This window comes from Heliorestis convoluta, from assembly GCF_009649955.1.
Classification (GTDB): Bacteria; Bacillota; Desulfitobacteriia; order Heliobacteriales; family Heliobacteriaceae; genus Heliorestis; species Heliorestis convoluta.
On record NZ_CP045875.1, the window covers coordinates 1,248,870 to 1,364,212 of the forward strand.

Genomic DNA, 115,343 nt, shown 5'->3' on the forward strand with positions numbered 1-115,343 from the left:
GCACTCGTGCTAACCTTGTTGCCTGAGCTCATTCGAGGCATGCAAGAATGGCGTCTCACATTCTACGGTATTCTTATTATGGCCATGATGGTTCTTCGTCCACAAGGTCTGATCTCCCACGATACTATTAATTGGATTAAAGACTTTTTCAGCAAAAAAAGTCTACCCAAAACAAAAGCCACAGAGGAAGCAGGGTGATCCTTGGTGCTCGTTGTTAGCGAAGTACACAAAAGTTTTGGCGGCTTAAATGTAATTCACGAATTAAGCTTTCAGGTGCCAGAAGGGTTTATTTTCAGTCTCATTGGACCGAATGGAGCCGGCAAAACAACACTTTTCAACATGATTACAGGCATTTACCCTGTCGATCGTGGCCACATCTCCTTTCAAGGCACGACCTTAAATGGCTTAAAGCCCTATGAGATCACTCGCTTAGGCATTGCCCGTACTTTTCAGAATATTCGACTTTTTCCGCATATGACGGTGCTCGAAAATGTACGCATCGGGCAAAGCACCAAAGTCAACACAGGCTTGCGCAGTCTTATTCCCGCCTATGAGCGTTCCTTAGAAAAAGAGTTGGCCCAGGAAGCCCAAGAAGCGCTGGCCCTATTGGGACTGGAAGAGAAAAAAGATCAATATGCAGGCCAGCTTTCCTACGGCGATCAAAGGCGGGTAGAGATTGCCAGAGCCCTGGCGACAGGTGCAAAGCTTCTCCTCCTTGATGAGCCTGCCGCCGGTTTGAATCCCGATGAAAGCAAAGGGCTCAACGAGATTATTCTAAAAATCCGTAAAGCAGGTCATACCATTTTGCTTATTGAGCACGACATGTCTGTCGTCATGGAAATTTCAGACCATGTTCTGGTTATTAACTTTGGCGAAAAAATCGCTGAAGGCGATCCTGCCACCGTGCAGGCCAATCCGCTGGTGCTAGAGGCCTATCTGGGAAAGGATGAAGAATGATGGAAAAGGTTCTACAGGTAAAGAACCTGAAAGTTGCGTACGGACCGATTAAAGCGTTAAAGGGTATTGATCTCGAAGTCCGTCAAGGCGAAACTGTTGCCATCATTGGGGCCAATGGTGCTGGCAAATCTACTTTGCTCAAGACCATCTCCGGTCTCTTAAAGCCTGCAGAAGGCACCATTGAGTTTAGAGGCCAGCCTCTTACGTCGATGGCGCCCCATCACATCGTGAGCAAAGGGCTTATCCACGTTCCTGAAGGCAGAGCTGTCTTAGGTCGCATGACCGTAGAAGATAACTTGCTGATGGGTGCCTATTGTCGCAAAGACGAAAAAGAGATTCAAGAAGACCTTGAAAAAGTGCTTGCTTTATTTCCCATCTTGAAAGAGCGCTTTAAGTTTCAAGCAGGCAATCTTTCGGGAGGACAGCAGCAAATGCTGGCCATCGGCCGTGGCATGATGGCCCGTCCACAAATCATGATGCTTGATGAACCTTCTCTAGGCTTAGCACCCATTGTAATCAAAGAGATCTTTGAAATCATTAAAAACTTGCGCGATAAAGGCATCACCGTATTGCTGGTGGAACAAAATGCCAAGCAAGCGCTCAAAGTGGCCGACCGTGGTTATGTCTTAGAGACCGGTCGTGTCGTTTTAAGCGACAGTGGCGCCAATCTTTTACGCAGCGAAGAAGTAACGCGAGCCTATCTTGGGGAACGCAAAGACGACACCCGGCGTGCTCTCACTGCATAAGTATCGTTGTAAAAAAAGGAGGCGGTATTTTGTTTAACAAAGTTCTCATCGCCAATCGCGGTGAAATCGCTCTTCGGCTTTTGCGAGCAGCCCAGGCCTTACAGATTCGAACCGTACTAGTTTACTCGGAAGCCGATCAAGATACCCTTCCTGTTAAGGAGGCCGATGAGGCATACCTCATCGGTCCCCCCCCCGTCGCCCAGAGCTATTTGCAAGTCGAAAAAATTCTAGAAGTGGCAAAAAAAACGGGTGCCCAAGCCATTCATCCTGGCTACGGTTTGCTCTCTGAAAATGCAACTTTTGCCCGCCGTTGCGCCGAAGAAGGAATAAAGTTCATTGGTCCGTCAGCTTCAATTATCGCCATCATGGGTGATAAAGTGGCTGCTCGCCGCACCATGGCGGCCGCTGGCGTACCCGTTGTGCCAGGTACAGAACGGGCACCTGAAGATTTGCAAGCCGCCCTTGTAGAAGCCAATCGCATTGGCTACCCCATCATGGTCAAAGCAGCCGCCGGGGGTGGAGGCATCGGCATGCAAATTGCCCACGATGAATCGGCTTTAGCGGCAGCCTGGGAAAGCTGCGCCCACCGTGGAGGCCGCTTTTTCGGAGATAGAACACTTTTTCTAGAGCGCTACTTCTCTAGAAGTCGTCATATTGAGGTTCAATTGATGGCCGATGAACATGGCAATGCCATTCATCTTTTTGAAAGAGATTGCTCCATTCAAAGACGGCATCAAAAAATCGTAGAAGAAGCACCGGCTGCCCAGCTTTCTCTGGAATTGCGAGAAAAAATGGGACAAGTGGCCTTGAAAGCAGCCCGTGCCATTGGGTACTCCAATGTTGGTACCATGGAATTTCTTGTCGATGAAGATGACAATTTTTACTTTCTGGAGATGAATACGCGCTTACAGGTGGAGCACCCCGTTACAGAAATGGTGACAAACATCGACATTGCCCAAGCCCAGTATCGCATTGCCGCCGGTGAAAAGCTTTGGCTTCAGCAAGAAGATGTGGCCCTTCAAGGTCATGCTATTGAGGTGCGGCTCTATGCTGAAAACCCCGACAACTTCTTGCCTTCACCCGGCAGAATCAATCACTTCTATATACCACAAAAAGAAAATGTTCGCGTCGATGGCTGGGTCCAAAGTGGTACCGTCGTAACGCCTTATTACGATCCGCTGCTCGCTAAAATCATCGCGCATGGCGAGAATCGAGCAGAAGCCATTGCCATGTTGCAAGCAACATTGCAAGAAACAGAAATTGAAGGGATCAAAACAAATTTACCTGTACTCAAAGATATTTTAGCCCATCACACTTTCCAAGCGGGAGAAGGCAATTGCTATTTTGTACGAGAAATGCTCGGCAAAGCTGTCTAAGGCAGTGCCAGTCCTGAAAGTACATGAAGGAGGAGCTACTACATCATGAAGGAAGTTACAGCGACAATGGCAGGGATGGTCTTACGTCTCCAAGTTAATCCTGGCGATAAAGTGGAAGAGAACCAGGAAGTTTTATATCTTGAGTCCATGAAGATGGAGATTCCTGTCCAATCGACTTTTGCAGGCACTGTTGTTGAAAGCAAAGTCGCAGAAGGGGAATTTGTCAACGAAGGCGATGTTCTTTTGTTGTTAGAGTAGGACAGGGAAGGACGGAGGAGCCTTTGCAACAAACTGAAGGGATAAGAGGAAAGGGCATTTTACAAAGCCAAAGCGCCACAGTGCTAATAGAGCAAGATGGCCCTATCGCTTGGATCAAGATCAATCGGCCCGCGGTAATGAATGCGCTCAACTATGAAACATTGCTGGCTTTAGAAGATCTAACAAGGCAAATCCGTTTTCACCGCCAGGTGCAACTCGTCGTCATCACGGGCGTTGGTGACAAAGCTTTTTCCACGGGAGCCGATCTGAAAGAGCGTGCTACTTTTTCACCAACGCAAGTGCAGCAATACATATACACCATTCGAGAGCTTATGAATCAGATTGAAACATTACCCCAACCGGTCATTGCCTTGCTTAATGGCATGGCTTTAGGAGGAGGAACAGAGCTCGCCCTGGCTTGTGATTTACGGATTGCTGCAGAAGGTTCCCAGATGGGATTAACGGAAACAAAGCTGGCTATTATTCCAGGCGCCGGGGGTACGCAGCGACTGAGTCGCCTCATTGGCGCAGCTCGAGCGAAAGAGCTGATTTTTACGGCCCGCACCATTTCAGCCCAGGAAGCGTACAACCTAGGACTTGTCAATCGTGTTGTACCAGGCCATGAATTGCACCAGGCTCTTTATGAACTAGCCGAGACCATTTTGTCGAATGGGCCCGTGGCTTTACAACAAGCCAAGTATGCCATTAACTTCGGCATGGAAGCCGAATTGCGAACGGGCTTAGCTTTAGAAACAAAATCCTACGAAGTTTGCATTCCTACAGAAGATCGCAGGGAAGCCTTGCAGGCATTTCGAGAAAAAAGAAAGCCACAGTTTCAGGGAAGGTGAGTAAAAGCATGGCGAATCAGCCCATTCCAAAGAATCAACCGAGTCAGCCTTATGAAGAGATGGCAGAATTGATGGAAAAAATCTACGCAGGCGGGGCTCCCAAGTATCATGCAGCCAACAAAGAGCGAGGCAAGCTCTTTGCACGGCATCGACTGGAGCTTTTGCTCGATAAGGATAGCTTTGTAGAAGAAGGCTTGTGCGCCAACTGCCAGGCCGATGAGCTGCCCGCTGATGGCGTTATTTGTGGCATTGGCACCATTGAAGGTCGGCCTGTTTGCATTATGGCCAACGACTCTACCGTCAAAGCCGGTAGTTGGGGACAGCGCACTGTTGAAAAAATCATTCGCATTCAAGAAAGAGCCCTCGACCTGAATATCCCGATTTTTTATCTTGTTGATTCCGCCGGTGCACGCATTACTGATCAAGTGGAAATGTTCCCTGGTCGTCGTGGCGCTGGACGCATTTTCTACAATCAAGTGAAGCTATCAGGTCGCGTTCCCCAGATTTGTCTTCTTTTTGGACCTTCTGCTGCTGGCGGTGCTTACATTCCTGCTTTTTGCGACGTTGTATTTATGATTGAAGGCAACGCAAGTATGTATCTCGGTTCGCCACGCATGGCTGAGATGGTTATCGGAGAAAAAGTAACACTCGAAGAAATGGGCGGTGCTCGTATGCATTGTACCCAGTCAGGTTGTGGTGATTTTCTCTGTGCCAGTGAAGAAGAAGCCATTACAAAAGCCCGACACTATCTTAGCTACTTTCCCCAGAGCTGCTTTGAAAAGTCGGAAAAAATAACAAGCTCGGAAAAAAAGGAAAACTCCAAGGTTGCTAGCATCGGCAAAAAAGATATTAAGTCTATCGTGCCAACGAATCAAAACGTTCCATTTAATATGAAGGAACTCATCTACAATCTCGTTGACGAAGGCTCTTACCTAGAAATCAAAGAGCTTTTCGCGCCAGAAATTATTACAGCTTTCGCTCGCCTTGATGGACAGCCTGTGGGCATTGTGGCCAATCAGCCTATGCACAAAGGTGGCGTTTTGTTTATCGACTCGGCCGATAAAGCGACACGGTTCATTCAGCTTTGCGATGCTTTCAACATTCCTCTTCTATACTTGATGGATGTTCCTGGCTTTATGATTGGAACGAAGGTGGAACGGGCCGGCATGATTCGACATGGCGCCAAGATGATTTCAGCCATGTCAGAAGCAACAGTACCGAAAATTTCCGTCGTCGTACGTAAGGCCTATGGCGCTGGATTGTACGCCATGTGTGGCCCTGCTTTTGAGCCCGATGCTTGTCTTGCTTTGCCCACAGCGTCCATTGCCGTCATGGGTCCAGAAGCGGCCATCAACGCCGTGTACTACAACAAGATCAAAGAGCTACCGCCGGCAGAGCGCGCTGCTTTTATCAATGAACGTCGTAAGGAGTATCAAGAAGATATATCTCTAGCACGTCTCGCCTCAGAACTTGTTGTTGACGCTATCGTTATGCCCGAGAAATTGCGAGGGGAGCTCATCCAACGCTTCTCCTTATATCGTTCGAAAAAGACAGCGTTTACAACACGCAAGCATGCGGTAACGCCTGTGTAGATTTGCGATTCAGTATCCTACACCCAAATTAGAGGAGGTCTGTTATTATTATGAACTTCGATCTTAGCCCAGAGCAAAGAGCAATTCAGCAAATGGTTCGCCAGTTTGCCCAAGAAGAAGTAGCCCCGGGCGCGGCGGAACGGGATAAGACCGGAGTTTTTCCTGAAGCCATTTTTCGTGACATGGCGGAACTGAGTCTCCTCGGTCTTCCTTATCCGGAAGAAGTGGGTGGTGCAGGTGCCGATACTCTTTCCTTTGCCCTCGTCGTGGAAGAACTGGCTAGAGCCTGCGCTTCTACAGCCCTCTCTTATGCGGCCCATATCTCTTTAGGTTGTGCCCCTCTTTATCTTTTCGGTACGAAAGAACAACAAGAAAAGTGGCTTGTACCACTTTGTCAAGGTAAGTTTCTAGGCTCTTTCGGCCTTACAGAGCCCAATGCCGGTTCTGACGCCGGTGGAACTCAAACGGTTGCTACCTTGCAAGAAGGCCAGTGGGTGATTAACGGTTGTAAATGCTATATTACCAATGCTTCTTATGCCGGTGCTGTTGTGGCAACCTGCCGTACAGAACCAAAAGGTGGCAGCAACGCCATTAGTGCCATTATTGTTCCTACAGGCACGGAAGGGTACACCATTCGCAATGGCTACGACAAATTAGGTATGCGTGCTTCGAATACGTGCGAGCTTTTCTTTGATGATGTAAAAGTGCCAGAAGAAAATCTCTTAGGTGAAAGAGGCAAAGGCTTTACACAATTTTTGCAAGTCTTAGATGGTGGACGGATATCCATCGCGGCGCTTGCCCTAGGCATCGCCCAAGCATGCCTCGATGCTTCTGTCAAGTATGCCAACGAACGTGTTCAGTTTGGTCAGTCAATCTCTAAGTTTCAAGCCATTTCTTTTAAACTTGCCGATATGGCCACGCATATCGAATTGGCTCGCAACCAAGTTCACAAAGCAGCCTGGCTCAAAGATGAAGGCCGCCCTTTCGCCAAAGAAGCGGCCATGGCCAAGCTCTTTGCTTCTGAAATTGCAACCAAAGCGGCTTTAGAAGCCATTCAAATTCACGGTGGCTATGGCTACATCAAAGAATTCCCCGTAGAACGTTACTTGCGCGATGCCAAACTTTGCGAAATTGGCGAAGGAACCTCTGAAATCCAACGCATTGTCATATCTAGACAACTTGGCTGCAATGCTCTTTCCACAGAACACAAAAAAGCGAAAAAAAGCAGTTGCCTCAAATGCGTCGATAAAGCAGAAAAGTCAGCTGTGTAGTACTAGACCCTAGACCTGCGAATACAACAGTGTCTGTAGTTGAGAAAAAAGTCTAAATTAAGCGTAATAGTGATAACGACGATGCTGCTTCGCTGCAGCAATTCTAATAGAAGAAAGAGGTGTAGATATTTTGGTACCACCGTCTGAACACCTCTTATCCCAAGGCGCACTACCTGCAAAAGCAATCATCGGGGAGTGCTGGGCTCGCGATGGCCTACAAAATGAAAAAATTATCGTACCTACCGATGAAAAAGTGAAGATAATCAATGCCCTTCAAGAGATAGGTTTCAAAAAAATTGAAGCAACCAGCTTTGCTCACCCCAAATATTTGCCTCAATTTAATGATGCTGAAGAAGTGTTACAGCGCATCAACCGTCTTCCCGGCGTTGACTTTCGAGCCATTGTAACGACTCGGCGAGGCTTAGAAAGAGCAATCCTTTGCCAAGAAAAAGGCTACGGTGTCGATGAGATCGCCATGGTGATCTCATCGACGGAAGCGCACAATCAAGCCAATGTGAAAATGAATCGCCAGGAGAACCAAGAGCTTTTAGCTTCTTTGGCGGAACAAGCTTTGCAGACAGGTCATCATGTCTTCGGATGGATTTTAACCGCTTTTGGCTGTCCTTTTACAGGCGATGTAGAGCCAAAAGAAGTTCTCCGTCTTGCACGCTGGTGGAAAAGTATAGGCGCTTCCTATATTGGTTTAGGCGATACAACGGGCATGGCCAATCCAAAGCAAGTGGCACATCTTCTTGCCTACTTGCGTCAAGAAGGCTTTGGCCCCGAGAAAGTCGTTCTTCACTTTCACGACAGCCGCGGCACTGGACTGGCCAACAACTTGATGGCTCTACTAAGTGGTTACTACTACCTAGATAGTTCCATCGGTGCCATTGGTGGGCAAGCCAGAACGGGTGCCGACCCTTACCAAAGCGGTCACGGCGGCAACTGCAGCACCGAAGATCTTGTCGCCATGCTAGAAGAGATGAACATATCTACAGGCATCGACAGACCGGCTCTCTTAGAGCTAGGCCAGGAAGCAGAAAAAATTCTGCAACGTCCTTTGCGCTCTAACGTTTTGCGCTGCGGACTGGTCAAGCACAGTCCTGCCCACAAAGATAAAATACGGACCCTCAGGAAGGAGGCCACATTGGTGGAAATGCTCAAAGTTACGATGGGTGATCTTTTGGATCAACGAGCAGCCCAACAGCCTGATCATGAAGCGGTTGTCTACACCGATGATCGCAATTTGCGACTTACCTATCGAGAATTTCAAGAGCGTGCGAACCAGGTGGCCAAAGGCTTAATGGCACTGGGTGTGCAAAAAGGTGAAAACATCGCTATCTGGGCTACGAACTATCCCGAGTGGCTCGATACGCAATTTGGCAGCGCCAAAATGGGTGCAGTCCTCGTAACAGTTAACACCAACTATCGCGCTTCGGAATTGCAATACTTGCTCCGTCAATCTGATGCCACCACCTTGTTGCTCATCGATGGCTTTCGCGACAACAATTACGTAGAAACGCTTAACCAGATTTGCCCACAACTCGCAACAAGCCAACCCGGTGAATTGCAATGTTCAGCCTTACCGCTCTTAAAAAATGTGATCTTCATCGGTCGAGACCCGGAAGAAAAGCACCCTGGTATGTTCAGTTGGAATGATTTCTTACAGCTTGGCGAAACCATTTCCGCTGAAGCGCTGGCAGAACGACAAAAATCACTTCACTATGACGATACCATTAACATGCAATACACTTCCGGTACGACCGGATTTCCCAAAGGCGTCATGCTCAGTCATTACAACATTGTCAACAACGCTCGTCTCGTTGCCGCCAATCAAAATATGACCCAAGAAGACCGCCTTTGCTTTCCCGTCCCCCTTTTTCATTGTTTTGGTTGTGTTATGAGTTCCTTGGCTTGCATAGTTACTGGGGCAACCATGGTGCCCATTGAAAGCTTCGATCCCCTTCGCGTATTGGCAGCCGTAGAAAAAGAGAAATGCACCATCTTATACGGCGTTCCTACCATGTTCATTGCCCAACTGAATCACCCTGACTTTGAACGCTACAATCTATCAACGCTGCGCACAGGGATCATGGCAGGATCTCCCTGCCCTATAGAAGTGATGAAAAAAGTGGCCCACCAGATGGGCGCTCGCGATATTACCATTGCCTACGGTCTTACTGAATTTTCACCGGTCATTACCCAAACGACAGCGCAAGACTCTCTCGAACGTAGAGTTTCTACCGTTGGGAAAGCCTTGCCTTCCGTAGAAGTCAAAGTCATCGATCCTGCCACAGGGCAAGAAGTGCCCCCCGGACAGACGGGCGAACTTTGTGCTCGCGGTTTTGGTGTAATGAAAGGATATTATAAAAACCCGGAAGCCACCGCAGCGGTGATTAATGAAGAAGGTTGGCTCCGCACAGGCGATTTGGCTACCTACGATGAGGAAGGCTACGTTAAAATTACAGGCCGGGCCAAAGATATGATTATTCGTGGGGGAGAGAACATTTACCCACGAGAAATTGAAGAATTTCTCTACAGCCACCCCAAAATCGGCGATGTACAAGTGATTGGCGTTCCTGATCTTAAGTATGGCGAAGAAGTGCTCGCTTGCATTATTCCGAAAGAGGGAGAAGAGCTCACCGAAGAAGAGGTTCGTAAATACTGCCAAGGTCAAATTGCCCGTCACAAAATTCCCCGCTATATTCGCTTCCTTACCCACTACCCCATGACTGCGTCCGGTAAGATCCAGAAATTTCGCCTTCGCGAGCATTACATCGAAGAACTATCTCTCGAAAATGCCGCAAAGGTGGAGACAGCTTGATGAAAAAAATTCTCTGGACGCCGCCGCTCGCAAGGTAGAACAATCGCAAATGAAAGCATTTATGGACTATATTCGTGAACAGAAAGGCCGAAGCTTTCGGACCTATCGCACCCTTCACGCCTGGTCTGTTCAGAATATTCGGGATTTTTGGGATTCTTTCTGGCATTTTAGCGAACCTTTGCACTCTCAACCTTACGAGGAAGTATTGGTCGAAGGCGATCATATGACGGATGCCCAATGGTTTCGAGGTGCACGATTAAATTTTGCCGAAAACCTGCTCCGCTATCGCGATGATCAGATCGCTCTTATCGCCCACAGCGAAATAGGTCCAAGGCGCACCCTGACCTATCAAGAACTGTACGCAGACGTGCACCAGCTTGCCCAAGCGCTCGAGAGTATTTCGCTACAACCAGGTGATCGCGTTGCCGCTTATATGCCCAACGTGCCTGAAACGGTCGTTGCCCTTTTGGCCTCAACAGCCTTAGGGGCCACCTGGTCTTCTACATCGCCTGACTTTGGTAGCAAAGCAGTGGCTGAACGCTTCGGCCAGATCGAACCAAAAGTGCTCTTCATCACCGATGGCTATACCTACAAAGGCAAGGGCTACAGCACCTTAGAAAAAGCCCGTCAGATCACCAAGGCCATTCCTTCCATAGAAAAAGTAATTCTCTTTCCCTACCTGGAATCAGCGGAAGAATTGAGAAAAAAGCTACCCCATCTATTACCAGAAGCTGTGATATGTCAAGACTTTGTTTCTTCAATCGCCGCAGTAGCGCCAATAGAGTTAGCGAAAGCCCCACTAGAGTCAACGAAGCTTTCCGCAAATTCTGTAACCACTACCTGTCCATCTGCAAGCAACACCAATTCAGCAGGAAGCGGCATTTTTCGTCAACTCCCTGCGAACCACCCTCTATATATCCTCTATTCCTCAGGCACGACAGGCAAACCCAAAGCAATTGTCCACAGCGCCGGTGGCACTTTGATGCAGCATCTGAAAGAACTGCGACTGCACACAGATATCAAGCGAGAAAGCACGCTATTTTACTACAGCACTTGCGGCTGGATGATGTGGAATTGGATGGTCAGTGCCCTTGCTCTCGGCGCTACCGTTGTACTCTACGACGGCTCACCTTTTCACCCGACAGCAGAGCGATTCTTGCAACTGGTAGAAGAAGAAAAAGTCACCCACTGGGGTGTCAGTGCCAAGTACATTATGTCTATAGAGCGAGAAGCGCTCATTGGCAAAGGCAAGTATGACCTGCAATCGTTGCAGACCCTTCTATCTACAGGATCGCCTCTTTCCGCAGAAAGCTTTTGTTATGTCTATAGCCATATCAAAGAAGATCTATGCTTATCCTCCATATCAGGGGGAACCGATATTATTTCTTGCTTTGTCTTAGGCAACCCCATGCTTCCTGTCTATGCGGGCGAAATTCAAAGCAAAGGCCTGGCCATGGATGTTGTCGGCTTGGACGAAGCTGGTCAAGAAGTAAAAAAAGGCAAAGGCGAACTCGTCTGCCGCCAGCCTTTTCCCTCCATGCCCCTTGGATTTTGGAAAGATGAAGAAAAAAACAAATACAAAGAATCCTACTTCAGCAAATACCCCCAAGTCTGGTGTCATGGCGACTACATTGAAGTCAAGCCGCGCCGAGGTATCGTTATCCACGGCCGCTCTGATGCCACCTTAAACCCCGGCGGCATTCGTATAGGCACCGCAGAGATCTATCGCATCTTAGAACTTATCGATGAGATAGACGACAGTCTCGTCGTAGGACAGCGATACCAGGACGACGAACGCATACTACTTTTCATCAAACTTCTTGCTGGCGAAAGCTTAACAGCAGAACTAGAAAAAAGGATCAAGCAAACACTACGAAGCAATGCCACAGCCCGTCATGTACCACAAAAAATCATACCCGTTCGCGATATTCCCTACACCCTTAATGGCAAAAAAGTAGAGATCGCTGTGCGCAACATACTTCACGGCGAACCGGTTTTAAATCGCCAAGCCTTGGCCAACCCCGACTCACTAGAAGAATACCATCAAATGACAGAACTGCGCAAAGAAGCAGCCTCCTAGAAAGCGTAAAGTAGTGTCAAGGGGACGCTTTGCTTGCCACTTTTAACCAATTAAATAGAAAGAGAGGTGCTTCCATGAGCGAAAAAAAATTCAAAACCTTATCGGGCGAAGAAGTTAAAGCTTGCTACACTGCCGCTGATCTATCTTCAAAAAAGACGACCGATTCAGAAATTCCAGGCCAATATCCCTACACAAGAGGCATTCATAGCAATATGTATCGACAGCGCCTCTGGACCTTCCGCCAGTTTGCTGGCTTTGCGACTGCCAAAGAGACGAATGAGCGTTTCAAACTTTTGTTATCAAAAGGGCAAACGGGCCTTTCTGTCGCCTTCGATATGCCAACGCTAATGGGCTACGACTCTGATCATCCTCGGGCAGAAGGGGAAGTGGGACGTTGTGGCGTCGCCATTGACTCACTGGCTGATATGGAAGAATTATTCCAAGGCATTCCTCTTGATCAAGTCAGCACTTCCATGACCATCAACGGACCGGCTGCAATTATCTGGGCTTTTTACATTGCCACAGCAGAAAAGCAAGGTGTTCCTTCAGAAAAGCTTTCTGGAACGATTCAAAATGACATCTTAAAAGAATACATCGCCCAAAAGTCTTGGCTCTTTCCCCCAAAACCATCGATGCGTCTCATTACAGACACCTTTGCTTATGCCACCCGCCATGTGCCCAAGTGGAACAGCATTAGCATATCAGGGTACCACATTCGAGAAGCTGGTGCGACAGCGCTGCAGGAACTGGCTTTTACCTTGGCCGATGGCTTTGCTTATGTCGAAGCGGGCATTGAAGCAGGCCTTGATGTTGACGATTTTGCACCGCGCCTTTCCTTTTTCTTCAATGCCCATATGGACTTTTTCGAAGAAATTGCCAAGTTTCGAGCCGCTCGTCGTATCTGGGCTCGCCGCATGAAAGAAAAATACGGCGCCAAAAAAGAGCGCTCCCTTATGTTGCGCTTCCACACCCAAACAGCCGGCTGTAGCCTAACAGCGCCGCAACCAGAAAACAACATTGTGCGCACAGCCTTTGAAGGTCTCTCGGCGGTACTCGGCGGCACCCAGTCTCTCCACACCAACTCCATGGATGAAGTCCTTGCTTTGCCAACGGAAAAATCAGCAACCATCGCCTTGCGGACGCAACAAATTATTGCCCACGAAACAGGAGTCACCAACACCGTTGATCCCTTGGGAGGCTCTTACTTCGTAGAAGCCCTGACTGACAAGATGGAAGCAGGGGCAGAGCGTTATTTTGAACAAATCGATGCCTTAGGCGGTGTTATTCCTGCCATTGAACAAGGCTTTTTCCAAAAAGAAATTGCAGAAGCTGCTTTTCAATATCAAAAAGAGATTGACGAGAAGAAAAGAATTATCGTTGGCGTCAACGACTATATAGAAGACATGGCCATGGACATGCCTCTGCTCAGAATTGATCCAGCCATCGAAGAAGAGCAAGTCAAAAAAGTGCAAGCCCTTCGAGCTAGCCGTGATAACGAAAAGGTAGAAAAAGCACTGCGAGAGTTGCAAGCAGAAGCACGAGGTACAGAAAACTTGCTGCCACCGCTTCTTGAAGCCGTTAGAGCGTACGCAACAGAAGGTGAAATTGCAAGTACTTTAAAGGAAGTTTTCGGCGAATATCGAGAACAGCCCGTTTTCTAAAAAAAGAGGTGATTGCACAGTGAACGTAACAGCCGAGCCGCTCAAGGTCATAGGCAAGGGCAAAGGTCCCTTGAAAGTCTTAGTTGCCAAACCAGGCTTAGACGGCCATGACCGTGGCGTGAAAGTCGTCGCTCGAGCCCTTCGTGATGCGGGCATGGAAGTTATATATACGGGTCTTCACCAAACAGCTGCTCAAATTGTTGAAGCAGCCATCCAAGAAGACGTAGATGCCATCGGCATTAGCATTCTTTCGGGAGCTCATATGACAGTCTTTCGCAAAGTGCGCCAACTGCTCGATGAAAACAACATCGACGACATCATCGTCTTTGGCGGAGGCATCATTCCTGAAGAAGACGCGACTGTTCTTATCGAAAAAGGCTATAGCCACAAAATTTTCGGACCAGGCACACCGCTAGAACAAATCACCGACTGGCTTGAAAAAGCTTAAAAAGGAGGCTAATAAAGGTGCAACCATGGCAACAAGAAGGCCAAAAACTGGAAGTTTCCATTCGTCCGGAAACCTTTCCCTTGGCCATAAAGATTTTTCCATCCGGCGAGCCCTTGCCTGCTAAAGTTAAAAAACCAGCTCGCGATCTAGGCGTACAAGTCGCTTTGTGCCAGGCTGTCGGCATGGCCCGTCGCTATGGTTGGACCCTGGCCATTGACCAAGAAGACCAATCATGCCCCATCGCACACATTGCTTTTGGATTTCAGCCTTCCTTACCTTTTTATGAAGAAGGGCACCTTGCTTGTGGCATGTACGTACAGAACAAGGAAGCAGCTGTCCGCTCCGAAGCTATCATTCCCAAACTAACAGAACAAGAGCGTGGAACCGTCGTCATGGCCCCTCTTACCAAAGCAAACTTTGAGCCAGACCTGCTTTTGCTATACGGCAATTCAGCCCAAATCATGCGGCTCGTCGCCGCTTCCCTTTACTTTGAAGGTGGCGCCATGGAAACTCACATTTCCCCCCGTGCTGATTGTGCCCACAGCATTATCGGCACTTTGCAAGAAGAAAAAGCAAAAGTAATCCTACCTTGCTACGGCGATCGCATCTTCGGCCAGACCCAAGATCACGAAATGGCTTTTACCTTGCCTTACAAAGAGCTCAAACAACTGCTCATCGGCTTAGAAGGAACACACCGCGGTGGCATTCGTTACCCCGTACCGACGTATCTGCGCTACCAAGTTCATTATCCACCGAATTATGAAAAGTTGAAAAAAATGTGGGAAGAAAAAGAAGAAGCTTAAAAAAGGGGAGGGAACCTCGTGAACTTTACCTTATCAGAAGAGCAAGTATTATTACAAAAAACAGTACGCCAGTTCGCCCAAGAACAAGTAGCACCCTTGGCAGCTGAAATGGATGAAAAAGAAGAATTTCACTGGCCTCTTTGGAACGAAATGGCTGAACTAGGGCTCACAGGACTGCCTTTCCCTGAACAATACGGTGGTGCTGAAATGGATAATCTCAGCTACGCCATTGCCTGCGAAGAGCTGGGACGTATCTGCGGATCTACGAGCGTCACCTTGTCGGCCCACACTTCCTTAGGCGCCTGGCCCATTTATCACTTTGGCACAGAAGAACAGAAAGAACGCTACCTAAAGCCCCTCGCACTGGGAGAATCCCTCGGCGCCATGGGCCTGACCGAACCAGCCGCTGGCTCCGACGCCGCTGCCATTAAAATGACAGCCCGGAGAGAAGGAGATCACTACCGGCTCAACGGCAGCAAAATCTTTATCACCAACGGCGGTCAAGCCGAAATCTACGTAGTCGTAGCCAGCACCGACCCAGCGCAAGGCTACAAAGGCATCTCCGCATTTATCGTAGAAAAAGGCACCCCCGGATTCCTCATCGGAAAAAAAGAAAAAAGATGGGCATTCGCGCCTCAGCCACCTGCGAGCTCATTTTTGAAGATTGCCTCATCCCCATCGAAAACCGACTGGGCGACGAAGGAACAGGCTTTCGCCTAATCATGCAAACTCTAGAAGGCGGCCGCATCGGCATAGCATCCCAGGCCCTCGGCATCGCCCAAGGCGCCTTCGACCAGGCCCTCGCCTACAGCCAAGAACGCGAACAATTTGGCCGGCCCATTAGCACCAAACAGGCCATCCAATTTATGCTAGCCGACATGGCCACCCAAATCGAAGCAGCCCGCTTGCTCGTCTATCAAGCCGCCTACCTCAAAGATCAAAAACTCCCCCACGGCAAAGCCTCCTCCATGGCCAAAGTATTCGCCTCCGAAGTCGCCATGAAAGTCACAACCCAAGCCGTACAGATCCACGGCGGCTACGGCTACAGCCGTGAATACCCAGTCGAACGAATGATGCGCGATGCCAAAATCACCGAAATCTACGAAGGCACCAGCGAAATCCAACGCTTGGTCATCGCCAACCATTTGATAAAAGGAAAATAGCAATAAAATTCAAAGGAGGCTGACCCCCCTCATGAGAAAAGTAGCTATCGTCAGCGCCGCTCGCACGGCCTTCGGAAAATTCGGCGGATCCCTATCTTCACTCAAGGCCGTAGACCTAGGTGCTACAGCCATCACTGGGGCACTGGAAAAAGTCAGCCTCAAGCCGAGTGAAGTACAATACGTCTACATGGGCCAAGTCCTACAAGGCGGCGCCGGCCAGATCCCATCCCGCCAAGCAGCAAGAAAAGCTGAAATTCCTTGGGATGTTCCCTCCGTAACCGTAAACAAAGTATGTGCCAGTGGCCTCATCTCCGTAGCCATGGCAGCCAAAATGATCGCCTACGGCGAAATCGATGCAGCCGTTGCTGGCGGCATGGAAAGCATGAGCCAATCAACCTACATGCTGCCGACGGCCCGCTGGGGACAGCGTATGTTTAACCTGGAAGGCGTAGACTCCATGGTCCACGATGGACTCTGGTGCCCTTTTTATAACCGCCACATGGCTCTACATGGCTCAGAATCAGCTCGCAAATTCGATATAAGCCGAGAAGCACAAGATGAATGGGCACTTCGCAGCCAGCAACGAGCCGCCCAGGCCATGGAAAAGGGATGGCTTTCTGAAGAGCTTATACCTGTCAATATTCCCCAGAAAAAAGGAGCTCCTCTGCAAGTCAGTCAAGATGAGCAGCCAAGACCGGACAGCACCATCGATAAACTTGCTCGATTGCAACCCATCTTTGATCCCCAAGGTAGCGTTACAGCAGGCAACGCACCGGGCGTCAATGACGGCGGTGCAGCCCTGGTGCTAATGAGTGAAGAAAAAGCCCAGGAATTGGCTTTAGAGCCTTTAGCCTACTATATAGCCCACCAAGAAGTCGCTTTAGAAGCAAGCGAAATGCCAGAAACGCCGGGTCATGCCATCAACAAAGTCTTAAAGCAACAGGGGATGACGCATCACGATATCGATCTTTACGAAGTCAACGAAGCTTTTGCCTCTGTTGTCTTAGTCAGTCAAAAAGTCGCTGGCTATGACCTAGAAAAAGTGAATCAGCAAGGTGGCGCCATCGCCTATGGCCACCCCATTGGAGCCAGTGGCGGACGCATACTGGCAACACTGATTCATCAACTGCGCCGTCGTGGCGGTGGCTACGGCATCGCCGCTATCTGCAGTGGTGCTGCCCAAGGTGACGCCCTGTTGCTCAAAGTAGAGTAAAAAGAAGAGGAGTAGATCGCTCAAATGAATATTGAAAAAGTCCTGGTTATCGGTGCCGGTCAAATGGGAAGCGGCATTGCCCAGGTGGCAGCACAAGCAGGCTTGCAGGTCTACCTTTACGACATTCATAGAGCCGCCGTCACCAAAGGCCGCCAGCGTATTGAGAAAAGTCTTAGCAAATTTGTAAGCAAAGGTAAACTACGGGAAGACGAAAAAGAAGCGATTTTAGCCAGGATCCAAGATTCGACGAGCCTCGAAGATGCAGCCCATTGCCAGTGTGTCATTGAAGCGGCTGTAGAGAAAATGGAAATCAAGAAAAAGATCTTTCAAGAAGTCGATCAATGGGCACCGCAAGAAGCCATTTTGGCCAGCAACACATCCTCCTTGCCCATTACAGCGCTCGCTTCTTATACCGAAAGGCCCGATCGGGTCATCGGTATGCACTTTATGAACCCCGTTCCCGTAATGCGCCTCGTAGAAATCATTCGTGGCCTTGCTACGAGCGACGAGACCTATGATGCCATTGCGAATCTTACTGAAAAAATGGGCAAAGTAGCCGTTTCCTGCAAAGACATCCCCGGATTTATCTCCAACAGAGTCTTACAAGTCATGATCAACGAAGCCATCTGGTGCTACTACGAAGGCGCAGCCACCGCCGATGGCATCGATTCCATTATGAAACTAGGCATGAATCACCCCATGGGTCCGCTAGAACTGGCCGATCTCATTGGCCTCGACACCGTCTTAGCCATCTTAGAAGTACTTCAGGAAGGCTACGGCGATCCCAAGTACCGCCCGTGCCCCCTTCTCCGGCAGTACGTACAAGCCGGTTACCTAGGCCGCAAAACAGGTCGAGGCTTTTACAACTACGAAGCCTAAATATAAAGCCGAAATAAATACAAGCGAGGAGGGAAAAAGTGCTTTTTCAGCTATCAGAAGAACAAGATTTTTTAATCCAGAGCTTGCGTAAGTTTTGCCAGCAAGAAATAGCACCTCTGGCCGAAAAAGTAGACCAAGAAAAGCTTTTTCCTCATCAAAATTTCAGCAAAATGGCCCAACTCGGCCTACTCGGTCTTTCCATTCCTGAAGAACAAGGCGGCAGCGGCGGTGATAGCTTTTACTACTTGGCTATGATTGAAGAAGTGGCTCGAGCCTGCGCTTCCACATCAGTCATCGTAGCCGTTCACACGGGACTTGCTTGCACCAGCCTTTCATCCTTTGGAACAACGGAACAACAAGCCCGCTACCTTCCCGCCATGGTAGAAGGAGAAAAAATCGGCGCCTATGCCCTCACCGAAGAACAAGCCGGTTCCGACGCAGCAAGCTTACAACTGCAAGCACGCCTCGAAGGCGATCATTATATATTGCGCGGTAGCAAGATTTTCATAACCAATGCCTCACAAGCCCAAGTCATCATCACCTTTGCCCGCGCCCCCGGCACAACCGGTGCCGACGGCATCCACTGCTTCATTGTAGAAGCCCCTACGAAGGGACTAGAAGTATCGAAGCCCCTTCCCAAAATGGGCTTGCACGGTTCAGAAACTTGCCAGCTCTACTTTGACGACGTCAAAGTCCCCAAAGAAAACGTACTCGGATCACCGGGAGAAGGATTTAAAATCGCCATGGCCCTTCTCGATGGAGGACGCCTAGCTATCGCCGCCCAGGCCCTCGGCATCGCCCAAGCCGCTTTTGACTACACCCTTTCCTACCTACAACAGCGCCACCAATTCGGACGACCCCTATCGGCCAACCAAGGCATTCAATGGATGATAGCCGATATGGCCACCGAACTAGACGCCGCCAGACTCCTACTATACCGAGCCGCCTCCCTCAAAGAAAGCGGCCTCCCCTTCAGCAAAGAAGCCTCCATGGCCAAGAAATATAGTACCGATCAAGCCATGAAAATAACGACCGACTGCCTCCAACTACTCGGCGGCTACGGCTACAGCCAAGAATACCCCCTAGAACGCCATATGCGTGATGTCAAAGCAACACAAATCTACGAAGGCACCAACCAGATCCAACGAATCGTCATTGCCAGACAGCTACTAAGAGAAGCATCCCGCAAATAGCAAGCCATTTTCACCAAGGGAGGGACTCCATTGAGAAAAGAAACAAAAACAGTGCTCTACCAACAAGAAAATGCCGTCGCACTCCTAACCATCAATCGCCCCACCGTCTTAAACGCCCTCAATCGGCAAGTCTTTCATGACTTAGAAAGCCTCTTCGACCAAATCGCAGTAGACGAGAGCGTCGGCGCTGTCGTCATCACCGGCGCTGGAGAAAAAAGCTTCGTTGCCGGCGCTGACATCGCCGAAATGGCCCAGTACACCCCCTTAGAAGCCCGTGCCTTTGCTCAACAAGGGCAACGTGTCTTTAGCAAAATGGAGAAGATCCCGCAACCTGTTATTGCAGCCATTCAAGGTTATGCCTTAGGCGGTGGTTGTGAACTCGCCCTTGCCTGCGATATTCGCTACGGCAGCCCGAAAGCAAAACTGGGCCAACCGGAAGTGAACCTGGGCGTACTTCCCGGCTTTGGTGGATCCCAGCGATTGCCACGACTCATCGGCAAAGGGCGAGCCAGTGAATTGCTCCTCACCGGTGATATCATCGACAGCACGAAGCCTTTCGCCTTGGCTTGCTTAACAAAATCTTCCCCCTAGAATCACTGCTTGAAGAAAGCTTGAAAGTAGCCGAAGGTTGGCTGAAAAATCTTTTCAGGCTCTTCACTTGAACAAAAGAGCGATCAACGAAGGCCTTAACATGGACATAGAACGCGCCTTTGCTTATGAAGCAGAACTTTTTGGCATCGCTTTTTCAACAGAAGACCAAAAAGCAGGCATGGAAGGTTTTTTACAAAAAAAGAAAGTGCAATTTCGAAAGCCTTCTTAAAAGAACAATCCCTAAAATAGAAGGAGGAATGACTGTGAAAATTGTGGTGCTACTAAAGCAGACTTTTGACACAGAAGCCAAAATTTCCCTAAAGAATGGGCAAATCGAAGAGCAAGGCGTAACATTAATCATCAACCCTTATGATGAGTTTGCCTTAGAAGAAGCTCTTCGAATCAAAGAAAAACAAGGCGGTCAAGTCACCCTCCTTGCAATTGGTAGCGATACGGTCAAAGACTCTTTGCGCCAAGGTTTGGCCATGGGGGCTGACCGAGCCATTTTGATTCAGAAAAACCTTTCCATCCAAAGCGACTTTGATGATTCCATGGTGGCAGAAGCACTGGCCAAGGTGTTACAAGAAGAGTCTTATGACCTAATCCTGACCGGTTGGAAAGCCATCGATGACAATGGAGCCCAGATGCCTCTGCGTGTGGCAGAACAGTTGGGGCTACCACAGATCAACGTAGTAACGAAGCTAGAAATTGCCGATGGCAAAGCAACGGGGACTCGAGAAATCGAAGGGGGCAGCGAAGTCCTAGAAGTGCCCTTGCCTGCAATGATTGCAGCCCAGCGAGGCCTCAATGAGCCCCGGTACCCTTCTATGCGAGGCATTATGCAAGCTCGCAAAAAAGAGTTAAAAGTGATTGAAGCTGATCAACTTTCGCTGACCGCAGAAGCCAAAGTGGCCGTCAACGCCATTTTCTTGCCAGAACCCAAAAAAGCCGGCACCATCTATCAAAGTGCTCCAGCCCAAGCGGTACAAGAACTGGTAGCCGCTTTGCACAATGAAGCAAAAGTTGTGTAAGTTTTTGCTTAAAAGAAATAAAACAGACTAAGGGGAGGCAGGTTCGATGGCCAAAGCATGGGTTTTACTCGAAGTTCTTGATGGAAAAATCAAAAGGGTTAGCTGGGAAATGGTAACACTGGCCCAACAAACAGGGGCGCAGGAAATCGTAGGCCTCTTAATAGGCCAGGGTGTACAAGATCTAACCGGAGAAGCAAGCCAGTACGGCTTTGATAAAATCGTCCTAGTCGATCACCCCGCTGTGGAAAAGTATAGTGCTTCGTCATATACGGCTATTCTTACAGAGCTATATGAAAAAGAAAAACCAGAACTGCTTTTCATCGCCAACACGGCGCAAGGTCGAGATTTTGCACCACGATTGGCTCAACGTATCGGAGCCGGTCAAGTAAGTGATGTGACAGCCTACCAGGGGCTTGCTGCTGCCAATGAAGGGGCAAAGGAAGTTGCGGCAACGCACACAGAACAAGGCCCATCAACGGAAGCGACACTGGCAGGACAAGGCGCTTTTATTCGTCCCATCTACGCTGGCAAAGCTTTCGCCAGTGTTAGAGCCAACAGCTTCCCCCTTGTCGTCACCGTTCGCCCCAACGCTTTTACCGCAGCGGCCCCCCAAGAAGGCAGCGAACAGGGCAAGGCGACGCCCGTTGTAGAAGTGCCTTCCCTTGCAGCGACAGAAGCACCGGTTGATCTTTCAGCCGTGATTAAAGAAGTGGTCAAACACATATCCAGCCGGCCGGAGCTCACCGAAGCCGATATCATCGTCTCAGGCGGCAGAGGCATAAAAGGTCCAGAAAACTTCCCCCTCATAGAAAGCCTAGCAGATACGCTAGGGGCTGCCGTTGGTGCCTCCCGGGCTGCCGTCGATGCAGGCTGGCGCCACCACGACGATCAAGTGGGCCAAACAGGCAAAACCGTATCTCCCACCCTATACATCGCTTGCGGCATCTCCGGCGCAATTCAACACCTTGCTGGCATGAACAGCTCCAAAGTAATCGTAGCCATTAACAAAGACCCAGAAGCAAACATCTTCAAAGTTGCCGACTACGGCATTGTAGGTGACCTTTTCGAAGTAGTACCGCTTCTCCAAGCAGAGTTCGAAAAAGTGCTTCATCAGTAACAAATAAAATAGAGCGAGACTCTCCTCTATCGAGAGAGTCTCGCTCTAAACCATCTTGTGACCAATCATGAGATCTTATCGCAACCAACTGATACGACCTTCTTTTCTTTTCGGCGCTGGGGGTTCTTGATCGGGATAGCCAAGGGTGATTACAGCGACAAGCTCTTGGTTTTCTACGCCCAGTCGAGCATTGATTTCTTCTGTTACGTGAAGAGGACCTGTCATCCAGCAGGTGCCAAGTCCAACGCTGTGAGCGGCAAGTAGAATATTTTGAATCGCTGCTGATACACTTTGCAAATTGGTTGATCTTTCGATTTCAAAAAGGCGTCTTTCAGCTTCTGATAAATTGGGCGGTGGTGTTAAATAGTCGCTAGGTCCGTAGCAAAAGATGAGTACCGGTGCTTGTCCCAGATCGCGAAAAAAGTCAAGTGTAAACCGAATTACTTTCGGCTTGTCCGCAAAGATGCGCTCTAATTTTGGCAAAATGGCTTCACCGGATGATCCAACAACGGTACGTAGCTCTTCTTTTTTCTCACCGGTGACAACGACAAAATGCCAAGGCTGCGTGTTCATGTTGGAAGGCGCCCAGAGACCCTCTTCAAGGACCGAAGCGATCAAGGACGCGGGTGGTTCCTCGGGCTTATACTTGCGAATGCTGCGGCGGCCGCGAATGGCTTCCTGAAGTTCCATCGCCAAAGTCCCTCCTAATGATAGATATTTTTGATAATTTTGAATTATCAGTAAAATATTCTTCGTTGACAAAGACAAAAGTCCTGCTCTTTTATCAAAAAAAATTTAGTGATAAAAAAATTTATCAATCTGGCTGCAGTGAAAGGAGGCCGCTCAATGGGAATGGGTGCTCAGCGAGAAATCTACTGGAACGTTTCAACAGAAGTTGTTGTTTTTTTGTATCTTTCCATGGCAGTGGCCCTTGCTTTTTTTGTTTATGGACTCTACCAACAAGTGCAGCGGTGGAGACGAGGCCAGCCAGAACAGCGAAAAGGACAAATGTCCCTTCTCATGAAGGAGTTTTTTTTCCAGAAAAAGCTACTACGGGATCCCTACCCTGGGATTATGCACTTGCTCATTTTCTGGGGCTTTGCCTTTATGTTCATTACGACAGGCCTTATTGGAATTCAAAAATATACAGGCTTGATGGTTTTTACAGGTCCTATCTACTTACTCTTTAGTTTACTTTCTGACCTTGGTGGTGCTGCCGTTATCGTCGGTGTTATGATGGCGCTCTATCGACGATATGGGATCAAACCAGAGCGATTGGACAACCAGCGAGATGATAGTGTCATTTTATTTTTGATTCTTGCCGTTATCGTCAGTGGATTTATGGTAGAAGGACTGCGCATTGCTGTCGTCGGTGAAGATTGGCCTCTCTTTTCTCCTGTAGGCGCCCTGGTTGCTCTCCTTTTTGCTGCAGGTCAGGAAGAGATGCTGAAACATTGGCATATCAGTGCCTGGGTTGGCCATGTGATTGTTTCGATGGCTTTCATTGCCTACATACCCTATTCGAAGCTACTTCATATGATCACAGCGCCCCTCAACCAGTACTATAGTGAGCCGAACAGTGGCAAGGCTTTATCAAAAATCGATCTAGAAGATGAAGAAGCCGAAAGCTTTGGCCTCGCTACGCTTGCGGAATTTAGCCAAAAAGACTTGCTCGATCTCGACGCTTGTACTCGTTGTGGCCGTTGTCAAGATCAATGTCCTGCTCACGAGACAGGCAAGCCTTTATCGCCGAAAAAGATGACGCAAGATTTGAAAAAGGTTTTAGATCGATGGGAAGATAGTAAGAACAAGCCTTTACTGGAAGAAACGCTTACTGAAGATGCCATCTGGTCTTGTACCACCTGTCGTGCCTGCCAGGAAGCTTGTCCTGCTTACGTAGAGCATATTCCGAAAACGATTGAACTGCGTCGCAACCTTGTCTTAATGGACAGTCAATTTCCTGCAGAGGTGCAGACGACTTTTCGCAATATGGAGAACAACGGCAATCCCTGGGGCATTGGTTGGGACAAGCGCGCTGATTGGGCCCGAGAGTACGAGGTATCCATTCTCGGAGAGATGGATGAAGAAGCCGCTTCGAAGGTGGAATATCTTTTCTGGGTCGGTTGTGCTGGATCTTTTGACGATCGCAACAAAAAAATATCAACAGCGCTGGTACAACTTTTGCAAGAAGCCAACACCTCTTTTGCCATTTTAGGGCCCGAAGAAAAATGCTGTGGCGACGCCGCCCGACGCATTGGCAATGAATATCTGTTCCAGATGCTTGCCATGGAAAACGTCGAAGTCATGAACAGCTATGGCGTGAAAAAGATTGTCACCGCTTGCCCCCATTGTTTCAATACTTTGAAAAACGAATATCCCCAGATGGAAGGCAACTACGAAGTCGTCCACCACACCGAACTCCTAGCCCAATTGTTGCAAGAAGGCCGAATTGAGCGCCCCGCACGGAAGACCCTAGAAGTATCGACAGTGGAAAGCAAGAAGGCAGACGAGCAGAGCCATAGACCAGCAGAAGATGGTGAGCGGGAAGAAAGAACCTCTCCAGCTTCTAAGGAAATTGCCGCTACCGAAGCAGGAGCCCCCTCTTCAAAGCTCGTTGTCACCTACCATGATTCATGCTATGCCGGTCGATACAACCAAGTCTACGAAGCACCTCGAACCATCCTTCGCAGCTTGGGCATTGAAGTCGTCGAAATGGAGCGACATCGAGAAAAGAGCTTCTGCTGCGGCGCCGGCGGTGGACGCATGTGGATGGAAGAAACACTAGGCAGCCCCATCAACATAGCTCGAACCGAACAAGCCCTAGCCACTGAAGCCAACGCCATTGTCGCCAACTGCCCCTTCTGCATCACCATGCTTTCCGACGGCATCAAAGCAAAAGGAAAAGCCACAGAAAAAACCATCTACGACCCTGCTGAACTACTACTAAAATCATAACAGAAAGGTCCCCTAGGTTCGTGCTGGGGGACCTTTCCTTTGCCACGCAAAGGGCGCATACAGAATTCGCCGTCTCAGCCTGTCGTCGTGCTCCTCGATGAACCTTCTTGCTACAGGATTTCCCCTCTAACCAGTCATGCCAGGTCGGGCACAACCATTTGATGAAAATCAGCTTTTTCTGATTAACGTTGGGGTTACTTCAGAGAGGGGCCTGGTCATCACGCTTTCCTCCGCTCTGGACTGGTCCCACGCTGTTACCGCCAGCAAGCTGGCGACAGCTGAGGTCCCAAGTCCCGCTGCGGAAAGCGTGATGCCCAGGCCCAGAGGGTTTTTGCTGATTGTTACTTCCGTTGGAATAGCTTGGCGAAACTTTCTTCTATCCGCAACTACCTATTGTATTTGCAATGCAATAGGCCAAAACTCAGTCACAACCAGCAAGATGTATCTGGGTCAGGCGTTATGACTTCCTGGAGGGAGGACTTCAGACCTCAGCCATCGGCAGCTTGCTGCCGCTCATGGCGTGAAATGAGTCCGTTCGGAAGGAATTCATAACGCCTGACCCCACCACAAAGTAGCTATTTTCGTGTTAACCAGTCATGCCCGGTTGGGCACAACCAAAGATGAAAATGCTATTTTCGTGTTAACCAACAATCAGAACCCGATATTTCCTATGAAGTAAATTTCATGGAACTTCCTCTAGCGAGGCATACTAGCCCTGAAAAAGCCTTAGTACATGCCTAACAGGAGGAAGATTTCAGATGCATAAAGATCAGGGAAGCCATCATAACCACCATAACAACCCGAATCCCTATGGGATGCAACAGGGAACCAACCAAAACATTTACCAACCTATACACCAAATGCCTCAAGATCTACACAATCTCATCACCAGAATGGGCAACTTCCAGGGTCGCTTTAATCTTGATAAATCAGGCTTCGACAATGCTATGCCCGGACACAGTAGCAATCACTCCATGATTTTTCGTCAACAACCAAGAACGGTAAAGCAAATCGGTTGTGGCATCGGCCTTCCTTATGAAACGCGCCTAGAAATGGCCTTGATGCTCGACGATCACCAATGCGCCTTAACAGTCGCCCTGCATCAATACAACAAACATCACTGGCTTACAGAAGGCGCAGAATCTTTTATCAGCCTTCATCATCTCCTTGACGAACACATTGATCAAACACAAAAGCATATCGATATGGTCGGAGAGCGAGTGGCCCGTCTTGGCGGTGTACCCACAGCCCATCCTGTAACGCAACATGAACTATCTTACATCAAACACGAAGTAGAAGGGCGCTATAGCATTCGAGACTTTATACGCAACGATTTAGAACAGGAACTAAAAATGCAAACCATGTTGCGCACAACCATCGATAGAGCCCATCAACTCAAAGACTTCGGCACTGTAGAAGTACTCGAAGAAGTCCTCAAAGATCGAGAAGATCTGGGCTATCATCTCTACAGCATCCTAGAAGATGACACACTCACCCGCGGCATGACCCATCTCATGGACAACCACTACGACCGCGCCGGCGATCGCCCCATGAATCCAAACAGTAAATTACAGTAAAATCCTACGTAGAGATCAAAAATTAGAATAGACCCAATCGAAATAGTCGGTGCTGTACGCAACCGGCTATTTCTATGTTAACCAGTCAATCCCCGTTGGGCGCAACCATGGATGAAAATAGCTGCCAAACGAAGCGTCCTCGTATCATTCGTGCCATGTCCGATTACGTTGGGGTTACTTCATACTGGGGCCTGGTCATCACGCTTTCCTCCGCTCTGGACTGGTCCCACGCTGTTACCGCCAGCAAGCTGGCGACAGCTGAGGTCCCAAGTCCCGCTGCGGAAAGCGTGATGCCCAGACCCAGAGGACTTTTTGCTGATTGTTACTTTCCGTTGACATTGCTTTGCGCTTTGCGCAACTTTCTGCGGTGTATACGCAACTGCTTATTGCATTTGTATTTGCAATAGGTCAAAACTCAGTCACAACCAGCAAGATGTACCTGGGTCAGGCGTTATGACTTCCTGGAGAGAGGACTTCAGACCTCAGCCATCGGCAGCTTGCTGCCGCTCATGGCGTGGGATGAGTCCGTTCGGAAGGAAATCATAACGCCTGACCCCACCACAAAGTACCAATTGACTATTTTCGTACTAACCAGTCATGCCCGGTTGGGCACAACCAAAGATGAAAATGCTATTTTCGTGTTAACTGGCCATGCCCCGTCAGACACAGCCAAAGATAAAAGTTGACGTTTTTTTGCTACTACGATATAAAATTGCTAAGAGAAACGAATCTTCTAAGAGTGAATTGTTTTTTATTTCCTATCTTTCTAATCAAGGAGTGATGTGACGTGAATTGGAAAAAAGCTAGATCCAAATTTTTTCTCTCTTTGATTCTGATGCTAACGCTTTTGGTAACGACGAGCCTATTTGCCTCCCAAGATTTTAGCGAAGGCGCTTCTTCTCGTAACTTTGTCTTTGTTGATGATGTAAAAGTCATCGTCAATGGGGAAGAAGTTTACTTTGATCGACCCTTACTCAACGCACAAAATCGCTTGTTGATTCCGTTGCGATCCGTCGGGGAAGCACTGGGTGCTCAGTTTCAGTGGCAGGAGCAGAGCCGAACCATCCTTATGATAGATGGAGAGAATCGAGTAGCCATGTGGCCTGAACGCTACGAAGTAGAGGTAAATAATCGGTTACAAAGAATCGATGTGGCACCGATCATAGAGGAAGGAAGAACCTATGTCCCCTTGCGCTTTGTTAGCGAAATCATGGGAAATAAGGTTGATTGGATTGAAGCAAGTCGTAGTGCTTTCATTACAAGCCTGAATCCTAGAGGGACAGTGCCTTCACCGACCCATCCTACGGAACGAATGAATGAACAAAGCTTCATCAACCTACAAATCGGCGATACAGAAGAAAAAGTGCGCCGCCTTGTTGGTGAACCTGCACGCATCGATCCAGGCGAATATGGCTATAACTGGTGGATTTACAACCGTAACCCCGCTCATTTGTTCATGGTGGGTATTGGCAATGGCCAGGTACGAGCCATTTTCAGTTCTTCTGAATCCTTCTCACTACAAGGCGTCACTATAGGCAGCTCTTATTCCGCCGTAGAAAAAACTTGGCCACTCCGCAGAAGCGTGAATTATCCCATTGCAGGAGGACAGATTGGCTTTGAACTAACAGCAGAAGATTTGCGGACTCGTCCTCTAATTATTGAAGGAAATCAAGCTCTAATTTTTTACATAGATCGGCACGGAGGCAATAAGGTCGCTGGCATTATGATGATGGATGTGCCCTCCCTTTTTGCCAGTCAGCGCTACGGCTACCGGATTTCAACGCGCGACCGAGCCACCTTTCAACAGTGGGAACAGCGCAAAGGGACGAACAATTCACTCGCCGTAGCCCAAGCCTATGAACGCCAGGTTCTCGATTTGACCAACGCCGCAAGATGGCAGGCCCTAAACGATCTAGAGGCCCATGCTTTTTTATCCCCTTCGCTTTCTTCCATGGGCAGAATGTCTCCTCGTGGCGCAATCGAAGTAAAATGGCATGAAAATATGGCCCAAGTAGCTCGTGCCCACTCCCAAGACATGGCCACCCATCGCTTTTTTAATCACACTTCTCCGAATACAGGCACTTTCTCAGACCGCATGAAAAAATCCGGCGTCACCTACTGGCATGCCGGTGAAAACCTCGCCATGGGGCAAGCCGATGCCATCGATGCCCACTTCGGCTGGATCAACAGCCTTGGACATCGCGAAAACCTTCTCAACCCAGTCTACAACAACCTAGGCATCGGCGTGGTCTATGGAACCGATGAAAAAGGGCGACTCCTCCGCTACTATACCCAGAACTTCATTACCCAGTAACATCGGTCCAAAAAACACCATAACATCCAACAATTCGTGTCAAAAACATGACATTCATCAAACACGAAATAAATACTTTTGTGGTATGATTTATTCCGTCCCCTTACACTTAAGGAAAGGTCGGTCGTCATGACAAAAGAAAATAAGCGTCAAAAGTTTTCAGCAGAGAATCAAAAGGCTGCAAAAAACAAAACAATGGTCCTTTCAGGGCTCATTGGTGCTTTCTTCGTAATCCTTGTGGCTGGCTTTTTTCTTTTTTACTCTCCCAACAATGCTCCCGTTTCTGCCCATGGTGGAACTTATGTAGTCGATGAAAAACCCTCTTATAGAGGGCAAATGATCCCCATGTCCGACATTGAATATGTGCAGGAGCCAGAGGGCATTGTTTTGTCTTTGCAAGAAGTAGAAGCGAAAAAGTTTGTCTACTTTGAACATGAACAAGAAGATCGTGCTTTGCCGCTCTCTGTTTTTGTGGCACCCAATGGCCGGGTTGTAGCGGCTGTAAGTGTTTGTGAACCCTGTGGTAGCAATCGTTTTACCATAGCCGATGATGATCTAGTATGTAATGCCTGTACGACGCGATGGGATTTGAATACTTTAAAAGGAAAAATGGGTGCTTGCATGAATTATCCACCCGATGAGCTTCCTTATGTCGTCGATGGAGATCGCTTGATCATCGATGCAGAAGCCGCAAATAACTGGAACACAAGGGACTACAGCTAATGTCGCTCTTTTATTTTCTGACCAAGAGCATTGAGCGGCAATGGGGTCGTTTCTTGCTCTTCTTGCTCGGTATTACCATCGCAGTTGCAGGCACCCTTTCTCCTTGGATGCTCAGTCGAGCTATGGAAACAGCACTGGCCGACGCTTTCGATCTCGTCGGTGCCAATATTGTCATTGCACCACCACCGGATCAATATGACATGCCCCTAGATTCAGTAAGAACTGTTTTTACCATTGAAGAAAGCAAAAACCTTGCTGTCGTCAGCCCCAAAGTCCTCGGCATTCTAGAAGCAACCCAGGGACCTCTCACGATCATGGGCGTTGCTTTTGATGAAGAAATTCGTCTAAAGCGCTGGTGGTCGGCCCAGGGGCAGTGGCCTTCTTCTTTCCAGGGTGATGTACCGGCCTATCGCTTTAATCACTCTATGGTAAAACAAGATGCTGAAACGAAGGACCATAAAGATTTTATCGCCAAAGAAGAGCCCCATAGCCTTGTCCTCGGCCATGGCATTGCCACAGAGCGAGGCTGGGCTCTAGGGGATCAAGTATTGATAGAAGATCATCTTTTTGTTGTGCAAGCTCTTTTAGACCCCATGGGCACAGCAGAAGATCATATGGCTCTCATCGATCTTACCCTAGCGAGCCACTTGCTAGAGCGACCAGGACAAATCTCTATGATGGAAATTGCAGCGCTTTGTGCGACTTGCCCCATTGAAATCATAGTTAGCCAACTTGAAGAAGCGCTTTCAGGCTATCAAGTAGAGGCTGTCAGAGAATCGGCAGAAATGAGACAATTGATCATTGGGCGCTTTACAGCTTTTAGCACCCTAACAGGTCTTGTCGTTGCAGCGGCAGGCATTATGCTGGTGGGATTAACAGCGGCCGCACAAGCTCGTGAGCGGCAGTGGGAAATCGCCTTACTACAAGCCATTGGCTTTGGTCGCAAAACAGTAACTCTTTTGTTTAGCGCCCAAGTGGGTCTCGCTGGCTTATTGGCGGGCTTGATCGGCTATGGTGCAGCGCTGGCTCTTTCTCTCGCTGTGTGGCCTTATTTGGCACCAGGTGTCTTGTCACCCCTTACTTTCTTCTATCCTTCTGAACTAATTCTAACTGTAGCAGCCGCCACACTGGTCGGCGTCCTATCGTCCTATCCGCTATTTTCCAAAGCCGCGAAAAAAGATCCGGCCCGCCTACTTGGGTAAAGCAACTTCTAGATCATAGCCCCTTTCTTTGGAGGTGAAACGGAGAAAATGAGCCTGATTGTAGCGCAACAACTGTCTCATACCTACGGACAGGGTGAGAGAGCCTATAAGGCACTAAAGCAAATTGACTTAACCATTGCAGCAGGCGAATTTGTCGCCCTTGTTGGCCCTTCTGGATCCGGAAAGTCAACCTTGCTCTCCATTCTAGGCGCGCTTACGCAACCGACAACAGGAACGTTGCGTATTGATGGCATTGATGTGGTTGCACTGAATGATGAAGAACGGGCCCGTTTTCGCCGTGAATATGTAGGCTTTGTTTTTCAACAATTTCATCTAATGCCCTATCTAACAGCGCTAGAAAATGTCATGTTGCCTCTCGTTATGACTTCAATGCCCAAAAAAGAGCAAAAAGAAAAAGCCCAGATGGCTTTAGAAAAAGTCGGCCTGGCTGAAAAAGGGCACCGATTGCCAGAGCAACTTTCCGGTGGTGAACAAGAGAGGGTTGCTATTGCCCGCGCCATTGTCAACGAACCGCCCCTGCTTCTTGCCGATGAACCGACAGGCGCTCTTGATGTAGCCAATGGTGATCGTGTCATGGCTCTATTAACGGATTTGAACCAAGAAGGACACACTGTTGTCATGGTGACTCATAACCAGGCCTATGAACCTTTGGCCCATCGCGTCATTCCTTTGCAAGATGGCGCTATCGTCCTTGCCAAACAAAGGCCAGGTGAAGGATCTTGAATCTCTTTGATCTAATCGTAAAAGGGTTATTGCGTACGCCGGCGCGCTCCATCTTTTTCATCATTATCATGATGCTAGCGACAGCCTTTTATGGAGGCTTAAATGCCTTAACAGAAGGTGCCGAAGATCAATTGCAACAAGGCCTCGCAACGCAAGAAAACCGCCTGACCATCACGCCGGGAAGCGATCAGATGATATTACACTATGGTGGTTTTCCCATTCATACGGCCCTTTCCTATCGCGGTAGGGACCTGCCTTATGAAACCTTAGAAATCCTAGCTCCTTTCGTAGAGCAAGGAAAAATCATAGCGCTTCACCATCCCGAGACAGAGACTTTCACACGGATTGAAGCCCAGGCTTCTGATCGAGCAACCATGCTAGTCCTCCTTCAAGAGCTAGAAAACCTTTTACCAGAAGCAACGGTTGTACCCATTCGCGATGTCGAAGAAGGGCGACAAACGGTCGCGGATCAAATGGCGCTTTTTCGACTCTATCTATTGGCTGTAACGACTTTGGCCATTGCAGCACTCGTTACGGCTTTTACCAATCTTTCTGTACAAGAGCGGATGCGTGAGATGACCATCTTAGGTGCCCTTGGCTTCTCGCGCCGTGCTCTCAAGACGCTGCTGCTTGGGGAAATCATCATTCTGGCTCTGATCGGTACACTCGGTGGCCTTGTTCTTGGTTTTTGGGGAGCGACTGTTGTGGCTGACCTAGGCGCCACCGCTATGACAACAGGTTGGTCCCTTTCGAATATCATAGGAACGATCACGCCTTTACTCCTAGCAACGCTTCTCGGAGGCTTGCTCTCACTGCGACTGGGTATGCGCAGAGGCACCGATCTCCCTAGTGGCAAAGCGGCGCTATAATAAAGGAAAAACTGATACGCTGAGATTCCAAGTCCCGCTGCCACCAAACCTTGCCAACCATTGTGCTTTTTTCGTGTTATCCCTCCATGCCTGGTCGGGCACAACCATTTGATCAAAATCAATGTTTCCTGATTACGTTGGCGTTACTTTGTGCAGGGGCCTGGTCATCACGCTTTCCTCCGCTCTGGACTGGTCCCACGCTGTTACCGCCAGCAAGCTGGCGACAGCTGAGGTCCCAAGTCCCGCTGCGGAAAGCGTGATGCCCAGTCCCAGAGCGTTTTTGCTGATTGTTACTCCTGTTGGCATTGTTTTGCGTAACTTTTTGCTTGCTATGTTTACACAACTGGCTATTGTATTTGCAATAGGCCAAAACTCAGTCACAACCAGTAAAATGTACCTGGGTCAGGCGTTATGACTTCCTGGAGAGAGGACTTCAGACCTCAGCCATCGGCAGCTATGCTGCCGCTCATGGCGTGGGATGAGTCCGTTCGGAAGGAATTCATAACGCCTGACCCCACCACGAAACTTTGCCAACCATTATGCGATTTTCGTAATAACAAAAAAGGCCTCCCTACTTCCATAGCGGAAATAGGGAGGCCTTTTTCATAATTGCTCACTGATAAGCAGAAACAAGCATCTTATTAAGAAAATGCGTTCACCTACAAGTAAAAGAGAATGGAAGTTTCCTAGGCTTTTTCACCGTCAGCATCGGCTTCTTCTTCCGTAGCTTCATCAGCATCAGCGTCTACATCGGCAGCTTCGTCAGCAGTGGTCTCTTCTTCCGTAGCCTCATCAGCATCAGCGTCTACATCGACAGCTTCGTCAGCATCGCCTTCTTCTTCTGTAGCTTCATCAGCATCAGCATCTACATCGGCAGCTTCGTCAGCGTCGGTCTCTTCTTCCGTAGCCTCATCAGCATCAGCCTCTACATCAGCAGCTTCTTCTTCAGCAATCTCTTCTTCCACATCACCTGTGCAAGATTTAGAGATTACGACAGCTTGCTCTTCTTGGTTCCAGCTTACAGAGAAGCCAAAAGCTTCAGAGATAAAGCGAACAGGAGCCATTACACAGCTTTCTGAGAACTTCGGTGCAACGCCCATTTCAACTTCTTCGCCATTTACGATCAATCTATCGCTACCGGCTGTGAGCACAACACTTTGCTCACCTTGAGAAAGAGTAATTGCACGAGTCTCTACATCCATTGCTACATTTTCATGCCCAAGGCCGAGCGCAGGCATCAAATAACGTAAAGGCGCATAAGCACGATCGTTTTCAATAAAAACGCTTTTCTCCATAGCCATCTCTTGGCCGTTCACCTGAAAATCATCAGCACCTACTACAAAGGTAGCTTCTTGGCTTTCAGCGGCGCTTGCGCTGAAAGCCAGAGATAGTGTAAAGGCACCTGCAAGAGCTGCTGTCGATAGCTTTTTCATCGCTAAAAATCCTCCTCTATTCAATTGATAATATCGGCACATTATATACCACCAATATTATACAAAAAGAAGGAATAGCAGAAAAGACATAAAATGGAAAGGAATCAAAAAAAACTAGACAATTGCACCACGAGGACAGGTGCTGACACAAACTTTGCACTTAATGCAAGCATTATCAGCAACAGGGGCCGGCTCAGTACTTTTATAGCTTACAATCGGCACATCCATGGGACAACTTTTCTCACAGACACGGCAGCCACGACAATCAGCGGCAAGAGTAAGCGCTGCAGGCTTGGCTCGTAAGCTAGAGAACCAGGAGGCCATGGTACCCATCGGGCAAATCGCACACCAGCTTCTTGTTTTGTAGAAAATGCCTAACCCTAGACCAATCAAACCAGAGATGATACCCATCGTAATAAATACAGAACCAATGGCATAGACATCGCCACCAGTCAAATAGACACGCCATGCAAAAACGGACATAAAGACAGCGAAAAAGGCCCAACGAGTTTCCTTGGCTTTAAGCCACTTCGGTATCGCTTTTTTCTTGTTGTGGCCTAGAAACTTATCATAGAGAAAGCCTCGTGGACAAAGAGTGCCACACCACTTGCGACCTGCAAAGATAGAAATTCCAATGGCTGTTACCATACAAAGAGCCATAACATATCCAAAAAGCGGATAGATAAGCCCCAAAGTTAGATAAGATAGTGTAATTAAAAAAGCGTAATCTTTGTACTTAGCAAACATACCCCATACCTCCAATATAAAAACTAGCGCTATTATAGCACATGGATCGCCCATACGGTAGGGGGGTATAAAAAACTTAACATATTTGTGAAACTTTTTGCGGGTTCATAATCCGAATTCTTCTAATTCTTATGTAAGCACTATCTGTCAGCAAACGCCAAAAGCTCTACCTCCACTGAATCTCAACCATCCCCTGACTTCGCAAAAAGGCATTGGCCTGAGAAAAAGGGCGACTGCCAAAAAAACCACGATGAGCCGAAAGGGGACTGGGGTGGACCGACTGAATTATAAGATGATGAGCAGCAGTAATCAACGATTTCTTATCCTGGGCGTTTTTGCCCCAGAGAATAAAAACAACGGGCTTCTCTCGTTCATTCAGCTTGCGAATTACCTGATCGGTAAAAAATTCCCAACCCTTTCCTTTATGCGAATTGGCTTGCCCGGCCCGAACTGTCAAAACCGTATTCAGCAACAAGACCCCTTGCTGTGCCCAGTGCACCAAAGAACCAGAAGAAGGAAAAGGACAGCCTAGATCGCTTTGAAGTTCCTTAAAAATATTTTGCAAAGAAGGTGGCAAAGGTTGACCCGGAGGCACAGAAAAACTCAAGCCATGAGCCTGCCCAGGCCCGTGATAGGGATCTTGCCCTAAAATGACTACTTTCGTATTTTCATAGGAAGTATAATGAAGAGCATTAAAAATATCATACATATCAGGGTACACAAGACCACTCTGGTACTCTTTTTTCAAAAATTTTCGCAGTTCTATGTAATAATCTTTTTGAAACTCCTCTTCCAAAAGAGGAGCCCAATCGTTCCGCAAAATGGCCATATCGTCTACTCCTTTCTGAAATTCAATTCCATCTACCCCACCAAAAAGCCTTTTTTTCAAAGACAACGCAGAAACAGGCAGGATTTGGTTAACATACCGAAGAATAATAAACTTTCAAAAATAGATTTATAAAAGGGCGAACCAGAAACTGTCGTCCTCGTCCAAGAATAAGACAAGATAAAGTAAGATAAAGACAAGAAAGGCAGGCAAAAGCATTGCAAGGTGAAGTAATCGTAGAAGGTTCCATTCTACTCAACCTAGACGATGTTGTTCAAGTAAGTGCCACCTTTAAAAATAACTTGAAACAACCGGTCATTTTTGAGGAGATTCCTCTCTTACTTGTCGATAAAAAAGGGAAAATCCTAGCAAAACAAGCTTTCAACCTTTCTGAGATGGGTCGCATCGCGCCCGGTGAAAAGAAAAAGTGGGATCTCGCTTTTGATCGAAAAAACGTACTCGTAGATCAGATCAAGCAAGACAATTGGGCCATCCTTTTTGACATGGAAGATATGACCACCGGGCAAAAGGACTTTGAGCTAGAAGGTCTTCCAGAAGGCTATCCACCAGAACAAGAGGAAAAGCTAAAAGCCATTTTGAAAAAAATGCCCATTGTGAAACCAGGAGAAGTTAGCTTTACACCGCTTCATGCTACTGTGAACAAAGGGCAGTTGCTCGTTGCTGTCATGATTCGCAATGGCGGAGAAAAGACCTTAAAAATCGATGCCCTGCCTCTACTCTTGCTAGACGCCCAAGGGGAAGAAGCAGCCAAGGCGCAATTTCAACTTGAGAATTTTCTTGTCTCACCAGGCAAAGCCCGTCTTTGGACCTTTGTTTTTCCAGAAGAAATGGTACAGAAGAAAAATCCTGATCTGAGCAGCTGGTCTTTGCAGATAAAAAGTACAACCCCAAAACAAGTATAACTTGTTTTGCCCTGCAATTGTCGCTATAATGAGTATGATTCTGGCAATGGGGGAGAGTCCATGTCCAGGCCTATCCGAGTATTGCATATAATTGGCGGAGGGGAAATCGGCGGCGCCGAGATTCATATCCTGGACTTAGCCAGACATCTTTCACCTGGGAAAATCGAGGTGCATTTGTGTTGCCTTTTTCCAGCACCCCTCTTGCAATGGGCAGAGCAGCAAGGGATCCCTGCTGTTGCTGTGCCTATGCGAAGCAAATTCGATCTTTTCAGCTTATGGAAAGTCGCTCAGGTTATCCGGAAGATTGATCCCCAAATCGTTCACACCCATGGGGTTCGGGCCAATATGATTGGTCGTTTGGCTGCTGCGCTAGTAGGATCCCGCAAAATCGTTACGACGGTTCACAGTGTATTGGAACACGATTACCCTGATGCAGTTGCACGCCGTCTTAATTTCTGGCTGGAGCGAGCCACAGCGGGCCTCACCGATCGATATATCGCCATTTCTGACTTTATTAAGCAAAATATTGTTGACCAAGGGATTCCGCGTGAGAAGATCACTGTTATCCACAACGGCATTGAATTGGAAAAATTCACAGGTCCGTTGCTGTTACCTGAAGAGCCAAAAGGTCTTTGTCCTCGAGAATGTATCGACATAAGAGAATATGACTTTGACAGTGAAGAGCTGAGTCTCGATCTAGTAAAAGAACACAGCAAGGTGTCTTTGAAAGAACAAGAAGACATTGCTACTCACCAAGATAGCCTTAAAAGCGTAGACGGTAAGAGTAGCGAACAAGGTAGCAAAGGCTTTGATGGCAATCCTGAGAAGAGAAAAAAGCCCCAAACAGCCCTTTCCTATTGTGTGAATTCTTTTACCCTTGATCAGAGTGCAGCACCGATTTGCCGTGATCAAGAAGCACAGCAACTGCGAGCCCATTATGGTCTCAATGCCTGCACACCTCTTGTCGGCATGGTTGGGCGTTTTCACCCTGTCAAAGGTCATGAAGTGCTTGTAAAAGCAGCCAAAGAAATCGTAAAGCTTCATCGCGATGTTCGTTTTCTCTTGGTGGGAGATGGCTTTCACCGCCCAGAGATTGAAAAAATCGTGATCGAAGAAGGCTTGTCGCCTTATTTCATTTTTGCTGGTTTTCGAGATGATGTAACGGTCATTTACAGAGCCATCGACATTCTCGCCTTGCCTTCTTTATCAGAAGGTCTCTGTCTGACTGTAATGGAAAGCATGATCAGTGGTTGCCCTGTAGTGGCCAGTCGTGTTGGAGGAATTCCTGAAGTGATTAGCGACGGCAAAGACGGTGTGCTCGTCCCTGCAGGCGATCCCCTTGCTCTTGCCGCTGGCATTGTGAATCTTCTAGAGAATCGAGATAAGATGAAACGCCTCAGCCAAGCAGCCATGAAAACAATCGAAGAGCGTTTCACAGTGCAAAAAATGGCAGAACGTACTGAGGCTTTTTACGAGCATATTGTGAACGAGGACAAGCTAAAACTTACAAATAACAATAAAGCACCCAAAGAAAAGGCAAAAAAGAGCAAGTGGATCTAGGAGTGTACTATGCCCAAAGCGAATCGCATCGCCCAAGCCGCAGTCCTCATTATGGTGGTGACGCTGGCAGGGCGTTTTTTCGGTTTTATCCGTGAAATGCTTACGGCCAACTATTTTCCCGTTGAGCTAGTAGATGCTTACGTCGTTGCCTACACACTACCAAATATTTTTGGCGTTACCATGACAGGCGCTTTTATGGCTGCTTTTATTCCTGCCTTTACCAAATTGTTGGTGGCAGATGAAAAAGAAAGAGCCTGGCGCTTGGGCTCTACCATTTTTAACATTGTATTTATCGCTTTTACCTTTCTGGTCATTCTAGGTATTATTTTTGCGCCCACTGTGGTCAAGCTTATTGCGCCTGGTTTTTCTGGAGAACGTCTAGATCTGACGGTTGATCTTATGCGGATTATGTTTCCCACCTTGATCTTTGTCTCCGTGGCGGGCATTACCATGGGAATGCTAAATTCCTATGATCACTTTCTCGTCCCGGCCTTAGGTCCACTGGTGGCTTCCATGTCAGTCATCGGCGCCATAATTTTTCTTTCGCCGACCATGGGCGTCTATGCCCTCGCTGTAGGCATTTTGTTTGGACTTTTTTTACAGTTGGCCATACAAGTACCCATCTTACCACGATACGGCTTTCGTTATAAGATGACCATGGATCTAAAAGATCCGCTGGTTCGTCAGGTGGGCTTGTTAATCGTGCCAGTTATTATTGGCGTAGGCATTGGGCAAGTCAATATTTTAATTGACCGCATCCTTGCCTCTGGATTAGAAGCGGGGAGTATCGCTGCACTAAACTTTGCCAACCAAGTTATGCAATTGCCCATGGGCATTTTTGTCCAAGCCATTGCTGTGCCTATTTTTCCAGCTCTATCTGCCTTGGTGGCCCGCGGTGACTTTGCAGGCATGCAACGAGCTTTCGGCCGCGGTACCAACTACTATACCCTTTTGCTCATACCTATGACCGTAGGCATGATGGTCCTAGCTATACCAACCATTCGTTTGATATTTGAAAGAGGCGCTTTTACGCCAGAAAATACAATTGCCACATCCATTGCGCTCTTCTGGTATGCTTTAGGCATTTTACCTTCCGCCATGCGCGATCTATATACGCGTGTCTTTTACGCTCTACAAGATACCAAAACACCTGTAAAAATTGGCGCTTTATCAGTCGCCATACATATTGTGTTAAATCTTTTGCTCATTGGTCCCATGGGCCACGGCGGGCTGGCTCTAGCCACATCTATCTCCACAGCCCTCAATATGATCGTTCTTGGCTGGATTTTATGGAAGCGCACTGGTGGCTGGAACTTGTCCGGTCAACTTGTTGTCTTCGGCAAGACTTTGTTTGCAGCGGCTATCATGGGTGTAGTCGTTTACTTTGTCAATGATTACCTCTACCAACTCGTAGGCTACCAGCGAGGATTTGGTGAAATTATCCAACTTGCAGGTGCCATCGGTACAGGTTTTGCCGTCTATGCTTTCCTCGTCTGGATCATGGGCATTGAAGAAGTGAACATGGCCATCGATATGGCTCGCGAAAAAGGCGGCGCTCTCATAGCAAAGATTCGTTCATAAGAGCGTGTGAGCAATGTTCATAGCCAAGCCACAACGAATCATCCCCTAATGCCCGGACCTACAACGTAACAACAAGCAAGATACACTCGACACTCGAGTAGGCCTTTTGATTTCACTTTTCAGACAAAGGCAGGTTAGCACAGTGACTCTATCAGTCTCTACGCTTAAACTTTTGAACAAGCTATTTCCACAACCAGCCCACCCTTTGAACATGGCCCAGGATGGAACAAAAAGCACGGCGCAGTGGCAGATGGAGCGCGGTGGCGAGACCTTGCGCTATTTTCTGCAGGCAGTATCGGAAAAAGAGCTATTTCAAGATCGTACGGTTCTCGACATGGGCTGTGGGCCCGGTGGTAAGACCTGTTATTATGGGACCCGTGGTGTCAAAAAGGTGGTAGGACTTGACTTACTGCCTGATTTTATCGCGGAAGCCCAAGCTCTCGCAGAGCAAGAAGGCCTAGGGGAACGCGTTGACTTTGTGGCAGCAGATGCAACAGCCATGCCCTTTGCCGACGAAACCTTTGACGTCATTATCGCCAATGACTTTATGGAACACGTAGGCAATCCCGAAGGCGCTTTACGTGAAGCCCACAGGGTCTTAAGAAAAGGGGGGCGTCTCTATGTGAACTTCCCACCTTACTACCACCCCTACGGCGCCCACCTATCCGATGCCATCGCCATTCCCTGGGTACATCGCTTTTTCTCCGAAGAAACACTGATTCAAGCCTACAAAGACCTAGTACGAGCCTATCCAGACGGCGAAAAACGAATCGCCTTTCGCTTTAGCAAAGATGAAAAAGGGCAAGAGTACCTAAGCTACGTCAACGGTATGACCATCGAACGCTTCGAAAAAATACTCCAAAAAACACCCTACCTGAAAGTAGCCTATTACCGAGAAGCACCCTTAAGAGACTTCCTAGCCCCCTTAAGTAAAAACCCCTCTTTACGAGAATACCTCGTCCGCATGGTCGTCGTAATACTAGAAAAAAAGTAACGTAAAATCACAAAACGAAGCAACACGAAACAAGCCACCAAAGGAGCCAAGAAGCTCTTTGGTGGCTTGTTTATTAGTTGCTTTTGTTCAAACCAGTTCATTTTCTAACCAACCCGCCATGCCTGGATGGGCGCAACCAAGATGCTACCAAACGAAACGGTCCCCCTACCATCCTGTACCAATCCATGAAAATCAGCTTTTTCCTGATTACGTTGGGGTTACTTCATAGAGGGGCCAGGGCATCACGCTTTCCTCCGCTCTGGACTGGTCCCACGCTGTTACCGCCAGCAAGCTGGCGACAGCTGAGGTCCCAAGTCCCGCTGCGGAAAGCGTGATGCCCTGGCCCAGAGGGTTTTTGCTGATTGTTACTTCCGTTGGAGTAGCTTTGCGTAACCTCCTGTTATCCTGTTATGATTACGCAACTGCCTATTGTATTTGCAATAGGCCAAAACGTAGTCACAACAAGCAAAATGTATCTGGGGCAGGCCTTATTCATTCCTGGAGAGAGGACTTCAGACCTCAGCCATCGGCAGCTTGCTGCCGCTCATGGCGTGGGATGAGTCCGTTCGGAAGGAATGAATAAGGCCTGCCCCCACCACAAAGTATCTATTTTCGTAATTACCTCTGAACCGATGTGGCTATTTTCGCGCTAGGCACCTTTCGTAACCCCCGAATCAGGCTCACGAAACTTCCAAACCAAGGCCACAAAAAGCCAGAACAAAATAACCATCATAGGCACTTCAAAAACATTTTCCACAGCATTATGGAAAACAACACCGGTCAGACCACAAGCAATACCTGTAGCCAAAGCCTTCAAGCGAGGAGGCGCATGAATGGCCACACCAAAAGCCATGCGCATAACAGCAATCATTAAAGCGATAAAAGAAACAAGACCAATCAGGCCTGTCTCAGCAGCCGTTTTCAAATAATAGTTATCCGTATAGATTGTGCGATGACCGAGAAGATTTTTGTTATGATCAGCGGCAGCGCCACCAAACTGACCAAGGCCGATCCCTGTTAGTGGCTTTTCTTGAACTTTATCTAAAGCCATATTCCAGCGGTCAATACGACCCCCTTGGGCTGACTTGTTCATGTAGTCAGGGCTCAACAAATAGCTAACTCGGTCTGCCACAGAAGGCAAGGCAATGGGAAGCAAAATAGCGCCAATTAAGAAAGCTGCTATCAAACGACGATCATAAATGGCACCAAAAAGGATAATGCCCAAAGCGAGACCGAGCCAGGCGCCACGGGAAAAGGTAACGACCATACAAAGGCCCATAACGGCTGCACAACCTAGATAGAAAAGCCGTTGTGCAGGTGTGCCTCGATAGGCCAGTGCTAAAGCAATAGGAGTAGAAAGAACAAGTAAACCGCCTAAAACGTTGGGGCTGCCAATAATGGAATAAGCACGTGTGCGAATGCCTACTTCGGCTTGATCGACCCACGTTGAAGGCATGGGTGCTCCTGTAATGTACTGATAAACGCCATGCAAGGCAATCAGCGTGGTAGCCAGCGTAAATCCAACGAGTAAGGTAAGCGCTTCTTTGGTATGACGTAGCAATTGTACAGCCAAGTAGAACCAAAGCATATGCTGCACAATTACGCGTAAGCCATCGATGGGAACCTGAATTCGTGGATAGGTGTAGTCAATGAGAAACATAAAGAGCATAATGGCAATGAAAGCAGTAAGTGCGTAGAATGTGGGATGGTGCTTCCATTGAAAATCTCTTTGACTAAGCCAGTGGGCAACAATGGCACCCACCATAAGCAATAAAAGTGCCTCATCCCACCACGTTGGAATGCCAAACATGTTCACCTGCTGTCGCAAAAACCAGTCAATAGGGCCATAAAGAGCCAGCGCCCAGAGCCCTAGAATAGGACGGAAAAAGAGCAATTGCAAAGACAGCAGTATCAGGGGCAATACAAGGACGTAGGGACTGTTAAATCGTACCCACAAAAAGCCAATCACAGCACCAAAAAGCAGAAGAAGACCATACATGACGTAAGCACTGAAGCCTTCCAAAGGTGGCGCCACCCTATAATTATCGTCAACGTCAACAGAATGAAGAGGCTCATCTTTTTGAAGAGCCGAAGGCACGAAAAAGTCAGTTACTTTTGCAGGCACTGATTTGTCCCAGATGGCTTGCACCGTGACAAGGCTATTTCGCCAGAGGTAAAATAGGAGCAAGGTCCCGGCAAAGACAAAGGCTTTGAAAAAGGTCATAGCACCAAGCAAGGCAAGTGCCACCGTTAAACCTACAAGAAAAGCGAGCCCAGCTCGAGCCAGTCCACCTAGTTGCCACCCTTCAGGGCAAGCAAGGTGTCGCACAATGGTAGCTACAATGCTTCCCCGGGAGATTTCTTCTAGTAAATCAATGAACTTTAATCGAAGAGAACGCACCGGCTTGGTAAGGGTAGCTCCAAGGGCAACAACAAAAGAAGAAGATCGTTGGCGCTGCAAGCGCTCCAGCGGGTCTGAGGAAAAATAGCGCCCCACCAGGCCTCGCGAAGCCCCTTGCGCTGCTTTTTCCAGATAGCGATGGAAAATGCTAGAACGCCATAATTTTTCAATCTGAAAAAGGCCGCCGTAGAGGTAGAGCAATATTCTTACAAAGAGGCTGTTGACAATTACTTGCTGAAGCGTTTGAATGATATTCAGAAGAGTCACCTCACAATATAAAAGATTCTATCGAACTTTGCTTTTTCCCCTATCTCTAAGGCTTTACAAGTTCAATAATAAGAAGGATGAAGAAAGATTGAACATTGTGTGTATCGCTGCAGCAGAATGGCATGGCATGTGGGCGCGGGCCCAACAACTTATGGTTCGCCTTGCCGTGCAGGGTCATAACATCCTCTATGTCGATCCACCCATCACCTATATAGCTCCATTAAAAAACCCAATCCTCTGGAAAAGACGGTGGCGCGAAAAAAAGGGATTGCAGACGATGGAGCCAGTAGAATATGAGAACGGATCGAGCGACGGAAGGTTACATCGGGAAAGTGGTCAAATCTACCTGTTCAAACCACCGCTTTTTCTACCTTTTCATGGCATGAAGCGTACCATCAATCGTAAGAATCAAGAAATCTTTGCTCGTAAGCTCGTAGAAGCGCTAGATGAGCTTAACTGGTCCAAGCCCCTGCTCTGGACCTACTTGCCGGGTACTTGCGACTTTATCAATGCCTCAGAAAGTATCAAGTGGTCGAGCGTGATCTACGACTGTGTCGATGATCACGGTGCTTTTACGGGTCTCCATGATCCTCAAGCCATGCAAGAGATGGAAAATGAACTTGCGCGCAATGCCCATGTCGTTTTCGCTTCTGCAAGAGCGCTGCAAGAAAAAATGGAAAAAGTGCGACGAGACGTTCATCTTGTTCCCAATGGTGCCGATGTAGAGCACTTTCGCCGCCCTCACCAAGATACCATTCAGATGCCCCTCTCTCCTCAGAAACCACCTCTTGATCTACCTCAAAACAACAAGGGTCTTATCGGCTTTGTAGGAGGCCTTGGTGATTGGATTGACATTGAACTTTTGGCCAAAGTGGCGCGATATCGAAGAGACTATGATCTCGTGATCATAGGCCCTGTCGAAACAGACATCCGACCACTACAGGGGTTGGAAAACGTCTATTTACTCGGTCGTAAGCCTTATCAAGAATTGCCGGCCTATGTGCAACGCTTTCAGGTCTGTCTGTCTCCATTTAAACTCAATGAATTGACTCGAAGTGTCAATCCAGTAAAAATCTACGAATACCTTGCTGCTGGCTGTGCCGTTGTCTCCACAGCGCTACCGGAAGTAGTGCCTTTTGAACCAACGATAGCTGTTGGGCGCAATCATCTCGAGTTCTTACGCCACATCGACGCAGCCCTAGAGCAAGATAGCCCAGAAAAAAGAGCCGAAAGAGTCGCCCTGGCCGAAGAGCATGCTTGGGAAAGTAGACTGAATCAAATGTGGCAAGCAATAGAAAAAACCTTGTAGATATCAGGACTCTTCTCAGGACTCTTCTCAGGACTCTTCAATGATCTCTTCTCGAGAATCTAGAACACGAACTGTCTCTGTGATCCCGAGCAGTTGAATAAACTGTGTTTTCAACCAGTATTCTCGGCCCGCTTTGATTTCTTGAAGGCCTACTCGTAAGTCAGCTGTCGCCGAACGAGAAACACCGCGTACTGTCACGCGTACATCTTTAAACCGAGGGTCTTCCACAATAACTCGTTCTCCCGTAGCCGTATTGATCGTATCAATATGAGGGCGTACATCGACAGCAACGATTCTAGCGTCTTCGATAAACCCACCAGCCCCAACAAGGCGATCTTCTGTATTCAAGTTTTCTAATAAGGAAGGCTCCACTTTTCTAAAAAGGGCAGTAAGCTCTACTTCTGTGACTGTAGTACTGACCATCGTCTTCGTCTTGGTACCCAGTCCGACGACGAGAGCAATGACAGCCAACAAGATAATCAGATCGAGAGGGTTCACCAGACCGAAGAGACGACCTTTTTCGTCAACGATTTTCATTGTGACATTGTTCCTCCTACTTCATTTGTGATAATTTGACAAGTTTGTCCACTTAGAAGACAATTAGTTCGACACGAGGTGTCACTGTTCCTTTTTTAAGCTCTTTATTCCAACAATTTTACAGAGAGGAAGAATGATGAATATGAGGGAAAAAGTGAATCTATCAGCACAGGAAATTCAGGGCATTCTACCACATAGACCTCCTTTTTTACTCATCGATAGGATTGTAGAGTTAGAAGTGGGTAAAAGTGCCGTTGCTCTCAAAAATGTTACCATTAACGAACCTTTTTTTCCAGGTCACTTTCCCGGTCATCCTGTCATGCCAGGCGTATTGATTATTGAAGCACTGGCCCAAACGGGTGCTGTTGCTTTGTTAAAAATGCCAGAATATGCAGGGAAAATTGCCTTTTTTGCAGGCATTGATGGTGCTCGTTTCCGCCGACAAGTCGTTCCTGGCGATACATTGCGCTTGGAAGTAGAGATGAAAGCCCTTCGACGCAACATTGGCAAAGCTACAGGCAAAGCCTACGTCGGAGAAGACCTTGTCTGTGAAGCCGAATTAACTTTTGCTGTTGAAAGATAGGACGAAAGTCTTGAGTTTGCTCTTTGTAGAAGAAAAAGAGGGATTTTTTAGTCTTTGAGGAAAATAAATAAGGAATCTAGCGACAGAAGTTATTGATGGCTCAATGGACAATGCAGTACAATAGCAGTAGACATGTAGAACTATTAGTGATCTACTTTATAAGGAGGGTTCCAGGTGTCGATGGCTCTGGCAGCCACGGCTGCTTTTTTGGTTGCCCTCGCGTTGACCCCCGTAGCGCGCTGGCTTGCTTTTCGAATTGGTGCTGTTGATAAGCCTTCGGGTCGGAAAGTACACCAAAAGACAATGCCCCGCTTAGGCGGCTTGGCTATCTATGGTGGATTTGTCTTAACGGTCCTGGCAATGGGATTGTGGAATAGTGATTTTCTACAACTGCCCATTCTAGGATTGCTCGTTGGTGCTACTATTATCGTTGTAGTAGGAATTGTCGATGATACCTATGATTTACCGCCAAAAGTCAAATTGCTCGGTCAAATACTGGCTGCTGCATCGGTCATACCTTTCGGCATATCCGTAGACTTTGTTACGAATCCCTTTCATAACTATCATACTTTCGATTTAGGTTGGCTCCATATACCGATTACGATTTTCTGGATTATAGCAGTTACCAATGCCGTTAACTTGATCGATGGTCTTGACGGATTGGCTTCAGGTATCGCCACCATTGCTGCTTTGACCATGGCCGTTGTTGCTTGGACACAAGGTCAAGTTCTCGTTGTTTATTTAGCACTAATCTTAGCGGCTTCCTCTGTCGGCTTTTTGAAGTATAATTTTCATCCAGCTAGAATTTTTATGGGCGATACAGGGGCCATGTTCTTAGGTTTTTCCTTGGGCTGTCTTTCTATTATGGGTCTTGTCAAAGTTGCAACTGTTATATCGGTCATCATTCCCATCTTAATAGTAGGTATTCCCATTCTAGACACTGGATTTGCCATTTTTCGGCGGTATCAGAAGGGACAACCAATTTTTCAGGCTGATAAAGATCACTTGCACCACCGACTGCTTGCCCTTGGCTTTAGCCATCCCCAAACGGTGCTGATTATTTATGCCATTAACACCGTTTTAGGGATTACAGCTATCGTATTGACGGCTGTATCGACGGCGCAAAGCCTTTTCATCCTTATCGTGCTGGCTAGTGTTATGTTACTCATGGCCGATCGCCTTGGCATTCTTGGTCGAACCAGCCCAAGTCAAGAAATAACCAGCCGACCCGTAGGTCTCAAGACAGAAAAAGAAACGTCCTAATTGGGATTACTATTAGGATTTTGCTGGATAGGTCATGAAAGTAAAAAATAGGCCAGGGGAAGACGTGTAACCGCATCGGCAATCACGTACCCCCATCAAGACTCTAAGATTGTTGGGAGGTATAAATGCTCATGAGTGAGAAGCATGATCATAATAAGCTTCAAGAAGAGAAACAAGGTTCTCTCTTCGAAATCGGTTTGACGCAAGAAGAACAGGAGATTCTTTTTGCTTCGAACCGGCCTCAAAAGAGGTCACTGCAAAAATGGGTTAAGGTTTCCACCTACGGCGTCGCCTTTACGCTTAGTGGTTTCATACTGGGGCAAATGGTTATAGCCAGTGCTGTTACACCCGGTAGCAGTGCCGATCCTCTGATTTCTAGAAGTTATCTGAACCGAATCCTCGGTGAACAAACGACGGAAATACATAGTAGAATTGATGCGATTGATCAAAAAGTAGATGTGCTTCACCAGAACTTAGAAAAGAGTACCGGTCAAAAAATTGATGTGAAGAACCCAGTCGGTACGCCTCTAACGAACCCAACCCAAGCGGAAGAGGCTTCTAAGCCAGCGCAAGTCGCTACCGTAACGCCGCTGATTGGCGCTCATATACGCTATGGCCCCGGCACAGACTATGCTAGCATTGTAGGGCTCGAGCATGGGACAGAGATTCTTATTATCAGCATTCATGACGGCGTAAACAATGAAAAGTGGTTTAAAGTGAGATTGGCAGATGGTCGTACCGGCTTTATTCGCCAGGATCTTGTAAGGTTACAATAAAGAAAAATAAAGAAAAAGCACTCGAAAGGATGACAACTTTCGGGTGCTTTTTCCTTTTATGACTACTTTCTTAGACCTTATCCTACTTTTTTCGACAGAGATCTTCGACGGCTTTTTAAAGACAGCCTGTCTAGAGCTATGTTATCCTTACAAAGGCAGTCAGTGATCCGCCTAGTTCACTGGTTGAGCAGGACATACTTTTTTTGGCGGAGGTGTACCGTTTTGTCATTGGCACAGATTCAGATCAAAGCGGAAGGTGAAGTAGACCTTCCTTTTGAGTTGTGGAGCACGTTCCCGAAGGGCAGTCTCGTTCGATTTTCTCTCGATCAAGATGGGAATATCGTTATGGAACCTATCACCTATCTACGATGTATATCGAATGTTAACAAAAGGGCAAGAAGGAAAATTAGACCGTATAAGAGAAGGAAAGTAACGGGTAATCTACTTTTAGTCAAAGGATAGGGGGGCTTTCATGACCATTAAATTTGGAACAGACGGTTGGCGAGCCATTATGGCCGAAGAGTTTACTTTCGCCAACCTAGAGGTTGTCGTTCAAGCCATCGCCCAGTATGTACAAGAAACGGGCTTGGCGGACCGTGGCATTGTCATTGGTTACGACAATCGTTTTCTGGCAGAAAGGTTTGCAGAGAGATCGGCGGAAGTCTTAACAGGGAATGGCATCGCAATTATGATGCCACAAAAGGCGTTGCCCACGCCAGTGACTGCTTTTGCCATTCAGCACTATGGAGCAGCTGGTGCTATTATGCTCACAGCCAGTCACAACCCGCCAGAATATAACGGTATTAAGTTCATTCCTGAATATGCCGGACCAGCTACGCCTGAGATTACCGATCGCATTGAAAGTCTCGTCAGAGACATGGTAGCGCAAAGAGAGGAAAAGACACTAACAGTTTCTCGACTGCGCTTGAAAGCGGCAGAAGAACAAGGTCTGGTAAAGACCATCGATCCCAAAGAAGCATACCTTGATGCGATAACAGGTCTTATAGACTTTGATGCCATCAAGGCATCAGGCTTAAAAATTGTTATCGATCCCATGTGGAGCGCTGGCATTGGCTATATTGAAGCGGCTCTTGATCGTTCTGCGATGGAATATAAAGCCATTCACGATTACAGAGACCCTTTGTTCGGTGGAATCATGCCAGAGCCTTCTGAATCGGTGCTGACAGAGTTAAAGGATCAGGTCTTAGCCAGTGGCGCGGACCTTGGTCTGGCGTTAGATGGTGATGGAGACCGTTTTGGTATTATGGAAGCCGATGGTACGTACATTAATCCCAACCAGGTCTTAACCTTACTTTTCCATCACATGCTGACTCGTCAAGGCAAACGAGGAAAAGTAGCCAGAACAGTGGCTACAACACATATGCTAGATCGAATTGCGGCCAAAGCAGGCTTAGAAGTCGAAGAAACGCCTGTCGGCTTTAAGTATATTGGACAATCGCTACGCGATCCCGATTGTCTCTTAGGAGGAGAAGAATCGGGTGGTCTATCCATTCAGGGCCACTTGCCAGAAAAAGACGGCATCTTAGCATGCCTCTTAATGGCAGAAGTCAAAGCTGTTGCCAAAAAACCTCTCACGGAAATACTAGCAGAAATCGCTGCGGAATACGGCACCTTGATCTCGCAACGTTTAGATCTGCATACCTTACCGGAAGAAAAAGCAACAATTCTTCAATCCTTACAACAATATAGCCCCGCTACCGTGGCAGGACAGACCGTTGTAAAGCGCCTCACCGTAGACGGTGTAAAGTTGCAGCTAGAAAGCGGCGCCTATGCCCTCGTTCGACCATCGGGCACAGAGCCACTGTTCCGGCTTTATGTAGAAGCCAATAGCAGCGATGAGCTCAAAGCCATACAACAAGACGTGAAAAGCGCTCTTGGGCTGTAGCCGCAGCGGAATCTCCTTTGTATTTCTCCAAATTTTACGCCCAATGGCTTAGATAGATAGTTCTATAGAGACAGAGTATATGCTACAATAGTAGCAACAACCTATTATTTATGAACAACTATTCAATTGTCTGATATTTTACTCGAGCCCAATCTCCCAATCTCCCAAGCTTTTTGCTTCTCTGCGGTTTCTTAGCAACCGTAGAGTTTTTTTATTCAACCCACTAAATCCCACATCGCGCCAATACATAGCAAATAAAACAATAAGCAGGATCTAGCCTACAATTGTCGAAATGAAAAAAGTCGGAGGGAGGAAAGTCTATTGGATTTTAATATATTAGATAAGATTGTCCAAGAGACCCTTGGAGCCATGGAAAAAGCCAAAGAACAAATTTTTTCCATTGCCGAAGATGCTCGCTCCGAGTGTGCCCGAGTAAAGGAAGAACTGCAAGAAATTCGCGATAAGACCTACCATGTAATTGAGATGGTAGACGAATTTTATAGCAGGGAAAGAAAAGCCAGAGTTCGGTTGATGGAAGTCAGTCGCGGTCTGGAGCGATATACAGAAGATGATATTCGCAAAGCATACGAAGAAGCACAAGAGATACAAGTAAAGCTGGCCGTGCTTAAAGAGCGAGAGCAGCAATTGCGAACAAAGCGCGATGATTTAGAGCGCCGACTTCGCCATCTCCAAGCCATGGTAGAACGGGCCGAGCAATTGATGTCGCAAATGGGCTTAATCTTAAACTTTATCGGAGGCAACCTCAAAGAAATTACCGGTAAGTTAGAAGAAGCGCAGTTACGGCAGGAAATTGCCTTGCGTGTTATTATGGCGCAAGAAGAAGAACGTCGTCGTGTCGCTCGAGAAATTCATGATGGACCAGCGCAAGTGATGTCTAGCATTGTGCTTCAATCTGAGCTTTGTGAAAGACTCATGGATATAGCGCCAGAACGGGTACGCGAGGAGCTACAAGAGCTTAAAAATCTTGTTAAAGGCAATTTGATTGAAGTGCGCAAGATTATCTATGATTTGCGACCAATGGCTTTAGAAGAAGTCGGTCTCTATGGCGCCATTGAGAAATATCTAGATGATTTTGCAGAAAAACATAATGTGATCGTAGAGCATCGCTTTTTAGGAAAAGAGAAGCGCTTAAGCACCCTCTATGAGGTAGCTGTTTTTCGCATGACGCAAGAAGCTTTAAGCAACGTGGCCAAACACGCTCGAGCCAAAACAGTGAAGGTACAAGTCGAGATGGCTGAAGCTGCCATGACCACACTGATTCGCGATGACGGTGTTGGTTTTGACGTGCAAAATGCAGAACAAGACGAGCATTTTGGTTTGCTGGGGATGAGAGAACGAGCTGCTCTATTAGGTGGTTCAGTGGAGATTCGAAGCAATCTAGGGCAAGGGACAACGGTGATGATTCGCATCCCATTGAAGGAGAGAAAAGATGACGGAGAGCAAAACGGAAAAGATTCGAATCTTGCTAGCCGATGATCATACGCTGGTCCGTCAAGGGTTACGCAAGATTTTAGAGCTCGATGAGCGAATGGAAGTCATTGATGAAGTGGGCGACGGGCAAGGTGCTGTCAACATAGCCAGAAAAAATAGCCCTCAAGTTGTTTTGATGGACTTACATATGCCAGGTATGAATGGGATCGAAGCGAGCAAAGTGATCAAAGCAGAGATGCCTCATATTGGTGTGATTATTCTAACAGCCCATAATGATGAAGAAGAAATTCTGAAAGTAATAGACGTGCCCGTCGATGGCTATCTTCTCAAAGATGTCAATCCCAACACATTATATAGTACCATCTACTGTGTAGCCCAAGGAGAATCGGTACTATCGCCTCTGGTTATTACCAAAGCTTTGGCGCAAGCTCGTCTACGTCCAAGTGGGAAGAAAAGCTTGATAAAAGAAGCAGAAGAAGTACAACCGGCGCAAGAAGAAGCACCTAGACCGACTTCTCGTGAAGAGAATTTTTCGAAAACCCCGCCTGCTCCGGACTTGATGACGCAGCGCTTTCGTGAGTCCCATCCAAGCGATGAATTGACAGAACGAGAGCGTGATGTGCTCAATCTAATTGCCCAAGGCGCTAGCAATGCAACCATTGCCGGTACCCTCTATATCAGTGAAAAAACAGTAAAAAATCATATCACCAATATTTTTCGGAAACTGCAAGTAACAGACAGAACCCAGGCGGCCCTTTATGCCATTAAAAGTGGGCTCGTTCGAATTTAAGAAAACCCTGTAATTTTGTGCTCAGAGAAAGTAAGGGGCAAGCACAGAATTACAGGGTTTTTGCTTTTCTTTTTTCTAAAAGATAAGAAGGAATATGGAATTGAAGGTAGAAAGTAGCAAGTTAAGAAAAAGTTCGGAAAAGGTGAGTCGCCTTGGTCTGTTTGAAAGGTTTTGTCTATGTAGCGCGAGGAAAAGGAAAAAGTTGGCTTGGCTTTACACACGATCCCGCTCTTGATCTGACCATTTTACGACAAGAAAACTATGAAACAGTTGTTTCTTTGACGCCTACCCTGCCTGTTGGTGTGGCTTTATATGTACTGCAAGAGCTGCGACAAGTGCGAGATTATCAACGTTCCAGTGTTTTTCTCCAAGGTGTTGAAAAGGTAGACCAGATCTGGCGTAAAGCGCTTCAAAGCTTAAGTTGGGGAATCGCTCTTCCTGGACTGGCCAAAGAATCATCACCTCAGTACGCTGGGAAAAAGGTACACCAAGCCGATGAAGAGCTGCGGTACTGGTCACAGCAAGCTGCCAAACTGTTACGAGAGATTCAGGAGTTGCCCCTTTCTTATCAAGATCAATATGTCTTACATCTTTATGGACCGACAGGACCGATCATTGAAGAAGAAGTCGTAACTGACATGGCCGATCTACAGATGATTGCGGAAATCTTGGAAGGTCGCATTCTCTATATGGCTGAGATTGAAAAAGCTTTGACCGATCGCTGGCGACAGGAAGGCCTTCCATTTCCTGCAGGCAACCTTGAAGATATGATGCACCTGTTGGCTCTCGTCGGCGCTGTTGAGATTTTTCCTTCCTTAACGGTAGAAGGCAAAGACAAAGCTCGTTGCATTCGTTGTGGTCAAAGTGACCGCATTGTTTTTAGCCCTTGTGTACGTTGTGGCCGAGATAAATGCTATTACTGTGAAGGTTGTCTGTCTATGGGGGAATCACGACTCTGTAGACCCTTATACGCTTTGGCAGGCGATGAAGGCTGGCTAGAAAAGTGGGAAGAAAAAGTAATGCCCTATCTCTTCGGTGGCACTGTAGCCCCTTCATCCCCCAACTTTCTAGGAAAAACGGCACCGGACAACGGTAGCACTTCAAGAGGCTACCCAGCCTGGCCTGTCTTACCTTTTCCACTGACGGAAGCCCAAGAAGAAGCTGGTGAAGATCTTTTACTCTGGTTGGCAAAAAAGGAGCAAAAAGAAGCCATCGTCTGGGCAGCCTGTGGCGCTGGCAAGACAGAAGTCGCATTTGCTGCCATTGCCCGCCTATTACAGCAAGGAGGCCGTGTTCTTTTTGCTGTTCCTAGGCGTGATGTAGTTCTTGAGCTAGAGCCGCGAATTCAGAAAGCTTTCCCCGGTGTATCCATCGTTACGCTCTATGGAGGAAGCACTGGCAAGTATGATCAAGCCCAACTGGTGATAGCGACGACGCATCAAGTGATCCGCTTTTACCGTGCCTTTGATCTAGTTGTTTTAGATGAAGTAGACGCCTTTCCCTACCAGGGAAGCGAGATGCTTTATCATGCTGTGATGCGATCGAAGAAAAAAGAAGGACGCATTGTCTTTATGACAGCAACGCCCGACAAGAAGATGAAAGAAAAGATCAAGAAAAAGGATCTTGCTCTTGTTACCATTCCGGCTCGTCATCATGGCCACCCTGTGCCTGAACCGAAAATGATTATACAAAAAGAATGGCGCTGGAAACGAGAACAGCTTATTTTTCCAGAAAAGCTCCTTCGGTTTTTGCATCGTAGCGTAGAGGGCGATCTGGCCCAAGTCTTTATCTTTGTTCCTTCTATCTTTCTGGCGCAACGCGTGGGAGAAGCCTGAAAGAAGCAACGAAGCTGCCACCTTTTAATGACTTTGAGGGGAATTGGGTCGAGTACAGCCACTCACGAGATCCCCATCGAGAAGCGAAACGACAAGGCTTTAGTCGACAGGAATTTCCTTTTTTCGTAACGACTTCGATTATGGAAAGAGGCATTACAGTGCCTCGTGCCAATGTGGTCGTCTTATTTGCCGAAAATGAGCGAATCTACGATGAACGGACACTGATTCAAATGGCAGGACGAGCGGGACGCTCCACAGAACGACCTTTTGGAGAAGCTTGGTTTGTAGGGACGCGCGTCACAGCCTCTATGAAAGAAGCAGAGCGATCCATTCGCTGGCTCAACGAAGAAGCTCGTAAAAAAGGCTATCTTTATGCAGAAAAAGAAGAAATGGCACAACCTCTCGCTTGAAGACCATGGGGACCTTTGTGTGTCGCGACGCACAGTCTTGGAAAACACCATGGCGACAGATCCTGTGCCACGCAAAGAGGTGTCAAGGTTGCTACAAAAATTCTGGGCAGAAGTACAAGAAATGCTCTTTCCCACTTGGCAGGACTGCTCTTGCTGTCAGGATTCTCTCGCCCAGAATGGTCGAAGTTGGGGACGGTCAGGGCTTTGTCGCAATTGTTTGCTTGAAATTGAAAGATTGAATGAAGAGTTGGTTCAGTGTGACCGTTGTGGGAAGTACTTAAAAGAAGCGCCTTCATCGAAAGAGCCCTTGTTGAAAGAGTCTTCCGCGAGAGCCCGCAAAGAAAAAGGCACAGAAAGCGTTATTTGCGAGAATTGCCAGAACCAAGCGCCTCTTTTTCTTCAAGCCTGGAATATAGGGCCTTATGAGGGTCTGTTGCGACAAGCCATTCACGATCTAAAATATAAAGGGCGCCGCGATCTCGCCCTGCCTTTGGGGAAGATAATGGCGCAACAGCTCTGGCTCGCTGTACCGAATAGCAGTCTCTTAAACCCCTGGGGCGATCTCAAGGGAGCCTTTCTGGTGCCCATTCCGCTGTACAGCGAGAAGTTGCTTCGTCGAAACTTTAACCAATCTTTTTTATTGGCCAAAGCGATCGAAGAAGAGACTGCTTTTCCTGTGGCCGATATTTTGCTTCGCCAGGCTGACACGGAAACACAAGCTCACTTAGGACGCTATGATCGCTTGCGTAACTTAGAAGGCCAGTTTGTGCTTCAGCCACAGGGGCTACTAGGCCAAAAAGGGAGTAAAACTAAAGCCAAGGCAGCCATTTTGGTAGACGATGTCTACACAACCGGTGCAACAGTAACAGAAGCGACGAAAGTGTTACATCAGGCCGGCATTACTTCTGTTTATGTGGTTACAGCTGCTGCGGGAATTGGCTTATAATAAAATGAATAAGAAAAATCACTCTATTTGCAATGTCTTTATCGTAGAAAAATCTCCATTCTATTGCCGACAATCTTTTATAAGGGATATAATAAAGAAAAAGCAGAAGTCAAAGCAAGACTTGCGAGGTGGGGCGGTATTATGAACGTCAAAAATTGTCCGCGTTGTGATCGCATATTTGTCCGTCAACCTGGGGCAAGAAACCTTTGCCCAACCTGTACTCGTGAAGAAGAAGATCAATACGAAGTGGTTCGAACTTACTTGCGAAAATATCCCGGTGCAACGGTGATTGAAGTCGTGACAGCCACAGGTGTCGAAGAAACGTTAATCGCCAAGTTTATCAAAGAAGGTCGCTTGGAGGCATCGTCATCCTTACAAGTAGCCTGGCCTTGTGAGCGATGTGGGACGCCAATTCGTCAAGGAAATCTCTGTGGGAACTGCCAAGAAGAACTGGCGGAAGAGCTGAGAAAAGCGGCTGGAACACTACAGGAAGCAGGGCAAAAAAGCAATGTAAGAAATCGACGCGATCGTGTATTTACGGCTGATAAAGATAAAAAAATGTAAGAAAAATAGTAAGATTCATAACTGAGCCGGTTTTCCGGCTTTTTTCCTTTTCGCTAAAGTTTTTTGACCTGCCTTACGATAAGTAGATTATAGAACGCTTGCGGGATATATTTTTTCAGCCTGTAGGTTGGAGGTGAAGGAAAGTGAAAATTTCGCCGAACCAGATCCAGCACCTTTTGAAGACGTACGGGGTAGATCGTGTAGAGAAGAAAAGAGACATCGCTCCTACAGAAAAAGCACAGAAGATGGGCAATGACAAAGTTAGCCTTTCCGAAGATGCTCGCCTATTACAGGCCGCTTCAAAGGTGATTCGTGAAACACCAGAGCTTCGTGAAGAGATGGTTGAAAAGTTACGGCAGTCCATCAACGATGGAACCTACTCTGTCAGCAGTGACAAAATTGCAGAGAAGATGCTAGGTCGTAACGTAGAAGATCCGCTCAAATCGAAATAGTCTAAAAGGTGGGGCAGGATGATGAAAAACTTTGAGATCGCTCCGAGTATCGCTAGCGAACAGGGCAATGCTCGGGAGGATCTTTTTAAACGGTTACAAAGTGTTATGAAGATGCAGTGCCAGATCTTTAAGGGCCTTTCTTCTTTGGCCAAAAGCAAAGAGAAAGCACTGGTGGAAGCAAATATTCAAGAGATTAAGAAACTAACAGAAGCGGAGAATATGCTAATCACCCAGTCAGGACAAGTGGAAAGCTTACGTCAAAAAGTTACAGAAGAGCTTCTCCTGCATCTGGGCGCTTCCACGGAACAACAACAGACTGTCTCTGAGATGCTTCCCTATCTACCAGAACCGTGGCGTCCACAGTTGCTAGAGCTAGTAGAAGACCTGCAGAATTCGATTGATTTGTTGTGCAAGCAGAATGAGACGAACAGTCAGCTCATTCATCAATCCCTCGAGTTTTGCCAGCATTTTCATGAGCTTTTACGCGATGTTGGGGACGAAGAATTCACCTACTCACCCCATCAGAGCCCAAGGAATGCACCCGTAGAAAGCAGTCGAAGAGCGAACATTTTCAATAAAAAGATTTAGCTTATACATAAAAAAGATAGTAGTAATTCAATTGCATTTTTCTTACCCTGAATCGCCATAGAAGCTCTTAAGACATGGAGAGTACAATGGCCTAGCCCTTACTAAAGAGGTGACAGAATGAGTATTTCCAGCTTTTTTGGCTTGTCGATGATGTCAGGGGCTCTCGGCGCACAAAAAAGAGGTCTTGAAGTTACAGGTCATAACATTTCCAATGCCAATACGCCCGGCTTTAGCCGCCAAAGAGCTGTCTTAGGTGCAGGAATGCCCCTGCCTATTCCGTCTCTCAACAGACCTTCTATGGTAGGAATGGTTGGAACGGGCGTGCAAGTGGAGGAGATTCGTCGTTATCGCGATGATTTTCTCGATTTGCGCTTTCGCAATGAGAATAGAGAGATGGGCTATTGGATGGCCAAAGCTGACACATTGAACAAGCTTGAATATATCTTGAATGAGCCTTCTGAAGAAGGTTTACAGGCAGTGATGGACCGCTTCTGGGATTCTTGTCAGGATTTAGCCCAAGATCCTTCCAATCGTTCTAACCGAATTGCTGTGATCGAACATGGCGTTACCATTACAGAAAGCTTTCGTCATCTTGCCAAAAGTTTCGATGACTTAGAGCGAGAGCTGAACAATGAAGTAGGAATTAAAGTAAATCGCATTAACGATGTCGCTGAAAAGATTCGCGACATTAATATGCAGATCCAGCGGGCCGAAGTAGCTGGCGACAACGCCAATGACTTGCGGGATCGCCGCGATCATCTCCTCGATGAGCTTTCCGACTATGTCGATGTGGCCGTCTATGAACAAGACGATGGTACCGTTCTTGTTCGCTCAGGCAACGGTGTTCTCGTCGAGGGCATTTATGTGAATAAGCTTACTACGGTCGAGAAACCCGATGATGAGGGCAAAGCATTAAAAGAAATAACCTGGGAATCAGGTCGCGACGCTGTCTTCTATGGCGGCTCACTCCGTGGTACTTTGGTTTCACGGGGGACCTTAGAAAAGAGCTACTTCCCCGAGATCAATGGTCATGAAAAGAATGGCAATGGCAGCTATGGCAATGGAAGCAATGGGGAAGCAGGCAATGGCGAAGAAAACGGCGGCACTGTTGAAGCGGCAGCGAAGCCTTTGCAACGATATGGCACCATTGCCGATCTGCGTAAAAATTTAGCAGCCATGGCCGAAGCTTTTGTTACAGAGTTCAACAACATCCATAGCCACGAAGATGCACGGAACTTAAAAGATATAAATCTTACTGATGATGAGAGAAGGCAGTTGCTTTTTTTCGTCAATCGCGACGATCCAACGAATGGAGAAATCAAGTGGGATAATCTGACAGTAAATCGAGAGATCCGCTTAGATCCTGCCTTGTTCGCAGCAGCGAGAGTCTCAGGCGCTGAAGAGTTTGCCGAAGGTGACAATAAGAACGTCCTGGAGATGGTTCGGCTGCGCTACGAAGCCGTTGATCTAGGCAAGTATGGAAAAGCCACTCTCGACAATCACTATAGATCCATTATTTCGCAGCTTGGTGTAATGTCAGAGCAGTCTATGCGTATGAGCGAGAACCAGATCCGTTTGGTGACGGCCATTGACAATCAACGTCAATCCATATCGGGAGTCTCTTTAGATGAAGAGATGGCGAATATGATTCAACAGCAACATGCTTACAATGCAGCAGCGCGTATGCTAACGACGATGGACGATATGATCGATACCATTGTCAGCCGTATGGGGCTCGTAGGTCGTTAAGTAGGTCGTTACAATAGGAAGTCCTTCAAGTGGAATAGTAGGTAGGTGAGATAGATGATTACAAGAGTAACGCAGCAAATGATGAACAATACCTTTATGCGCAACTTAGAAGCCAACAATCGACAGATGGAGAAATTACAGTCCCAACTAGCCACAGGAAAAAGCATTGTTCTACCCGGTGATGATCCTGTTGTGGCAGCTCGAGCCATGTTTTTTCGCTCTAACTTGACAGAAGCGAACAAGTATGTCGACAACGCCTCAAAGGCCCAACTTTGGTTAGATACAACGGAAGGGGCTTTACACAATTCAACAGAGGCTTTGCATCGGGTTCGTGAATTGCTTGTCACCGCTTCTAGTGATGCTACCAGTGTAGATGCTCGAAGAGCCATAGCCAAAGAGATTGAGCAGATGAAAGAACATATCAAGGAGATAGCCAATACCTCTGTGGCGGGACGCCATATCTTCGCAGGGACACATGTGCACAATGAACCAGCTCATGTCGGCCCCGATGGCAAGATAGAATGGGTGGGCAACGATGGTTTTATTGAGCTTGAAATTGGAATGAACAACTTAATGACCTTGAACATATCAGGGAGTCAAATATTTAAGGTAGATGACAAAAGTATTTTTGACGTCCTTGATGAAGTTACGACGAAGTTGTTAGACGGCAACACCCCTTCCAATGAGATCAGTTCTTATCTCTCGAAAGTCGACGATTTTATGAACAATACGTTAGACTATATGGCCGAAATCGGTGCCCGGCAAAATCGCTTAGACTTTACCATTCACCGTCTTGAAGGCTTGATCTTAGGTTTAGAAGAAGCCAAAAGCAATGCAGAAGATGTAAACGCCGCTAAGGTTATTACAGAGCTGCAAATGCAGGAAAATGTCTATCGAGCTTCTCTATCTGTAGGAGCTCGGATTATTCAACCAAGCTTGGTAGATTTCTTGCGGTAATGTTATAAGATGAAGCGCTTTGGCTGAGGTGGTAGAGGCATAAAGGAGATGAGCGGTATGGTTCAGCTTCGTATCGAACAGCAATTTGGGAAAACCCATCTAGATATTAAGCCTCCCGAATTAAAGATTTCTATCCGCTCACCGCAGCTACAGTTGCAATCCACCGAACCAGAATTGCAGATTCGGCAACAAGAGGGAAGACTACAGATTGATCAATATCCCAGTCGAGCTTCCCTCGGCTATCGAAATACCAAAGATCGAATGAAAGATTACGCCCAGGCGGGCCAAAGAGCTGTTCTAGAAGGAACGGCGCGAAGAGCTCGTGAAGGCAATCAGATGATGAAGATTGAACAGGGTGGCAATGCCATTGCTGCCATTGCCAAGCAGAGTACCTATAAGCCGCCAAAAGGGTTGAAAATCGCTGCTATCACGCCGCCTTCGATTCAATACCAGTCTGGGAAGCTTGATATGAACGTGGTCAGAGGCAAGGTTGATGGTACTTTGCATTGGGGGACTGTGGAAGGGCAGCATAATTGGGGTACTGTTCGTGGTTATATGGCGCAGCATCCTTCTATTCGGTTTTATACGACGGGGTCGGTTGTTGATCGGCAGTTGTGAACACATAAGGATAAAGAGGTGTGTAAAATATATGCTCATTGAGACTACGCGCTTTGGTCAAATCGAGGTGAAAGACGAGGAAGTCTATCATTTCTTTAAAGGATTGCCCGGGTTTCCTGATGAGAAAGCTTTTGTCTTTCTGCCTTATCAGCCGGACAGTCCTTTTGCCTTTTTGCAGTCTACGAGGACGCCGGAGCTTACTTTTTTGCTTGTTGATCCTTTTGTTTTTTTTCCAGGTTATGAAGTGAAATTGAAGGATGATATGGTGGAGGCGCTTGGTTTGTCGGAGGAGAATCCGGCCCAGGCTTGGAGTATTGTGACCATTCCGGATCAGTTTGAGAAGATGACGGCCAATTTGATGGCGCCGATTGTTTTGAATGTTAAGGAGCGTAAAGCGGCTCAGGTTGTGTTGGAGAGGAAAGAGTATACGACGCGTCACGCTGTTTTTCCGGAAGGGATTCAAGGGAAAGAGAAGGGCGAAAGTGCTGGAAAGAGTGCCGGTAAAAGTGCTGAGGGAAGTGTTGTGGGAAGCACTGGTCAGGGTCAGGGTACTGAAAAGAGTAGCGCCTGTGATCGAAAAAGTATAACGAAGAATAGTACGAAAGAAAGTGCTAGTGAGAGCACTCGATATAGCGTTACTTCGGTAGAGGAGGTTCGCTAGGCTATGCTGGTGTTAACGCGACGGGTAGGTGAGACGATTTTAATTGGCGACAATATCAAGCTTGTTGTTCTAGAGACAAAGGGAGAGCAGATTCGCCTTGGTATTGATGCGCCTAGAAGTATTTCTGTTCATCGCGGTGAAGTCTATGAAGCGATTCAGCGATCGAATCGGGAAGCGATTACATCGATTCCTACGCCACAAGCATTGGGTGATCTTTTGGCAGGGAAAAAGAAGGAATTGTAGCAACGGATCTGGAAAAGAATCCCATCGCCTTGTTGCAAGTTCTTGCATAAATCAACTTGTAAGAAATATTGTTGCGACAAGGAATAGCTTTTGGTTTCCAAAGGGATTCTGTAGAGAGAAGAGTGTGATCTTGACCCTTTTGGATGATCCATGAATGAGGAGGTTGTTTTGCTGATGTTTTCCGACAAATTGCAGGCTGAACTCAATCAACAGATCAAAGAGGAGCTCTATTCTTCGCAAATCTATCTGGCCATGGCGGCCTATTGTGCTGATCAAGATCTCGATGGCTTTGCGAACTTTTTCAAAGTGCAAGCAGAGGAAGAGAAGTTTCATGCCATGAAGTTTTTTAACTTTATTAATGAAATGGGCGGCCGTGTCTTGATTACGGGCTTTCCTGATCCGCAGAATGAGTACGATTCGATTCTGGATGTCTATGAAAAAAGCTTGGCCCATGAGAAAATGGTAACCAAGCGGATTTATAAGCTTATGGATCTGGCCATGGACGAGCGGGAGCATGCTACGATCAGCTTTTTGAAGTGGTTTATTGATGAGCAAGTGGAAGAAGAAGCCATGTTCCAAGGTGTGATCAAGAAGCTGCGATTGATTGGGAAAGATGTGAATGCTCTTTATATGCTCGATAACGAGATGGCGCAGCGGACTTGGGTGCCGCCGGCGGAGTAGATTCGATATTTTGCTGAGCTGCAGCCGTTACGGGTGATTCTATGATATTGAATAAAGAAAACCGCAGAGAACGCAGAGGGTTTTTAGGCTCTAGATTGTAGCCTAAGACGCCAAGGATGAATAGATTGAATGCAATGTAAGCCTAGCTTTCATGCAGGAGTGGGTATAGGATGAGCACCAAAAAACGTAGCATTTATAATATTAAAGCGGTTCAACAAATGACGGGGGTGCCCGCTGGCACGTTGCGGATCTGGGAGCATCGTTATCAAGTGGTGCGGCCGGAGCGCAATCGCAATGGTTATCGTGTTTACTCTCAAGATGATGTACAAATGATTCGCTGGCTTTCACAGCAAGTCAAAAGCGGTCTAGCAATTGGACAAGCCGTCGAGATGTTGCGTCAACAGCAGGCACAGCAATCGGCGGCTTTGCCATCTCCTGTAGAAGATAAGGGCAACCACGTTCTTGGGGACCTTTGGTTGCGAGCCCTTCATGCTTTGAAAGCCTACGATGAAAGAGAAGCGACCCATGCTTTGGAAGAGGCTTTAAGCTTGTTCAGTGTAGAGCGGGTTGCTTTGGAATTTATGGTGCCTTTGATGGATGAGTTGCGTGGTTCTTATGAGCAAGCGGATCTGAGTCAAAGTCAGATGAATTTTGCCAATCATTTTGTCCGTAGTCGTTTGGCCATGGTCATAGGTGGACTTCCTTTTGGTGTAAATAGCTCACTGGTCTTAGCTACAAGTTTGCCAGGAGAAGTTCATGAGCAAGGGCTGATGATTTTTTCGATATTCTTGAGGCGGCGAGGCTTTCGGGTCATTCCTATTGGCAGTGATCTAAGTGCGGCTGAAGTAATGGATACAGTTCAAGAACTGCGACCAGCCTGCCTTGCTTTTGCAGTGGAAGAAGAGGAGGACCGTCAAGCAGAGGCTCTTCAAGCTCTTAAAGAAATAAAGAGTCAAGCTGATGAAGAGGCTATTCCCCTTCGCTTTGTCATACCCGGTCGTGGTCTTGTGGGCTTAGCGTCTTTAACGGAGGAGGAAGGAATCTCGGCGATCGGCATGGATTTAAAGCTGTGGGAGCGCTGGCTGGGGAGTACCCTCTTATCGTAAAGCGTTTCAGCGAGATAATGTAGCAATTGCTCATCTGTAATTTTTCAAGAAAAATTCATTTTTTCTGAAAAAAGTTCTTCTCTCTTCGCTATAGAGTTGTACAATAGACGTATACTTTTTCGCGAAAATGGATTCTATAGATAGAAGGTTGGAGATATCGGTTATGGGAGAAGAACAAGTCAAGTTACGAGAAGCTTTAGAATGGGCTGAATTTGGCCTGGGTGCTTTGATTTTGTGTCATGTCAAGTTGGAGCAAGGGCACTATGAGGAAGCCATGGATATTGTTACAGATATTGAAGAGCGGTTCTGGGATGTGAATGATGTTCTGGAGATTTTCGCCGATCAATTGCCGCCCAATCAGCTTATGTTGATCGGGGAAACATTGGCCGAGAGTTTTCGTTTTCTCAGTACGGCCTATGGGGAAGATGATACTTTGCAAGCGCTGCGGTATATGGAGATAAGTCTTTTGCCTATGTATCAGAAGTGGGAGGAAGAAGTGGAGCGCTGTGTGGTGCCTTTGGTGGCGAATTAGGAGTTTAGAAAAACGCAGAGACGCAGAGGGCGCGGAGGGTTTTTTATTAAGAAAACCACAGAGACACAGGGTGCACAGAGTGTTTTTTTTATAAGGATAAATAACTTGGTTTGTGAACTTTTATTTGTAGGTTGTTTTTGAACATAGTTCGGTCATTCTACATTGTGCTTATTTGGAATGACCGTTGAATTTAAAAAGATTTCATGGAGGCCTCGGTATGGAAGAAGTACCTGGGGTCTTTTTTTCATGCTTTTTTGTGCTTCTATGCAATTTTTCATAAACAACTTGTATTTTTTGCAGCTTGTACAAGGGGTGAGGAAGGGCTGTATAAAGGAAAAAAGTAAAAGAGCGCTAGTGAATTAAAGTGACAAGGTCTTCTTTTGGATCGCTTTCTCTTTCTTTTGGAACTGTCTAGAGGGGCTCATTGCGCTGAATAAGGCGGGCAATGAATGAAAGAATGCTGTCGATGTAATAAGTAAGCAATTCACAATAAGTAACCTGCTCGGACGGCCGCCGAGAGAGGGTGCTTGGGTGGATTGGGGTATCGGAATCAACAACATTACAGCATAGGCACGGCAAGGATGCTGGCCTAGGAAAAGATCAAGGAGGAAGATAAGAAATGATTATTAACAACAATATTCCAGCGATGAATACGTATCGTCAATTGGGCATTAACCAAGCAGGTGCGCAAAACTCAATGGAAAAACTATCCTCAGGTCTTCGTATTAACCGTGCTGGAGACGATGCAGCGGGCTTAGCAATTTCCGAAAAAATGCGTGGACAAATTCGTGGCTTAGACCAAGCAAGTCGTAATGCTCAAGACGGTATTTCTTTGATTCAAACTGCAGAAGGTGCGCTACAAGAGACTCATTCTATTTTGCAACGTATGCGTGAGTTAGCCGTACAGGCGTCGAATGATACAAATACTGACGTTGACCGCAATGAAATACAAAAAGAGATTAATCAATTGACCGATGAAATTGACCGTATTGCAAACACAACAGAGTTTAATACACAAAAACTATTAAATGGAGAAAAAGAAGGATTAAGATCAGCTGCAACAGGTACAGTTAATGTTCAAGCTAATACAAGTGCAACAATAACTGCTACAGCTGGAGATACAGATGATCTAGATGTAACAGATACTATCATTATAACTCGTGTAAGTAGTGGTTCGACAGATCTTAAAGACGACTTTGTCATTGGGAATCCATCAGGCGCTACCTTCTCATTAAATGATGCAGCTACGGAACTAACTGGTTTTGGCTCGGAACTTACATTAGCAGGGCTCACTGATATGGGAGTCGGAGATAGCTTTTCAATCAGTGTTAAAGCTAATGACGATGGCAATGATGACGCATCAAAAGCATTATCATTCCAAATTGGAGCCAATAGTGGTCAAAATATTTTAGTTGGTATTGATGATATGAGAGCGGAAGCATTGGGTGTTCGTAATGGTGGAGATGCATTAGATATATCTTCATTTGAAAAAGCAACAGCAGCAATTACAACAATAAATGATGCAATTGAAAGAGTTTCAGCTGAACGCTCTAAACTTGGTGCTACACAAAACCGTTTAGAACATACAATTGCTAATCTAGGCACATCCGCCGAAAATCTGCAAGCTGCTGAATCTCGTATCCGTGACGTAGATATGGCTCGCGAAGTCATGGATATGACCAAAAACAACATCCTCTCCCAAGCTTCTCAAGCCATGCTTGCCCAAGCTAACCAAGCTCCACAAGCAGTTCTACAACTCCTAGGCTAAGAACTCCTCAAAGAGTAATTCATTGATAAAAAAAATGAATCTCTAAAACGCAAAGAGAGCCAGAGAACATTCTTTCTCTGGCTCTCTTTGGCTTTACTCTTGAGGTGATGATTAAAATGATAATTAACAACAATATTGGAGCCATGAATGCCTATCGCTTGCTGAATCAAAATAACCTTTCAGGCAGCAAAGCCATGGAAAAGCTCTCATCAGGCTTACGAATTAACAGAGCCAGCGATGATGTAGCAGGGTTAGCCATATCAGAAAAAATGCGAGCCCAGATCAGGGGATTGAACCAATCTACAAGAAATGCGCAAGACGGGATTTCTATGATTCAGACGGCTGAAGGAGCCTTGGAGGAAAGTCATAATATTCTTCAGCGTATGAGAGAGCTGGCTGTTCAAGCAGCCAATGATACGAACACAGCAAGCGATCGTTCCGCCATACAAGCGGAAATCGACCAATTGACCAAGGACATAGACCGAATAGGAAATAATACAGAGTTTAATACGATTAAGCTTCTCAATAGAAACTCTGTATCACAAGCAGAAGCGGACGCTATAATATCTAACCTAAAAAAATGGTGGCTTAAAGAAGCAGAAGAGCTAGTTAAAGCAGGCTTTGGATTAGAAGCGAGTGACATCAACATGAAAGTCGAGATTTTTGATAATCCCTCTAATCCAGCGGCCGCATTGGTCGAAGCATCTTTCCAATCTGCCCCGGGGAATACAATAGGTACACCAGACATTACAGGTCAAGGCTCAAACCTAACGCTTAAAATTAATCTCGCTCATTCCAGACCAGTAAATGGTTCTTCTGACGGCGGATCGGGACCGCAATATATTAGCCGTGTAATGGCTCATGAAATGGTACATGCTGTTATGATGACAACCATGAACTTTGGCGATTTGCCTATATGGTTTAATGAAGGAACAGCAGAATTTATTCATGGCGCTGATGAAAGATTAAAAAATAGTATTTATCTTGCAGGTGGAGGCTTAGGCGCAACTCATCTAGATGCTGGTGTGTCTGCTGTTGTAAATAACATAGGCAGTGGGAACTATAATGATTGGAATGGAACCTCTATAGATTACTCCACTGCTTACCTAGCCGTGCGATACCTTGATTGGCAAATTCGAGGCACTCAAGATGGGGGAAGGATCAGTGGGGGCACGAATGCAGATAACGATGGAATCAAAGCAGTAATGGATTATTTAAAAAACAATCCAACTCATAACTTAGACAGCGCCTTATCTGCATTACATAGTGCCAATAAAATTAGTTTTTCAAGTACAGCAGAATGGATAAATGCCTTCAAAAGCGACATTAACACTTTTGCTAACATGGAAAGTCAAGCAGGCATTCAATTAAATATGAATGTAGTGAACGGACAATTTGCCCCTGAAACGGATACTGGTTCCATCATAGGATCTGACGTAACAGGTATTTCAGGTAACGCAAAAACAGCAGAAACCATTCTTCCTCAAACAGACGGAACCAATGCAACGGAAGTCGATCAACCACTAAGCGGCTTTACTATAGCCTGGCCTTCCACATCAGAACTACAGAATAACAGTGATCTGAAGATACAAATAGGAGCCAATACTGGGCAAAACATGGCACTTCGCTTTGGTGATATGAGATCGACCGCACTTGGAATATCCAATGCAGGAAGTGGCTTAGACTTATCTAGTCATACAAAAGCCTCTAAAGCTATTACAAAGTATGAACAGGCCATTAGCTTCGTTTCATCAGAAAGAAGCAAGCTAGGCTCTTATCAAAACAGATTAGAACATACCATTAGAAATTTAGAAAACACAGCGGAAAATCTACAGGCATCAGAATCAGCGATTAGAGATGTAGACATGGCCAAAGAAATGATTGCTTTTACGAAAATGAACATTTTACATCAAGCAGCGCAGGCCATGCTAAGTCAAGCCAATATGCATCCTCAAAGTGTATTGCAATTATTAACGTAAGAAAAACGCTATAATAGCTCTACCTATCCAGAACTATTATAGCGTTTCTTAAGATTTTATAATAATAAAGAGCTATAGAAATGAATTTACTTCGGCAAGGATGTGAATGAATGGGAAGACAATTTTTAGCCGAATGCAAAAGCTGTGGTGAGAACTTTGAAGTTCGAGAAGGTGGAGGAAGAGACTTTTTTCTTTTGCATTGCGATAGCTGTGGTCAAGAGAAAGCAATACAAATAGAAGAAATCATGAAAAGAATTCCCCTAGATAACACAAGCTTATCGATAGAAGAAAAAATTGAAAAATACGCTGGTCGTTGTTGTGTAGGACATTACAGAATTAACGCTAAGTCCCGTTGTCCGAAATGCAATTCCGATCAATATAGTATCAGTGGTGATGAAAAAACAAGAATTGCTTTCTACGATTGACTTTTTAGCATGACCAAAAACAACATTCAGCAAATCCCCGACACCCACAACTCAACACAACGATGGGTCACTACATCAAGAAGCTGAAACCCTGTCTTTTTAAAATCTACATACGTAACCATAAGCATGCATGCAAATAATCCCTACCAATCCCCCTTCCTCGCCTCCTCCCCAACACCTCCAGGAGGTAAAAAATGATCATAAACCACAACGCAGCCTCTTCAAACACCCTAACCCAGATAACGAAAAACACCAAAAAACTATCCGTGAACATGCAAAGGCTATCATCGGGACTACGTATCAATACAGCAGCCGATGATGCAGCGGGGTTAACCATTTCTAAAAAAATGAGGGGGCAAATTCGAGGACTGCAACAGGCTGACAGAAATATTCTTGATGGAATCTCACTGATTCAGACCGCCGAAGCAGCGCTTGCCCAAATCCAGAATCCTCAATTACAACGAATGAGAGAATTAATCATTCAAGCCAAAAACGACACTCTAACGACAGATGATAGACAGTTGATTCAACAAGAGATAGAGCAAATCAAAGAAAGTATCGATGATATTGCCAACAATACGGAGTTTAATGGCATAAAACTACTCAACGGTTCAAACCCCTATGCAACAGAAGCAGGCGAAAAGGTTTCGCATAAAATCACCAATGTCCTATCTAGTCATCCTGTTGGTGCTACTGGAAATTTTCAATTTGCTACAAATGAAGGTTATCCAACCACTTCTCTAGATAACAACCAAAGGCTTGTTTTTGGAAGTGGTGGTACTTCCCATCCCAGTGTAAGAATCGATGGTGAAAGTTATCCCTTGAGAAGTTACGTGCAACAGCAGACGCAAGTAGTAAATGGCATCCACTCAACCGTTTATAACGTGAACAATGTAGAAATCACACAATCCGTACGAATCGTAGGCCAGTACAACGATAAGTATGAAATAAGCTACAACATAAAAAATAAGTCAGACAGTCCCAAGGAAATTGGATTTCAGTTCCACGTTGATACAATGCTAGGAAATGACGATCATGCCCCTTTTGTCGTAAATGGCTCGATCATACATAATGAAACAATGTATACAGGCAGTGATATCCCTACAGATTTTGTCGTATACAATCAAACCACAGGTAGCGGCAGCAATGCGGAGTTTCAAGCCCATGGCATCTTAAAAACCATGGGTGAGTTTATTGTTCATGAAGAACCATCAAAATTTGCCATCGGTCATTACAACCGAGTAAGCAGTTGGGATTTTTCACCGAGTGGGACCGTTGGTGATAGTGGCTATAGTGTTTATTGGAATGAGAGGGTCATAGAAAGTGGAAGCTCTTTTGTTGTTAACACTTTTTACGGACAATCGGTTCCTCCGACGGTAACACCGCCTTCTTTGGAAGAAGAAGATTTTTATGACATCATTCTCCAAATAGGCCCTAATGAACCGGATCAATACAGGATAAGACTTGTAGATGCTCGAGCGGAAGCGCTAGGCATTCACGATATTTCCGTAGATCCCAAGGATGAAGCGGCACGAGCACTTCTCAAGCTCGATGCAGCTATTACCAAAGTGTCAACAGCTCGCTCTCTCTTTGGCTCTTCTCAGAATCGATTAGAATACATCACCAAGAACGCAAGCAATTATGGGCTGAACCTAACGGAAGCAGAATCTCGTATCAGTGATGCCGATCTGGCCGAGGAAGTGGTAGATTTCACAAGAAGGAACATTCAGAACCAAGCATCGCAAGCCATGTTAGCGCAAGCGCATCAACAGCCCCAAAGTATTTTACAATTACTTCGCTAAGCTCGTATTCCTAACAACCAACAACCTTTTTCTCTAGCAAAATAGCCTACCATGCAAAACTAAAAAAAATCCAAAGGGGTGCAATCATGTCTATCAAAAACTGCAAGCGCTGCTATAAAATCTTCGCAAGCAACAGAAACGAACAAACACTGTGCCCCCAATGCAATCAAAAAGATAGTGAAGAATTCACCACCATACGCAATTACCTCTACAAATACCCCGGCGCATCCTTGATTGACATCGTTCATGGTACCGGCATATCAGAAGTTAAAGTAATTCGCTTCATTGAAGAAGGACGGCTATCAAGAAGTTAAATCGAAAGGACAAAGGTAAAAATGTTTGTAAATGCAAGCGCCTTGCCAATGTTCTTACACAATAAAATAAACCGCAATCAAACAGACTTACAAAAAAGTCTCCAAAGAATTAGCAAAGGGATGCGAATCAGCAGCGCTTCCGATGATGCCGCCGGACTGGCCATTAGCCAAAAAATGTTGGCCTTGGCAAAAGGCAGCCGTCAAGCCATTCGCAATGTACAAGATGCCATCTCCCTTGTTCAAGTTGCAGATGGTGCAATGGATGAAATGTCAACGATGGTGCAACGGATGCGCGAACTATCTGTAAAAGCGGCCAATGCTACGAACACAGCCGCAGATAGGAATATCATGCAAGATGAAATAAACCAATTAAAGAAAGAATTACACAATATTGTTGTGAACACCAAATTCAATACGATAAACCTACTTTCCAATAAAGAAGTAGACACATATAGCTATGAAAATCGCCTTGCCTCAAAGACAAGCCAACTTACCAGTGACTCTATAGACTCTCCCGTTCATGCTCAACGGAATCACCTAGGTTATAATCAGCTTAATTATCACTTTCATACACGGACCATCAGTTTTTCTACAGAACCTTTACAAGTAAACAGGGTTAACAGAGAATCTATCGCTGTGGTTGGTTCAACAGTAATAGAACATCTTCCAAGATGGTCTAGCGATGGCCAATGGATCGTCTTCAATTCCACGAGAGATGGGGGTCAATACGCTCTTCCTGCAGATTTATCGGAAAGAGATCCACAAGTAAAGCCCCCTGGAGTAACAACAGTAGCCCCTACAAGGATAAGCAGCAATGAGTTAATGCGATTAAGAGTTTCCGGCTCTACTTTGCTTTTAGAGACAAGAGTCTCTCTAGAAGAAGACTGGGAAACATTGAGAGAGTACAGTGACTACAACTATAATCGGGACTTTCACAATGGCTTTGCTTTTTCGCCTGTTGTTGATGAAGAAGGCAATACATCTTTCGTCTACTCTGATAGCAATGGAAACTTAAAAAAAGTGGACGTGAACATCAACAGCAGAAGCGTAACCCAGGAAGCCTATGATATCATTCCGAACTCCGATCGGTTACACCTTCCGCCTCTCCATAATACCATCACACTTTCTACAAGGCCTGATCTCTATCGAATGAACAGTTCTACAGCATCGTTACGCATTTACAAAGTCAATGATGAAGGCGCCCGGGAACTTCTCTACTGGGATGGAACAGGAGCAGAACCTCTTGCAGGTTACTACACCGTCTCTAACAATGCCATTACCTTTCATAATGATGCTATCATCGGCGCAGAAGAGATAGATGATGCACAGGATTTTTATCGTTTTTTTTATGTTGGTGATGGGACACAAAACGATGTTTATACTGTTTCGATTCCCTCTAATGCAGAAATCTACAACATGCATGGTCAAGAAGGACCTCGTTCGTTAAAAATAGAAGTGGGCAACACCACAGTCTCAAGAGATCAACTTTTAGCAGAAAGGCCTGCTGATCCCGAAGGAACGACAGGTGTTTTTGTTGATGCTCAAAACAATCGAGTAGAATTTTATGGCGATCTACGCCCTGCTTATCATCAAGATGTATCAATCAGTTACTTTACCGATACAGACGGTCAAAATGGAGTTCCGACCTTTACTCTTTTTTCTAATATCGATACGTATAACCTCGATGATTCTGATTTAAGTAGCAACCGCTCCCTCCGAGTCTTCATCAAGGAAACAGAAATATCTCTCGTTTCAGAGCAAAATCATGAGAACAGCGGCTTCTATTATGACCAAGCAAGCGGTCGAATTCATTTCTATGGTGACGCTCGCCCGGACCTTCACGATGATGATCCCACTGTTAGAATTCGCTATGTTAGAGATTATTCTTCATCCAACACGACTTCAGAAGTCTATGGATTGCCTTTGAATTCAACGCATCGTCCAGAAATCTATAACTTAGACAATGAAGAGACGCCAAAATCAATTCGCGTCTTTCGCAATATAACCGAAGAAATCCCCTACTCTAATGTCGATGGTTTTCAATACAATCAAAGCACCAACACCATCGAATTCTACGGCACAAGCAGACCCAACACAGGCGACAGTTATAGAGTCTTTTTCGTTCAAGCGACGGGAGGTCTTAGCCAAGATGAACTGGTAGAAATCCCTCTTACTCATCGCCCTGAAACATACGGCATAACAGATCCGACAAATCCATCTACCTTTCGAGTGCTTGTTGATAATCAAGAAGTGTACTATGATGAAACAAAACAAAATGGCTTCTTTTACAACAGTCAAACAAACCGCATTGAACTCTATGGAAGCGCTCGACCAGATGCAAATCCTTCATTTACGCCTGATGTACGAGTCTATTATGCCTATGAAAGTCCTGCTGTCATTGTAGGAAACGATAGCTATGACTTTCGACTTCAGCCAACAACGCTTCACTACGGAGTCGATGATTCTTCAGAGCCTAGGGCCCTGCGTGTTTATTACCAAGGAACAGAAGTGCCCTATGATCCTGATCAGGGCTTTACCTACAATCCAGATACCAATCTCTTATCCCTACATGGAGAATTTCGACCGAACGCGCAAGATAATGCGGGAGATTACTGGGTTTACTCTATCCAGGAGAGTGCATTGCAACGTTCCATTCCTCAAAATGCTCAGATCTACAAAGTAATCGTAAATGGCAGTGAAATAGAAGAAGCATCTTCAGCAGCTGGTGATGGTTACTATTACAACGGTCAACTTGTTCAAATTGTTGGACAGGCTAGACCGAATATAATGAATACAACAAACCAAGTACGACTTGAAGTGAAATATTATGACTCTATCGATATCGAGCTTGATAACAGCAAACCGCTACATCTTTACTACAACTACTGTTTTTCTGAAAACGACAGCTACGGCACCCTAGAAATTGATCCAGAGCAATTGGTTGTTCGGTTAAATGGAGTCTTATTAGAACCCGAACAGTTTTCTTTGCAAGGTAGCCAGATTGTTTTAGACAGAGAGAAAGTAGCGCTTACCCTAGGAAGCAATCGTATTGATGTGGAGTATCGTGTCCGCCATATAGAGAGTTACAAACCTAACGAATTCACTTTCCAAGTCGGTGCCCAGACGGGTCAGTCTCTTCACCTTGCTATCTCTTCCTTTGAAGAGATGTTACAACATACAGACGCTGTCTGCGTGTTAACGCCTGAATATGCATCCCAGGCAATTCCCTATGCAGACAGAGCTCTTCAGTTTATTAGCGAAGAGCGAGGGAAAATAGGCGCTACACAAAATCGACTAGAAGCGATTTCGTCGTTCTTAACGGTTACAGAAGAAAATACCAGGACCTCCCTTAGCCGAATTCAAGATGCTGATATAGCGAGAGAAACAATCAATCTTGTCCGGTTAAAGATATTGTCAGATGCGCAGCTTGTAATGGTAACCCACGTTCAAGATGCTCATGAAGGGATCTTGGCCTTGTTACGATAAATCTTGGAGGAAGTTTCTTCACTACAAGGCTTCAACATAGCTCCCCAAAAAAGCACTAAAAAAGAGCAGGAAATACTTTCAAAGCGTAGAACTTCCCAATTAACTAGACCTCTAAGAATAGGGAGGCCTTTGAATGAGTATTTTTACATCGATTAAAATAGAGAACTTCACAGTTTTTGAAAGCACTGATCTAACGTTCTCACCAGGAATTAATATTTTTATTGGGAAAAATGGCACGGGAAAAACGCACCTGTTAAAGGTGCTTTATTCAGCAGGTAGCATTGCTGGAAAGAATGAAGATTTTTCAGACAAACTGATACGCAATTTTTTACCAATGGATCGCAGGTTAGGCAGGTTAGCCCGAAGAAAAAAAGGTTCAACAACGACGCAGCTTGAAATTAAAGGAAACCAAGGAAGCCAACTCAATATTAAATTTACGAATCATTCCAAAACAGCCCCCGCTGAAGAAGAAAGTAGAGAGTGGAAAGAGAAAAAAATTAGTACAGCCTATATTCCAGTGAAAGAGATGCTTGCCAATGCACCGGGCTTTCGTTCTTTATACGCCACTCGAGAAATTTTTTTCGAAGAAATATACGCAGACATTATTGATCGCGCCTATCTTCCCTTAAAGAGAGGTCCTTTAGAAGAAGTACGAGAAAAGCTTCTTTCAAAAATCGAAACAGTTATGGAAGGAAAAGTTCAGGCAAAAGGTGAGACTTTTTTCTTAAAGAATAAACAAGGAGAGTTAGAGTTCACACTTTTGGCAGAAGGTTTTAGAAAGCTTTCTTTGTTATGGCTATTGATACAAAATGGGACGATTTTTAAAGATTCAGTTCTTTTCTGGGATGAGCCTGAAGCAAACCTCAATCCCCAATTGGTTCAAGTGATTGTAGAGATTATGCTTGAACTTCATCGTACCGGTGTTCAGATATTTTTAGCGACTCACAATTATGTCATCCTAAAGGAATTCTCTCTTCAGCAGCAAAAAGAAGACCAATTGCGTTATTACGCCCTCTATAAAAACGATGAAAATGACAGTGTACAAGTGTCAACATCTGACGATTACGGGATGATAGAAAATTCTATTCTAGATACTTATCAGGCATAGTTCACGGAGGGCTTACCTGTATCGTGTCACGAATTAAAGATCCTGCATAAGGGGTCTTTTTTCTATATATATAGGGTGCAAGCCAACAACCACAAGCATCTAGAAAAAAATCCCAAGATTAAAATTGAAGAACAAAAGATAATCTGGTAAAATTATCGTAAGAATAATCGATTGTAGTCGCATTACAAGGGTGGAAAGAACCTCGGAGCGTAGAAGAGATAGATGATCAAAACTCTCAGGGGGAACAACAATATGATTTCAAAAATAAGCTTACGCAACTTCAAAAACTTCAAACAAGCCGACCTCGATATGGGCAAGGTAACTACTCTGCTAGGAACGAACGCTTCTGGCAAAAGCAATATAAGAGATGCTTTTCGTTTTTTACACGGTCTCTCTAGAGGATATAACCTAGCTGAAATTCTAGGTCAAAAATGGGTAGATGGGATATTTCAGTGGAGTGGAATTCGCGGAGGAACTCGCGAAACAGCCTTTCTTAATAGTAAAACTTTTAGCTTATCTGCGCACTTCGATTTAGAAGAAGAAAAAGAAAGGTTCAATATCAAATACACGATAGAAGTAGAGCCTTTATATGGTGATAATATACCACGAGTTATTTATGAGTCCCTTAGTTGCAATCAAGAAACCATCTATGAATCAACAGGAGAAAATTCTGCCGATGCCTTTCAACTGCCTGTTAAAGTAATAACTGGAGGAAGATATAGAAGAGGTCACAGGGAGAGCTGCGTATCCAATCAACCTGCTTTAACACAGTTGTTGAGCAAAATTAACCATAGGAGAGATACTAAGGGACTCTATGCACAGAAAGTAATTACAAAAACAATAGCAGCCTTAAAACAGATGCAGTTTTTTGATTTTAGCCCAGAAGCTATGAAAAAACCTTCCATACCAGGACAAACCACTTTAAGTGACCGAGGAGATAACTTATCTTCTGTGATGCAAGCAATATGCAAAGAAGAGATCCAAAAGAAAAAATTACTGGAATGGCTTAATGAATTAACACCCATGGATGCTGTAGATTTTGAATTTCCCTTACAATTAGATGGAAAAACATTGATAACACTTGTAGAAAAGAATGGCAATAAAGTATCGGCTCATAGCGCTTCTGACGGTACTTTGCGTTTTTTAGCTATAATTACAGCTCTTTTTCAAAGCAATCAAGCAAAAATATACTTTTTTGAAGAAATTGAAAATGGGATTCATCCCACTAGACTACAATTACTTCTCCAACTTATGGAAGGAGAGGCTCGGCATAGAAAGATTCAGCTTATAACAACAACTCATTCGCCTCAATTGTTACGTTTGCTAAGTAAAGATAGTTTAGACTATGCATCTCTTGTATACCGACTTCCTTATCAAAATCACGGGAAGATAAAAAAAATCAAAGATATTTTTGAGCAAGGTCTAGACTCAGATGAAAACCAAGATATTGCGAACCTAATGGAGTCTGGATGGCTTGAGGATGTTGTGTACTTCAATGATTCGGAGGAGAATTAGATGAATGTTTTAATTATTCCGGAAGATTTCAGGAAAGATCAATATATTCTCCAACCGATTATTAATGCTATGTTTGAAGGCATGGGAAAAAAAGCTAAAATACGAGTTTGTCAAGAACCCTTACTAGGTGGAATCAGCCAGGCAACTAAAACTGAAAACATTGCAAAGATCCTCAAGAAGTACAAAGGAATGGTTGACTTATTTCTCTTATGCGTAGATCGAGATGGTAAGCAACATCGCAAACAACGACTAGAAGAGCTCGAACATTTTGCGTCAACTCTATTGGCTGAAAAAGCCTTTTTTATTGCAGAAAATGCATGGCAAGAACTAGAGGTGTGGATTTTAGCTGGCCATACAATGCCATCTCAGTGGCGTTGGAAAGATATACGCAACGAAACGAATCCGAAAGAAATGTACTACTTACCTTTTGCAAAGCAATGTAAGCTCTTAGACTCACCTGGAGAAGGTAGAAAAATACTCGCAGCTGAAGCAGCAAGAAATTATAACCGTATTGCAAAACTCTGTCCTGAAGATATAGGAGCATTAGAGAACAGAATTAGAGCTGTGATATAAACTGTCTACATATTTGGAACAGGACGTATGGTAACACAATAAAGAAGAAGTCGTCCTATGGCATAATACGTCTATATCATAGGGACCGCCAACCGACGAGGTAGTCGCTATACGGCAGAGGACTTGCATAGACTACATAACAGGTCAGATGTAATCACTCCATAATCAATGGCGCCCTAACCTATCGAAAAGATCCTGCATAAGGGGTCTTTTTTCGCTTCTATCAGCCCTCTAAAAAATAAACCTCCACAAAATCCCTTTCAGGAAAAAAATAATGCTAAACTTTTTTCCCGAATCACCCGATATAAATAAAAAGATAGGCATTAAAGGGGACGATGTTACGCTAGGGAGGGCGAAAAGATGGATGTTTCAAGGATTAAAAAAATCGACATCCCCATCATAGACAATCGCACGCAGAAAGTAAGCCCAGATCAAGGGACCGCCATAGATCCGATGAGAAACGCAACGATGAAAAAAATGACAACGAACAATGTTGCAACCAACAGTTTTGCTAGAATGAACAACTTTGAAAACAAAGCCGAATTCTTAAAAGAAGAACCTATCGATGAAGAACAATTGAAAAACTCCGTCGAGGAAACGAACAAAGCTCTGTCTTCGTTAAATACATCGTTGCAGTTTTCCATTCATGAAGGGACAGACCGCATGATGGTGAGGGTCATCGACATGAAAGATCACAGTGTCATTAAAGAGTTGCCACCACGAGAGTACTTAGACATGGTAGCGAGAATTCGCGACATGATAGGAATTTTTCTTGATACCCGAGCATAGGGGGGATTAGGTATGACCATTCGTTTCGGAGGCATCGCCTCAGGCCTTGACACAGAAAGCATGATCAAAGAAATGATGCGTGCGCACCGAATGCGAGCCGATAAGATTTTCCATGAAAAGACACGAACAGAATGGCGAAAAGCAGAATACAACAGCTTACGCAATGACATATTGAACTTTCGGAATAAGCTATTTGATAACTTTCAAGTTAATTCTAGTAAGTTTAATCCGAAGAGTGTTATTTCTTCTAATACGTCGATTTTGACGGCCACGGCGAGTACTGAAGCTGGGAATGTGACGAATCGGGTTGAAGTGAAGAGTTTGGCTAGTGGGGTTAATTTGGCGAGTGGTAGTGAGATTAGTAAAAAAGATGATCAAGGAAATATCAACAGAAGTAATCTAGCAGCGCAGCTTGGGCTAAATTTATCTGGAACTGATCTTCGAACAAAGCAAGTTGGTGACGATGAAAATGTAAAATACTTCACAATGAATATCAACGGCAAAGAAATCGAAGTAATGCCGGAAAAAGATACTATGCAGGACTTAGTTAGAAAAATCAATAGAGCTGATGCTGGCGTACATGCTGTCTATGATATGAATCATGATCGCTTTTTCTTGCGGACTACAGGTACTGGAGAAGAAGCTAAAATCAGATTTGATATTCCGACACAGAAACCATCGGAGAACGGTGAGGAGCTTGTTAATAAATTACCAGGAACAATTACAGCAGAACGAAGTGCTGTAACAAATCTTTTTAATGCCTTATTAAATCCAAAGGGAAACGATGGGGAACCTGTTTTACATTTTAATGAAGAAGGCGAAGAGCAGGGAGTTGGGTGGTTTATTACAAAAGGTACCACCACTGAACTTAAAGGCAAAAACGCCGAAATCTCCGTCAACGGCATCAAGTTCGAAGGCGCCACCAACAACATCTCCGTCGCTGGCATCACCTACAACCTCCAAAGCCTAACGCCTGATAACGAGCCTATCACCATCACCATCAACAACGACATCAACAAAGCCGTAGATACAGTCAAAGAATTTGTCGATTTATACAACAGCCTGGTCGGCACCATTCAAGATAAGCTGAAAGAACCCTTCCATCGCGATTTTCACCCGCTCACCGATGAGCAAAAAAGAGAGATGAGCGATAGAGAAGTTGAACAATGGGAAGAAAAAGCAAGAAGCGGCATGCTACGCAACGATGCTGGCTTAAGTCGCTTTCTATCTAACTTGCGTCTAGATATCTCCAACCCCATTGAAGGCTTATCCGAAGATTCTCAATACAAATCCCTCGCTTCCATCGGCGTCACCACAGGGCAATGGTCGAGTGGCGCAGTCCTCGAGATAAACGAAAACAAACTTCGAGAAGCCCTAGCCAACGACCCCGATGTGCTTAACAAGCTCTTTCGCGGCGATGATGGCATGATCAGTCGCTTGCGAGAAAGAGCCCTTGACATGACGGACAGAACTCGAGGCTACTTATACAACCTAGCAGGCACAACAGACGAAGCCGACCCCAACAGTTCCCTCGGCAGACGTTTGAACAACTTTGAAAGACAGCTTGCCGACTTTGAACGACGCATGAAAATGGTGGAAGACCGCTACTGGAAACAGTTCACAGCCATGGAAAAAGCCATGGACCAAATGAATAATCAAAGCAATTGGCTCATGATGCAATTTATGAACCCCAATGGCTAATCGAAAATGAATCGTAATTTTTAAGGAGGCTTCATAATGAGCGGAAGTTATGGTGCATACAAAACCAATTCCCCTACGGGAACGTATGCCGTCAACCATCGACCTATAAAAATCAACAACCCCACGATGCCCAAGCCGGTTTCATCGGGGCAGACGGCTTCTTCAGGATCCGACACACCTTCGCCAAATCCATCAGCACCACCGGCCGCCGCCAAGCCTGCTAGTACCTATCAGACCCAGCAAGTTCTCACCCGTCCCAAAGAAGAATTGCCATTGCTGCTTTACGGTGGTGCCATCCGTTTTATCAATCAGAGCATTCAAGCGATTGAAAAAGGGAACCAGCAAGAAGCTCATAACAGCAATTTGCGTGCCCAGGACATCGTAACAGAACTGCGCTCAACCTTGGACATGAACATCGAAGTCTCAAAAAGCCTCTCCGCGCTCTATGAGTACATCCAATATCGCCTTGTCCAAGGCAATATCCAAAAAGATATAGCCCAACTCGAAGAAGCGCGCACCATGTTTGAAGAAATGCGCGACACCTGGGCACAAGCTGTGAAAATTGCCCGTAAAGAACGAGGTGTCGTTAATGAATAAAGCTCTGTACGACAGCGAAGGATACCCGCTTCGTTCAGAGAAAGAATTATGGCACGATTACCTCTTCCTGACCAAAGAGATTCACAAAAGTCTCGACGGTCAGGAAGGGGAAATGCTCCTAGAACTACTGAATCAACGAGAAGAGCTGCAAAAAAGAATCGAAGCAGAACAAGAAAAGATTGTACAGCAAGATCCCGCCACACCATTTTTCCTAAAAACAGAAGAAGGAAAGAAATTTTTCTACGATATTAAAGCCTTGAACGATCAGATCACCATAAAACTGCGACAACAAAGCAATAAACTCCAACAACATAACGAAGTATCCCGCGCCTACGAAGGTGCCAACGTTTCCATGGCAGGAATGCATATGGACCGACAGCGCTAGCGAAAAATCAGCCAATTAACAAGCCACTTCTTACTGATAGAACTATCTACGTCTAATGTCAACATGGGTAATGACAGACTACAGGTAGACCAGGAGAAGGGGCTTTTTTTTATAACTTGTGAAAGATGAAACTTTTTCAAGATTGTAGTATAATATAGAAAATAACATTCACAAAGTTGCAACAAAGGATCGAAGCAATAGCAAACGCAATGGCATGATGGATACCCCTATATAAAATTTTAAATAGATAGAGAAGGTTGGATGTTTTTAATATAGGAGAGGAGGGGTTCTTATGCTCAATCGTGTTGGTCATAGAATCTACAACAATCCTTACTGGGATCCTCGTTTGTCTACCATTGCAATCGGTTCTCCGATTCAGGCTGTCTCCGCAATCACGAAAACAGTGCCTATCATTGATCCACCGCGTTATCCTTTCAGTCCAACGGAAGATCAAGGTAGCAAACCTTCAATTCCCTGGTCTCCGCCTACGTCAACTTCTTCAAAACAAACGGTAGATCCGAGAAAAAACGAAACAATGCTTGATGGGAAAAGCTTAGCGATAGACTACCATGAGCTTCAAGAAGTGATTGCGGAGCAGATGGAAGAAGAAACAGTGACTGATCATGGAAGTGGATCTATTCATCAGAAGATGCATCAATATATGTTTTTTATTGATAACGGAGCAATTGAGCCTCCCCACCAAGGAGAGGCTGGGAAATATTTAAACTTTTTCATTTAGAGGCGCAGGCCTCTTTTTTTTGTGTCTTTTGTGTTTTTTCCAAGGTCTTTTTCTTTCTAAGGTTAGTCATGTCAAAAAGATCTTTTTTCTGTAAAGTTTTTCGCTCTTTCCTACGATACCTATAACAAGTGAATTTTGCAGAGGAAAGGAGCTGGTTGTATGTCAATTACAGCAAGTGGTATGGGTAGAACCGGTTATGACCCGATGCAACAATACAATCGCAATCAAGCCAATCAAGGCAAAACTGAGGGTAAAGCACTAGTCAAAGAAAGAGCTGCGCAGGGAAAAGAAGGGACGCCTTCTGCCACGACAGAGACCAAAGCTCTTACTGATAAAGCTGACAAAGTAGAGTTAGGAGGGCAGGAGCTTTCATCGGTGACGTATAAGCCCGACTGGGGAGAGATTCAACGTCTGAAAGCGGCAACAGAGCAGCGAATGGCGAAGCTGATCGAAACGGTTCGCCAACTGGTAGAAAGCCAGGGCATGCGCTTTATGGGGCTGGAAAAAGTGCAGTGGGACAAGATCGAAGTGCCTGATGAAGTGCGTGCGCAAGCGGCCGCCGACATTGCCGACGATGGTCCTTTTGGCGCTCCAAAAGTAGCCGATACGATCATTCAGTTTGCTGTAGCCATATCAGGGGGCGATCCGGAAAAAGTGCCTTTGCTACGGCGAGCGGTAGAAGGTGGATTCAACCAAGCCAAAAGGATGTTAGGCGAACTTCCAGAAGTATCGAAAAGGACGCATGCACTGATCATGGAAGCTTTTGACGAATGGGAAAAAACAGGGCAGGTTCCGCAGCGATCAGAGAACTTTAAGAAGCCATAGCACCGGCTCCTTTTTCATACTTTCTATGCAAAGTCGCTACGCAGCGGCTTTTTTTCTAATTTTGACACCTTGTGAGCTAGATTCGGGAGGCGTTTTCGTAAGATGAGAATAGATATTTTTCAGCAAAAGGGACAAAGACAAGTATCTGGAGAAATCCCCGTAGAGTGGAAGTCCGGAGATGTTTATAAAGGAACGATTCGTGAAAGATTGTCATCTCATGAAGCGCTTGTACAAATTGGACAAAGAAATATCAAAGTACAATTTGATAGCCAGGTACCATCGCAAGAACGGGTTACCTTAGAAGTGCTTGATCAAAAAGGAGAAATTCCGCGCGTTCGAGCTGTCGCAGATTCAACGATGCAACAGCAAACTTCACAAGCTTCGACACAAAGTACGAATATTCAAAGCGCAAGCCAAGGGCTTTTCGCTTCATCGGAAATGCGACAAGCAACCCAAATGCTTTTAGAACGAGGCATCCCTCTTACCAAGGACAACTTATCGGATCTGAAAGTATTCATTGAAAAAGGGCCTGATACGCTACAGAAACGGATGGAAACAGTGCAAACCATTGCGAATAAAGGCCTTGAAGTAACGCTGAATCATTTGCGACCTGTCCACGCAGCTTTGCATGGACCTTCTTTTGGTTCTATTTTGCAAGAAACAGCCCAAGCGGTGGATCCGGAATTTAGTAACCGCTTGCAACAACTTGCTTCGGAGCGAATTGATCGAGAAAGAGCGCAAGTACAGCAGTCACAAACACAGTTACAACAAGCAGCAACGCGAGAAGCCTCTGCTCAAAACAGAGAAGTAACAACACCAAGCAGAGAAACAACACAATCACAACAACCGCAGCAGAGCCGAGAGCAGAACGCCCAAAGTCGAGAAGCAATCACGCAAGCAAGAACAGAAGTACAAAGAGAAGCAAGCCTAGACAGAGCTTTGCAACAAGTAAGAGACCAAATCATCAACAACCCACGAGTTGACCGAGAAACAGCAACAAGAATCGAGCAAGCAAGCAACGAAAGCAGAGAACTCCAACAACAAGGCCGAGAAATAGCAGCAAGAGAAAGACTCACGCAAGCACTCGATCAAGCAGAAAGAGAACTAACGCGCCAAGAAACAACAGCAAGAGAAAGAACGCAAGCAACGCAACCCCAATCACAGCCACAGCAAACAGCAGCGCGAGAAATCTCTGCTCAGAACAGAGAAATAGCAACACCAAGCAGAGAAACCGCCCAACCTCAACAGCAAACAGCAACGCAAGAAGCCACTACTCAAAATAGAGAAGCAGCAACACAAAGCAGAGAAACAACACAATCCCAACAACCGCAGCAACAACCACAGAGCCGAGAGCAGATTGCCCAAAGCAGAGAGGCAATCACGCAAGCAAGAGCAGAAGTACAAAGAGAAGCAAGCCTAGACAGAGCTTTGCAACAAGTAAGAGACCAAATCATCAACAACCCACGAGTTGACCGAGAAACAGCAACAAGAATCGAGCAAGCAAGCAATGAAAGCAGAGAACTCCAACAACAAGGCCGAGAAGTAGCAGCAAGAGAAAGACTCACGCAAGCACTCGATCAAGCAGAAAGAGAACTAACGCGCCAAGAAACAACAGCGAGAGAAAGAGCGCAAGGATCGCAGCCACAGCAAGTAGCAACGCGAGAAATCTCTGCTCAGAACAGAGAAATAGCAACACCAAGCAGAGAAACCGCCCCACCTCAACAGCAAACAGCAACGCAAGAAGCCTCAACTCAAAACAGAGAAGTACCAACACCAAGCAGAGAAACCGCCCAACCTCAACAGCAAACAGCAACGCAAGAAGCCTCGACTCAAAACAGAGAAGTAACAACACAAAGCAGAGAAACAACACAATCACAACAAGCGCAGCAACAACCCCAGCAGAGCCGAGAGCAGATCGCGCAAAGCAGAGAAGCAATCACGCAAGCAAGAGCAGAAGTACAAAGAGAAGCAAGCCTAGACAGAGCCTTGCAACAAGTAAGAGACCAAATCATCAACAACCCACGAGTTGACCGAGAAACAGCAACAAGAATCGAGCAAGCAAGCAATGAAAGCAGAGAACTCCAACAACAAGGCCGAGAAGTAGCAGCAAGAGAAAGACTCACGCAAGCCCTGGACCAAGCAGAAAGAGAACTAACGCGCCAAGAAACAACAGCAAGAGAAAGAGCGCAAGGACCGCAACCGCAACAAGCAGCAACGCGAGAAATCTCTGCTCAGAACAGAGAAATAGCAACACAAAGCAGAGAAGCAACGCAACCGCAATCACAGCCACAACAAACAGCAACGCAAGAAGCTTCTACTCAAAACAGAGAAGTAACAACACCAAGCAGAGAAACAACCCAATCACAACAACCGCAGCAACAACCACAGAGCCGAGAGCAGATCGCCCAAAGTCGAGAAGCAATCACGCAAGCAAGAACAGAAGTACAAAGAGAAGCAAGCCTAGACAGAGCTCTACAACAAGTAAGAGACCAAGTCATCAACAACCCACGAGTTGACCGAGAAACAGCAACAAGAATCGAGCAAGCAAGCAACGAAAGCCGAGAACTCCAACAACAAGGCCGAGAAGTAGCAGCAAGAGAAAGACTCACGCAAGCACTCGATCAAGCGGAAAGAGAATTAACGCGCCAAGAAGTAACAGCGAGAGAAAGAGCTCAAGGATCGCAACCACAGCAAATAGCAACAAGAGAAGCAACTATCCAGAGTAGAGAAGCAGCCCAACCCCAACAACAAACAGCAACGCAAGAAGCCTCAACTCAAAACAGAGAAGTAACAACACCAATCAGAGAAACAACACAATCACAACAAGCGCAGCAACAACCACAGAGCCGAGATCAGATCGCCCAAAGTCGAGAAGCAATCACGCAAGCAAGAGCAGAAGTACAAAGAGAAGCAAGCCTAGACAGAGCTTTGCAACAAGTAAGAGACCAAGTCATCAACAACCCACGAGTTGACCGAGAAACAGCAACAAGAATCGAGCAAGCAAGCATCGAAAGCAGAGAACTCCAACAACAAGGCCGAGAAGTAGCAGCAAGAGAAAGACTCACGCAAGCCCTGGATCAAGCAGAAAGAGAACTAACGCGCCAAGAAACAACAGCAAGAGAAAGAACGCAAGCAACGCAACCGCAATCACAACCACAACAAACAGCAACGCGAGAAATCTCTGCTCAGAACAGAGAAATAGCAACACCAAGCAGAGAAACCGCCCAACCGCAACAGCAAATAGCAACGCGAGAAGCCTCTACTCAAAACAGAGAAGCAGCAACACCAATCAGAGAAACAACCCAATCACAACAACCACAGCAACAACCACAGAGCCGAGAGCAGATCGCGCAAAGTCGAGAAGTCATCACCCAAGCAAGAGCAGAAGTACAAAGAGAAGCAAGCCTAGACAGAGCTCTACAACAAGTAAGAGATCAAGTCATCAACAACCCGCGAGTTGACCGAGAAACAGCAACAAGAATCGAGCAAGCAAGCAACGAAAGCAGAGAACTCCAACAACAAGGCCGAGAAGTAGCAGCAAGAGAAAGACTCACGCAAGCACTCGATCAAGCGGAAAGAGAATTAACGCGCCAAGAAGTAACAGCGAGAGAAAGAGCTCAAGGATCGCAACCGCAATCACAGCCACAACAAGCAGCAACGCGAGAAATCTCTGCTCAGAACAGAGAAATAGCAACACCAAGCAGAGAAGCAGCCCAACCGCAATCACAACAAACAGCAACGCAAGAAGCCTCAACTCAAAACAGAGAAGTAACAACACCAATCAGAGAAACAACACAATCACAACAAGCGCAGCAACAACCCCAGCAGACCCGAGAGCAGATCGCCCAAAGTCGAGAAGCAATCACGCAAGCAAGAGCAGAAGTACAAAGAGAAGCAAGCCCAGACAGAGCCTTGCAACAAGTAAGAGACCAAGTCATCAACAACCCACGAGTTGACCGAGAAACAGCAACAAGAATCGAGCAAGCAAGCAACGAAAGCAGAGAACTACAACAACAAGGCCGAGAAGTAGCAGCAAGAGAAAGACTCACGCAAGCCCTCGATCAAGCAGAAAGAGAACTAACGCGCCAAGAAACAACAGCAAGAGAAAGAACGCAAGCAACGCAACCGCAATCACAGCCACAACAAGCACAGCAACAACCACAGAGCCGCGAACAAATCACCCAAAGCCGCGAAACAACAACCCAAGCAAGAACAGAAGCACAAAGAGAACCAAGCCTGGACAGAGCCATACAACAAATAAAAGACCAAGCAACCAACAACCCAAGAGCAAACGAAATTACCAACAAAATCGACCAAGCCATCAACGAAGCTCGCAACAGAATCAACCAATCCATAGAACGAGCCGAAAAAGAACTACTCCAAAAAGAAAAAACAACCCCCAAAAGAACCGAGCCCACACAGCCGCAACCACCCCGAGAACAAATCACCCAATCCCGACAAATCCTAACCGAGACAAGAAACGCAATCCAACAACAACCAAGCATAGACAGAACCCTGCAACAAGTCCGCGACCAGATCATCAACAACCTAAGAGTCGATCGACCAACCGCCGAAAGAATCGAAACCGCTCTGTACCAGGCCCAAGCTAGAATCACAGAAGCCATCACACAAGCCGAAAGAGAACTAGCTCGCCAAGAAACTCCAACACAACTAAGCCAAAACAGAGAACCCCATGCTCAAACAAGAGAACAAATCAGCCAATCCCGACAAATCCTCACCGAGACAAGAAACGCAATCCAACAACAACCAAGCCTAGACAGAGCCCTACAACAAGTCCGTGACCAGATCATCAACAACCCCAAAGTCGATCAAACAACAGCCGACAAAATCGAGCGAGCCACCAACGAAGCGCACCAATACCAACAACAAGGACGCGAAATCGTAGCCCGCTACGTACTTACCCAGGCCATCGACCAAACCAACAAAGAATTATCACAACAACAACCCATCGCCAGAGAACGAAGCCAAACAACGACACAGCCCCAACCCACCCAACAAAGAGAACCAATTACACAAAATAGAGCCCCCCTCCCTCAAACGCAAGAACAAATCAACCAGAGCCGACAAGCCTTACATCAAGTAAAAAATGATCTTCACCGCGAGAACAACCTAGAGCGAGCCATCCAACAAGTACAAGATCGAGTCATCAACAACCCCAGAGTCGATCAAACAACAGCCGACAAAATCGAGCGAGCCCTTAACGAAACCCGCCAATACCAGCAACAAGGCCGCGAAGTCGTAGCCCGTTACAAACTCAGCCTAGCCCTCGATCAAGCCGAAAAAGACTTGGCCCGCCAAAGTCAAGACACAACCACCAGAGAACGAAACCAAAGCACACAACCACAACCAAGCCAAAGCAGAGAACCCCTTCCCACAAACACACAAAACAGGCATAACGCTCAACCCATCCAACCTTCCACACAAACTACACAAAGCATCACTCCAACCAGCAACAACACGCAACCAACACCAACAGAACGCCCCCAAACCCAAAATCAACCCCAACCCGAACCCCGCCCACAGCAACAACCTCAACCAACACAACCAACCTCGAACCAAGAAAAACTCACCCAAGCCATTGAACAATCCAACAAAGACCTAACCCCACAAGAAACAGAAACTAAAGACCCAACCCAACAAAAAGCACAATCACAACAAAATATCCAACCCCAACAAAACACCCAACCTCGCGAACCCCAGCCCCCCAACCTCATCCAAGAAACAGCCAACCAAGAATACCAATTCAACCAAGAAACCCTAGCCGCCCTCAAGCTCACCTCCAAAGACATCGTCGTCACCGAAATCACCCAGCGACTCAACGAAGCAGCCATCCACTTCCGAGACACAAAGCGAGAAATCAACCGCAACATCGACAAAATCACCCAACTCGCCCAATCGACCCGCATGAACATCTACCCCCACGTAAAACAAGCGCTCCAATCGGCCATCGACCTCCTCGATCGAGCCATCCTCAAAAGCGACATCACCCTCTTCACAGACATGAAAATGGAAAAACAACTCATGCAAGCCAGTACAGATCTGGCCGAAGCCCGCAAACACCTCGAAAAAGGTGATAATGCCAAAGCCGTCGAAATCCTCAACAACGTCAAAAAAATGCTCGAAAAGATGAACTTCCGCCCCGCCGAAGTAAAAATCCAACACATCCTTACCAAAGAAAGCCTACTAGACAGACCTGCCGAACCGCGATATCATCAAATATCACAACAGCTCGTAAACGTCGCTAAAATGCTACAAAGCCCAGAACCATCAGCTCGCAACACCTTCGAAGCCCTTCGCGCCCTCGGACTAAACTACGACAGCGAAGTGGCCCAAAATATCTCCAACACATCCAACAAATCAACACCCACCACCAATAGCAACAGCAACCCCAACAACCTCACAAACACCAACCAATCCAACACCCCCCATAATCCCAACAACCCTAACAACCCCCAGTCCGAACAAGAAAGACTCCAACAAAACATGAAATCCATCCTTATGCAACTCACCCGAGGCGAAGGAACCACAGGCCGACAAGAAGGCCCCATGGATCAAGCGCTCCTTAACCTCACAGGCCAACAACTGCTCAGCAAATTCGAAGGCCACAGCAACCTACAAACCATGCTCTTCGACATCCCCCTCTTACTCGGAGACAAACTAGAAAGCGTCAAAATCTACGTCAACTCCCACAAAAACGGCCAAAAAATCGACTGGGAAAACTGCAACATCTACTTCCTCATCGAAACAGGCAAAATGGGCGACACCGGCATCCTCCTCACCGCCACCGACCGCAACCTCTCCATCACCCTCAAAAACGACAGCCCCGACTTTGTCCAAAAAGCCGAACCCATCATCGAAAAAAGAAAAGAACACCTCGAAGCAATCGGCTATAGCGTCGCCAACCTAAAGCTAACCCACCTCACCGACGATAAAGAAAAAGAAGCACCCCCCCAAGAACAAGAACCCAAAGCAACAACATCGCCTTTGCGAGCCTACCAGAACAGTGTCAGGGGGTACGACTACAAAATATGAATTACAAATGGATTAACCAAAAAAAGAAAAAAGACCACGCCAGCCCATCAGCCGCTGCCATCAGCTACGATGACAGCAAAGACCAAGCACCCAAAATCATCGCCCAAGGCAAAGGCCAACTGGCTGCCAAAATCATCGAAATGGCCAAAGAAAAAAACATCCCCGTTCAAGAAGACGCTCTCCTCGTCGAAAACCTTATCGACATGGACCTCGGAGAAAACATCCCCCCCCAACTCTACCTGGTCATCGCTGAAATCCTACTTATGCTAGAAGAAATGGAAAAAAAGGTCTAAAAAACAACAAAAACCTAGAAAAAAGCCAAAAAAGCCCCTTTCCCGAAAGTAACAAAATTCGGTAAAGGGGCTTTTTTTCATAACAATGAATAAAGTATTTCACCTCTTTCTTCGATAAATATAAATAACGAAACTTTTTTCACAAACACACGTAAAAAAATCCCTTCGTAGTTCAGCTAGGAGGCCAGAAACAGCATGAAAATAGACAGCTATGTAAATCAAAAAAAACAACTTGGCGAACAGCCTCTCGATATAAAACCAAGCGAAACCCCTAAAGGAACAAGCAAAGAAGGCCTGTCCACGAGCGAACAACGCCCCGCAACAACGCCTACGCAAAACGAAGCCCTTCTCTCAACCAAAGAAATGAAACAAGCCACCCAAACGCTCCTTCAACGAGGCGTCCCCCTCACCAAAGAAAACCTCCAAGACCTCAAAGCCTTTCTAGAAAAAGAACCAGGCACAATCCAAGAAAAAATGGCCACCATCCAATCGCTAGCCAACAAAAAGCTAGACGTTACCACAACCAACCTTCGCCCCGTCCATGAAGCACTTCACGGTCAACCCGTAGGCCAACTTCTCCATAACCTCACAGCAACAGCTACAGCAGACCCAGAAATCCTCAACAAAATACAAGAAACAATCCCACGAAGCGACCAGACACCCCAAGCACCCCAAGCAGCCCAAACAGTCCAGACAGATCAACGCACCGGCAGCCTCATCGAACAAACAGCCAACCAAGAATACAGACTCAACCACGAAACCGTAGCCGCCTTAAAACTTCCCACCAAAGACATCGTCGTCTCCGAAATCACAGCACGCCTCAACGACGCCGCCAACCAATTCCGCGATCTCAAGCGCGAAATCAACCGCAACCTCGACAACATCATCCGCGTCGTCCAACCGACCCGAGCCAACGTCCACCAACAAGTCAGCCAGGCCTTAGAATCAGCCATCGACCGCCTCGATCGCGCCATCTTAAAAAGCGACATCACCCTCTACAGCGACATGAAAATGGAAAAACAACTCATGAAAGCCAGCACCGACCTCGCCGAAGCCCGCCAACACCTAGCCAACGGCAACAATGCCAAAGCCGTAGAAATATTCAACCAAGTCAAAGCAATGCTCGATAAGATGAACTTTCGCCCCGCCGAAATCAAAGTACACCACATGCTCACCAAAGACCCTTTTCTCCAACAAAACCAACCGCCTCGCATCGAAACGCAACCCCAACCACCTATGCACCAACAATCACAAAACCAACTGCAAACAGCACAACAACCACACCAAGCCCAACCACAGCCTCCGTCACAGCCACAAGGGCAATCGCAACTACATACACAACCCCCAAGCCAACATCAACTACAACCACAACCACACCAACAGCCCCATACAGACACAACCACACCTACATCCCCCAACCGCCCCGAACCCTCAGCACGACAAACCTTCGAACTCATCCGCGCCCTAGGCCTTAACCACGATAGCGAAGTTGCCCAAAGACTCGTCGCCCTCCCCCAAAACAACAAACAAAACCAGACCTACAACCAAAGCCAACTCCAATACCTGCGCCAAAACGCCCAAAACCCAACAACAAACCCCACCACCACAAACTCCATCCCAACCTCTATCTTCCTTCAACCCCTCCTATCCCAACGAATCCCCATCCCTGCCATCCCAACAGCACCTCCAACTCAACCAGCAGCGCCAACACCCGCAGCCCCTTTAACCACCCCCCAACAGACACATCAACACCACAAACGTCAACAACACAAGCTCAAACCCCACCACCCCCAACCACGCCAACATCAACAACACAAACGGCAACACCACTCGCAACAGCCCTAGCCCCCGACCTCCCACCAGAGCAAAACCTAAAAATCCACCCTCCTCCAACTCCTCCGCGCCACCAACACCGCCGCCCCCCGAACCGACGAGTGCGTCTCTGACCCTATCATGGAACAACTCCTCCTCAACCTCACCGGACAACAACTTCTCAGCAAGCACGAATCCAACCCCAACCTCCAATCCTTCTACTTCAACCTCCCCCTACCGTCGGAGAAAGCTAGAAACCGTCAAAATCCACGTCAACGCCCGCAAAAAAGGTCAAAAAATCGACTGGGAAAACTGCAACATCTACTTCCTCCTAGAAACCAAAAGCCTCGGCGAGACAGGCATCCTCATCAACAGCACCGAACGCAACCTCTCCATCACCATCAAAAACGACAACCCCAACTTCACCAACCGAGCCACCCCAACCGTTGCCAAATACAAAAAACATCTGGAATCAATCGGCTACAACGTCATAGGCGTAAAGTTTTCTAAGCTAAATCCCGATAAAGAAAAAGAGACACCCCAGCCAGCACCACCAGAACCACAACAGAACAAAGCACCCAAACCCAACCAAGGCAGGGGGTACGACTTTAAAATATGACCTACCAATACCTCAACGGGAAAAAGAAAAAAAAGCTCGCCCGACCGAGTGTCGTCCTACTTCGCTACGAAGAAGGCAACGACACTCCCACCGTGAGCGCCCAAGGCACAGGCCATATAGCACAGCAAATCATGAACCTAGCCAAAGCAAACAACATACCCATAGAACAAAACAGTCAACTTCTAGATAACCTCCTCGACATGGACTTCGGAGACCAAGTACCGCCCCAATTCTACCAAGTCCTCGCCGAGACCCTGCTGATGCTCAAAGAAATGGAAAAAAATTGACGGAGGTGCCCCACTGTGACCCAACAACTCACAGAAGCAGAACTACTCAAAAAAACCCCCCAAGAACTGACCAGCCTTTTATACCAATCAGCTCTCACCAAACTAGAAAAAGCCATGGAAGCCATCGACGAAAAAAACTACATAGAAGCCAACACCCTACTTCAAAAGTGCAACGACATCCTGCACAGACTCGGCGGCGGCCTTAACTACGAAGCCGGTCCCTTAGCCGAACAACTTGAAGACATCTACAACTACATGGCCGAAAAACTAATCCAAGCCAACCTGAAAAAGAACAAAGCTGACATCGAAGAAGTACACCGCCTCCTCACAACCATCGCCCAAGCCTGGGAAGAAACAATCAACAAAGGTCCCAGCGCCAAAAGCGTACAGATGAGAGCCAAAGCAACAGCCTACGAACGCAACCTTTTCTACGAAGATTAACATAAGCCCCTATCGCCCAAGACAGACGCCATCAATCGTCCCTGTCCCATCAGTCCCTTAAGTTCCATAGTCCCGCAACGAGGCTCCGACAGCATCAAGCAAGACAGCAGAGTTGAAGGGAGAACACAGACTGATGAGAATCAACAACAACGTACAAGCACTGAACGCCTATCGCAATTTGTCGAATAACCAACAAGCCATATCAACGCACCTTCAAAGACTATCTTCAGGTCTGCGCATCAACAGTGCCTCCGACGATGCCGCCGGCCTAGCCATATCAGAAAAAATGCGATCCCAGATCCGAGGGCTCGCCGCTGCCGAACGCAACACCCTAGACGGCATCTCCCTTATCCAAACAGCCGAAGGCGCCCTCGACTCGGTCCACCAAATGCTCCAAAGAATGCGCGAACTGGCCGTACAAGCCGCCAACGGCACCTACGCTGAAATAGACCGTGAAGCCATTCAAGAAGAAGTAAACCAACTTCTCTCTGAAATCAACCGTATTGGCAACACCACCGAATTCAACACGCGCAATCTCTTAGACGGATCCATGGGAGAAGATGGAGAAATACTAATACTACAAATCGGCGCCAACGAAGGCCAAGCCATGGGAATTAACATAGAAGACAGCCGTGCAAGAGCCTTAGGTCTTACTCTCCCTGCCGATAACGATGGAGATGCCGATGGAAGCTTCTACAATAGCATGGCAACCGTCACCAACGTCTTAAGTGATGAAGTAGAATACGAAAGAGCCCTAGACTTTACAAATTTTGAAAATGCCGCCAACGCCATCACTGCAATCGACAACGCCATCAACAAAATCTCAACAGAAAGATCCAAGCTAGGCGCCATCCAAAACCGACTCGAATACACCGCAACGAACTTACAAGTCTTCACCGAAAACATTACCGCCTCCGAATCCCGCATCCGCGACGCCGACATGGCCTTAGAAATGAGCAGCCTAACCAAAAACAACATCATAACCCAAGCCGCCACGGCCATGCTCGCCCAAGCCAACCAATTGCCCCAAGGCGTATTACAATTGTTGCAGTAAATCAAAAAATATACGATAAAAATTAAAAAATAAAGCATGCAAAAGAAGAAGCACTAGACTGTTAAGTCTAGTGCTTCTTCTTTTGCATATTTAAATAGAAAAACAAACCAATTCATTAAAAATTAAAGACAAAGCCACTAATTCAATATTGAAAAACAACGATAAAAAATATAGATGATACTTCATAACCCCAACAAAAACTAACAAAACCTTTTAAGGAGTGGAATCATATATGCGTATTAACCATAATATTCAAGCGTTAAACGCTTATCGTCAATTAACGCAAAATCAAACGACTATATCCAAACATTTAGAAAAACTATCGTCGGGCTTACGCATCAACCGCGCTGCGGATGATGCTGCAGGGTTGGCTATTTCGGAGAAAATGCGTTCGCAGATTCGAGGGTTGGCTGCAGCGGAGAAAGGTACGCTAGATAGTATTTCTTTGATTCAGACGGCGGAAGGTGCACTTGATAGTATTCACAGTATGTTGCAACGGATGCGGGAGCTCGCTGTGCAAGCGGCCAATGATACTTATACCGAAGATGATAAAGCGGCGATTCAAGAAGAAATCAATCAGCTTACTTCTGAAATTAACCGGATTGCGGAGACAACGGAGTTTAACAAGCGGAATTTGCTGAATGGTGGCGTAGCGATTACTGGTGGCAAAGGCATCGCCGACCCAGATGCTATTGCATATGGAACAGGAATGTCCAACTTAACAATCGATAGTAATTCTAAGCTAGACGCAGGCAACTATCGAATTGACGTAACCAGTGAAGTCACAAATCTTGTTTCCAACGGACAATCTATTCAAGGGAACATTGGAAACCCTTCTGTAACCCAACAGGCAACAGTATTGGGAGAAGGTAGCTACAAAGTCGAAATTGCTTATGGTGCGGTAAAAACACTTGACGGTGCCCCAGTTGATGGTAACAACCTTTTAGGTGGAACTTCCCCGATTGCTATCCAAAGTACATCCACATTGAAAGATCAAGAGCACAATATTGATGTAACCAAACAAACTGTAGTTTCAGCAACAGAAGTTAATAGAGCTGGTATCAGCAATGTAGATGGCTCACAAGCAGCGGCAGGTACGTACAGTATTCAAACTTCAGTGGTACTAAATTCAGGAGCGATTACTAGTGCTGGTGGAGCCGAACAAATCATAGATGCAACTTCAGGAGCCATATCTAATCTCTCTATAGCACAAGATTCTGCTTACTTGCATACTGAAGATTACACAATTGATGTAGTACAGTTGGGCTCAGCAGGAGCTCTAATGACCGCTGCCGAAGAATTGAGCAGTCCAGCAGAAGAAAATGCTAAAGTAACAGCTACAAGCGCTTTGAGTGGTCCTTCAGTAAACTTACAAAATTTAACCTTAAAAATTAATGGTACTACATTTACGTTAGGTGATGGTCGTGCTGTACACGCATTAGGTACCGTTGATTTAACTGACTATAATGACAGAATAGATCTTCGTGATGCTTTGCAATCCGATTTAGATTATACTTTTGGTTCAAATAAGTTCAAAGTAGGTCTTGATAATGATTGGAAGCTAACAATTGAAGGTATAGCTGATAATGATGTTGTTATAGGTGCTGCAGCGGGCAATACAGCACTTGGCTTTGCTGGAACCGAATTTTCTACCTATACTTCCCCGACTACAGATTTAAAGAGCTTAGTAGACTTTAAACTCAATGACAAGGTAATAACACTAACAAATGTTAAAGCTTTAGGTGAGGTTAACCTTTCTGAAGCAGCAGGCAGAGCAGCAGTTAAAGCAGCATTACAAGCCGATATCAACGCTGTTTTTACAGGTGAAGCAGATACGCACGATGGTGCGACTTTTACAGTAGGTCTTGATGGTGGCAGATTAACAATCCAAAATAATGACAGAGCACTTGGTAAAGAAGTTATAATAGAAAATACGACCGGCAATGATATTAGTCTACTTGGTTTTACGACAAATAATCTAGGTGATGCAAATAAAGCTGAAACAACATACAGCACTTTAAACAACGTGGAACTAAGATTCGACTTAAGAAAAAATGTAGAAAAAATTGAATCATCCTCTGCTACTTTTACCAACAACGCAGGCTCCACCGCAATTAAACTAGGTGACATTAGTTTCAACGTCAATAACAAAGCTGTGTATTTAAGCGATTCGATTCCTACTAATGATACGAGTAAGAGCACTTACCACGGTAACACTATTACATTTGGCACAAATTCCATACAATACCAAGTAGAAGTAAAACAAAACGGCGCCGATGCTCAGGTTGTGACAGTGAATCAAAATCATAACGATTTACAGACAGTAACATTTGCCGATGCCAGCAAATTCTCTTTTCATATTAAAGGTGACTCATTCTTAGGTGATGAGCCCCTTCACTCTGTTGTCACATCTGTCGATAACTACAGTGTAAAGTTATATGAATCTGGCACAGGTACAATAAACCATACCACAACAGAGCTAGCTGTAGCAGGGATAAAAGAAGGTGTAGACACCTATACCATCACCAATGATTTTTCCGCAGGCCAAACGATAACCATAGCCGGCAAAACATTCACAGCGGTAAATGGTACTGCCGATGCTGCCAAAGGACAGTTTTCTGTTGATGGGAATATCCAGGACACAAGAACCAGTTTACTATTGGCACTAAACCACACTAATGGTTTTGATGGAAAATTCACAGCAGCGGTAGGTACTGAAGATAATGTCTTCACTCTAACCGAAGTCGGTACAAATGGCAAAAATGCAGGTGGGGCTACAATCGCAGGAGGAACAGCAGTCGGAGACGCCTACACATTCACAGGAACAGCTGCAGTAAATGATCTAAAACACATTGCATTAGGCACTGGAGGAACAGGCCTATTTGTAACACTAGATCGTGATAACGTATTTGCGTTAGAAAATGGTGCTGTAAGTTCAATTAAGTTTGAAGTAAATACTGCTGAAGAATATTCTGCTCAAGTGTTAACAGCTGGTGGTGGTGTAGTCCAAAATTCTGGCCGATTCACATTAGACAGCAATAATGCTAGTGATGCTAAGTCGATTGAGTTAGGCAATGGTGTTGAATTTAATTATGTCTATGCAGACCTCGCTGAAGCAGGAAACCTGTTCTTCTCTGTAGGTAAGGGCGAAGAAGTATTTAACATGAAACTCTTTAGCACAGATGATGTCGAAAAACAAATTGGTGCAGAGACATTCAACAAAGGTGATAAAGTTTCTTTTGCTAATCACGGACTAAGCATTGATACACACTTTGTGGATACTACATCTGGCCAAAGCACAACCTTTGAAGTTGAAGATACTACGGTCAATAAATCTCTCTCTATGCAAATAGGTGCTAATCAAGGGCAAAGTTTCTCTGTAGATATAAACAAAATGACTTCTAAAGCATTAAAAATCAGTAGCGATGCTTCGAGCGGTGATCCTGGTGTTCCAGGCGCTGCCTTTACAGAAATAGCAGGCGTCACAGCTGGAATAGCTGGTAAAGAAAATACCAAAACAGAGTATGCTCTAGACGTATCCGATCACACCAAAGCCGCTGCAGCCATCACCGTTATCGACAATGCCATCAGAGATGTATCTCTAGAACGCTCCAAACTCGGCGCCTTCCAAAACCGCCTAGAATACACCGTAACCAACCTAAAAACCTTCAACGAAAACCTAACTGCCTCCGAATCCCGCATCCGCGACGCCGACATGGCCCTAGAAATGACCAACTTCAGCAAAAACAACATCATCAACCAAGCCGCCACCGCCATGCTCGCCCAAGCCAACCAACTTCCTCAAGGTGTACTACAACTTCTACAATAGCAAAGAAAAGACCGGAGAGAGAAATCTCTCCGGTCTTTATTTTGGTGCGTACTGGAAAATCCTCCAAAGGGAGTCTTTTCGTAAGCGCTCAACCAGCAAAGGGGTCGTTCCCATCAATTTCAGTCTCAAAAGATCCTAGTTTGGTAAACCAATAAATATAGTCTTTTACGATATTTTGAAGGTACATTGATCTTTCGTTATTGTTATAACCTTCTAACCTAATATACGTCCCTGTTTTTGAAGCAGGATTACAGGGCTTAATCCTTGGAGTATGTAATTTTCCTGCATTAAGATCATTAAAAGGTCGATTACATATTGATTCATAAGAACCAGATTCATGATGAGTTATGACATAAACCGTATCTGAACGAAGGTAGATTTTTGTTCCGTGACCTTTCTCTCCAATTTTTGAAGAGTCGTTCTTTGATGCGGAATTTCCCAGTGCCCAAAAATTCTTTTCTAGGATCTCATGAGACATGCCAACTCCGTTGTCTTGTAACTCTATTACCAACTTATAATATCCATCAATATTCATTACACTAAAACTTATTTTTATATACGTAGCTTTAGCGTCAAAAGAATTAGAAATAGCCTCTCTTACTACTTCTAAAGGATTGCCAAAATCGCTGGCTATCTCTAAAAACTCATAATGCTCGTTTACGTACGGCTTAATCTTGGTCCAATTGTCACCCATACTATACCTCCTCCAAGAAAACAACAAGTCATTTGGTTTACATTTCGATATCTTGTTTTATTTCCCTTTTTTACTTTGACAATAATACTCATTTTTTCATATTTAGAGCTAGTGCTCCAAATATGTATAGAAAGGTAAAGCAAGTAAAAAAGAACAGCTTTAGCTGTTCTTTTGTGTCCACTACCTATCCCCTATTGGTTATTCCGATATCAGAGATCGACTGCTCCCATGATGGCTGGGCCTTCTACGGAAAAAATGAGCCCTTACTCAATGCCATACCCGTTCGAGACTGGCGACTGTCAACGGACTTCGAAACGAGCGAAACTCATTGACATTTTGCTTTTAAAATTAATTTTTCCACCAAAGAAGGAAATAAACCCTACCGAATGGAATTAATTGTATGGTTTTTAATTAAAACGATTGAAGGGTGGTGGGTTTTGTGGTGGAAAATAAAGAGAAAATTTTAGAAACGCTAAGCGTCTTAGAACATAACTTTGGGCCTCAACAAGAATTTTTATTAGACGATGGTACTGGTGAAAAAAAAGATGTCATTTTTAGAGTTGTTTACTATTATTGTAATCTATTCAAGCAAGATTCATTAGAAACCAATAATATCGTTGGATTAATATGTTTTTTAAGTAATCGCTTTAATATAGAAATTGATGGAGACGAAGAACTAGAAGAACTGCATACTTTCATTGTAGCAGGAACACAGCATATTCTAGATAAGGAAAAGGAATCTTCTTGCAATTTAAATGATGACATCCTTCATAAATCTAATAAACCCGGCATTAATTTTGAAAACCAAGTGCTGAACTTGGTTCGTAAAATGGGGTTTGAGGCTTCATCAACAAAATCAACAGCTGACGGTGGGGTAGATATTGTAGCTTATTCAAATCAACCATTGATGAAGGGAAAGTATATAATACAATGTAAAGACTGGAAGGCACCAGTTGGCGAACCACCAGTCCGTGATTTATACGGAGTTGTTCATTCCGAAAGAGCTAATAAGGGAATACTTATTACAACTTCAACATTTACCTCTTCGGCAGTAAAATTTGCAGAAGATAAACCCATAGAATTAATTAATGGTGCTGAGTATTATCAGCTTATTTCTGATTATCAAGTAGGTTCAAATATTTCTTATGAACCGTTTAATGATGATTTTGAAGATCCTACTGAACGAGAAAATGCTTACCTATCTCGTGGTTATTGCTCAGTTATTTATTTAGGAAAAAAATATTATTCCTCACAGCAATTAATTGAAGAAGATTTAATCAAAGAAGGTTCTTCAGATTCCGTTGTATTTGCAAGAGTCAAAGCTTCACCAAATTCAATATTTCTCGATTTAAAAAATGTTTCATATTCTTTTGAAAACGTAACTTTTTCGTTGCTTGATATAGATAGTAATAGTTGGTCTTACGATGATTCTGTCCTAGATGTAATCTTGCAGTTTGACACGAGAAATAACGAAAAAGGTCGAGACGAAACAATTAGATTGTGTATTACTGGTGAAAAAAACACCATAAATGATTTAGTAGACAAAATAAGAGAAGAACAATATTTATACGAAAATATGTTTAATCAAGGAAAAATAGCTATAACAAATTTTTATTATTGGTCAACTGAAAATAATAAAACTATAAACAGAAAAGAGTACTTTGGTGGTAAATATTTAGGTAATGTAAAAATTACAAGAAATTCTTTTGGATTTGATTGTATCAATGATAATGGGAAATCTTTTTCTCTTTCAAACATTATAATTGATGATGTTGAAGAAGTAGACGAAGCCTATTCTTTTAACGGTTGTGACGCATTAGAGTTTTCATCAGATGAATATAAAAGTGATATTTTTACTGTAACTATTTCGTTTTTAGATTCATCTTCAAATACTATAATATAACTTTGCTTTCAAAAAGAAAATATATTGTAGATTTATATAATCTGGCAATGCTTTACAAGAAATAAGTACTTTTTTTGAGACATTGTAATTAACGATCGTAGGTACTATATCATTTGATGATGATAGGGGTTCTAACGGCTCCTTTGAAGTACTAAAAAAGGCGTTGAAAGAACTAAAGTGACCTTTTAGGTTCTTAAAGAGGCATTAAAAGTGACCCTTATGGTACTTTTAATGCCCTTTTTATACTACTTCAAGTAACTTATTAAGCACCCTATTTCGGGATATAAATGAGTCCTAGTCATACTAGCACTATTAAATCATCTAATATATTAAAGAAAATCGGTATGATACTAAAAAGCGGATTGGAATGGAACGAATAAATTCGGTCTACTCATACAACGCTACGCTTATTTAAAGTAGATCCAGTTTCTAAGTGAGTATTTCGCTCCGAGAGAGCCATTGTGTCGGAGAAATAGAGCCATGATCACGGAAATACAGAGCTACCTTCACGGATCAGAGAGCCACCCTTCTGGATGTTGAGCAATTAAAGGTAAAGAGCATCATTTTCGGTATATCGTACAAACACCGCCACATGGATTGTCCGTCCGAGCCAGCCGTCTGTAAATGGCAAGGGGCTTCGTCCGCCTCTTCGAGGGCCATTGACGGTCGTCAGTCTCGAACGGGTACGGCGTTTAGGCGGTGTTAGTAGCTTTGTGTGTTGTGGCTCTCTGAAATCGTAATACGCACCATCAGGGTCATCTAAGGGATAGCTGGCTTTCGTTCCGTGAGCATGGCTCTATTTTCCCGTGAAGGTGGCTCAATTTTTCCGATAAAGTGGCTCTTTCACGCCGAAATAATCATTGTTTCAAAGCTGAGTAAAAGGTAACTGATTGGCTACCTGTAAATGAGCCATTGAACTAATGTTTTGAGCCACTATGTTAATCACTAGAGCCACCCTTCCATATGAAGAGTCATGGATCTTTATGGCGTGTCGCACAAACACCGCCGTCTGGATTGTCCATCTGAGCAAACCGTCTGTAAACGACAAGGCTCCAATCAGCTCTTCGAGCTCCATGCGTTGTTTGGTTACTATAATGCCATCCATTTTTCATCTTCTATTTTTTGGCGTAAAAAAGCAACCTGTTAAGGTTGCCTGAATAAATAGTCATTTATTTTTCAATATAACATTCTCTCCAAATTTTCTATGCGTAATTGGCGTTCCCTCATAGCTTGTAATTTGTTAATTTCCTGTCTCAAACTATCAATTCTATTATTAAATTCTGTCTTTCTACTTTTTGCCCAAAATGAATCGTCAAGTGCCAACTCGTTCAGTTGAGATTGAAAATTTTGAAGTTCATGTAGCAATTTATTTAAATCTCTCTTGAAATCGTTTTCACTACTCCAGTATCCCACAGAACCTTCACTTCTAATATCTCTTATTTTGTTTTGAATAAGATTTCTTTTTTCTTGTTCTAATCTTTGTTGCTACAGGGGACCCATCTTCAAAGGAAACCAGGAGGCAGAAAAATGAGCAAAAAAATTACAATTCCTCAGCTTAAAGAGCATAAAAAAGAAGGCTATAAACTTCGTATGGTTACAGCCTACGATTATCTTTTTGCAAGTATCATTGATAAAAGCGATGTTGAAATGATTCTAGTCGGCGATTCTCTCGGTATGGTCGTTCTAGGCTATGATAGTACTGTACCGGTCACATTAGAAGATATGATTCATCACTGTCGACCTGTTGTTAAAGGCGCTCCAAGTACTTTTGTAATTGGAGATATGCCTTTCGGTACTTATAACGTATCGATTTCCGATGCTATTGCCAAGGCCAATCGTTTAATGAAAGAAGGCGCCGTCGATGCCGTCAAGCTAGAAGGCGGGCGGGACATGGCACCTACTGTAGCTGCTCTTGTTCAAGGTGGCATTCCTGTGATGGGACACATCGGTTTGACACCCCAGCGGGCTTCTCAACTCGGCGGATTCAAAGTACAAGGAAAAACAGAGGAAGCTGCAGAAACTTTGCTGCAAGATGCACTCGCTTTGGAAAAGGCCGGCGCTTTTTCCATTGTGATTGAGTGCGTTCCCTATGATGTAGCACAAAAAATTACAGAAAGCTTGCAAATTCCAACGATCGGGATTGGTGCCGGTCCTTATTGTGATGGACAAGTTCTTGTGACCCATGATCTCGTCGGTATGTACGAGCGCTTTGTGCCCAAGTTTGTAAAGCAGTATGCCCAGATTGGACCTACCATTCACAGTGCATTGAACGACTTTGCCCGCGAAGTATCAGAAGGTCAATTTCCCAAGGCAGAGCACAGTTTTGGCATGGATAGCAACAAATAAGAGGTGCACGCCATGAAGATAGCTGTACTAGGCGCTGGTGCTATGGGCTCACTCTACGGTTCTTTTTTATCACAAAGTGGTGCCGATCTTTGGCTGATCGATATTTGGAAAGAGCATATCGAAGAAATACAAAAAAAAGGCATCACGATTGAAGAAGGTGAAGCCTCTTATTCTATACCCGTCAAGGCAACGATCGATAAAAGTCAGGTCGGGCCTGTCGACTTACTGCTTATTTTTGTAAAGTCTTATCAAACAAAAAAGGCCTTAGAAGATCTCTCCCCTCTTATTGGTGAAGAGACTACCTTTCTAACGTTGCAAAATGGCTTGGGCAATGATGAAGCTATTGTAGAGCGTTACGGTCAAAATGCAATCTTAGCTGGCACCAGTTCTTTTGGCGCTACCCTGTTAGGACCTGGGCGCATTCGCGTGGCCGGTCGAGGCGAGACCACTCTAGGCATTCTTCGTGGCGCCACTACGGAATCGTTAGAAAAGGTAGCTCAACTTTTTCGACAGAGTCAACTGAATCCCCGAATCGAAGAGAATGTGCAAGGTCCGATATGGGATAAGCTATTGGTCAATGTAGGCATCAATGCTCTAACAGCACTGATGCAAATACCCAACGGACGTCTTCTTGATCATAAAGGGTTGTTGTATTTATTAGAGCAAGCCGTGAGAGAAGCTGAAGAAGTAGCAAAGGCGCTTCAGGTACCAACTTCTCCCCAGCCCGTAGAAAAGACAAAAAAAATAGCCCAAGTAACAGGTCATAACTTTTCCAGTATGTATCAAGATCTACACAATGGACGCCGAACAGAAATTGATGCGATCAACGGTAAAGTAGCAGCATGCGCTAAAAGTGTAGGCCTACCAACGCCCGTCAATGAAACGTTAGGCTTGCTCATTGAAGCCATGACAGAAGTAAAACAGATCAAAAGGAACAGAAGCGACACCTAAAGGCATACTACTCCTATCATTAGACTTGAGCGGCAGCAAAGCTGCGTGATCAATATAAAAAGAAGGCCTTACGAGATAACGCTCGTAGGGCCTTCTTTTCTTTCTTCGCATAGAGATAAGAGACAGTTCAAAATCTCTTCTCCTGCTTTCATGCCTTGCTGAGGAAGGAAGGTAATTTTTCTTGTTTTTGTATTTGCTTTTACCGAATCCTCTTCACAGTGCTTTTCTTGTTTCTTCTGGCAGAAAGTAGACCACAATTCACCGTGAGATGGTGCTAGTGCAAGATTGGCTTTTTCAAGCATCTCTTGATCTAAGAGGGAATCACCGGCAGCGACAACATAGTGATGGCCTACTCTTTCAAGGATCTCTTCTACAGCAGCCCACTTGCTTACTGGCTTGGGTACAAGGTAAAGCTTTCGGCCTTGTATTGAGATTCGCCAATTCTGTTCATATGCCCATAGAGAAAATCTTTCCAGTTCTTCGGTAGGCACCTTTGTTCTCTCAATGATGTAAAACAAAAAAAGGTGTTCAGCTCTGCGACGATCTGTAACCCAATCTGGCGCGGCTATTTTAGAAAATTCCGCTTCCATTTCTTCCAATCCCAGGCACTTTTCTTGTATTTGAGACTGAATCTTATGGTGCCATGCTTGGTCAGGTTCTCCGTCAATAAGAATATGACCGCCATTGCTTACGACGGCATAGTAGGGTTGCGTGGGCAGGGTAACTCTTTTGTACTGTTCTATAGTGCGGGTTGTAACAGGAACAACAAGGGCTTGCTTGGACACTTCACAGAATTGTTCTACCGATTGAGTGGTCATATAAGAAATATATTGGCCTTTGTAACGTTCTACCGGTACCAGATCATGGAGTTGATGAGAATCACCCATACTTCGCCGTGAATAGATCAGCGTTTGATCTAAATCCGTAGCAAAGATTATTTTTTCCATCATTCTTTTCTATCCCTTTCATGGCCATCGAGAGGCTTGATCAAGCCACAGCAAGAGTAGATCAAGTCTGGATAGACTTCGACAGGAACATTTCGATCTCGCGCCAGAATCAAAATATGTTTTAGATTGGGATTGTTCATAGAGTCAACGAGTATTTTCCAGGGAACACGTCGCAAAAGGACTCTAGTTGTCTCTCCTACACCTGGTTTAATCAAGTTAATATCTTTCATTTTGAAGTGATTTTGAATCGATTGAAGAGACTGTAAGCCTTGCCAAGAGCAAGGCTCTAGCAACAAAGATGGATCAGAATTCTGCTCCCCCTTGCATTTACCTTCTGTAAGGCAAATGCGCTCTCGCATTTTTTTCTTAAGATAGATTTGCCCTTCCGAAGCAACTTCTTCAAAATACCTTGAAATCCTATTGACAAATAAGTTGGACACGTCTTCCTCTTTGAGCTCTCTGTAGTAGCGAGCCCCATGATAATCGAGAGAGCCTAGTAGCTCAGGCTTATAAACAGTACGACTAACCAATCCAGACACAGTGGAGTTAAGACAAGCACTGGGAATTAGATAATCTTCTCTCGTACCATATAGAGGGGCACAGTAACCAGGGTCAGCTAGAACAGCAAGCTGATCGGAAAGCTCTATGGCGTATTTTTCTTGAAATTGTTGACAAGCTTTCGTTAATTGCATAGCGATGGCCCCTTTGCCTGTCCAGCCATCGACAAACTGAAGGCCTTTATTTCCGTGCTTTTGCAAAATATATAATAAGGCATTTTCATCGATGCCTTTATCACGAATAATAGATATGCTGTAATGAGGCACCTTCATACCATGAATTTTCTCTAAATAGCGGCGAATTAATATGCCCACCGGCGTTCCCGCTCTCGCTAGCGATACCAATACAAGATCGGACGAATGAAAACGAACAAGTTTCTCAGCCACAACGGCTGTAGCCCAAGCTACTTTTCGAGCCGATTCTTCTAAGGTCTGATAAAAAAGATCCATATATTCGGGCGTAGGCTTGTACTCTAAAGGAAGCATCTCCGAATAATGAACGCCCTTTTGAATCAATCGCTCCCGTTGTTCTGTCGGGATTTCTTCCATCATTCCACTGATATCTTTCAGTAGAAAAACTACATCCTCGCGATTGTAAGAACCGATTTGGTTGGGCTCGGGCAAGATTTTATTTCCTAGAAGGGTCATGACTATGTTCTTCCTTTCCCTTTCTTGGCCGGGTGGCATGGGGACGTTTCGTTTTGCTGGAAAGTATCGGTATCTATTTTCGTACCAAAAGCAACATAACGATCCATTCTAGAAAAAACCATAAAACGGGTGGTACAGACATGCTAAATCGAAACAAAAAAATCCTCACACTTTTCTGTGCTTCTGTACTTTTCCTTTCCACCCCTTTGGTTCAAGCTGCCACATTGCCCTCAGAACTAAAAGGCGTCCCTTACTACCAGAGTCTTATCTATAATGCAACCTATACGGATACGCAAGGACACTGGGCTGAAGAAGCCCTCTACATCGCTGGTATCTTTGGACTCCTGAAATCCAACCAGGGCCAGATCAGACCTGATGAAGCTTTAACACGCCGAGAAGCCCTCCTAGCCCTGGCCAACCTTGGTGGAACTTTTGAAGAAGTACAAAAAAACCAAGGGGACAATCAACGCAATCAAAATGCGTCCGTCGAACCGCTCACTCTCTGGGGACAGCGCCTCATCGAAGCAGCAGCCCAACAAGGTCTTTTTGAAGGTTTTCCACAAGCCCAAGTAGGACCACAGTCTCCCTACTGGGATGAAGCAATTACCCGTGAAGAAATGGCTCTATGGACAACTCGAACCCTTCAGTTAGAACCGATCTATGGAACAGCCCAAGCCCACATTTACAATTTTGATGACTGGCAAAGTATTAACGGTCAGACCCTTCCCTATCTTGAAAGGGCTTTGCAATATGGACTGATTAACGGCATTGCACAAAACGATCGCTTCTATATGAAGCCGCAACAAGAGATTACCCGTGCTCAAAGCGCCACCATTTTCTTAAACAGCTTGCCCCGAGCTCTTGAGCAGCAAGAACGCTCCGTCTTTGCCGCTTCCATTGATGACATCGATCAGATCCAAGAGGGACCGGGTGGTGCCATCATACGTCGCCTCCACATCACCACCACCACAGGAGAAATGCGCTCAATCGTCCTCTCAGGCCCCCACAAAGATAGCCCTAGAGGTCAAGATATTGCCATATGGAAAAAAGGACCTGCCGACAGCAGGGCTTTACAACCAGGCGATCAGATTGAAATCTATCCTGCTACAGCCTCAGCCAAGCAGGAAGGAACAGTCAGTCAAAGCGCCCCTGGAGAAGAGAATCAAAGGATTATAGACAATCCTTCCGTTCCAGAGCACTTTCTCAATACAGACATCCCTATGGACATTCATTTGATTCGAGTTTTACAAAGCAACAGCACCCTAGAAGGTCTGCTTATGGACTACGATGCTGGCACAGGCTACCTGATCTTGCAAAATGACCAGGGACAACTTCAGCATGGCTACGTCATGGCTGGTGCCACCGTCCAAATCGGTGCCATCTACCGCAAAATAGAGGATATTCCCAACGGCACCTATCTGACAGCTCGCGCCGTAGCAGATCGTATTGTTGCCATCACGGCTGACCTCCCCACAATGCATCCTGGTGCCATACCGGAAGGCAGTAAAGTCCAAGAAGGTCGTATCCGAGCTATCGAAGCACGAGGTCTTCAGATCGTCGACGCGGAAGGCCGCGAAGTATATTACCCTTTTGCCCCTGCCTTAGAAGTACGGCAGGGACAAGAATTGGCTCGTTTACAAGATCTACGCATTGGCGACCCTGTGATTTTGCGCTTTTCCACCTACCAAGGTTATCAAATTGCTCGCATCGAAATCCCCAAAGCCAATCGCCTTGTCGAAGATGTATATCGTGGTACCATCGGCTTTATCAACCCCATCACCAAAGTCGCCACCCTACGGAATGTGTACAAATACAGCGGTAGTCGTTGGCAAGTCCAACCAGGGCAAGTACAAGTTCGTGTCAGTCCAGTGACCTCGTTAGTGCTCAACAACCAAGTCCTTTCAGCCGATACATTTTTAAGAGTAAGCCCCGGTCAATCTATTATCTTCAGCGCAGCCAACAATTTTGACGGTCTCAGAGCATCTCAGCTGGCCCTTCTTTCTAGTGAAGGAGCAATGATCAACGATCGCATACGCAGCCTTGATATCGTCGGCGGCAGCCTCCGCCTACAAGTCGACGGCAACTACTTGCATATCGACAACAATACAATTGTCCTACGAGACGGACGCCTTACTGATATCAAAGATTTAGAAGAAGGCGACTCCATCATGGCTTATGTCGATGTAACTCGCAGTGGCTACCGAGCTGCCTTCATCGAAACCCACAAAGACATTATCTGGACAGAGCAAAGCAGCGACGGCCTTGTCCAAGGCTCCCTACTAAGAATTCGTGCAGATGGCGAAATGGAACTACAGCGCTACAGCCGTCACCGCAACAACAGTTGGGAAAACTTTAGCAGTGGAAGCAGACGCTTCTATATCCAGCCCAGCCGCGACACCCAAATCTACGACTTCCGCGGCCTCATTCCCACGACCATTCCTATCAGCGATTTCCTAACCCAGGGCGCCCATGGTCAATACAACGGCAGCTATATCCAAAGCTTTGTCCAAGCAGGCCGACCTCTTGTCATAACGCTACACAATACGGCACCCCAACCAGAGAGAGCACCACTAGAAAGAACATCCTTAGCTCGCATCAATAGCCTCAATCCTCAGAGCCAGACCATTATTTTTAGAGAAGTTCAAGATTGGAGCGATGCAAGTCAACGCTGGACATCCAATCCTGTTACTTTATCACTCCATGCAGAAGAAGCCGTCATCATTCAGAATGACAGAATCATACCCTTTCACCAACTGCGCCCCAACACAAAGGTTCTCCTTATCCGCGATCCACAAACCAACGAAGTCCGCTTCATCTTTGTTCAATAAGGAGGAACCAAATCAAGAGGGCAACAGCCCCTGCCAAGGAGGTGCCCCACAACAATGCAAAAAGCGATTTCCTTTTTGCTTACACTACTCCTGCTATTTTTCACAGCTGGCACCGCATGGGGAGCATCCAGTCACATGCCTCTAGAAGGAGGTATTGCCAATGAATATGACTACGAAGAATACATCTTTGTCACCGGCCAACCTGTTCACATGCAAGGCACCGTTCGCGTTACCATCAGCGCCGGACGCGGTGACACTACAACGACTCGCTTTACCTTTAACCTCAGCGACGCCACAGGACAAAACAAACTAAATCGTTCTACCACCTATGTAGAAATGGCTACCCAGCGAGAGGATCAGCAACAAAGTACAAAGACCACACAGTTAGACCGCATCACCGAGACGATCACCATTGACGGTAATCGTTACCAACTTGTCGATGGACGCAACTTTAAGTCCGTCCTAGTGGACAAGCATCCTGTGGTCAACTACTACAGTGGCAACTGGGAAGGGCGCAAAATCTACAACGTTAACAGGAACCAGGGCCGACTCACCGTTGAAAGCTCTGGCCACACCATAGGCTATGATCACAACTGGGGTCGCTCAGAAACACAAAGAATGACCCACCTCTTACAGTATAGACCGGTCAACCCAGGCGTTGAAGACAACAGCCCTTTTACCAGCCCCTGGGACGGTCAAGTCGATTACGCCATTAACCTTTCTACAAACCGTCAGGTATTGTACCACAACAACGACCCTGTCAATATCAGCTTTAGCGGAGGCTACATCATAAGCGAACAAGGTAGCTCCGCCTCTGTCATCCGTTATGATCTTCCTTGGATGGCTGAGATAGACAATGAGCCCATCATTGACAATCACTATCGTCATCGCGACGAGCTCCAGCTTTCACTTACCACATCGCCGAAAGTCCATCGCCTCTATGTACCAAACTTTGAAGATATTCGAAATCACTGGGCTCAATCCTACGTCAATCGTCTCGCAGGCCTGAAAGCTTGGAACGGACACAGCGGCTATTTTGGTCCTATTCAGCCGATTACACGTCTTGACTTTGCCCGTGCCTTCGTACAAACACTGGGCATTGTCTCCCCAGAAGGACCTTCCGGCATGATCGCCTACACAGCAGGTTATCCCAACTTACCCAATCCGGGAGAAAAAGCCCAAGGCCCGAACAGTACCACCAGACCTTCTGCGCGCGATCCTTACAACGGCGCTACGGGTACACCACGACAATTGGCTGCTGCCTCTAACCCCTCCCCTTTTGCCGATATTACCCCGGCTATGGAGGGTTTTGAAGAAGTACGCCTTGCTCATGCCCAAAAAATCATGAACGGTGTCAGCGCCACTCGCTTCGACCCCTACGGCTTGCTTACCCGAGAACAAGCGGCCACTTTAATCGTCCGCGGTCTGGGCCTGATAGACCTCGCACCTGCGGGCTTTACCTACAGTCCCTTTTACGACGATCATCAGATCAGTCCCTGGGCCCGCGATTCTATCTACGTGGCCCAAGAACTTGGCATCTTAACAGGCGATAACTACGGCTACTACCGACCACAAGAAGTAATGACCAGAGCAGAAGCAGCAGCTCTTCAAGTCAAAGCGATAGAATTCCTTCAATATGATCTAAAGCATGATTATCGTGACAGGCTGCTCAATCTTTTCTAAACCCATATAAAGGGACGGTTCTACTGTGTTGTTAGCCTACAGGCATAACACAAAAGAACCGTCCTCTTTTTTTGCGATGGATAATTTGCTGAAGTTCCACTTGATAGGCATGTCCAAAAAGGTCCATTTATTGATATAATGATCAAGTTTACGATAATATAATTTTTCATTAGCAAATGAGTGATATGCCCCTATCAACGCTTTTTCAAACAAGAAAAACGCTTTAAATATAGAAGAAAAGGAGTTGTAGAAAGGTGAATTCTAGCTTATTTTATAAAACCATCGTAGAACAGTTACCCTTCGCTTATGCCTATCACAAGATACTATATGATGTTCAGGGTGCACCAATTGATTATGAATTGGTAGAAGCTAACAAAGCTTTTGAGAACATAACATGTTTACAGCGGAAAGACCTTATCGGAAAAAAATTGACAGAAACAGAACTTATCAAAAGCGAACGGCACTGGCTAGATACTTTGGCTCAAGTGGCAAAAAACCATGAAAGAGCCTGTTTTGATTATTATTCACCACAACTCCATCGATGGTACGAAGTTACGGTTTATAGTCATGAAGAAGGCTACCTTGCAACTATTTTTCACGAGACGACTCGCTGGAATAAAAAGGAAGGAGAGATAAGGTTAGAGAACCAGCTCTGTGTGATTTTAGGCACCTGGGAATGGAACATCCAGACGAATGAATACTTTCTCAATGAGCGCTGGGCAGAAATGCTTGGCTATACCCTTAAAGAATTGATACCCTTTGACGTTCAAACCTGGACAAGCCTGATCCATCCACAGGATTTACAAGAAGTTCAAAAGCCAATGAAAGCGGTAATGGAGAAGGAACAGGAATACTTTGATGTTGAAATTCGCATGAAGCACAAAGAAGGTCACTGGGTCTGGGTACAAACTCGAGGAAAGGTCATCAGTTGGACAGCCGAGGGGAACCCTCTGCTCATGAGTGGTACCCATACAGACATTACAGAGCGAAAAAAGATGGAAGAAGCGCTACTGGAAAAGCAGAGAAGGCTTTCCATGGCACAGTCTTTCTCTCATATTGGTGCTTGGGAATATGATATCAGCAATGGACGCCTTTCCTGGTCCAAAGAGTGTGAAGCCCTTTTTGGTCTGGAAGAGGGAGAATTTGAAGGCACTTTTGAGGCCTTTCTCGATCGAATTCATCCTGAGGACAAAGCATATGTGCAGACAGTGAATCAACCTATTACAGAATATAAAGAAGGAACCATCCTTTATTATGAACACCGGATTGTTAAAAGGTCAGGGGAAGTTCGCTGGATTCGAGAGTCTGCTGGTGTCGAGACCAATGAAGAAGGAGAACCGATTTGCATCATTGGTTTTGCCATAGATATAACAGAGACAAAAGAAGCAGAAGCAAAAATAGCCGAACGAGATCAGCTCTTGACAAAATTTTCTCAGCAAGTACCTGGTGCTCTCTATCAGTATCAGATGTACCCCGATGGTTCTTCCCGTATTCCCTTTGCCAGCAAAGGCCTTTGGGAGATTTGCGAAGTGAAGCCGGAAGAAGTCAGAGATGATGTTAGCAAGATCATGTCTCGAATCCATCCTCATGATTACCAATCATTCATAGACTCTATTCAAGAGTCCTTTGATAATAACTCCATCTGGTCTAACGAACATCGAGTGTTGCTACCAACGAAAGGACAACGTTGGCTGCGTGGGGTGGCGCAGCCTGAAAAATTAGCAGATGGCTCTATGTTATGGCATGGCTTTTTAGCCGATATTACTGAAAATAAGAAAATGGAGGAAGCTCTACGAGAAAGGGAACATTATCTAAATGCCTTGATATCGAATACGCCTGCAGTCATCTATTCCTATACCATTGATGATGACGGGAAAATAGAACTAAAATATATTAATCAAAATGTAGAAAAAGTTTTAGGCTTTAAGCCCCATGACTTTATTGGAAAGAACATAGAATTTTGGGCCAGCCATGTCCATCCAGAAGACCTGAAAAACCTTCAGGAAAAGCTATCCGGGAAAGAAATGGTCAATGAGTATCGATTCCAAGATAAACAAGGAGAATATCATTGGCTCTATGATCAGCAAAGGGTTTTTAAGCGGGAAAAAGGTTGCACAGAAATCGTCGGCACTTGGTGGAACATTACTGATCGAAAGCAAGCAGAAGAAGCCCTGCTAGAAACGAACGACCATCTAAAAAGAGCTATGAGGCAAGCAAAAGCAGCTAACAACGCTAAAAGCCAGTTTCTGGCCAATATGAGTCACGAAATACGTACTCCTATGAATGGAATACTCGGCTTCTTGCACTTGCTAGAAGAGACGGAAACGACGCAACAACAGGAAAAATATATAGACTATATCAAAACATCTACGGAAAATCTGTTAAACGTCCTCAACGATATCTTGGACTTGTCAAAAATTGAATCGAGCAAGATAGAAATAGAAGAAATTTCTTTCGACTTGCGCTCCACCATCGAAGCAGCTGTAATTCCTTTTGCCCAACAAGCTTATAGCAAAGGTGTGACCTTAAGTCTTCTGGTGCAACCATCGGTGCTTCAGCAAGCCAAGGGTGACCCTACTCGACTGAGACAAGTGCTCTCCAATTTGGTAAATAATGCTGTGAAATTTACCAAGAGGGGCACAGTTACTGTAGAAGCCAAGCAACTAGAAGAAAGTGATAGTACCAGCACCCTTCAGTTGATCATTAAAGATAGCGGCATTGGTATGCAGGAAGAAACTCTACAAAAGCTTTTTACACCCTTTTATCAAGCAGACAGCTCTAACACCCGAACCTACGGAGGGACAGGCCTTGGTCTAGCGATTACCAAAAACCTATTAGATCTGATGGGAGGCTCCATAGAGGTAGAAAGTATCTATACTGTGGGAAGTACTTTTACCATTACGCTGACCCTGGACAAATGTCATGACATCGCCCGAGAAGCGATCGATCATCACGCTCTGCGAGGCAAACGTATTCTCATCGTAGATGATAATGACCACAACCGAGAAATTCTGCGCATCTACCTAGAAGAAGCCGGTGCCGTCGTGGAGGAATCATCTAATGCACCGGAAGCTTTGGTCTTACTCGTGAAAAATGGCAAAGAACAGATAAAATACCACGCCGTTATTATTGATGAACAAATGCCCCATATGAGTGGTAGTGATCTGGCAATCACCTTGAAGAATATTCCATCTACAAAAACACTTCCTCTGTGTCTCTTAACTTCTGTGGTAGGTTACAACAACGCCCAGAAATCACAGGAAGTTGGCTTTTCTGCTTATCTGACCAAGCCCATTAGAAGGCAGGAGCTTAAGGATGCCATAGCCAGCTTATTTTCAAAGAACATGAACAACAAAGAGAAGCAACATCCCTCTCTGATCACCCGTCACACAATACGAGAAGCCCAAAGCCGACAAAGGCTTAAGGTGTTGGTAGTAGAAGATCAGGCTATTAACCGAGAGTTGACAGTGCAACTCTTACAAAACAAAGGCTTTAGCTGTGATGTCGTAGAAAATGGTTTAGAAGCAGTAAAAGCTTGTATCAAAAACCCCTATCACATTGTCTTAATGGATTGTCAAATGCCCATTATGAACGGTTATGAAGCAACCCAAAAAATCCGACAGATGAAAGAAATTCATCAGCCAAAAATCGTGGCCATGACAGCCTATGCTATGAAATCTGATGAAGAACGATGTCTGGCCGCCGGCATGGATGGTTATCTAAGTAAGCCCATTGATTTTAGTCTTTTTAATTCAATTTTACAAAAATCTTTTGATAACATAGAACCTCTGAACGAAACAGAGCAGAGAAGCGAAAAGGATAGTAACTATAAAAAAGCGATTACCTATATCGTTGAGGAATCAGGACTCGATCAAAAAGAAGCAGAAGAGCTCTTAGCCAAAGGAGTCACACGAATCAAAGAACTAATCGTGCTGATCAAAAATGCTCTGGAGAAAAATGAGACCTTAGAAGCGTCAAGAACTCTGCACACTCTAAAAGGCATCGCCAAAAATCTCCAATTAAAAGAGATCGCAATAAAAGCACTTGAAGGAGAAGAAGCGTTGGCCAGAAAAGACGGGCTAAAGCTAAAGCCTTTGTTGAAAGAAATAGAAGAAAGCCTTTAGCAGAAGGCTACCTTGCATGCAAGTATTACTCAGGGGACGGTTTGTTGAACCGTCCCCTGATATCTTTATATCCTAACATCACAAATTTCCAGCACGAAACTCTTGTACAATATAATCCGCCGTCCGCCAAGCCAGTGCCATGGCCGTCAAAGTGGGATTGGAAGCGCCAGAAGTGACAAAGACTGACGTATCAGCAAGAAAAAGATTCTTATGATCATGACAACGACCCCAGCCATCAACAACAGAATCAGTAGGATTGCTACCCATGCGACAACCACCCAGCATATGAGACGTATCAGGGCTAATGAGCTCCACACGCCCGCCTGCTGCTTCTAGTACCTGTTTGCACATAGCCACGGCAGCTTCAATCACTTTCCGATCGTTATCGCCATAGGAAAAGGTCACCACAGGAGAAGGAAGACCCACTTCATCTTTCTCATCAGACAGCGTGATTGTATTGTTCATCTGCGGCAACACTTCTCCCACTATGGTTAAGCGAGCAAAGTAGTTATAATCACGAGCCATTTCCCGCAAGTGCCTTCCCCAAGCGCCTGTTGCTTTCGTTACAATCTTCATAAAAGCAAGAGGCCGTGACCCATGGGCATGAATCGAAAAGCCGCGAGCACGGGATCCATCACCGGGAGACTCATAAAAATCTTGAGTCGTTGTCAGAATCGGCGTGCCCTTGTAGGGCAAAATTTCTTCAGAAAAACGGGCCACCACTTCATGACCTGAATGAACCATAAAGCACTTGCCGACCATACCACTGCGATTTGCCAAGCCTTGTGGATGGCGACCATCGGCAGACAGTAGCAGCAACCGAGGCGTTTCGATGGCCGAAGCGCATACAACAACGGCTTTTGCACGTTGCCGATACTCTTTGCCTTGGAAAAGAAAAGCCACACCTTCTACTCGATCGTCTTTGTTAACAAGAATGCGATGAACCATAGAGCCATGACGCAATTCTACGCCCGCGTCAAGAGCCCGCGGTATATGGTGAATCAATGTAGAGAATTTCGAATTGGGCAAGCAACCTTGGGCACAAAAACCTCGATTAATACAAGGTGGACGACCTTGGAAAGGTGCTGACAAAATGGCCAAAGGGGCTACAGAACTTTGAATCCCCAGCTTTTCACAACCAATCCGTAATACCTGATGCGTTGCTGCCACAGGCTCACGAGCTGGATAGGGATAGGGCCCATGAAAACCTCCCCAAGGATAATGCTTGGGCCCTGAGACAGGAATTTCTTTTTCTAGCTGCTCATAGTAGGGCGCAAGATCTTCATAGGTAATCGGCCAATCTTCACCAACACCATCAATGGTCTTCGTTCGAAAATCAGAAGGAAAAAAGCGAGGAACGACAGCCGTAAAATGATTGGTACCACCACCAACACCAGACCCAGAAATATTATGACCCAGTTCTGGCGCATCCGAACCCGCTGTCAAGCGATGAAAACGCCAAGCCGTTTTGCGCATATGCAATTCATCGCTAACAAAATCGCGACTCACTTCCCAGTAAGGGCCCGCTTCGAATAAGACAACAGAAAGACCGGCTCGGCCTAGCTCCTGTGCTACAACAGGCCCCGTAGCGCCAGCACCAACAATAACAACGTCAACTTCTTCATTTAGGTTACGCCAGGGAAGACCGGTCTCATGGTTCATCGATCAACCCTCCGCACAGGACCGGGCCCCATACCGGCTTTAGCCCGCTCTTCAACCAATTCAGGCTTTAATCGAGCTTCCCAAGGATCTTTCAATCCATATTCAATACGATAGTACCCTCGCGGATAGGCGGGCCCACCATAACCGATCTCAGACCAAATCTCAGGTTGAGAAAAGAAAAAATCAACGGCTGTATTTAATAGTTTGTTAAAAAAATCTTTCGGTCCAATCTCAGTCCAAGCAATTTCTCCTCGCTGCACCTGCCCCAATATTTCATCTTTTTCTTGGGGCGTCAACTGTAGAAAAGATTGCTCATAGCGCTGTAAGGCCGTAGCATCAAGCCAAGCCAGGCCACTGCGAAAAAGAACCTCCTCTTTTGGAACCCCTACCTTACGGTAGCCTTGTCCTCGTTTTTCAGTCAAATGTTCATCAATCTGCCCTGCCACACGTGCAATAATGGCTTGATCTTCTTCATCAAGAA

General features: G+C 45.8%; 87 protein-coding genes and 6 pseudogenes (2 of these 93 cut by a window edge). 82 read left to right on the forward strand and 11 right to left on the reverse strand.

Annotation, left to right across the window (positions count from 1 at the left end):
• The 21 genes and pseudogenes from FTV88_RS05785 to FTV88_RS05880 form a co-directional block, all read left to right on the forward strand.
• A protein-coding gene (locus FTV88_RS05785) for a branched-chain amino acid ABC transporter permease (protein WP_153724802.1) crosses the window boundary here: on the forward strand, positions 1 to 198 show its end. Its footprint begins 666 nt before the window's first position; 198 of the gene's 864 nt are visible here — the last part of the coding sequence; its start codon lies beyond the left edge, outside the window; the stop codon is at positions 196 to 198.
• A 3-nt stretch (positions 199 to 201) separates the two neighbouring features.
• Entirely contained in the window at positions 202 to 957 is a 756-nt protein-coding gene (locus tag FTV88_RS05790; RefSeq protein ID WP_153724803.1) for an ABC transporter ATP-binding protein, read from the forward strand.
• Positions 954 to 1,703: an ABC transporter ATP-binding protein gene (locus FTV88_RS05795; protein ID WP_153724804.1), complete on the forward strand. Its 750-nt coding sequence runs from the start codon at positions 954 to 956 to the stop codon at positions 1,701 to 1,703. Before FTV88_RS05790 ends, FTV88_RS05795 begins: the two co-directional genes overlap by 4 nt.
• A gap of 29 nt (positions 1,704 to 1,732) precedes the next feature.
• The gene (locus FTV88_RS05800) at positions 1,733 to 3,079 is read left to right on the forward strand and encodes an acetyl-CoA carboxylase biotin carboxylase subunit (RefSeq protein ID WP_153724805.1); all 1,347 of its coding nucleotides are present in this window, start codon (positions 1,733 to 1,735) and stop codon (positions 3,077 to 3,079) included.
• 45 nt (positions 3,080 to 3,124) lie between these two features.
• On the forward strand, positions 3,125 to 3,337 hold the full coding sequence (locus FTV88_RS05805) for an acetyl-CoA carboxylase biotin carboxyl carrier protein subunit (protein ID WP_153724806.1): 213 nt from the start codon (positions 3,125 to 3,127) through the stop codon (positions 3,335 to 3,337).
• Between the two features lie 23 nt (positions 3,338 to 3,360).
• Positions 3,361 to 4,185: an enoyl-CoA hydratase-related protein gene (locus FTV88_RS05810; protein WP_207707924.1), complete on the forward strand. Its 825-nt coding sequence runs from the start codon at positions 3,361 to 3,363 to the stop codon at positions 4,183 to 4,185.
• Between the two features lie 8 nt (positions 4,186 to 4,193).
• Complete coding sequence (locus FTV88_RS05815) at positions 4,194 to 5,777, forward strand: acyl-CoA carboxylase subunit beta (RefSeq protein ID WP_153724807.1); 1,584 nt, start codon at positions 4,194 to 4,196, stop codon at positions 5,775 to 5,777.
• A gap of 50 nt (positions 5,778 to 5,827) precedes the next feature.
• Entirely contained in the window at positions 5,828 to 7,048 is a 1,221-nt protein-coding gene (locus FTV88_RS05820; protein ID WP_153724808.1) for an acyl-CoA dehydrogenase family protein, read from the forward strand.
• A 130-nt stretch (positions 7,049 to 7,178) separates the two neighbouring features.
• A pseudogene (locus tag FTV88_RS15840) lies at positions 7,179 to 8,120 on the forward strand (hydroxymethylglutaryl-CoA lyase); the annotation flags it as partial.
• 75 nt (positions 8,121 to 8,195) lie between these two features.
• A complete protein-coding gene (locus FTV88_RS15845) occupies positions 8,196 to 9,872 on the forward strand; it encodes an AMP-binding protein (protein WP_243137479.1) in 1,677 nt (558 codons plus the stop codon).
• Between the two features lie 49 nt (positions 9,873 to 9,921).
• Entirely contained in the window at positions 9,922 to 11,952 is a 2,031-nt protein-coding gene (locus FTV88_RS05830) for an acetoacetate--CoA ligase (RefSeq protein ID WP_243137363.1), read from the forward strand.
• Positions 11,953 to 12,026: 74 nt separating this feature from the next.
• The gene (locus FTV88_RS05835) at positions 12,027 to 13,613 is read left to right on the forward strand and encodes an acyl-CoA mutase large subunit family protein (protein WP_153724811.1); all 1,587 of its coding nucleotides are present in this window, start codon (positions 12,027 to 12,029) and stop codon (positions 13,611 to 13,613) included.
• Between the two features lie 19 nt (positions 13,614 to 13,632).
• The gene (locus FTV88_RS05840) at positions 13,633 to 14,061 is read left to right on the forward strand and encodes a cobalamin B12-binding domain-containing protein (RefSeq protein ID WP_243137365.1); all 429 of its coding nucleotides are present in this window, start codon (positions 13,633 to 13,635) and stop codon (positions 14,059 to 14,061) included.
• A gap of 17 nt (positions 14,062 to 14,078) precedes the next feature.
• Positions 14,079 to 14,864, forward strand: a complete 786-nt coding sequence (locus tag FTV88_RS05845) for a DUF169 domain-containing protein (RefSeq protein WP_153724812.1) — start codon at positions 14,079 to 14,081, stop codon at positions 14,862 to 14,864.
• 18 nt (positions 14,865 to 14,882) lie between these two features.
• Positions 14,883 to 16,027 (forward strand): annotated as a pseudogene (locus FTV88_RS05850) (acyl-CoA dehydrogenase).
• 31 nt (positions 16,028 to 16,058) lie between these two features.
• Positions 16,059 to 17,240 (forward strand): acetyl-CoA C-acetyltransferase, encoded by a 1,182-nt coding sequence (locus tag FTV88_RS05855; RefSeq protein ID WP_153724813.1) that lies wholly within the window; start codon positions 16,059 to 16,061, stop codon positions 17,238 to 17,240.
• 24 nt (positions 17,241 to 17,264) lie between these two features.
• Positions 17,265 to 18,119, forward strand: a complete 855-nt coding sequence (locus FTV88_RS05860; protein ID WP_153724814.1) for a 3-hydroxybutyryl-CoA dehydrogenase — start codon at positions 17,265 to 17,267, stop codon at positions 18,117 to 18,119.
• A gap of 38 nt (positions 18,120 to 18,157) precedes the next feature.
• On the forward strand, positions 18,158 to 19,312 hold the full coding sequence (locus FTV88_RS05865) for an acyl-CoA dehydrogenase (RefSeq protein ID WP_153724815.1): 1,155 nt from the start codon (positions 18,158 to 18,160) through the stop codon (positions 19,310 to 19,312).
• Between the two features lie 30 nt (positions 19,313 to 19,342).
• Positions 19,343 to 20,132 (forward strand): annotated as a pseudogene (locus FTV88_RS05870) (enoyl-CoA hydratase-related protein).
• 34 nt (positions 20,133 to 20,166) lie between these two features.
• Positions 20,167 to 20,934: an electron transfer flavoprotein subunit beta/FixA family protein gene (locus tag FTV88_RS05875; RefSeq protein WP_153724816.1), complete on the forward strand. Its 768-nt coding sequence runs from the start codon at positions 20,167 to 20,169 to the stop codon at positions 20,932 to 20,934.
• 46 nt (positions 20,935 to 20,980) lie between these two features.
• Positions 20,981 to 22,051 (forward strand): electron transfer flavoprotein subunit alpha/FixB family protein, encoded by a 1,071-nt coding sequence (locus FTV88_RS05880; protein WP_153724817.1) that lies wholly within the window; start codon positions 20,981 to 20,983, stop codon positions 22,049 to 22,051.
• Between the two features lie 75 nt (positions 22,052 to 22,126).
• Here FTV88_RS05880 and FTV88_RS05885 read toward each other — a convergent pair whose 3' ends face one another.
• Positions 22,127 to 22,741, reverse strand: coding sequence for a nitroreductase family protein (locus FTV88_RS05885; protein ID WP_153724818.1), 615 nt, complete (start codon positions 22,739 to 22,741; stop codon positions 22,127 to 22,129).
• Positions 22,742 to 22,897: 156 nt separating this feature from the next.
• Here FTV88_RS05885 and FTV88_RS16000 point away from each other — a divergent pair, with 156 nt between their 5' ends.
• The 7 genes from FTV88_RS16000 (at position 22,898) to FTV88_RS05920 (ending at position 32,435) form a co-directional block, all read left to right on the forward strand.
• Positions 22,898 to 25,006 (forward strand): heterodisulfide reductase-related iron-sulfur binding cluster, encoded by a 2,109-nt coding sequence (locus FTV88_RS16000; protein WP_207707925.1) that lies wholly within the window; start codon positions 22,898 to 22,900, stop codon positions 25,004 to 25,006.
• A 758-nt stretch (positions 25,007 to 25,764) separates the two neighbouring features.
• A complete protein-coding gene (locus FTV88_RS05895; RefSeq protein WP_243137367.1) occupies positions 25,765 to 26,583 on the forward strand; it encodes a Dps family protein in 819 nt (272 codons plus the stop codon).
• A gap of 787 nt (positions 26,584 to 27,370) precedes the next feature.
• Positions 27,371 to 28,897: a CAP-associated domain-containing protein gene (locus tag FTV88_RS05900; RefSeq protein WP_153724819.1), complete on the forward strand. Its 1,527-nt coding sequence runs from the start codon at positions 27,371 to 27,373 to the stop codon at positions 28,895 to 28,897.
• 129 nt (positions 28,898 to 29,026) lie between these two features.
• Positions 29,027 to 29,620: a Fe-S-containing protein gene (locus FTV88_RS05905; protein ID WP_153724820.1), complete on the forward strand. Its 594-nt coding sequence runs from the start codon at positions 29,027 to 29,029 to the stop codon at positions 29,618 to 29,620.
• Complete coding sequence (locus tag FTV88_RS05910; RefSeq protein WP_153724821.1) at positions 29,620 to 30,822, forward strand: ABC transporter permease; 1,203 nt, start codon at positions 29,620 to 29,622, stop codon at positions 30,820 to 30,822. The genes FTV88_RS05905 and FTV88_RS05910 overlap by 1 nt, the downstream gene beginning before the upstream one ends.
• A gap of 48 nt (positions 30,823 to 30,870) precedes the next feature.
• Complete coding sequence (locus FTV88_RS05915; protein ID WP_153724822.1) at positions 30,871 to 31,566, forward strand: ABC transporter ATP-binding protein; 696 nt, start codon at positions 30,871 to 30,873, stop codon at positions 31,564 to 31,566.
• A complete protein-coding gene (locus FTV88_RS05920) occupies positions 31,563 to 32,435 on the forward strand; it encodes an ABC transporter permease (RefSeq protein WP_153724823.1) in 873 nt (290 codons plus the stop codon). Before FTV88_RS05915 ends, FTV88_RS05920 begins: the two co-directional genes overlap by 4 nt.
• Positions 32,436 to 33,121: 686 nt before the next feature.
• Here the strand turns inward: FTV88_RS05920 and FTV88_RS05930 are convergent.
• The 3 genes from FTV88_RS05930 to FTV88_RS05940 form a co-directional block, all read right to left on the reverse strand.
• Positions 33,122 to 33,868, reverse strand: a complete 747-nt coding sequence (locus tag FTV88_RS05930) for a copper amine oxidase N-terminal domain-containing protein (RefSeq protein WP_162007919.1) — start codon at positions 33,866 to 33,868, stop codon at positions 33,122 to 33,124.
• 114 nt (positions 33,869 to 33,982) lie between these two features.
• On the reverse strand, positions 33,983 to 34,615 hold the full coding sequence (locus FTV88_RS05935) for a 4Fe-4S binding protein (RefSeq protein ID WP_162007920.1): 633 nt from the start codon (positions 34,613 to 34,615) through the stop codon (positions 33,983 to 33,985).
• Between the two features lie 166 nt (positions 34,616 to 34,781).
• Positions 34,782 to 35,444 (reverse strand): uracil-DNA glycosylase, encoded by a 663-nt coding sequence (locus FTV88_RS05940; protein ID WP_153724827.1) that lies wholly within the window; start codon positions 35,442 to 35,444, stop codon positions 34,782 to 34,784.
• A 215-nt stretch (positions 35,445 to 35,659) separates the two neighbouring features.
• Here FTV88_RS05940 and FTV88_RS05945 point away from each other — a divergent pair, with 215 nt between their 5' ends.
• The 4 genes from FTV88_RS05945 (at position 35,660) to FTV88_RS05960 (ending at position 40,499) form a co-directional block, all read left to right on the forward strand.
• The gene (locus tag FTV88_RS05945; RefSeq protein WP_153724828.1) at positions 35,660 to 36,364 is read left to right on the forward strand and encodes an SLAP domain-containing protein; all 705 of its coding nucleotides are present in this window, start codon (positions 35,660 to 35,662) and stop codon (positions 36,362 to 36,364) included.
• 60 nt (positions 36,365 to 36,424) lie between these two features.
• The gene (locus FTV88_RS05950) at positions 36,425 to 37,924 is read left to right on the forward strand and encodes a glycosyltransferase (RefSeq protein ID WP_153724829.1); all 1,500 of its coding nucleotides are present in this window, start codon (positions 36,425 to 36,427) and stop codon (positions 37,922 to 37,924) included.
• Positions 37,925 to 37,933: 9 nt separating this feature from the next.
• Complete coding sequence (murJ, locus tag FTV88_RS05955) at positions 37,934 to 39,505, forward strand: murein biosynthesis integral membrane protein MurJ (RefSeq protein WP_153724830.1); 1,572 nt, start codon at positions 37,934 to 37,936, stop codon at positions 39,503 to 39,505.
• Positions 39,506 to 39,647: 142 nt separating this feature from the next.
• Positions 39,648 to 40,499 carry a class I SAM-dependent methyltransferase gene (locus FTV88_RS05960; protein WP_243137369.1) on the forward strand — a complete coding sequence of 284 codons (852 nt, stop codon included), beginning with the start codon at positions 39,648 to 39,650 and terminating at the stop codon, positions 40,497 to 40,499.
• Between the two features lie 649 nt (positions 40,500 to 41,148).
• Here the strand turns inward: FTV88_RS05960 and FTV88_RS05965 are convergent.
• A complete protein-coding gene (locus FTV88_RS05965) occupies positions 41,149 to 43,167 on the reverse strand; it encodes an O-antigen ligase family protein (RefSeq protein ID WP_153724831.1) in 2,019 nt (672 codons plus the stop codon).
• A gap of 97 nt (positions 43,168 to 43,264) precedes the next feature.
• On the opposite strand from FTV88_RS05965, the gene FTV88_RS05970 reads away from it, so the two are divergent.
• Entirely contained in the window at positions 43,265 to 44,476 is a 1,212-nt protein-coding gene (locus FTV88_RS05970; RefSeq protein ID WP_243137481.1) for a glycosyltransferase, read from the forward strand.
• A gap of 27 nt (positions 44,477 to 44,503) precedes the next feature.
• Here the strand turns inward: FTV88_RS05970 and FTV88_RS05975 are convergent, their stop codons facing one another.
• Entirely contained in the window at positions 44,504 to 45,013 is a 510-nt protein-coding gene (locus FTV88_RS05975; protein WP_153724833.1) for a DUF4330 domain-containing protein, read from the reverse strand.
• A gap of 142 nt (positions 45,014 to 45,155) precedes the next feature.
• On the opposite strand from FTV88_RS05975, the gene fabZ reads away from it, so the two are divergent.
• The 43 genes and pseudogenes from fabZ to FTV88_RS16010 all read left to right on the forward strand — a co-directional run.
• Complete coding sequence (fabZ, locus tag FTV88_RS05980; protein WP_279236977.1) at positions 45,156 to 45,596, forward strand: 3-hydroxyacyl-ACP dehydratase FabZ; 441 nt, start codon at positions 45,156 to 45,158, stop codon at positions 45,594 to 45,596.
• Between the two features lie 180 nt (positions 45,597 to 45,776).
• Positions 45,777 to 46,859, forward strand: coding sequence for an MraY family glycosyltransferase (locus FTV88_RS05985; RefSeq protein ID WP_153726538.1), 1,083 nt, complete (start codon positions 45,777 to 45,779; stop codon positions 46,857 to 46,859).
• 131 nt (positions 46,860 to 46,990) lie between these two features.
• Positions 46,991 to 47,635, forward strand: coding sequence for an SH3 domain-containing protein (locus FTV88_RS05990; protein WP_162007922.1), 645 nt, complete (start codon positions 46,991 to 46,993; stop codon positions 47,633 to 47,635).
• A 472-nt stretch (positions 47,636 to 48,107) separates the two neighbouring features.
• Positions 48,108 to 49,541: a phosphoglucomutase/phosphomannomutase family protein gene (locus FTV88_RS05995; protein WP_153724835.1), complete on the forward strand. Its 1,434-nt coding sequence runs from the start codon at positions 48,108 to 48,110 to the stop codon at positions 49,539 to 49,541.
• Positions 49,542 to 49,862: 321 nt separating this feature from the next.
• The gene (locus FTV88_RS06000; RefSeq protein ID WP_153724836.1) at positions 49,863 to 51,038 is read left to right on the forward strand and encodes a sensor histidine kinase; all 1,176 of its coding nucleotides are present in this window, start codon (positions 49,863 to 49,865) and stop codon (positions 51,036 to 51,038) included.
• Entirely contained in the window at positions 50,992 to 51,783 is a 792-nt protein-coding gene (locus tag FTV88_RS16005; RefSeq protein ID WP_153724837.1) for a response regulator, read from the forward strand. Before FTV88_RS06000 ends, FTV88_RS16005 begins: the two co-directional genes overlap by 47 nt.
• A 152-nt stretch (positions 51,784 to 51,935) precedes the next feature.
• A complete protein-coding gene (locus tag FTV88_RS06010) occupies positions 51,936 to 53,618 on the forward strand; it encodes a DEAD/DEAH box helicase family protein (protein ID WP_162007923.1) in 1,683 nt (560 codons plus the stop codon).
• 14 nt (positions 53,619 to 53,632) lie between these two features.
• Entirely contained in the window at positions 53,633 to 54,028 is a 396-nt protein-coding gene (locus FTV88_RS06015; protein ID WP_243137483.1) for a helicase-related protein, read from the forward strand.
• A 19-nt stretch (positions 54,029 to 54,047) separates the two neighbouring features.
• Positions 54,048 to 54,974, forward strand: coding sequence for a ComF family protein (locus FTV88_RS06020; RefSeq protein ID WP_162007924.1), 927 nt, complete (start codon positions 54,048 to 54,050; stop codon positions 54,972 to 54,974).
• A 141-nt stretch (positions 54,975 to 55,115) separates the two neighbouring features.
• Entirely contained in the window at positions 55,116 to 55,538 is a 423-nt protein-coding gene (locus FTV88_RS06025; protein WP_153724841.1) for a TIGR03826 family flagellar region protein, read from the forward strand.
• A gap of 143 nt (positions 55,539 to 55,681) precedes the next feature.
• A complete protein-coding gene (flgM, locus tag FTV88_RS06030) occupies positions 55,682 to 55,990 on the forward strand; it encodes a flagellar biosynthesis anti-sigma factor FlgM (protein WP_153724842.1) in 309 nt (102 codons plus the stop codon).
• Between the two features lie 18 nt (positions 55,991 to 56,008).
• Positions 56,009 to 56,578 carry a flagellar protein FlgN gene (locus tag FTV88_RS06035; protein WP_153724843.1) on the forward strand — a complete coding sequence of 190 codons (570 nt, stop codon included), beginning with the start codon at positions 56,009 to 56,011 and terminating at the stop codon, positions 56,576 to 56,578.
• Positions 56,579 to 56,695: 117 nt separating this feature from the next.
• Positions 56,696 to 58,327 (forward strand): flagellar hook-associated protein FlgK, encoded by a 1,632-nt coding sequence (flgK, locus tag FTV88_RS06040; protein WP_153724844.1) that lies wholly within the window; start codon positions 56,696 to 56,698, stop codon positions 58,325 to 58,327.
• A 54-nt stretch (positions 58,328 to 58,381) separates the two neighbouring features.
• The gene (gene flgL / locus FTV88_RS06045; RefSeq protein ID WP_153724845.1) at positions 58,382 to 59,284 is read left to right on the forward strand and encodes a flagellar hook-associated protein FlgL; all 903 of its coding nucleotides are present in this window, start codon (positions 58,382 to 58,384) and stop codon (positions 59,282 to 59,284) included.
• A 57-nt stretch (positions 59,285 to 59,341) separates the two neighbouring features.
• Complete coding sequence (locus FTV88_RS06050) at positions 59,342 to 59,902, forward strand: DUF6470 family protein (RefSeq protein ID WP_153724846.1); 561 nt, start codon at positions 59,342 to 59,344, stop codon at positions 59,900 to 59,902.
• Positions 59,903 to 59,933: 31 nt separating this feature from the next.
• A pseudogene (gene fliW / locus FTV88_RS06055) lies at positions 59,934 to 60,380 on the forward strand (flagellar assembly protein FliW); the annotation flags it as partial.
• Between the two features lie 186 nt (positions 60,381 to 60,566).
• A complete protein-coding gene (gene csrA / locus FTV88_RS06060) occupies positions 60,567 to 60,806 on the forward strand; it encodes a carbon storage regulator CsrA (RefSeq protein WP_153724848.1) in 240 nt (79 codons plus the stop codon).
• Positions 60,807 to 60,980: 174 nt separating this feature from the next.
• Positions 60,981 to 61,487: a ferritin gene (locus FTV88_RS06065; protein ID WP_153724849.1), complete on the forward strand. Its 507-nt coding sequence runs from the start codon at positions 60,981 to 60,983 to the stop codon at positions 61,485 to 61,487.
• Between the two features lie 170 nt (positions 61,488 to 61,657).
• Complete coding sequence (locus tag FTV88_RS06070; RefSeq protein WP_153724850.1) at positions 61,658 to 62,593, forward strand: MerR family transcriptional regulator; 936 nt, start codon at positions 61,658 to 61,660, stop codon at positions 62,591 to 62,593.
• 163 nt (positions 62,594 to 62,756) lie between these two features.
• Positions 62,757 to 63,125 (forward strand): DUF8042 domain-containing protein, encoded by a 369-nt coding sequence (locus FTV88_RS06075; RefSeq protein WP_153724851.1) that lies wholly within the window; start codon positions 62,757 to 62,759, stop codon positions 63,123 to 63,125.
• Positions 63,126 to 63,744: 619 nt separating this feature from the next.
• Positions 63,745 to 64,893 carry a flagellin N-terminal helical domain-containing protein gene (locus FTV88_RS06080; RefSeq protein ID WP_153724852.1) on the forward strand — a complete coding sequence of 383 codons (1,149 nt, stop codon included), beginning with the start codon at positions 63,745 to 63,747 and terminating at the stop codon, positions 64,891 to 64,893.
• A gap of 116 nt (positions 64,894 to 65,009) precedes the next feature.
• Entirely contained in the window at positions 65,010 to 66,872 is a 1,863-nt protein-coding gene (locus tag FTV88_RS06085; RefSeq protein ID WP_153724853.1) for a flagellinolysin, read from the forward strand.
• Between the two features lie 110 nt (positions 66,873 to 66,982).
• Positions 66,983 to 67,297 (forward strand): hypothetical protein, encoded by a 315-nt coding sequence (locus FTV88_RS06090; protein ID WP_153724854.1) that lies wholly within the window; start codon positions 66,983 to 66,985, stop codon positions 67,295 to 67,297.
• Between the two features lie 194 nt (positions 67,298 to 67,491).
• A complete protein-coding gene (locus FTV88_RS06095) occupies positions 67,492 to 69,099 on the forward strand; it encodes a flagellin family protein (RefSeq protein WP_153724855.1) in 1,608 nt (535 codons plus the stop codon).
• A gap of 86 nt (positions 69,100 to 69,185) precedes the next feature.
• Positions 69,186 to 69,413 carry a hypothetical protein gene (locus FTV88_RS06100; protein WP_153724856.1) on the forward strand — a complete coding sequence of 76 codons (228 nt, stop codon included), beginning with the start codon at positions 69,186 to 69,188 and terminating at the stop codon, positions 69,411 to 69,413.
• Positions 69,414 to 69,434: 21 nt separating this feature from the next.
• Positions 69,435 to 72,899 carry a flagellin N-terminal helical domain-containing protein gene (locus FTV88_RS06105; RefSeq protein ID WP_153724857.1) on the forward strand — a complete coding sequence of 1,155 codons (3,465 nt, stop codon included), beginning with the start codon at positions 69,435 to 69,437 and terminating at the stop codon, positions 72,897 to 72,899.
• Between the two features lie 133 nt (positions 72,900 to 73,032).
• Positions 73,033 to 74,007, forward strand: a complete 975-nt coding sequence (locus FTV88_RS06110) for an AAA family ATPase (protein ID WP_153724858.1) — start codon at positions 73,033 to 73,035, stop codon at positions 74,005 to 74,007.
• 252 nt (positions 74,008 to 74,259) lie between these two features.
• Positions 74,260 to 75,522, forward strand: a complete 1,263-nt coding sequence (locus tag FTV88_RS06115) for an AAA family ATPase (protein ID WP_162007925.1) — start codon at positions 74,260 to 74,262, stop codon at positions 75,520 to 75,522.
• The gene (locus tag FTV88_RS06120; RefSeq protein ID WP_153724860.1) at positions 75,523 to 76,095 is read left to right on the forward strand and encodes a hypothetical protein; all 573 of its coding nucleotides are present in this window, start codon (positions 75,523 to 75,525) and stop codon (positions 76,093 to 76,095) included.
• 360 nt (positions 76,096 to 76,455) lie between these two features.
• Positions 76,456 to 76,884 carry a flagellar protein FlaG gene (locus FTV88_RS06125; RefSeq protein ID WP_153724861.1) on the forward strand — a complete coding sequence of 143 codons (429 nt, stop codon included), beginning with the start codon at positions 76,456 to 76,458 and terminating at the stop codon, positions 76,882 to 76,884.
• 12 nt (positions 76,885 to 76,896) lie between these two features.
• Positions 76,897 to 78,585, forward strand: a complete 1,689-nt coding sequence (fliD, locus tag FTV88_RS06130) for a flagellar filament capping protein FliD (protein ID WP_153724862.1) — start codon at positions 76,897 to 76,899, stop codon at positions 78,583 to 78,585.
• 36 nt (positions 78,586 to 78,621) lie between these two features.
• Positions 78,622 to 79,182 carry a flagellar export chaperone FliS gene (gene fliS / locus FTV88_RS06135; protein ID WP_243137372.1) on the forward strand — a complete coding sequence of 187 codons (561 nt, stop codon included), beginning with the start codon at positions 78,622 to 78,624 and terminating at the stop codon, positions 79,180 to 79,182.
• Positions 79,175 to 79,567 carry a hypothetical protein gene (locus FTV88_RS06140; RefSeq protein ID WP_153724863.1) on the forward strand — a complete coding sequence of 131 codons (393 nt, stop codon included), beginning with the start codon at positions 79,175 to 79,177 and terminating at the stop codon, positions 79,565 to 79,567. Before fliS (FTV88_RS06135) ends, FTV88_RS06140 begins: the two co-directional genes overlap by 8 nt.
• Before the next feature lie 292 nt (positions 79,568 to 79,859).
• Positions 79,860 to 80,306, forward strand: coding sequence for a hypothetical protein (locus FTV88_RS06145; protein WP_153724864.1), 447 nt, complete (start codon positions 79,860 to 79,862; stop codon positions 80,304 to 80,306).
• Between the two features lie 159 nt (positions 80,307 to 80,465).
• Positions 80,466 to 81,131, forward strand: coding sequence for a hypothetical protein (locus FTV88_RS06150; RefSeq protein WP_153724865.1), 666 nt, complete (start codon positions 80,466 to 80,468; stop codon positions 81,129 to 81,131).
• A 102-nt stretch (positions 81,132 to 81,233) separates the two neighbouring features.
• Positions 81,234 to 88,184 (forward strand): coiled-coil domain-containing protein, encoded by a 6,951-nt coding sequence (locus FTV88_RS06155; RefSeq protein ID WP_153724866.1) that lies wholly within the window; start codon positions 81,234 to 81,236, stop codon positions 88,182 to 88,184.
• Complete coding sequence (locus FTV88_RS06160) at positions 88,181 to 88,477, forward strand: EscU/YscU/HrcU family type III secretion system export apparatus switch protein (protein ID WP_153724867.1); 297 nt, start codon at positions 88,181 to 88,183, stop codon at positions 88,475 to 88,477. The genes FTV88_RS06155 and FTV88_RS06160 overlap by 4 nt, the downstream gene beginning before the upstream one ends.
• A 195-nt stretch (positions 88,478 to 88,672) precedes the next feature.
• Positions 88,673 to 90,322, forward strand: coding sequence for a hypothetical protein (locus FTV88_RS15555; RefSeq protein ID WP_153724868.1), 1,650 nt, complete (start codon positions 88,673 to 88,675; stop codon positions 90,320 to 90,322).
• A 582-nt stretch (positions 90,323 to 90,904) separates the two neighbouring features.
• Complete coding sequence (locus FTV88_RS06170; protein WP_153724869.1) at positions 90,905 to 91,195, forward strand: EscU/YscU/HrcU family type III secretion system export apparatus switch protein; 291 nt, start codon at positions 90,905 to 90,907, stop codon at positions 91,193 to 91,195.
• Positions 91,196 to 91,210: 15 nt separating this feature from the next.
• The gene (gene fliS, locus FTV88_RS06175; protein WP_153724870.1) at positions 91,211 to 91,636 is read left to right on the forward strand and encodes a flagellar export chaperone FliS; all 426 of its coding nucleotides are present in this window, start codon (positions 91,211 to 91,213) and stop codon (positions 91,634 to 91,636) included.
• Positions 91,637 to 91,769: 133 nt separating this feature from the next.
• Positions 91,770 to 92,690 (forward strand): flagellin N-terminal helical domain-containing protein, encoded by a 921-nt coding sequence (locus FTV88_RS06180; protein WP_153724871.1) that lies wholly within the window; start codon positions 91,770 to 91,772, stop codon positions 92,688 to 92,690.
• Positions 92,691 to 92,922: 232 nt separating this feature from the next.
• A pseudogene (locus tag FTV88_RS06185) lies at positions 92,923 to 93,324 on the forward strand (flagellin N-terminal helical domain-containing protein); the annotation flags it as partial.
• 2,895 nt (positions 93,325 to 96,219) lie between these two features.
• Positions 96,220 to 96,519, forward strand: a pseudogene (locus tag FTV88_RS16010) (flagellin); the annotation flags it as partial.
• A gap of 88 nt (positions 96,520 to 96,607) precedes the next feature.
• Here FTV88_RS16010 and FTV88_RS06195 read toward each other — a convergent pair.
• Entirely contained in the window at positions 96,608 to 97,213 is a 606-nt protein-coding gene (locus FTV88_RS06195; protein WP_153724872.1) for an ATP-binding protein, read from the reverse strand.
• A gap of 442 nt (positions 97,214 to 97,655) precedes the next feature.
• Here FTV88_RS06195 and FTV88_RS06205 point away from each other — a divergent pair, with 442 nt between their 5' ends.
• The 3 genes from FTV88_RS06205 to FTV88_RS06225 all read left to right on the forward strand — a co-directional run bounded on the left by FTV88_RS06205 (position 97,656) and on the right by FTV88_RS06225 (position 102,413).
• Positions 97,656 to 99,116, forward strand: coding sequence for a restriction endonuclease (locus tag FTV88_RS06205; protein WP_153724874.1), 1,461 nt, complete (start codon positions 97,656 to 97,658; stop codon positions 99,114 to 99,116).
• A gap of 1,527 nt (positions 99,117 to 100,643) precedes the next feature.
• A complete protein-coding gene (gene panB, locus FTV88_RS06220) occupies positions 100,644 to 101,462 on the forward strand; it encodes a 3-methyl-2-oxobutanoate hydroxymethyltransferase (protein ID WP_153724877.1) in 819 nt (272 codons plus the stop codon).
• A gap of 12 nt (positions 101,463 to 101,474) precedes the next feature.
• A complete protein-coding gene (locus tag FTV88_RS06225; protein WP_153724878.1) occupies positions 101,475 to 102,413 on the forward strand; it encodes a ketopantoate reductase family protein in 939 nt (312 codons plus the stop codon).
• Positions 102,414 to 102,481: 68 nt separating this feature from the next.
• Here FTV88_RS06225 and FTV88_RS06230 read toward each other — a convergent pair whose 3' ends face one another.
• Complete coding sequence (locus FTV88_RS06230; protein ID WP_153724879.1) at positions 102,482 to 103,363, reverse strand: HAD family hydrolase; 882 nt, start codon at positions 103,361 to 103,363, stop codon at positions 102,482 to 102,484.
• Positions 103,360 to 104,565 (reverse strand): cysteine protease StiP family protein, encoded by a 1,206-nt coding sequence (locus FTV88_RS06235; protein ID WP_153724880.1) that lies wholly within the window; start codon positions 104,563 to 104,565, stop codon positions 103,360 to 103,362. The genes FTV88_RS06230 and FTV88_RS06235 overlap by 4 nt, the downstream gene beginning before the upstream one ends.
• A 140-nt stretch (positions 104,566 to 104,705) precedes the next feature.
• Here FTV88_RS06235 and FTV88_RS06240 point away from each other — a divergent pair, with 140 nt between their 5' ends.
• The 3 genes from FTV88_RS06240 (at position 104,706) to FTV88_RS06250 (ending at position 113,200) form a co-directional block, all read left to right on the forward strand.
• Positions 104,706 to 107,393, forward strand: a complete 2,688-nt coding sequence (locus tag FTV88_RS06240; RefSeq protein ID WP_153724881.1) for an S-layer homology domain-containing protein — start codon at positions 104,706 to 104,708, stop codon at positions 107,391 to 107,393.
• Positions 107,394 to 107,447: 54 nt separating this feature from the next.
• Positions 107,448 to 109,076, forward strand: a complete 1,629-nt coding sequence (locus FTV88_RS06245) for an S-layer homology domain-containing protein (protein WP_153724882.1) — start codon at positions 107,448 to 107,450, stop codon at positions 109,074 to 109,076.
• A gap of 254 nt (positions 109,077 to 109,330) precedes the next feature.
• Positions 109,331 to 113,200: a PAS domain-containing hybrid sensor histidine kinase/response regulator gene (locus tag FTV88_RS06250; protein ID WP_153724883.1), complete on the forward strand. Its 3,870-nt coding sequence runs from the start codon at positions 109,331 to 109,333 to the stop codon at positions 113,198 to 113,200.
• Positions 113,201 to 113,278: 78 nt separating this feature from the next.
• On the opposite strand, the gene FTV88_RS06255 is transcribed toward FTV88_RS06250, so the two are convergent.
• Positions 113,279 to 114,862 (reverse strand): GMC family oxidoreductase, encoded by a 1,584-nt coding sequence (locus FTV88_RS06255; protein ID WP_153724884.1) that lies wholly within the window; start codon positions 114,860 to 114,862, stop codon positions 113,279 to 113,281.
• Positions 114,859 to 115,343, reverse strand: partial view of a gluconate 2-dehydrogenase subunit 3 family protein gene (locus FTV88_RS06260; RefSeq protein ID WP_153724885.1) — the 3' portion only. Its footprint extends 127 nt past the window's final position; the window shows 485 of its 612 coding nt (coding positions 128-612); its start codon lies off the right edge, out of view — the gene reads right to left on this strand; its stop codon occupies positions 114,859 to 114,861. The genes FTV88_RS06255 and FTV88_RS06260 overlap by 4 nt, the downstream gene beginning before the upstream one ends.

Coding starts and splice junctions, on each gene's coding strand:
- FTV88_RS05795 (WP_153724804.1), top strand. CDS start 954: ATGATGGAAAAGGTTCTACAGGTAAAGAACCTGAAAGTTGCGTACGGA.
- FTV88_RS05805 (WP_153724806.1), top strand. CDS start 3,125: ATGAAGGAAGTTACAGCGACAATGGCAGGGATGGTCTTACGTCTCCAA.
- FTV88_RS05815 (WP_153724807.1), top strand. CDS start 4,194: ATGGCGAATCAGCCCATTCCAAAGAATCAACCGAGTCAGCCTTATGAA.
- FTV88_RS05820 (WP_153724808.1), top strand. CDS start 5,828: ATGAACTTCGATCTTAGCCCAGAGCAAAGAGCAATTCAGCAAATGGTT.
- FTV88_RS05830 (WP_243137363.1), top strand. CDS start 9,922: ATGAAAGCATTTATGGACTATATTCGTGAACAGAAAGGCCGAAGCTTT.
- FTV88_RS05835 (WP_153724811.1), top strand. CDS start 12,027: ATGAGCGAAAAAAAATTCAAAACCTTATCGGGCGAAGAAGTTAAAGCT.
- FTV88_RS05855 (WP_153724813.1), top strand. CDS start 16,059: ATGAGAAAAGTAGCTATCGTCAGCGCCGCTCGCACGGCCTTCGGAAAA.
- FTV88_RS05860 (WP_153724814.1), top strand. CDS start 17,265: ATGAATATTGAAAAAGTCCTGGTTATCGGTGCCGGTCAAATGGGAAGC.
- FTV88_RS05880 (WP_153724817.1), top strand. CDS start 20,981: ATGGCCAAAGCATGGGTTTTACTCGAAGTTCTTGATGGAAAAATCAAA.
- FTV88_RS05885 (WP_153724818.1), bottom strand. CDS start 22,741: ATGGAACTTCAGGAAGCCATTCGCGGCCGCCGCAGCATTCGCAAGTAT.
- FTV88_RS16000 (WP_207707925.1), top strand. CDS start 22,898: ATGGGAATGGGTGCTCAGCGAGAAATCTACTGGAACGTTTCAACAGAA.
- FTV88_RS05895 (WP_243137367.1), top strand. CDS start 25,765: ATGCATAAAGATCAGGGAAGCCATCATAACCACCATAACAACCCGAAT.
- FTV88_RS05905 (WP_153724820.1), top strand. CDS start 29,027: ATGACAAAAGAAAATAAGCGTCAAAAGTTTTCAGCAGAGAATCAAAAG.
- FTV88_RS05910 (WP_153724821.1), top strand. CDS start 29,620: ATGTCGCTCTTTTATTTTCTGACCAAGAGCATTGAGCGGCAATGGGGT.
- FTV88_RS05915 (WP_153724822.1), top strand. CDS start 30,871: ATGAGCCTGATTGTAGCGCAACAACTGTCTCATACCTACGGACAGGGT.
- FTV88_RS05930 (WP_162007919.1), bottom strand. CDS start 33,868: ATGAAAAAGCTATCGACAGCAGCTCTTGCAGGTGCCTTTACACTATCT.
- FTV88_RS05935 (WP_162007920.1), bottom strand. CDS start 34,615: ATGTTTGCTAAGTACAAAGATTACGCTTTTTTAATTACACTATCTTAT.
- FTV88_RS05940 (WP_153724827.1), bottom strand. CDS start 35,444: ATGGCCATTTTGCGGAACGATTGGGCTCCTCTTTTGGAAGAGGAGTTT.
- FTV88_RS05950 (WP_153724829.1), top strand. CDS start 36,425: ATGTCCAGGCCTATCCGAGTATTGCATATAATTGGCGGAGGGGAAATC.
- murJ (WP_153724830.1), top strand. CDS start 37,934: ATGCCCAAAGCGAATCGCATCGCCCAAGCCGCAGTCCTCATTATGGTG.
- FTV88_RS05975 (WP_153724833.1), bottom strand. CDS start 45,013: ATGAAAATCGTTGACGAAAAAGGTCGTCTCTTCGGTCTGGTGAACCCT.
- fabZ (WP_279236977.1), top strand. CDS start 45,156: ATGAGGGAAAAAGTGAATCTATCAGCACAGGAAATTCAGGGCATTCTA.
- FTV88_RS05985 (WP_153726538.1), top strand. CDS start 45,777: ATGGCTCTGGCAGCCACGGCTGCTTTTTTGGTTGCCCTCGCGTTGACC.
- FTV88_RS05990 (WP_162007922.1), top strand. CDS start 46,991: ATGAGTGAGAAGCATGATCATAATAAGCTTCAAGAAGAGAAACAAGGT.
- FTV88_RS05995 (WP_153724835.1), top strand. CDS start 48,108: ATGACCATTAAATTTGGAACAGACGGTTGGCGAGCCATTATGGCCGAA.
- FTV88_RS16005 (WP_153724837.1), top strand. CDS start 50,992: ATGACGGAGAGCAAAACGGAAAAGATTCGAATCTTGCTAGCCGATGAT.
- FTV88_RS06025 (WP_153724841.1), top strand. CDS start 55,116: ATGAACGTCAAAAATTGTCCGCGTTGTGATCGCATATTTGTCCGTCAA.
- FTV88_RS06035 (WP_153724843.1), top strand. CDS start 56,009: ATGATGAAAAACTTTGAGATCGCTCCGAGTATCGCTAGCGAACAGGGC.
- flgK (WP_153724844.1), top strand. CDS start 56,696: ATGAGTATTTCCAGCTTTTTTGGCTTGTCGATGATGTCAGGGGCTCTC.
- flgL (WP_153724845.1), top strand. CDS start 58,382: ATGATTACAAGAGTAACGCAGCAAATGATGAACAATACCTTTATGCGC.
- FTV88_RS06050 (WP_153724846.1), top strand. CDS start 59,342: ATGGTTCAGCTTCGTATCGAACAGCAATTTGGGAAAACCCATCTAGAT.
- csrA (WP_153724848.1), top strand. CDS start 60,567: ATGCTGGTGTTAACGCGACGGGTAGGTGAGACGATTTTAATTGGCGAC.
- FTV88_RS06065 (WP_153724849.1), top strand. CDS start 60,981: ATGTTTTCCGACAAATTGCAGGCTGAACTCAATCAACAGATCAAAGAG.
- FTV88_RS06070 (WP_153724850.1), top strand. CDS start 61,658: ATGAGCACCAAAAAACGTAGCATTTATAATATTAAAGCGGTTCAACAA.
- FTV88_RS06075 (WP_153724851.1), top strand. CDS start 62,757: ATGGGAGAAGAACAAGTCAAGTTACGAGAAGCTTTAGAATGGGCTGAA.
- FTV88_RS06080 (WP_153724852.1), top strand. CDS start 63,745: ATGATTATTAACAACAATATTCCAGCGATGAATACGTATCGTCAATTG.
- FTV88_RS06085 (WP_153724853.1), top strand. CDS start 65,010: ATGATAATTAACAACAATATTGGAGCCATGAATGCCTATCGCTTGCTG.
- FTV88_RS06090 (WP_153724854.1), top strand. CDS start 66,983: ATGGGAAGACAATTTTTAGCCGAATGCAAAAGCTGTGGTGAGAACTTT.
- FTV88_RS06095 (WP_153724855.1), top strand. CDS start 67,492: ATGATCATAAACCACAACGCAGCCTCTTCAAACACCCTAACCCAGATA.
- FTV88_RS06100 (WP_153724856.1), top strand. CDS start 69,186: ATGTCTATCAAAAACTGCAAGCGCTGCTATAAAATCTTCGCAAGCAAC.
- FTV88_RS06105 (WP_153724857.1), top strand. CDS start 69,435: ATGTTTGTAAATGCAAGCGCCTTGCCAATGTTCTTACACAATAAAATA.
- FTV88_RS06110 (WP_153724858.1), top strand. CDS start 73,033: ATGAGTATTTTTACATCGATTAAAATAGAGAACTTCACAGTTTTTGAA.
- FTV88_RS06115 (WP_162007925.1), top strand. CDS start 74,260: ATGATTTCAAAAATAAGCTTACGCAACTTCAAAAACTTCAAACAAGCC.
- FTV88_RS06120 (WP_153724860.1), top strand. CDS start 75,523: ATGAATGTTTTAATTATTCCGGAAGATTTCAGGAAAGATCAATATATT.
- FTV88_RS06125 (WP_153724861.1), top strand. CDS start 76,456: ATGGATGTTTCAAGGATTAAAAAAATCGACATCCCCATCATAGACAAT.
- fliD (WP_153724862.1), top strand. CDS start 76,897: ATGACCATTCGTTTCGGAGGCATCGCCTCAGGCCTTGACACAGAAAGC.
- fliS (WP_243137372.1), top strand. CDS start 78,622: ATGAGCGGAAGTTATGGTGCATACAAAACCAATTCCCCTACGGGAACG.
- FTV88_RS06140 (WP_153724863.1), top strand. CDS start 79,175: ATGAATAAAGCTCTGTACGACAGCGAAGGATACCCGCTTCGTTCAGAG.
- FTV88_RS06145 (WP_153724864.1), top strand. CDS start 79,860: ATGCTCAATCGTGTTGGTCATAGAATCTACAACAATCCTTACTGGGAT.
- FTV88_RS06150 (WP_153724865.1), top strand. CDS start 80,466: ATGTCAATTACAGCAAGTGGTATGGGTAGAACCGGTTATGACCCGATG.
- FTV88_RS06155 (WP_153724866.1), top strand. CDS start 81,234: ATGAGAATAGATATTTTTCAGCAAAAGGGACAAAGACAAGTATCTGGA.
- FTV88_RS06160 (WP_153724867.1), top strand. CDS start 88,181: ATGAATTACAAATGGATTAACCAAAAAAAGAAAAAAGACCACGCCAGC.
- FTV88_RS15555 (WP_153724868.1), top strand. CDS start 88,673: ATGAAAATAGACAGCTATGTAAATCAAAAAAAACAACTTGGCGAACAG.
- FTV88_RS06170 (WP_153724869.1), top strand. CDS start 90,905: ATGACCTACCAATACCTCAACGGGAAAAAGAAAAAAAAGCTCGCCCGA.
- FTV88_RS06180 (WP_153724871.1), top strand. CDS start 91,770: ATGAGAATCAACAACAACGTACAAGCACTGAACGCCTATCGCAATTTG.
- FTV88_RS06195 (WP_153724872.1), bottom strand. CDS start 97,213: ATGGGTGACAATTGGACCAAGATTAAGCCGTACGTAAACGAGCATTAT.
- panB (WP_153724877.1), top strand. CDS start 100,644: ATGAGCAAAAAAATTACAATTCCTCAGCTTAAAGAGCATAAAAAAGAA.
- FTV88_RS06225 (WP_153724878.1), top strand. CDS start 101,475: ATGAAGATAGCTGTACTAGGCGCTGGTGCTATGGGCTCACTCTACGGT.
- FTV88_RS06230 (WP_153724879.1), bottom strand. CDS start 103,363: ATGATGGAAAAAATAATCTTTGCTACGGATTTAGATCAAACGCTGATC.
- FTV88_RS06235 (WP_153724880.1), bottom strand. CDS start 104,565: ATGACCCTTCTAGGAAATAAAATCTTGCCCGAGCCCAACCAAATCGGT.
- FTV88_RS06240 (WP_153724881.1), top strand. CDS start 104,706: ATGCTAAATCGAAACAAAAAAATCCTCACACTTTTCTGTGCTTCTGTA.
- FTV88_RS06245 (WP_153724882.1), top strand. CDS start 107,448: ATGCAAAAAGCGATTTCCTTTTTGCTTACACTACTCCTGCTATTTTTC.
- FTV88_RS06255 (WP_153724884.1), bottom strand. CDS start 114,862: ATGAACCATGAGACCGGTCTTCCCTGGCGTAACCTAAATGAAGAAGTT.